The 91724-nt window shown below is 64.7% G+C and carries 76 protein-coding genes (1 of these 76 only partly in view); 34 read left to right on the top strand and 42 right to left on the bottom strand.

The window, feature by feature from the left end; translation table 11 throughout:
• Positions 1 to 104: 104 nt before the first annotated feature.
• The 3 genes from CI15_RS12850 to polA form a co-directional block, all read right to left on the bottom strand.
• Positions 105 to 977 (bottom strand): dienelactone hydrolase family protein, encoded by an 873-nt coding sequence (locus CI15_RS12850; RefSeq protein ID WP_062128304.1) that lies wholly within the window; start codon positions 975 to 977, stop codon positions 105 to 107.
• Positions 978 to 1075: 98 nt separating this feature from the next.
• Positions 1076 to 2431: an NAD(P)/FAD-dependent oxidoreductase gene (locus tag CI15_RS12845; protein ID WP_062128303.1), complete on the bottom strand. Its 1356-nt coding sequence runs from the start codon at positions 2429 to 2431 to the stop codon at positions 1076 to 1078.
• Positions 2432 to 2599: 168 nt separating this feature from the next.
• Positions 2600 to 5341 (bottom strand): DNA polymerase I, encoded by a 2742-nt coding sequence (polA, locus tag CI15_RS12840; protein WP_062128302.1) that lies wholly within the window; start codon positions 5339 to 5341, stop codon positions 2600 to 2602.
• A 1-nt stretch (position 5342) separates the two neighbouring features.
• Here polA and CI15_RS12835 point away from each other — a divergent pair, with 1 nt between their 5' ends.
• From CI15_RS12835 to CI15_RS12825, 3 genes are all read left to right on the top strand, one after another.
• Positions 5343 to 6086, top strand: a complete 744-nt coding sequence (locus tag CI15_RS12835) for an LOG family protein (RefSeq protein WP_062128301.1) — start codon at positions 5343 to 5345, stop codon at positions 6084 to 6086.
• A 201-nt stretch (positions 6087 to 6287) separates the two neighbouring features.
• Positions 6288 to 6857: a chromate transporter gene (locus CI15_RS12830; RefSeq protein ID WP_062128299.1), complete on the top strand. Its 570-nt coding sequence runs from the start codon at positions 6288 to 6290 to the stop codon at positions 6855 to 6857.
• On the top strand, positions 6854 to 7384 hold the full coding sequence (locus tag CI15_RS12825) for a chromate transporter (protein ID WP_062128297.1): 531 nt from the start codon (positions 6854 to 6856) through the stop codon (positions 7382 to 7384). The genes CI15_RS12830 and CI15_RS12825 overlap by 4 nt, the downstream gene beginning before the upstream one ends.
• Before the next feature lie 119 nt (positions 7385 to 7503).
• On the opposite strand, the gene CI15_RS12820 is transcribed toward CI15_RS12825, so the two are convergent.
• A complete protein-coding gene (locus tag CI15_RS12820; protein ID WP_062128295.1) occupies positions 7504 to 9033 on the bottom strand; it encodes an AMP nucleosidase in 1530 nt (509 codons plus the stop codon).
• 188 nt (positions 9034 to 9221) lie between these two features.
• Between CI15_RS12820 and CI15_RS12815 the strand changes: the two genes are divergently transcribed.
• The 7 genes from CI15_RS12815 (at position 9222) to CI15_RS12785 (ending at position 14980) form a co-directional block, all read left to right on the top strand.
• Positions 9222 to 9614 carry a hypothetical protein gene (locus CI15_RS12815; RefSeq protein WP_062128293.1) on the top strand — a complete coding sequence of 131 codons (393 nt, stop codon included), beginning with the start codon at positions 9222 to 9224 and terminating at the stop codon, positions 9612 to 9614.
• Between the two features lie 166 nt (positions 9615 to 9780).
• Positions 9781 to 10776, top strand: coding sequence for a homoserine kinase (locus CI15_RS12810; RefSeq protein ID WP_062128329.1), 996 nt, complete (start codon positions 9781 to 9783; stop codon positions 10774 to 10776).
• The gene (locus CI15_RS12805; protein ID WP_062128291.1) at positions 10767 to 11573 is read left to right on the top strand and encodes a BPSS1780 family membrane protein; all 807 of its coding nucleotides are present in this window, start codon (positions 10767 to 10769) and stop codon (positions 11571 to 11573) included. Before CI15_RS12810 ends, CI15_RS12805 begins: the two co-directional genes overlap by 10 nt.
• A 174-nt stretch (positions 11574 to 11747) precedes the next feature.
• Positions 11748 to 12200: a MarR family winged helix-turn-helix transcriptional regulator gene (locus CI15_RS12800; RefSeq protein ID WP_062128289.1), complete on the top strand. Its 453-nt coding sequence runs from the start codon at positions 11748 to 11750 to the stop codon at positions 12198 to 12200.
• A gap of 172 nt (positions 12201 to 12372) precedes the next feature.
• Positions 12373 to 12792 (top strand): organic hydroperoxide resistance protein, encoded by a 420-nt coding sequence (locus CI15_RS12795; protein ID WP_062128287.1) that lies wholly within the window; start codon positions 12373 to 12375, stop codon positions 12790 to 12792.
• Positions 12793 to 12977: 185 nt separating this feature from the next.
• Positions 12978 to 14477, top strand: a complete 1500-nt coding sequence (locus CI15_RS12790) for a cryptochrome/photolyase family protein (RefSeq protein ID WP_062128285.1) — start codon at positions 12978 to 12980, stop codon at positions 14475 to 14477.
• Positions 14478 to 14521: 44 nt separating this feature from the next.
• Positions 14522 to 14980: a TspO/MBR family protein gene (locus tag CI15_RS12785; protein ID WP_062128283.1), complete on the top strand. Its 459-nt coding sequence runs from the start codon at positions 14522 to 14524 to the stop codon at positions 14978 to 14980.
• 157 nt (positions 14981 to 15137) lie between these two features.
• On the opposite strand, the gene CI15_RS12780 is transcribed toward CI15_RS12785, so the two are convergent.
• Positions 15138 to 15320, bottom strand: a complete 183-nt coding sequence (locus CI15_RS12780; RefSeq protein WP_062128281.1) for a DUF3563 family protein — start codon at positions 15318 to 15320, stop codon at positions 15138 to 15140.
• A gap of 111 nt (positions 15321 to 15431) precedes the next feature.
• Complete coding sequence (locus CI15_RS12775; protein ID WP_062128279.1) at positions 15432 to 16610, bottom strand: extracellular catalytic domain type 1 short-chain-length polyhydroxyalkanoate depolymerase; 1179 nt, start codon at positions 16608 to 16610, stop codon at positions 15432 to 15434.
• Positions 16611 to 16969: 359 nt separating this feature from the next.
• Here CI15_RS12775 and CI15_RS12770 point away from each other — a divergent pair, with 359 nt between their 5' ends.
• The 4 genes from CI15_RS12770 to CI15_RS12755 all read left to right on the top strand — a co-directional run bounded on the left by CI15_RS12770 (position 16970) and on the right by CI15_RS12755 (position 20045).
• On the top strand, positions 16970 to 17671 hold the full coding sequence (locus CI15_RS12770) for a phosphatase PAP2 family protein (RefSeq protein WP_062128325.1): 702 nt from the start codon (positions 16970 to 16972) through the stop codon (positions 17669 to 17671).
• Positions 17672 to 17862: 191 nt separating this feature from the next.
• The gene (gene modA / locus CI15_RS12765) at positions 17863 to 18636 is read left to right on the top strand and encodes a molybdate ABC transporter substrate-binding protein (protein ID WP_062128277.1); all 774 of its coding nucleotides are present in this window, start codon (positions 17863 to 17865) and stop codon (positions 18634 to 18636) included.
• A gap of 22 nt (positions 18637 to 18658) precedes the next feature.
• Positions 18659 to 19333, top strand: a complete 675-nt coding sequence (modB, locus tag CI15_RS12760; protein WP_062128274.1) for a molybdate ABC transporter permease subunit — start codon at positions 18659 to 18661, stop codon at positions 19331 to 19333.
• A gap of 1 nt (position 19334) precedes the next feature.
• Positions 19335 to 20045 carry a sulfate/molybdate ABC transporter ATP-binding protein gene (locus CI15_RS12755; RefSeq protein ID WP_062128273.1) on the top strand — a complete coding sequence of 237 codons (711 nt, stop codon included), beginning with the start codon at positions 19335 to 19337 and terminating at the stop codon, positions 20043 to 20045.
• Between the two features lie 38 nt (positions 20046 to 20083).
• Here CI15_RS12755 and CI15_RS12750 read toward each other — a convergent pair whose 3' ends face one another.
• Both CI15_RS12750 and CI15_RS12745 read right to left on the bottom strand, forming a co-directional pair.
• Positions 20084 to 20929: a TOBE domain-containing protein gene (locus CI15_RS12750; protein ID WP_062128271.1), complete on the bottom strand. Its 846-nt coding sequence runs from the start codon at positions 20927 to 20929 to the stop codon at positions 20084 to 20086.
• Positions 20930 to 20988: 59 nt separating this feature from the next.
• Entirely contained in the window at positions 20989 to 21693 is a 705-nt protein-coding gene (locus CI15_RS12745; RefSeq protein WP_062128269.1) for an SDR family NAD(P)-dependent oxidoreductase, read from the bottom strand.
• Between the two features lie 140 nt (positions 21694 to 21833).
• Between CI15_RS12745 and CI15_RS12740 the strand changes: the two genes are divergently transcribed.
• The gene (locus CI15_RS12740) at positions 21834 to 22775 is read left to right on the top strand and encodes a LysR family transcriptional regulator (RefSeq protein ID WP_062128268.1); all 942 of its coding nucleotides are present in this window, start codon (positions 21834 to 21836) and stop codon (positions 22773 to 22775) included.
• 35 nt (positions 22776 to 22810) lie between these two features.
• Here CI15_RS12740 and CI15_RS12735 read toward each other — a convergent pair whose 3' ends face one another.
• Together CI15_RS12735 and CI15_RS12730 are read right to left on the bottom strand one after the other, a co-directional pair.
• On the bottom strand, positions 22811 to 23203 hold the full coding sequence (locus CI15_RS12735) for an RT0821/Lpp0805 family surface protein (RefSeq protein WP_062128266.1): 393 nt from the start codon (positions 23201 to 23203) through the stop codon (positions 22811 to 22813).
• A gap of 165 nt (positions 23204 to 23368) precedes the next feature.
• Positions 23369 to 23752, bottom strand: a complete 384-nt coding sequence (locus CI15_RS12730) for a tautomerase family protein (RefSeq protein WP_062128264.1) — start codon at positions 23750 to 23752, stop codon at positions 23369 to 23371.
• 98 nt (positions 23753 to 23850) lie between these two features.
• On the opposite strand from CI15_RS12730, the gene CI15_RS12725 reads away from it, so the two are divergent.
• Entirely contained in the window at positions 23851 to 24702 is an 852-nt protein-coding gene (locus CI15_RS12725; RefSeq protein ID WP_062128262.1) for a LysR family transcriptional regulator, read from the top strand.
• Positions 24703 to 24726: 24 nt separating this feature from the next.
• Here CI15_RS12725 and CI15_RS12720 read toward each other — a convergent pair whose 3' ends face one another.
• Positions 24727 to 25404, bottom strand: a complete 678-nt coding sequence (locus tag CI15_RS12720; RefSeq protein ID WP_062128260.1) for a hypothetical protein — start codon at positions 25402 to 25404, stop codon at positions 24727 to 24729.
• A 187-nt stretch (positions 25405 to 25591) separates the two neighbouring features.
• Between CI15_RS12720 and CI15_RS12715 the strand changes: the two genes are divergently transcribed.
• Both CI15_RS12715 and CI15_RS12710 read left to right on the top strand, forming a co-directional pair.
• Positions 25592 to 25954, top strand: a complete 363-nt coding sequence (locus CI15_RS12715) for an MbcA/ParS/Xre antitoxin family protein (protein WP_241495835.1) — start codon at positions 25592 to 25594, stop codon at positions 25952 to 25954.
• A complete protein-coding gene (locus tag CI15_RS12710; RefSeq protein ID WP_062128257.1) occupies positions 25951 to 26652 on the top strand; it encodes an RES family NAD+ phosphorylase in 702 nt (233 codons plus the stop codon). Before CI15_RS12715 ends, CI15_RS12710 begins: the two co-directional genes overlap by 4 nt.
• A 37-nt stretch (positions 26653 to 26689) precedes the next feature.
• On the opposite strand, the gene CI15_RS12705 is transcribed toward CI15_RS12710, so the two are convergent.
• The 4 genes from CI15_RS12705 to CI15_RS12690 form a co-directional block, all read right to left on the bottom strand.
• Positions 26690 to 27427: a metallophosphoesterase gene (locus tag CI15_RS12705; RefSeq protein ID WP_241495833.1), complete on the bottom strand. Its 738-nt coding sequence runs from the start codon at positions 27425 to 27427 to the stop codon at positions 26690 to 26692.
• Positions 27428 to 27615: 188 nt separating this feature from the next.
• Positions 27616 to 29043, bottom strand: a complete 1428-nt coding sequence (locus CI15_RS12700; protein ID WP_062128253.1) for a cytochrome c — start codon at positions 29041 to 29043, stop codon at positions 27616 to 27618.
• A 20-nt stretch (positions 29044 to 29063) separates the two neighbouring features.
• Entirely contained in the window at positions 29064 to 30665 is a 1602-nt protein-coding gene (locus tag CI15_RS12695; RefSeq protein WP_062128251.1) for a GMC family oxidoreductase, read from the bottom strand.
• An 87-nt stretch (positions 30666 to 30752) separates the two neighbouring features.
• A complete protein-coding gene (locus CI15_RS12690) occupies positions 30753 to 31379 on the bottom strand; it encodes a sugar dehydrogenase complex small subunit (RefSeq protein WP_062128249.1) in 627 nt (208 codons plus the stop codon).
• A 390-nt stretch (positions 31380 to 31769) separates the two neighbouring features.
• On the opposite strand from CI15_RS12690, the gene CI15_RS12685 reads away from it, so the two are divergent.
• The 8 genes from CI15_RS12685 (at position 31770) to treY (ending at position 51494) form a co-directional block, all read left to right on the top strand.
• Positions 31770 to 32432 carry a DUF1345 domain-containing protein gene (locus tag CI15_RS12685; protein ID WP_062128247.1) on the top strand — a complete coding sequence of 221 codons (663 nt, stop codon included), beginning with the start codon at positions 31770 to 31772 and terminating at the stop codon, positions 32430 to 32432.
• 533 nt (positions 32433 to 32965) lie between these two features.
• On the top strand, positions 32966 to 36418 hold the full coding sequence (locus CI15_RS12680; RefSeq protein WP_063910535.1) for an alpha-1,4-glucan--maltose-1-phosphate maltosyltransferase: 3453 nt from the start codon (positions 32966 to 32968) through the stop codon (positions 36416 to 36418).
• Positions 36415 to 39885 carry a maltose alpha-D-glucosyltransferase gene (treS, locus tag CI15_RS12675; protein ID WP_062128245.1) on the top strand — a complete coding sequence of 1157 codons (3471 nt, stop codon included), beginning with the start codon at positions 36415 to 36417 and terminating at the stop codon, positions 39883 to 39885. Before CI15_RS12680 ends, treS begins: the two co-directional genes overlap by 4 nt.
• On the top strand, positions 39878 to 42088 hold the full coding sequence (glgB, locus tag CI15_RS12670) for a 1,4-alpha-glucan branching protein GlgB (RefSeq protein ID WP_062128243.1): 2211 nt from the start codon (positions 39878 to 39880) through the stop codon (positions 42086 to 42088). The genes treS and glgB overlap by 8 nt, the downstream gene beginning before the upstream one ends.
• 114 nt (positions 42089 to 42202) lie before the next feature.
• On the top strand, positions 42203 to 44416 hold the full coding sequence (gene glgX / locus CI15_RS12665) for a glycogen debranching protein GlgX (protein ID WP_062128240.1): 2214 nt from the start codon (positions 42203 to 42205) through the stop codon (positions 44414 to 44416).
• Between the two features lie 96 nt (positions 44417 to 44512).
• Entirely contained in the window at positions 44513 to 46417 is a 1905-nt protein-coding gene (gene treZ / locus CI15_RS12660; protein ID WP_062128323.1) for a malto-oligosyltrehalose trehalohydrolase, read from the top strand.
• The gene (malQ, locus tag CI15_RS12655) at positions 46414 to 48630 is read left to right on the top strand and encodes a 4-alpha-glucanotransferase (RefSeq protein ID WP_062128238.1); all 2217 of its coding nucleotides are present in this window, start codon (positions 46414 to 46416) and stop codon (positions 48628 to 48630) included. Before treZ ends, malQ begins: the two co-directional genes overlap by 4 nt.
• Positions 48627 to 51494: a malto-oligosyltrehalose synthase gene (gene treY, locus CI15_RS12650; RefSeq protein WP_062128236.1), complete on the top strand. Its 2868-nt coding sequence runs from the start codon at positions 48627 to 48629 to the stop codon at positions 51492 to 51494. The genes malQ and treY overlap by 4 nt, the downstream gene beginning before the upstream one ends.
• 39 nt (positions 51495 to 51533) lie before the next feature.
• On the opposite strand, the gene CI15_RS12645 is transcribed toward treY, so the two are convergent.
• Together CI15_RS12645 and CI15_RS12640 are read right to left on the bottom strand one after the other, a co-directional pair.
• The gene (locus tag CI15_RS12645) at positions 51534 to 52877 is read right to left on the bottom strand and encodes a hemolysin family protein (protein WP_062128235.1); all 1344 of its coding nucleotides are present in this window, start codon (positions 52875 to 52877) and stop codon (positions 51534 to 51536) included.
• Between the two features lie 91 nt (positions 52878 to 52968).
• On the bottom strand, positions 52969 to 53790 hold the full coding sequence (locus CI15_RS12640; protein ID WP_062128233.1) for a sensor histidine kinase: 822 nt from the start codon (positions 53788 to 53790) through the stop codon (positions 52969 to 52971).
• A gap of 203 nt (positions 53791 to 53993) precedes the next feature.
• Between CI15_RS12640 and CI15_RS12635 the strand changes: the two genes are divergently transcribed.
• Positions 53994 to 54335, top strand: a complete 342-nt coding sequence (locus CI15_RS12635) for an FKBP-type peptidyl-prolyl cis-trans isomerase (protein ID WP_018424138.1) — start codon at positions 53994 to 53996, stop codon at positions 54333 to 54335.
• Positions 54336 to 54354: 19 nt separating this feature from the next.
• Positions 54355 to 55143, top strand: coding sequence for an AraC family transcriptional regulator (locus tag CI15_RS12630; RefSeq protein ID WP_062128231.1), 789 nt, complete (start codon positions 54355 to 54357; stop codon positions 55141 to 55143).
• 18 nt (positions 55144 to 55161) lie between these two features.
• On the opposite strand, the gene CI15_RS12625 is transcribed toward CI15_RS12630, so the two are convergent.
• From CI15_RS12625 to CI15_RS12510, 24 genes are all read right to left on the bottom strand, one after another.
• Complete coding sequence (locus CI15_RS12625; RefSeq protein ID WP_062128229.1) at positions 55162 to 56358, bottom strand: O-succinylhomoserine sulfhydrylase; 1197 nt, start codon at positions 56356 to 56358, stop codon at positions 55162 to 55164.
• A gap of 105 nt (positions 56359 to 56463) precedes the next feature.
• Positions 56464 to 58014 (bottom strand): amidophosphoribosyltransferase, encoded by a 1551-nt coding sequence (gene purF, locus CI15_RS12620; RefSeq protein WP_062128227.1) that lies wholly within the window; start codon positions 58012 to 58014, stop codon positions 56464 to 56466.
• Positions 58015 to 58103: 89 nt separating this feature from the next.
• Positions 58104 to 58655, bottom strand: a complete 552-nt coding sequence (locus tag CI15_RS12615) for a CvpA family protein (RefSeq protein WP_062128225.1) — start codon at positions 58653 to 58655, stop codon at positions 58104 to 58106.
• A 7-nt stretch (positions 58656 to 58662) separates the two neighbouring features.
• Positions 58663 to 59613 (bottom strand): SPOR domain-containing protein, encoded by a 951-nt coding sequence (locus CI15_RS12610; RefSeq protein WP_062128218.1) that lies wholly within the window; start codon positions 59611 to 59613, stop codon positions 58663 to 58665.
• Between the two features lie 29 nt (positions 59614 to 59642).
• The gene (gene folC / locus CI15_RS12605) at positions 59643 to 60953 is read right to left on the bottom strand and encodes a bifunctional tetrahydrofolate synthase/dihydrofolate synthase (RefSeq protein ID WP_062128321.1); all 1311 of its coding nucleotides are present in this window, start codon (positions 60951 to 60953) and stop codon (positions 59643 to 59645) included.
• Between the two features lie 272 nt (positions 60954 to 61225).
• Positions 61226 to 62098, bottom strand: coding sequence for an acetyl-CoA carboxylase, carboxyltransferase subunit beta (accD, locus tag CI15_RS12600; protein WP_062128216.1), 873 nt, complete (start codon positions 62096 to 62098; stop codon positions 61226 to 61228).
• A 78-nt stretch (positions 62099 to 62176) separates the two neighbouring features.
• Positions 62177 to 62989, bottom strand: a complete 813-nt coding sequence (trpA, locus tag CI15_RS12595; RefSeq protein ID WP_062128214.1) for a tryptophan synthase subunit alpha — start codon at positions 62987 to 62989, stop codon at positions 62177 to 62179.
• Positions 62990 to 63069: 80 nt separating this feature from the next.
• Positions 63070 to 63999, bottom strand: coding sequence for a DNA-methyltransferase (locus tag CI15_RS12590; protein WP_062128212.1), 930 nt, complete (start codon positions 63997 to 63999; stop codon positions 63070 to 63072).
• Between the two features lie 9 nt (positions 64000 to 64008).
• Positions 64009 to 65202 carry a tryptophan synthase subunit beta gene (gene trpB / locus CI15_RS12585; RefSeq protein ID WP_062128319.1) on the bottom strand — a complete coding sequence of 398 codons (1194 nt, stop codon included), beginning with the start codon at positions 65200 to 65202 and terminating at the stop codon, positions 64009 to 64011.
• Between the two features lie 59 nt (positions 65203 to 65261).
• Positions 65262 to 65972 (bottom strand): phosphoribosylanthranilate isomerase, encoded by a 711-nt coding sequence (locus CI15_RS12580; RefSeq protein ID WP_062128210.1) that lies wholly within the window; start codon positions 65970 to 65972, stop codon positions 65262 to 65264.
• Positions 65969 to 66781: a tRNA pseudouridine(38-40) synthase TruA gene (gene truA / locus CI15_RS12575; RefSeq protein ID WP_062128209.1), complete on the bottom strand. Its 813-nt coding sequence runs from the start codon at positions 66779 to 66781 to the stop codon at positions 65969 to 65971. Before truA ends, CI15_RS12580 begins: the two co-directional genes overlap by 4 nt.
• Positions 66778 to 69447, bottom strand: a complete 2670-nt coding sequence (locus tag CI15_RS12570; RefSeq protein ID WP_062128207.1) for a FimV C-terminal domain-containing protein — start codon at positions 69445 to 69447, stop codon at positions 66778 to 66780. The genes truA and CI15_RS12570 overlap by 4 nt, the downstream gene beginning before the upstream one ends.
• Before the next feature lie 138 nt (positions 69448 to 69585).
• Positions 69586 to 70707: an aspartate-semialdehyde dehydrogenase gene (gene asd, locus CI15_RS12565; protein WP_062128205.1), complete on the bottom strand. Its 1122-nt coding sequence runs from the start codon at positions 70705 to 70707 to the stop codon at positions 69586 to 69588.
• 357 nt (positions 70708 to 71064) lie between these two features.
• Positions 71065 to 72132 (bottom strand): 3-isopropylmalate dehydrogenase, encoded by a 1068-nt coding sequence (gene leuB / locus CI15_RS12560; protein ID WP_062128202.1) that lies wholly within the window; start codon positions 72130 to 72132, stop codon positions 71065 to 71067.
• 90 nt (positions 72133 to 72222) lie between these two features.
• Entirely contained in the window at positions 72223 to 72876 is a 654-nt protein-coding gene (gene leuD, locus CI15_RS12555; protein ID WP_062128199.1) for a 3-isopropylmalate dehydratase small subunit, read from the bottom strand.
• A gap of 84 nt (positions 72877 to 72960) precedes the next feature.
• Positions 72961 to 73119: an entericidin A/B family lipoprotein gene (locus CI15_RS12550; protein WP_062128197.1), complete on the bottom strand. Its 159-nt coding sequence runs from the start codon at positions 73117 to 73119 to the stop codon at positions 72961 to 72963.
• Positions 73120 to 73124: 5 nt separating this feature from the next.
• The gene (leuC, locus tag CI15_RS12545) at positions 73125 to 74534 is read right to left on the bottom strand and encodes a 3-isopropylmalate dehydratase large subunit (RefSeq protein ID WP_062128195.1); all 1410 of its coding nucleotides are present in this window, start codon (positions 74532 to 74534) and stop codon (positions 73125 to 73127) included.
• Between the two features lie 319 nt (positions 74535 to 74853).
• Positions 74854 to 76155: a citrate synthase gene (gene gltA / locus CI15_RS12540; protein WP_062128193.1), complete on the bottom strand. Its 1302-nt coding sequence runs from the start codon at positions 76153 to 76155 to the stop codon at positions 74854 to 74856.
• Positions 76156 to 76227: 72 nt separating this feature from the next.
• Positions 76228 to 76500, bottom strand: a complete 273-nt coding sequence (locus CI15_RS12535) for an FAD assembly factor SdhE (RefSeq protein WP_062128191.1) — start codon at positions 76498 to 76500, stop codon at positions 76228 to 76230.
• Positions 76501 to 76584: 84 nt separating this feature from the next.
• Positions 76585 to 77289 (bottom strand): succinate dehydrogenase iron-sulfur subunit, encoded by a 705-nt coding sequence (locus CI15_RS12530; RefSeq protein WP_062128189.1) that lies wholly within the window; start codon positions 77287 to 77289, stop codon positions 76585 to 76587.
• A 26-nt stretch (positions 77290 to 77315) separates the two neighbouring features.
• The gene (sdhA, locus tag CI15_RS12525; RefSeq protein WP_062128187.1) at positions 77316 to 79091 is read right to left on the bottom strand and encodes a succinate dehydrogenase flavoprotein subunit; all 1776 of its coding nucleotides are present in this window, start codon (positions 79089 to 79091) and stop codon (positions 77316 to 77318) included.
• Between the two features lie 4 nt (positions 79092 to 79095).
• Positions 79096 to 79464: a succinate dehydrogenase, hydrophobic membrane anchor protein gene (sdhD, locus tag CI15_RS12520; RefSeq protein WP_062128185.1), complete on the bottom strand. Its 369-nt coding sequence runs from the start codon at positions 79462 to 79464 to the stop codon at positions 79096 to 79098.
• Positions 79465 to 79467: 3 nt separating this feature from the next.
• Positions 79468 to 79884, bottom strand: coding sequence for a succinate dehydrogenase, cytochrome b556 subunit (sdhC, locus tag CI15_RS12515; RefSeq protein ID WP_062128183.1), 417 nt, complete (start codon positions 79882 to 79884; stop codon positions 79468 to 79470).
• A gap of 157 nt (positions 79885 to 80041) precedes the next feature.
• Positions 80042 to 80842, bottom strand: coding sequence for a GntR family transcriptional regulator (locus tag CI15_RS12510; RefSeq protein ID WP_062128181.1), 801 nt, complete (start codon positions 80840 to 80842; stop codon positions 80042 to 80044).
• Between the two features lie 401 nt (positions 80843 to 81243).
• Here CI15_RS12510 and CI15_RS12505 point away from each other — a divergent pair, with 401 nt between their 5' ends.
• From CI15_RS12505 to acnA, 6 genes are all read left to right on the top strand, one after another.
• Positions 81244 to 82227 carry a malate dehydrogenase gene (locus CI15_RS12505; protein ID WP_062128179.1) on the top strand — a complete coding sequence of 328 codons (984 nt, stop codon included), beginning with the start codon at positions 81244 to 81246 and terminating at the stop codon, positions 82225 to 82227.
• 192 nt (positions 82228 to 82419) lie between these two features.
• The gene (locus tag CI15_RS12500) at positions 82420 to 83427 is read left to right on the top strand and encodes an HpcH/HpaI aldolase/citrate lyase family protein (RefSeq protein ID WP_062128177.1); all 1008 of its coding nucleotides are present in this window, start codon (positions 82420 to 82422) and stop codon (positions 83425 to 83427) included.
• 75 nt (positions 83428 to 83502) lie between these two features.
• Complete coding sequence (prpC, locus tag CI15_RS12495) at positions 83503 to 84690, top strand: bifunctional 2-methylcitrate synthase/citrate synthase (RefSeq protein WP_062128175.1); 1188 nt, start codon at positions 83503 to 83505, stop codon at positions 84688 to 84690.
• 102 nt (positions 84691 to 84792) lie between these two features.
• Positions 84793 to 85296 carry a hypothetical protein gene (locus CI15_RS12490; RefSeq protein ID WP_062128173.1) on the top strand — a complete coding sequence of 168 codons (504 nt, stop codon included), beginning with the start codon at positions 84793 to 84795 and terminating at the stop codon, positions 85294 to 85296.
• A 26-nt stretch (positions 85297 to 85322) separates the two neighbouring features.
• Entirely contained in the window at positions 85323 to 86774 is a 1452-nt protein-coding gene (locus CI15_RS12485; RefSeq protein ID WP_062128171.1) for a bifunctional 2-methylcitrate dehydratase/aconitate hydratase, read from the top strand.
• Positions 86775 to 86816: 42 nt separating this feature from the next.
• Entirely contained in the window at positions 86817 to 89531 is a 2715-nt protein-coding gene (gene acnA / locus CI15_RS12480; protein WP_062128169.1) for an aconitate hydratase AcnA, read from the top strand.
• 138 nt (positions 89532 to 89669) lie between these two features.
• Here the strand turns inward: acnA and CI15_RS12475 are convergent, their stop codons facing one another.
• Positions 89670 to 91724, bottom strand: partial view of a DUF748 domain-containing protein gene (locus CI15_RS12475; protein WP_062128166.1) — the 3' portion only. It continues 1716 nt past the right edge of the window; 2055 of the gene's 3771 nt are visible here — the last part of the coding sequence; its start codon lies off the right edge, out of view — the gene reads right to left on this strand; its stop codon occupies positions 89670 to 89672.

Raw genomic sequence — 91724 nt, 5'->3', positions numbered from 1 at the left:
ACCCCTGAGCGCGAGCCGCGCCTGGTCTTGACAGACAAAAAGGCCGTTGCCGCTTCGAAGCGGCAACGGCCTTTTTTTCATCGGATTTATCGTTGGGGCGGGCTTCAAGCCACCCCATGTTGCTTGAACCACACGAGCGCGCGACGCCAACCATCCTCGGCATCGGCCTTTTTGTAGCTCGGACGATAATCGGCGAAAAACGCGTGACCGGCGTCGTCATACACGACGAACTGCGAGCCCCGTCCTGCTTGCGGCCCTTGCGCGATCGCCTGCTTCATCTGCTCGAGCGTGTCTTGCGGATTGCCTGAATCCTGGCGCCCGTACAGGCCGAGCACGGGTGCATGCAGGTCGGCGACGAGATCGATCGGATTGGCCGGTGCGACCGCGCTCTTCGCTCCGGCCACGCGACCATACCAGGCAACGCCCGCCTTCAAGCGCGGATTGTGCTCGGCATACAGCCACGCAATGCGCCCGCCCCAGCAGAAGCCGTTCACGCCGAGCCGGTTCAGGTCGCCGCCGTTTTCGCCGGCCCACGCGGCGGCCGCGTCGAGGTCGGCCATCGCCTGCTCGTCGGGTACCTTGTTCAGTATTTGCTCGCTGAGTTGCTGGATGCTCGTATAGACCATCGGATCGCCCTCGCGCTCGAACAGGTCCGGCGCGATCGCCAGATAGCCCAGCTTCGCAAAGCGTCGGCAGACGTCGGCGATATGCTCGTGCACGCCGAAGGCCTCATGCACGACGAGGATCACCGGCAGATGCGTCTTGCCCTTGGGCTGCGCGCGATAAGCCGGAATCAGCGTGCCTTGCGAGTGAAACGCCACTTCCCCTGCTTCGAGGCCGTCGCTGTCGGTATGGATGGTCTGCGCCGAGACCGGCAGCACCGCCGCCGCGAAACCGGTGCCCAGCGCGGCCTTGATGAAGGTGCGCCGATTGAAGGGAACGTGCGGGACCAGGCAGTCGACTTCAGGTTTCAGCATGCGGCGCTCCTCGAAGAATTGTCGAGGCAACAGGATACGCCTTGCACGCATCCCGTTGCAGATTCGACTGAGGAGAACGTCCGCCAGCGTCGCTGCGGTCAGTGCAGCTTGACGCGCGGCAGCGTGGTACGGCGCAGCCAGTGCGCGAAGGTATCGAGCACCATGCGCGGATAGCCGTGCAGCGCCGCGATATGCAGCCGGTACAGCGACATGTACATGAAGCGCGCGAACAGCCCTTCGATCAACATGTTGCCGCCGATCACCCCGCCCATCAGATTGCCGACCGCGCTGAAGTGCCCGAGCGAGACCAGCGAACCGAAGTCGCGATAGGTGAATTCCGGCAGCGGCCTGTTGTCGAGGCGCGCGGCCATTGCCTTCAGCAGAAAAGTGGCCTGCTGGTGCGCAGCCTGCGCGCGCGGCGGCACGTTGCGCTCGTTGCCCGGCCACTCGCAGGCGGCGCAGTCGCCGAGCGCGAAGATGTTGTCGTCGATTTCGGTTTGCAGCGTGCGGCGCACCGTCAGTTGGCCGAGCCGGTTGACCGGCAGCCCGTCGAGCTCACCCAGCACCGCCGGTGCCCTGATGCCCGCGGCCCACACGGTCAGATCGGCGCGCACCGTATGGCCGCTCGCGGTCCGGATGACGCCGGGCGCAACCTCGGCCACGGTCTCGCCGATCATCAGCTTCACGCCGAGCTTGGTCAGCAGGTCGGCGGTGGCCGTGGAGACGCGCTCCTGCAACGCGGGCAGAATGCGCGGCCCCGCCTCGATCAGCACGATGCCGACGTCATGGCGCGGATCGAGCTTGTGCAAGCCATACGCGGACAACACCTGCGCCGTGTTGCGCAACTCCGCCGACAACTCGACCCCCGTCGCGCCGCCGCCCACGATCGCCACCTGAATGCGCGGCTCGCTCGACGTCCATGTGCCGGGCCCCGGTCTGGACTCGACGGGTTCGTGAGCCTGATGCTCGGCGCGCATGCACGCTGCGATCAGGCGCTTGCGGAAACGCTCGGCCTGGCTGACGGTATCGAGTGCAATGGAGAATTCGGCCGCGCCCTTGACGCCGAAGAAGGCCGTGGTACTGCCGATCGCAATGACCAGCGTGTCGTACTCGAGCTCGCGCTCGGGCAGCAGTTCAGCGCCGTCGTCGTCGAGCACGGTCCCGAGCGTGATCCGGCGGTTCGCGCGGTCGAGCCGGCTCAGCTCGCCCTGCTGGAATTCGAAGCCATGCCAGCGCGCTTGCGCCGCGTATTCGAGTTCCTGCGTGAACGGGTCCATGCTGCCCGCTGCCACTTCGTGCAGCAGCGGCTTCCAGATATGCGTAGGATTGCGGTCGACCAGCGTGACCTGGGCCTGCGCGCGGCTGCCCTTCTTGCCGACGCCATAGCGATCGCCAAGACGTGTCGCCAGTTCCAGTCCTCCCGCACCTCCGCCAACGACGATAAATCGATGCATTGCACTTCTCCGTGTAGCCGATGAATTATCTGTCGCGACGCTGCGCATGAATGCGCCGTCCTGACCCGATTGTCCTCGACCCGCACGGGAAGTCACAAGTCGTCAAAACCCATGTGTGACATGCGCACGACGTTATCGCGCGCCGATCGTGCCCATGTCACAGGCATGTCAATGCGCTTCCTCCCAGTTCAGGCCGGCACCGACCTCGGCGACGAGCGGCACCTTCAGCGCGGCGACGCCGCACATCAGTTCGGGCAGGCGCTTGCGGACTTCGGACAACTCAGCGTCGGGCACTTCGAGAATCAGTTCGTCGTGCACCTGCATGATCATGCGCGTGCCGATCTTCGAGTCTTCGATCCAGTTCTGCACGGCGATCATCGACAGCTTGATCAGGTCCGCCGCGGTGCCCTGCATCGGCGCGTTGATCGCGGCACGCTCGGCGGCCTGGCGGCGCGGGCCGTTGCCGCCGTTGATCTCGGGCAGCCACAGACGCCGGCCGAACACGGTTTCGACATAGCCCTTCGCCTTCGCGCTCAAACGCGTCTCTTCCATGTAGCGCGCGACCCCCGGATAACGCGCGAAGTAGCGGTCGATATACATCTTCGCCGCATCGCGCGTGATACCGAGGTTCGACGCGAGGCCGAACGCGCTCATGCCGTAGATGAGCCCGAAGTTGATGACCTTCGCGACGCGCCGCTGATCGCTCGACACTTCGAGCGGCGTCACGCTGAAGATTTCCGAGGCGGTCGCGCGGTGAATGTCTTCGCCCTGCGAGAACGCGCGCATCAGCGATGCGTCGCCGGAGATGTGCGCCATGATGCGCAATTCGATCTGCGAATAGTCGGCGGACACGAGCTTGTGCCCGGGCGGCGCGATGAACGCCTCGCGAATGCGGCGGCCTTCGCCGGTACGCACCGGAATGTTCTGCAGGTTCGGATCGTTCGACGCGAGCCGCCCCGTTACCGCGACGGCCTGCGCGTAGTTGGTATGCACGCGGCCGGTTTGCGAATTGACCATGCGCGGCAGCTTGTCGGTATAGGTGGACTTCAGCTTCGACAGACCGCGATGCTCGAGCAGGATTTTCGGTAGCGGATAGTCTTCGGCGAGCTTCTGCAGCACTTCTTCGTCGGTGGACGGTGCGCCGCTCGGCGTCTTCTTGATGACCGGCAGCTCGAGCTTCTCGAAGAAGATCTGGCCGATCTGCTTCGGCGAGCCGAGGTTGAATTCGCCGCCGGCCAGTTCGTACGCCGTGCCTTCGAGCTCGATCAGCCGCGTGGCGATCTCACTGCTCTGCTGACGCAGCTTCTCGGCGTCGATCAGCACGCCGGTGCGCTCCATCTTGCGCAGCACGCGCGAGGTCGGCACCTCGATCTCGCGATACACGTGGTCGAGCGTCTTCTCCGCGGCGATCTGCGGATACAAGGCCTGATGCAAACGCAATGTGATATCGGCGTCTTCGGCCGCGTATTCGGCGGCTTTGTCGAGCGCGACTTCGTCGAAGCCGATCTGCTGCGCGCCCTTGCCCGCGACCTCTTCGTACTTGATCGTCTTCACGCCGAGATGGCGCAGCGCGAGGCTGTCCATGTCGTGCGTGCGATGCGATTCGAGCACGTACGATTCCAGCAGCGTGTCATGCTCGACGCCGCGCATTTCGATGCCGTAGTTCGCGAGCACCTGCTCGTCGTACTTCAGATGCTGGCCGACCTTCTTGTGCTCCGCGCTTTCCAGCCACGGCTTGAGCTTCGCGAGCACTTCGTCGCGCGGCAATTGCACCGGCGCGTCGGGACCGCGATGCGCGAGCGGCACATACGCGGCGCGGCCCGCTTCGACCGAGAGCGACAAGCCGACGATCTGCGCGACCATCGGATCGAGCGACGTGGTTTCGGTATCGAACGAGGTCAGCTCTGCCGCGTTGATCCGTTCGAGCCACGCATCGAGCTGCTCCCAGCTCTGCACGGTCTCGTAGTGGCGTTCGTGATCGACAGTGAGCGCGGGCGGCACGTCGGTTTCCGGGCCTTCGACCGCATCGGCGATTTCGACTTCGCGCAGCCAGGTCTTGAAGCCGTGCCGCGTGAAGACATCGCGCAACTCTTCACGCGACTCGGGAAGGCTCGGCAAACTTTCCTCGATCGACACGATGTGCCCGGTCAGATCGCACTGACGCTCGACGGTCACGAGCTTGCGCGCCATCGGCAAAAAGTCCAAAGCGCGGCGCAGATTGTCTCCTACCGCACCTTTGATTTCGTCCGCATGTGCGACGATGCCATCAAGCGAATCGTATTGCGTCAGCCATTTGACCGCCGTTTTCGGGCCGCATTTCTCGACGCCGGGCACGTTGTCGACGGTATCGCCGATCAGCGAGAGATAGTCGATGATGCGCTCCGGCGGCACGCCGAACTTGGCGACCACGCCGTCGCGGTCGAGCGTTTCGTTGGTCATTGTATTGACCAGCGTCACGCGGTCCGACACGAGCTGGGCGAGGTCCTTGTCGCCGGTCGAGACGATCACGTTCATGCCGAGCTTTTCGGCCTCGGTGCACAGCGTGCCGATCACGTCGTCCGCCTCGACGCGCTCGATCATCACCAGCGGCCAGCCGAGGGCACGGACCGCGACGTGAATCGGCTCGATCTGACGGGCAAGATCTTCCGGCATCGACGGACGGTTCGCCTTGTATTCCGGATACCAGTCGTCGCGAAACGTTTTGCCCTTGGCGTCGAACACGCACGCGCTATACTCTGCTGTGACTTCCTTGCGCATGCGCCGCAGCATGTTGATCATCCCGTAGAGCGCACCCGTCGGGCCACCCTCGGGGCCGCGCAGATCGGGCATCGCATGGTAGGCCCGGTACAGATAACTCGAACCGTCGACCAACAGCAGGGTCTTACCTTCAAGGCTTCGTTCTTCAGGCATTATGACTAAGAGAAAAGTGATTCCGAGTCTGCGATCACTCGCAGATCAAGAGCGCGCAACGGCCAAAAAAGCCCGCGCATCGTGGCAGATGTTCACGATTATGGCAGAGTTTATCGAGGCGACCGAGTACCTCTCGGAGATTCGCCCGGCGGTCAGCATCTATGGTTCGGCGCGCCTGAAACCGAACTCGCCGTACTACAAACTCGCCACTCAGATCGCGCGCAAACTGTCGGATGCGGGCTTCGCGGTCATCTCCGGCGGCGGCCCAGGCATCATGGAAGCGGCCAACAAGGGCGCGCATGCGGGCAAGGCACCTTCGGTCGGTCTGAACATCGAGTTGCCGCACGAGCAGTCGGGCAACCAGTGGCAGGACATCTCGCTGCGCTTCCGCCATTTCTTCACGCGCAAGGTCACGTTCGTGAAGAATTCGGACGCGGTGATCGTGATGCCAGGCGGCTTCGGCACGCTCGACGAACTCGCCGAAGTGCTCACGCTGATCCAGACCAAGAAGTCACGCCACGTACCGATCATTCTGGTCGGCGCCGAGTTCTGGGAAGGTCTGCTCGCGTGGTTCAAGAGCTCGCTGATCCCGATGGGCCTGATCAATCCCACCGACATCGATCTGATGCAGGTGATCGACAATCCGGACCAGGTGCTCGAAGCGGTGCTCAAGTTCTACGAAGATCGCGAGGAAGGTGAGACCCATCCAGTCAAGTCGGACGAGGACCGGATGTTCTACCTGTAATGGCATGACGCTGCGCGCCTCGCATTGCGCGTAGCAAGATGACTGGCATCGCGTCCATCGCGGGCAGCCTTCGGGCTGCCCGCTTTCGTTTTGCAGGCCAGTTTTCGGCACGCTTACGGACCGGCTCGTGCCCACAAAAATCGTTTTGCGCGCCGCGCGTTCGGCGCTAACCTGCTGGGCTTGCACCTCAAGCTTCACGATATGAACAACGAACTCATCTCGTCCGAATCGGCGCTCGCGTCCACGCCGACCTTGCGTGAAATCTTCGGCGGCTTTCTCGGCCTCGGCCTCATCTCATTCGGCGGCGCGTTGCCGCTCGCGCGCCGCGCGCTCGTCGAACAACGCCGCTGGCTCACCAGCGACGAATTCACCGATCTGCTCGGCCTCTGTCAATTCCTGCCCGGCGGCAACGTGATCAATCTGTCGGTCGCGATGGGCATGCGCTTTCGCGGCGTGCCCGGCGCGCTGGCCGGTTTGCTCGGCCTGATCGCCGGGCCTTCGCTGGTGGTGATCGGGCTCGGCGTGCTGTACGAGCACACGCAGAACGATCCGCACGTGCGTCATCTGTTCGCGGGACTCGCCGCAGCGGCCTCGGGTCTGCTGATTTCGATGGCGATCAAGATCGTACTGCCGCTACGCAACAAACCGCTCGCCGCGCTGATTGCCGCGCTCGGCTTCGTCGCGATCGCGGTGCTGCGCTGGCCGCTGCTGCCGACGATGCTCGTGCTCACGCCGCTCAGCATCTATCTTGCTGCAAGGAGTGCGCGATGAACGACACGCTCGTTTCTCTTGCGGCCATTTTCAGTCAACTGTCATTGCTCGCGTTCGGCGGCGGCAACACGATTCTTCCTGAGATGCAGCGACAGGTGGTCGACGTGCATCACTGGATGCCGGCCAGCGAGTTCAGCGCGCTATTCGCGCTCGCTCAAGCCGCGCCCGGCCCGAACCTGATGATCGTCACGCTGATCGGCTGGCATGTGGCCGGCTGGGCCGGCATGCTCGTCACGTCGATTGCGAAGTTCGGACCGTCGTCGCTCGTGACGATCCTCGCGCTGCATGCGTGGGATCGCTTCAAGGACCGGCCGTGGCGCCGCTACGCGCAGCTCGGACTCGTGCCGGTGACGGCCGGCCTCGTCGCGGCGAGCGCGGCGCTGATCGCGCGCGCGTCGAACCCGACCGCGATAGCGTGGGCGATTACCGCCTTTACCACCGTGATGGCGACGAAAACGCGGATTCATCCGCTGTGGCTGCTGGCTGCGGGAAGCCTGATTGGGTTGACCGGGTTCGGGCAGGGTTGAGGCGGACACGCCGCCTCCGCACTCGACGAGACTGATTGATAAGAAGCCCTTACCGGTTATTCCCACCTCTTTCCGGTTGAAAGAGCAAGTTGCGGTAAGCCGGGCTTTCGCCGCCAGAGTTACTGGAACGCCACTTCCGCGAAACTCCGCAGCTTGCGGCTATGCAATCGATGCAGCCCGTTCTCCCGCAGCAGTTCCATCGCCTTCACGCCGATCTGCAAATGCTGATCGACCTGCGCGCGATAAAACTGATCGGCCATGCCCGGCAGCTTCAGCTCACCATGCAGCGGCTTGTCCGACACGCATAGCAGCGTGCCGTAAGGCACGCGGAAGCGAAAGCCGTTCGCGGCGATCGTCGCGCTCTCCATGTCGAGCGCGATCGCCCGGCTTTGCGACAACCGCTGCACCGGCTCGCGATGATCGCGCAGCTCCCAGTTGCGATTGTCGACGCTCGCCACGGTGCCCGTGCGCATCACACGCTTCAACTCGACGCCATCGAGCTGCGTGACCTGCGCGACCGCGCGCTCGAGCGCGACCTGCACTTCCGCGAGCGCCGGAATCGGCACCCACAGCGGCAGATCGGCATCGAGCACATGGTCCTCGCGCACATAGCCGTGCGCGAGCACGTAGTCGCCGAGACGCTGCGTGTTGCGCAGCCCCGCGCAGTGGCCAAGCATGATCCACGCATGCGGACGCAGCACCGCGATGTGATCGGTGATCGTCTTCGCGTTCGATGGCCCGACCCCGATGTTGACCATCGTGATGCCGCTGCCGTCCGCGCGTTTCAGGTGATACGCGGGCATCTGCGGCAGACGCGGCGGCGGTGTGCCTTCCTGCGCCTGCTCGCCGAGATTCTCGTTGTAGGTGATGACGTCGCCCGGCTCGACGAACGACGTGTATTCGCTGCGATAGGCGCGCAACTCCGCGTCGTCGGTATGGGCCATCATGCCGCGGCCCAGCTTCACGAATTCGTCGATATAGAACTGGTAGTTCGTGTACAGCACGTAGTTCTGCACATGCGTGGGCGCGGTCGCCGTGTAGTGCTTCAGCCGATGCAGCGAAAAATCGACGCGCGCCGCAGTAAACAATGCGAGCGGATACGGCTCGCCCGGCAGCGGCTCGTAGGTGCCGTTGACGATGCGGTCGTCGAGCAGTGCGAGGTCCGGCGTGTCGAAGATGTCGCGCATCAGGAACAGACGCTCGCGGTCCAGATCGCCTTCGAGGTGGATGCCCTCGGCGAACGCGAAATGAATCGGAATCGGCTGATCCGACACGCCGACCTCGATCTGCACATGATGGTTCTTCGCCAGCAAGCGCAGCTGCTCGCGATAGTAGTTACCGAACAGGTCGGGCCGCGTGACAGTCGTCTCGAACACGCCAGGCCCCGCGACGAACCCATACGAGCGGCGCGAATCGACGTGCGTGTTGACCTCGGTGCGCACGCGCACGAACGGATAGCAGGCGCGCACGCGATGGTCGAACTGCTCGTTACGGCGATAACGCGCGAACGCATCGCGCAGGAACGACGTGTTCGCCTCGTAGATCGCGGAGAGGCGGGTGACGGCCTCGGCCGCGTCGTCGAAGCCTTCGGTCGGGAAGCTGTTGGCGGGACTCTGCACCGTGCGCTGATTGATCTCGTTGTTCGTCATGATCGTTCACCCTTTTTGATGAGACGACATTACCACGGAACCCGCTATTGCCAAATGTCGGCAACGACGCTTGCAACAGTGCTCGCGAGAACGCACGCATGTTGCGCGAAAGCGGCGCAAAATAAGGCTTCGCGCGCGTGCGCGAGGCCGGATTTGCTAGAATCGGGGCACCCAATCGGAGAATCACCATGAAGCCGCTCCTTCCCATCGCCGTTGCGCTGGCTCTCGCCTTCGGCAACGCCGCGATGGCTGCCCCCGTCGACGAGCCGCCGCCCGCCGACGCGCCCCAGTCCGCCAATGAACGGGCCGGTCTGCCCGACCTGGACAAGATCAATCGTCCGGGGGCACAGGTCAGCTCGAAGGTCGACATCAACGTTCCGCGCACGCCGAGCTATCACGAAGTCAGCCCGAACGGCACCGAAATCACTGAATACCGCGACAAGGGCAAGCCGGTCGAAATCAACGTGCAATCGAATTTCGGCACGCGCTATCAGATGAGCGCGTCGCCCGACACGTCGCCCACCGTCCACGACGCGGGCAAGCCCAGCACGCGCTTGCCGTCGGTGAATCTCCACTATTGATCGTTGCGAAAGCGGCGCGCCGGTAACGGCGGCCGCGGCGCAGCCGTGCCCCGATCGCGGCGGCTGGGCGATGAACGCATTCGCCGCCCGATCCGCCACATTCATTTGCCTCACCTCGCACTGGCCGCACCGCGCCAGCCCGAACAACCTGATCCGACGCTTCCGCATGGCTGTCTTCACCGCTGTCAACGAATCCCAACTCGCAGAATGGATGAGTCACTACGATCTCGGCGATGTCGTCGAGTTTCGCGGCATCTCGTCCGGCATTGAAAACAGCAACTTCTTTCTGACGACGACGCGCGGCGAATTCGTGCTGACGATTTTCGAGAAGCTGACAGCTGAACAACTGCCGTTCTATCTGGACCTGATGCGGCATCTCGCCGGGCATCGCGTGCCGGTGCCGGATCCGATGCCGCGCCTCGACGGCGCGCTGTTCGGCATGCTGCTCGGCAAACCCGCGACCATCGTGACGAAGCTCGAAGGCGCGCCCGAACTGGCGCCGGGCATCGAGCACTGCGTAGAGGTCGGCCAGATGCTCGCGCGCATGCACCTCGCGGGCCGCGACTATCCCCGCTATCAGCCGAACCTGCGCAGCCTGCCGTGGTGGCGCGACACCGTGCCGACGATCCTGCCGTATCTCGAAGGCGAGCAGCGCGATCTGCTCGCGTCCGAGCTGGCGCATCAGGAGGCGTTCTTCGCCTCGGCCGACTACGCGGCGATGCCGGCAGGCCCGTGCCACGCCGACCTGTTCCGCGACAACGCCATGTTCGCGCACGCGGCGCCCGACACGGGCCACGAAGTGCGGCTCGGCGGCTTCTTCGATTTCTATTTCGCCGGCTGCGACAAGTGGCTGTTCGACGTCGCGGTGACGGTCAACGACTGGTGCGTCGACCTCGCGACCGGCAAGCTCGACGACGCGCGCACCGAAGCGCTGTTGCGCGCGTATCAGACTGTCCGGCCGTTCACCGCCGAGGAAAACCGTCACTGGGGCGACATGCTGCGTGCCGGCGCGTACCGTTTCTGGGTCTCGCGCCTGTATGATTTTCATTTGCCTCGCGCGGCGGAGCTGCTGAAGCCGCACGACCCCGGCCATTTCGAACGCATTCTGCGCGAGCGCCTGCACGGCGTCGCGAATCCAGGCATCCATACCTCATGCAACTGATCGAAGTCCCCGCGAAAACCGGCTATGTGTGGTTCCGCCAGGGCATCTGGCTGTTCCGTAAAAATCCGCTCGCCTTCCTGACGCTGTTCTTCACCTATTTGCTGGTGATGACGCTCGTGTCGCAGATTCCGGTGGTCGGCGGGGTATTGCCGCTGCTGTTCATTCCAGGTGTCGCGGTCGGCTTCATGGCGGCGTGCCGCAATACGATCGCGGGCAAGCCGGTGTTTCCGACCATCCTCGTCGACGGCTTTCATTCGTATGGCCCGGTAGTCGCGCGCCGACTGCTGATCCTCGGCGTGCTGTATGTGATCGCGATGGCGCTCGTGCTGGCCGGCTCGGCGCTCGCTGACGGCGGCATGCTGCTGAAGGTGATGCTCGGGGGAGCATCGATGGATGAGAACGCGATCGCCAACAGCAATATCCCGCTCGCGGTGATCACCGCGCTCGCGTTCTATGTGCCGGTCGCGATGCTGTTCTGGTTCTCGCCGATTCTCGCCGCATGGCACGACGTGCCGCCCGTCAAGGCGATGTTCTTCAGCGTCGTCAGTTGCTGGCGCAATCGCGGCGCTTTCGTCGTGTTCGCGGCGCTGTGGTTCGCGGTCGCGACGGTCGTGTCGCTCGGACTGTCCGCGCTGATGCAGGCGCTCGGCGCGGCCGATTTCGCGTTCGCGATCCTGATGCCCGCCACGATGATTGTCACGACGATGCTGTACTGCTCGTTCTACGCGACCTATCGCGGCTGCTTCGGCGTGCAGACGCCGCAAACGCCGGATCTGCCGACCACCCCCGCAGCCTGATCGGTCGTTCCCGCGCGGGTGCTGTTCTGGCGCCCGCGCATCGCGTGTTCCGCGCGCATCTTCTCGACGCCTCTGTCGAAACACCTCGTCCCGACGCCCGGCATCCTCAATCGATTTGCGGCACAATAGTTTGTGTGCAATCCATTTGCACGCTCTTTTTAGCCGAGATGGATCATGACCCAGCGCTCCGCCCTCCCCTTCACGCTCGACGAACAACTCTGCTTCGCGCTTTACTCGACCTCGCTTGCGATGACGAAAGCGTACAAGCCGCTGCTCGAAAACCTCGGGCTCACGTATCCGCAGTATCTGGCGATGCTCGTGCTATGGGAGACCGACGACGTCACCGTCAAGGACATGGCGACGCGCCTGAATCTCGATCCCGCCACAGTGACGCCGCTGCTCAAGCGCCTCGAAGCGCAGGGCCTCGTCGAGCGAGTCCGTGGCACCGAAGATGAACGCCTCGTGTACATTCGTCTCACGAGTGCAGGCAAAACGCTGAAGCGTCAGGCCCGCGACGTGCCCGCCGATATTCTCTGCGCGACGCAGCAGACGCCCGACTTCCTGCTGCGTCTGCGCGACGACCTCACGCGCCTGCGCACGACGCTCAACGACTACATGGACCAGTAGCGCGTTTAATGCAACAGACTAACTCTCGCCACGAGACGATAATTCATTTGCACACAAATGATTTGTGTACTATCTTAACGACATGCCGCTTCGCTAGCGCTTCGCCAAACCGGCGAACCGGCACAAGGCGGCAAACATGCCAACCCTGACAACCCAGATAAGGAGCAGCACCATGAACATCCTCTACAAGGCAAGCGCAACGAGCACCGGTGGCCGCGACGGCCGCGCCGTATCGTCGGACAATGCATTGGACGTGAAGCTGGCCGCGCCGCGCGAACTCGGTGGCACTGGCGCAGCGGGCACGAATCCCGAGCAGCTGTTTGCGGCCGGCTACTCGGCCTGTTTCCTGAGCGCCATGAAGTTCGTCGCCGGCCAGCGCAAGCAGGCTCTTCCGGCTGACACGCAGGTTTCCGCCGAGGTCGGCATCGGTCCGAACGACAAGGGCGGCTTCGCGCTCGACATCGATCTGCGCATCTCGCTGCCGGGCCTCGCCGCGGACGCTGCGCAGGAACTGGTCGACGCAGCGCACCAGGTCTGCCCGTACTCGAACGCCACGCGCAACAACGTCGCGGTTCGTCTGCACGTCGCTTGAGGCCGGGTCGGCTGTTGCGCCGATCACGACGCCCACATTGAGCCGCGCACGGCGCCCCACCCGGCACCGTCGCGAACGGCGCCCGCACCCTGCACAATAGGGGCGGGCGTTGGTCGTTCTGGCGTGCGCGGCACGCAACCTGCGACGCCGGTCCGCAACCTCCCTCGTCCCGACTGCACTTCCCGATGACACGCGCCCGCCTCCTGCACGACACCTTCGACTCCGGCCTCGTCTGGTTCCGTCGCGATCTGCGCTGCACGGACCATGCCGCGCTGTACTACGCGCTCAAGCATTGCGAGCGCGTCTGGTGTGTGTTCGTGTTCGACACGACGATCCTCCAGCCGATTGTCGATACCTGGCGGGCACGCCACCCAGACGAGCCGGTGCAGGATCGCCGCATCGACTTCATTCTCGCGTCGCTGACCGAACTCGACGGCGCTTTGCGCGCGCATGGCGGCGGCCTTGTCGTGCTATACGGCGATCCGGCCGAGCTGGTGCCGAAGCTCGCCGCGCAAATGCGCGTCGACGCGGTGTTCGCCAATCATGACTATGAGCCGGCCGCGATCGAGCGCGACGCGGCCGTCGGCGAGCGTCTCGCGGAAGCGGGCCGTCAGTGGCTAACGTTCAAGGACCAGACGATTTTCGAGCGCGACGAGCTGCTCAACGGTCAGGGCAAACCATTCGCGGTCTTCACGCCGTACAAGAACGCGTGGCTGAAGCAACTGAGCGCGTTCGACCTGAAGCCCTATCCGGTGGAGACCTACGCGAATCATCTGGCGCCGCCGCCGGGCAAGCTCGATCGCCACCTACCCACGCTCGATCAGCTCGGCTTCGCGCCGAGCAACCTGGCGGACTTGCGGCTGCCTGCCGGCATGAGCGGGGCCCAACAGCTGCTCGACGATTTCCTGACGCGCATCGACAGCTATGCGGAGCGGCGCGATTATCCCGCCGCGAAAGGGCCGAGCTACCTGTCGGTACATCTGCGCTTCGGCACGGTGTCGATCCGCACGCTCGCACGGCTCGCATACGAGATGTCGCTGCAACCCGACGGCAACGGCGCGGCGACGTGGCTGTCGGAGCTGATCTGGCGGGATTTCTACTTCATGGTTCTCGCGCATCACCCTCGCATTGCGAAGGGCGCGCCGTACAAGCCGGAATACGAGCATCTGCGCTGGGAAAAAGGCCGCGCGGCCGACGAAGCGTTCGCCGCATGGTGCGACGGCCGCACCGGCTATCCGCTCGTCGACGCCGCGATGCTGCAACTGAACCAGACCGGCTATATGCACAACCGTCTACGCATGGTCACGGCGAGCTTCCTCGCGAAAGATCTCGGCATCGACTGGCGGCTCGGCGAGCGCTATTTCGCCGATTTGCTGAACGACTTCGATTTCTCGGCGAACAACGGCGGCTGGCAGTGGGCCGCCTCGACCGGCTGCGACGCGCAACCTTACTTCCGCATTTTCAATCCGGTCACCCAGTCCGAAAAATTCGACCCGGACGGCCGCTTTATCAAACGATATCTACCCCAACTCGCGAAGTTGCCGGCAAAATGGATTCACGCACCGTGGCTGGCGGGCGCCGAGCGGCTCGCGGAATTCGGCGTGGTGCTGGGCGAGAACTATCCCGAACCAATCGTCGATCACGCGCAGGCTCGCGAGCGCACACTGGCCCGATACGGCAAGTGAGTGCCCGCTCACATCATTGAATAACAAGGTATGGAGGGGTGAAGATGCGCCGTCTGCCGTCGCTGCTCGTGTTTCTGATCCTGACGCTAGCGGCCGGCTGGGCCGCGAGTCTGTCGCTGCCGGATGCGTGGTACGCGGGTCTGCAAAAGCCCGTGTTCAATCCGCCGAACTGGGTTTTCCCGCCGGTCTGGACCGTGCTTTACGTGCTGATGGCATTTTCCGCGTGGCGCGTGTGGAAGCGCGACGGGCTGAGCGCGGCGATCGTCCTGTGGGTCGTGCAGCTATTATTCAACGCGGCGTGGATGTGGCTGTTTTTCGGCCTGCATCGGCCCGACATAGGGCTGATCGACATCCTGATCCTGCTGGTGCTGATCGTGATGCTGACGTTTGTGTTCTGGCGACGCGATCGCCTCGCGGGCGTTGTGCTCGTGCCCTATGTGGTGTGGGTCGCGTACGCGGCGCTGTTGAACTACGCGTTGTGGCAGATGAATCCGGCTGCTTAAGCGTACTCGGCTGAGCGGGCGCAAAGGCCGTAAGACGGTGAAGAGGATTTCGCGATCCGGACGACAGCCCTGGCGGCTCGCCCCGACACCGGCGCCTCACCACGCGCCGATGTTCTGATTGCTACAGCCCGATAACGTTATCAGGCAGGCAGTCGGCTTAGCCGTAGTGCTGGCTCATCCACGACGGCTGACGCACGTTCGCTTCGCGATCGAGCTTGCGCATACGGAATTCGAGGTCGTAGAGGTCGGTCGCTTCGGCGAGATAGGCGTCAGCACGCTCTTTCGCGAGTTGGTCGGGCGACTTGGTCAGAAACAGGAACAGGCGGCTGATCAGATACATGGTTCACCTCGGCAATGAAAGCTAGGCGTTTACGCCTAAGGGATAACCCGTATTATAGGGAAAACCCTAGGGTTACGCTACTGTTCATTTTTCCGAGGTGTTGCTGCGCCGCTACCGCCCGGCTGACGACGCCGCCAGTCCTTCCGCGATGCGGCCCGCGTCCGTACGACGCTGATGCTTGAAAAACTCCCACAGCATGGCACTCGCGTCCGGTCCCTTGGACGAGTGGAACGGCAGCGCGTCGTCGCCGCCGGCCCATGCGTGGCCGAGCCCCTGCACGCGACAAACCCGCACCACGCGCCGGCCGCCGCGTACGTAGTCGCGCATCACCACGCCGTTCTTGCGGTCTTCGCGCGTCTCGCCGGATTTGCGCTCGCCATTTGCGTCGATGAGGCGGTTCAGGCGCAGGAACTGTGTGGCCAACTGGTCCGCGTTGACCGGCGTGACCACGTGATCGGCGTCGCCGTGGACGATCAGCGCCGGCATGCCCGGATACTGCGCGACGTTGGTCGTTGCGTCGACGAGCTCGACCGGCTCGCGTCGCGCGCCGCGCCGCATCACATCCATCGCGGTAACGCCGGAGCGGGCCTCGCCGAAAGCGGGGCCGGAATGCAGCGCGACTGCGGCAAAATGCTCCGGGTACTTGACCGCCAACAGCGCCGTCAGCCCCGCGCCCGCCGAAATCCCAGCCACGTAGACGCGCTCGCGGTCAAAACCGTGTTGCGCGACCAGCGCATCCACCAGCGACACGACCGCGCGCGCCTCCGCGCCGCCCGCATTGTCGCCGGCGTCGTACCAGTGCCAGCAGCGGTGCGAGTGGGCGTGCTTCGACTGCTCGGGATACACGACCGCGAAGCCGTAGCGGTCGGCGAGCAGGTTCATGCGCGTGCCTTCGGCGAATTCGTCGATCGACTGCGTGCAGCCGTGCAGCATCACGACAAGCGGCATCGCCTCGTGCGCGTGCCCGGACGGAATATAGAGCCCGTACTGCAGGTGGTTGACGAGCCGGCCCGGCGCGGCCGGCGCGGAATGGAACGAGCGCGTCCACGCGCCGCTCGCCCACGCAGCCGCGCGCGGCCGCACCCGCGACTCGCGCGGCGCTTCGCGTTTCGCGGGCTTGCGCAGCGCGACAGTCGGCTTGGGTGGATGAACCTTGCTCGACGGCTTGGTGGTGGCGGCGCGAACGGGTCGCGCCTGGACTCGCTTGGCGGTTTTTTGCGCGTGTTCGGTTTGGATCGCGAGCAGGCGCTTCAAACCGCGCAGCCAGATTTTCGACAGGCTTTTTGCCATCGGCGATAACCTCGCAAAAAGGGGGCAAATAGGACCCAAAAACAGCGGATCACATGAAGTTGTGCAATGCACAATAACATCATTCTTCATGCGTTGCTGAACAACGGCTGGGCTCGCCACCTCGATTTCCACCGCGGCGAACCTTGCTGTCGCCCTGCCGTCAAACAGGATCGATGCCCGTTCGGCAGCCCACACTCGGCGTGCAAAAAGCGCCGTGCGCCGCAAGACCGTCGCGCGACACCCGACTATACTGGCGGTGAATGTTCGTAGTGTCGATCCGGGCCGTATCGCCGTTTCGTACCGGCCGCGCGCCGATTCCCACCAACCCGATTTCACGCGACCCGCGTCGCGCTCCCGCCATGCCCGATTTACCGATCCACCTGTGGTATTCGATCACCAGCCTCGGCGGCGCAGGCATGACGCTGCCGCTTGCGCTCGCCATTGCGCTGTGGTTGGCGGTCGGCTACTCCTGGCGGCTCGCAGCCTGCTGGCTCGCCCTGCTCGGCACGGCGATCGGCGTCGTGACCGTGACCAAGCTCGCCTTCCTAGGCTGGGGTGTCGGCGTGCGTGAGCTCGATTTCACCGGCGTCAGCGGTCACTCCATGCTGTCCACGGCCGTCTATCCCGTCGTGCTGTTTCTGATGTTATTGCCCGCGCGTCGCTCGATCCGGCTGCTCGGCGTGCTGGCGGGGCTTGCCGCCGGCCTTGCAGTGGGCTTGTCGCGCGTCGTGCTGAGCGCGCATTCGCCGTCCGAAGCGGTGACCGGCTGCATCGTCGGCGCGCTCGCCGCCCTCGTGTTCGTGCGCATCGCGTGGGATGCGGAGCCGGGCCGGCTGTCCGCGCTGCCGGTCGCCGTCAGCATGATGGTGCTGGCCATCGCGATGCACGGCGTGCACGTGCCGACGCAGCGCTGGGTTACGCACATCGCGCTGAAGGTCTCCGGCCACGACCGGCCGTTCATCCGCGCCAAATGGAAGGCCGTGCGCGACATCGGTCCCGGGGCCGCGCCGCTGTCGCAAACCTTCAATACGCTGGAGCCGGCCACCGCGTCGGACATCTGAGCACACTTGCGCCTCTCCTCCCGGCGCTATTTCAAGCCTCCCTGACAGTTTCGTAGCGCTTCGGTCGTGCTTCACGCCCTGCGTGAAGCACTGCGCCGAATCGCTGGCGCACCCACCGCTATAACCGCGCATATATTACGATAACGTTTTTAAGCCACTGCTTCCCGTCCACGTCAGACACCAGGTCCTTCATGACACTCTCTCGCCATCTGAAGCAATACGCGCTGTGCGTCGCAGCCGCCGTCTCCGTTGTGGTCAGCGTGAATGCCCACGCCGATGAACTGGTGGTCTCGGCCGCCGCCAGCCTGACCAATGCGTTCAAGGCGGTCGGCGACGCGTTCGAGCAGCAGCGTCCCGGCACCAAGGTTCTGTTCAACTTCGGCGCGTCCGACGTGTTGATGCAGCAGATCGTCAAAGGCGCGCCGGCCGACGTGTTCGCGTCGGCGGATCAGAAGGCCATGGACAAGGCCGCCGCGGAGAAGGTGATCGTGCCGGCCTCGCGGCGCGACTTCGCCGCCAACTCGCTGGTGCTGATCGTGCCGGCCGACAGTCATTTCGCGCCCGCCGACCTCAACGCGCTGACGACCGCGAACGTGAAGCGCGTCGCGTTCGGCGATCCGGCATCGGTCCCGGTGGGCCGCTACACGCAGGGCGCGCTACAGGCCGCGGGCGTGTGGGACGCGGTCAGCGCGAAGGCGGTGCTCGCGTCGAACGTGCGTCAGAGCCTCGATTACGTCGCACGCGGCGAGGTCGACGCCGGCTTCGTGTTCGGCACGGACGCCGCGATCATGCCCGACAAGGTCAAGGTCGCGCTGAGCCTGCCGACGCAAACGCCGATCACCTATCCGATCGCGCAGGTCGAAGGCAGCCGTCACGCAGCCGACGCCCAGGCCTTCATCGATTTCGTGCTGTCGCCGGCCGGCCAGGCGGTGCTCGCGAAGTACGGCTTCAAGCCCGCGCATTGATTCACCGACAAGGCACACGCTCATGGAACAGGCCTGGGTTCCGCTGCTGCTCTCGCTGAAGGTTGCGGGCTGGGCCACCGCGCTCAATCTCGTGCTCGGCGTCGCGGCGGGACTCGGTCTGTCGCGCTGGCGCTCCGGCGCGCGCGACGTGATCGACTCGCTGCTGATGCTGCCGCTCGTGCTGCCGCCCACCGTGCTCGGCTACTACCTGCTCGTGCTGCTCGGCCGGCGCGGCGTGATCGGCGCATGGCTCGACCGCTTCGACATTCAGCTCGTGTTCACGTGGCAAGGCGCGGTGATTGCATCGACGGTGGTCGCGTTTCCGCTCGTGCTGAAGTCGGCGCGCGCCGCCTTTGAAGGTGTCGATCCGCAATTGGAGCGCGCGGCGCGCACGCTCGGCGTCAGCGAAGCCGCGGTGTTTTTCCGCGTGACGCTGCCGCTCGCCGCGCGCGGCATCCTCGCCGGCGGCCTGCTCGCCTTCGCGCGCGCGCTCGGCGAGTTCGGCGCGACGCTGATGATCGCGGGTAACTTGCCGGGCCGCACGCAGACGCTGTCGGTCGCAGTCTATGCAGCCGTGCAAGCCGGCGACGACAGCACCGCCAACTTCCTCGTGCTCGTGACTTCGGTCGCGTGCGTGACGATCCTGCTGCTCGCGGGACGCCTCGTGCCGCAGCACACGCTTCTGAGGTCCCGCTGAGATGCCGCTCGACGTCGCCATCCGCAAGACCTTCGAGACCGCCGAGCGGCGGTTCACGCTCGACGTCGCGTTCAGCGCGAACACGCAGCGGCTCGTGCTGTTCGGGCCGTCGGGCGCGGGCAAGAGCCTGACCTTGCAGGCGATCGCCGGGCTGCTGCGTCCGGACGAAGGGACGATCACGCTGCACGGCACCACGCTGTTCGACAGCGCGGCCGGCGTCGACCAGAAGCCGCAGGCGCGCAAGATCGCGTATCTGTTTCAGGACTACGCGCTGTTTCCGCATCTGAACGTGCGGCAGAACATCGGCTTCGGGCTGCGCCAGGGCTGGCTCAATCCACGTGCGCGCGGCGCGCATCCGAAGGTCGATTACTGGCTCGACGCGCTCGAGTTGAAGGGCGTGGCCGGCAATCATCCGGTGCAGTTGTCGGGCGGGCAGAAGCAGCGTGTCGCGCTCGCCCGGGCGCTGGTTTCGCAGCCGCGCCTGCTGCTGCTCGACGAGCCGTTTTCCGCGCTCGATAGCGCGCTGCGCGAGCGCATGCGGCGCGAGCTATCGGACCTGCAAACGCGGCTCGATATTCCGATGGTGCTGATCACGCACGACCCGGACGACGTCGCCGCATTCGGCGATCAGGTCGTGCAGGTCAGCGATGGCCGCGTGCGCGAGGATCATCCGTTCGCGGGGTATGCGCACGGTGAGACGTCGCCTCGTTGAACCGGCGGCCATGCGCCACCGTTACACCGCGGCAAGACTCAATCCTTCACGCCCAGTATCACGCTCGACGCCTTGAACGCCGCGACCGCGCTCGCGCCTTCGTGCAAACCGAGCGTGTCGACGCTGCCATTGGTGACGACTGCGGTGATCACCGCGCCGCCTTCCAGCCCGAGCGACACTTCAGCGTTCACCGCGCCGCGCTTCACGCTCTGCACGGTGCCGCGCAACTGATTGCGCGCCGACAGTTTCAACGGCGCATCGCCATTGCCGTCACCCGCAACGAGCAGCACGACCCACGATGCCTTGATCAGCGCAAACGCCGGCACGCCGACCGCGAGCCCGAGCGCTTCGGTGCTCTCGTGCGTGAGTACCGCGACGATCGTGTGGCCGCCGGGCAGCGCGAGCGACACTTCATCGTTGACGGAGCCGCGCGCGATCGCCGACACCGTGCCATAGAACTGATTGCGTGCGCTCGTCTTCACGCCGATGCGGCCGATCAGATCCCAGTCCGTCGCGAAGCCCTCGCCGATCGCCGCGCCCGCGCGCTCGAGAAAGCGCCGATGCTCGCGCTCGACCGCGCGAAACGTCTCGATCAGCTTCACCGCGCGCGGCGTGAGCGTCGTGCCGCCGCCGCCCTTGCCGCCGGTCAGACGCACGACGAGCGGTTCGCCGGCGAGGTTGTTCATCGTGTCGACGGCATCCCAGGCGCCTTTGTAGCTGATGCCGACGGCCTTCGCCGCGCTCGTGATCGAACCGGTTTCGCCGATCGCCGCCAGCAGCGCGATGCGCGCCGCGCCGCCGAGCGTCTGCGTGCCCGCCTGAAACCAGACGGAGCCGCCGAGTTCGAGGGCGTCGAGGGGAGGATCGGGGCGGTCGATGGTCATGGCGGGGAGCGGGTCGAGGGTCGATGGAAAAGCAACAAATCATTATCGCGTACCGCCGCTCACCACGGGACCACTCTGCCGAGGTAGTCGAGGTAGTGCAAACCGGCGCGGCCGTCGTAAGCGTCGATCGTGCTGACCAGGTTCGGGATGCTTTCGTCGATGCCCAAACGCGCGTCCGGGCCGCCCATATCGGTTCGCACCCAACCGGGCGCCATCAGCAGCAAGGTTCTGGCATCGCTTCGATGCCGCGCGGCAAAGCTGCGCATGAACATGTTGAGCGCGGCCTTGCTGCCGCGATAGACCTCGTAGTTGCCGTTCTCGTTGTTGGCGACGCTGCCCTGCCCCGACGACATCACGCCGATCGTGCCGGTCGGCACGACGAGATCCTGCAGCGCCTCGACGACGCGCATCGGGCTCAACGCGTTGGTCACCATCACGCGCACGAATTCGTCGGTCGAGACATCCGCGATCGTTTCGCGATCGTCGTTCTTGACCCCGGCATTCACGAACAGCACGTCGAGCGGACGTGCTTCGAGGCGGCCGCGCAATGCGGCGACCTGCTCAGGCATCGTGATGTCGACCGTTTCAACTTCGAGTGCGCCGCCGGAGGCTTTCGCAAGCTGAAGGAGCTTCGTCGTGGAGTCTTGCCGGCCGGTGGCGATGACTCGCCAGCCGCGCTTCAGGTACTCCTCGACCATCGCGAAACCGAGGCCGCGCGAGGCGCCGATCAGAAGCACGGTTTTTTGCTGGGTTGTGCGTTGCATGGGGCGATTCCTTCGAGTGAATTCGGGTTGAAGTCCGGTCCCGAAATATAGTCACGCGTCATACATGGCGGAAGACGCAACATATGCACTTATAAAATGCACCAGACGCCATGTATGAATGCTGCGTGCTACGATCGGCCATGCCCGATCCCGACCTGAATCTGCTCGTTGCGTTGGACGTTTTGCTCGCCGAGGTCAGCGTGGTCGGCGCTGCGCGTCGCTTGGGGTTGAGCGCGTCGGCAATGAGCCGAACCTTGACCCGGCTGCGGGACGCGACGGGCGACCCCTTGCTGGTTCGCGCGGGCCGCCAGATGGTGCTGACGCCGCACGCCGAAGCATTGCGTCAACGTGCCCGCGACGCGGTTCGCGAAGCGCAGACCCTGCTGCGCCCATCGGTGACGGAACCCGATTTCCCCACTCTGCAGCGGACCTTCACCATTCGCGCCAACGACGGCTTCGTCGAAGCATTTGGTGCCTCGGTGATCGCAGAAGCGACGGCGCATGCGCCGAACGTGCGGATCAGTTTCACGCCGAAAACGGAGAAGACGCCCACGCATCTGCGGGAAGGTTCGGCGGATCTCGAGATCGGCGTCTTAAGCGGGATGGGACCGGAAATACGCATTCAGGCGCTGTTCCGGGATCGCTTTATCGGTGTCGTCAGAAAGGGGCATCCGCTTGAATCGGAGGGCGAGGTCAGCGTCGAACGGTATGTGGCGTTCGGCCACGTCGTGGCTTCGCGACGTGGGCATAGCAGTGGCCCGGTCGATGCCGCGCTGGCCGCGTTGGGGTTGGAAAGAAAGGTGGTCGCCGTGGTGCCAGGTTTTCCCGCGCCGCTCGCGGTGGCACGCGCGTCCGATCTGATTGCGCTCGTGCCTGCATCGTTTCTGGCCGGTCTGCCCGAGACGCATTCGGAAATTCGGGAATCTGCGGCGTCAGCGAGCGTGTTCGCATTCGATCTTCCCGTGGCAACCGAGAAAATCACCGTGTCGCAAATGTGGCATCCGCGCGTCGACGCCGATCCGGTTCATCGTTGGCTACGGCAACTGGTGCTCGATGTGTGCCGTCGGAAGGCGCCGCCGTGAATCGACGCCAATTGCGCGGTGCCGCCGACTACGCGCTACTGCCGCTGCAAGTCCCACTGGCCGCTGCCTTCCCGACAGACGGTGGGAGTCCAGCTCTGCGATTGACCTCTAGCCACTGCGGTGAGCGTGATCTTGCGGCAGGTTCGATCGCCGTCCTTGACGGTGTCGTGCGGCGTGATGGTGCCCTCGATCCGCACCGGATTGCGCGCGGCTTGATTGTTCCAATCGAGTGATTCCCCATCTTTTTTCGTATCGAGTGCGACACGCGCGGCATCGTTCAAGACCTGCAGGTCACGTTGCCTCATCAGCGTGATCGGGGTGTTTCTCAGGAAGCCAAGGTTGGCAGCGAACGCCGTTCCAGCTTCGCCAAGAACGACGATACCGGCGATCAACAAGATAGAGGCGCGCGCGCGAACGTGCAGTGGCATAAGCGATCTCCGAGGTGCGAACGTTACGATGTGCACGCGCTCCACCCGCTCAGAACGACGCATGCAACAAGCGTTGATGAGAATAACATGCCGATGTTTCCCCAAAAAGGCAATCGCGGCGGAGCGGTCGGCGCGGTCGCAACGCTCAAACCGCGTACTGCGCGCTCAAACCGCGTACTGCGCAATCCCATTCCCAAACGACCAGTTCTCCTTCTCGACCTCGACGAGATTGATGAACACGTCCTCCGGCCGCACGCCCGGCGACTTCCCGAGTTCATCGACGATGCGCCGATACAGCGCCTTCTTCTGCTCGACCGAGCGGGTGTTGCTGACGGTCAGTTGGATCACGACGAGATCGTCGCCGCGCTCGATGTTCTGGTAATGCCGGTCGTAGATCATGTTGTCGGGCGTGTGCTCGGTGATCAGCATGAACATGTCGTCCTTCGGCACGTTGAACGTGTCCACCAGCGAGCGCTGGATACCGGCGGTCAGGGCCTGGCGGTAGTCGGCCGGCTTGCCGGCGCGCAGTGAGATTCGGGTGAGGGGCATGATGGGCTCCTTGTGGCGGTGTTGGGTTAAACACAGCTTAGGCGCGCGCTGTCATAATAAACAGATATCTTCGCCTATTTCATTCATTTTCATCTGAAATGAAAGTCCTCGATCTCGATGCGGTGCGGGCCTTCGTGCTGGTCGCCGACCTGCGCAGCTTCACGCGCGCCGCGGATGCGCTCGACACCACGCAATCGGCCGTCAGCCTGAAGTTGAAGCGACTCGAAGCACACCTCGGCAAGCAGTTGCTGGAGCGCACGCCGCGCGTCGTGCGTCTGTCCGCCGACGGCCACGCGTTTCTCGGCGCCGCGCGCGAGTTGCTGAACGCGCACGAGCGCGCGCTCGGCGCGCTGTCGGTGGAACGGCGGCGGCTCGCGCTCGGGCTCAGCGAGCACGTCGCGGGACCGGATCTGCCGCACCTGCTCAGCCGGCTCAACGCGCACGATCCGGGTCTCGTGGTCGAATTGCATATGGGTACGTCGGCGGCGCTGCTCGCGCAGTTCGACGAACGCCGGCTCGATGCGGCGATCGTCCGCTATGGCGCCGACGAGCCGCCGCGCGACGACGCGCAGACGCTGTTCAGCGAGCCGCTCGGCTGGCTCGCGACGCCGGCCTGGCTGCCGCGCGTCGGCGAGCCGCTGGCGCTCGCGCTATTGAGCCCGCCGTGCAACGTGCGCGACGTCGCGTTGCGCACGCTGACGGCGGCGGGGATCGCCTGGCAGGAGGTGTTTGTCGGCGGTGGGGTGGCGGCGGTTGGCGCGGCCGTGGCGGCGGGGCTCGCCGTGTCGCCGTTGGCGCGCCGGGTCGCGCCGCGCGGTTTGATCGATGTCGGCGCGCGGCTCGGCTTGCCGGCGCTGCCGGAATCGCGCGTGACGCTGCATTCGCGCGTGCGCGAGCCGCGCTCGGCTGAAACGCTCCGGCTGCTCGCGAACGGCCTCGCCGCGGCGTGAAAGCTCAACGGTTGCGACGCTGCCTCAGTGGATGATCGGCGGCAGCGAACCGCTGCTGGCGGTCGCCGGATTCGGCGCCGAGCCCATCGGCGCGATGTCGCTAACGTTTGCGGACCCATCCGACGAACTCTGCACGGCCGGTCTGATCGGATTCGCACGGGACACCGCCGGCTTCCCCGTGACCTTGTCCACATGCGGACGCGCGGTGCGGCCTGGCGCGAAATCAGCGTGTGTGACCTTGCCCTGAGCCGGCTTCGCGGCCGCCAGTTGCACATGCGGTTGCGCGTGCTTCGCGCCCTGCGCGGCAACGGTCGCATGCGTCCGGTTCTGGGCCGAAGCGGCGACTTTCACCCCGCCTTTCGCATGCCCGCCCGCCGCGAGATGTTGCACGCCGCCGCCATGCGCCGCGAGTTTGCCGCCATGGCCTGCAGCGCCGCTCGATGCAACATGGGGAACCCCGTGCCGAACGCTCGCCATCGGCTTCGTGTGCGCGCCGCCCTTCGCCTTGATTCCGCCCTTGCCGCCCGCCGTCACCTTCACCGCGGCTGGCTTCTTGCGCGCGGACGCCTGTCGGGTCACGTGTCCGCTCGCGACATGCCCGCTCGTCTCCGGCGGATTCCACACTTCGGTATATCCAGCAGCCGACGCCACTTCGGACACACACCACACGGCCAGCGCCGCTGCTACAACTCGAACCCGCATTTGCTGCTTCTCCTGATCGACGACTGCCCAAACGAGCCGGGATTATATTCTCTTGCAATAATCCACTTTTGGACTATTATCGGAAACAAGTACAGATAGGGACTTACCCGAAATGACTCACGCTGCCCGAATTTCCTCGCCCGAGGCATCGCCGCGACGATCGCTGTCGGAACCCACGCTGACGCAGATGTCCGCGGCGGGTCTGCGCGCGTTCTTCAACATTGCCCGCGACTGGAACCTGAGCGCCGACGAGCAGATCGTGCTGCTGGGCAAGCCGGGCCGCTCGACGTTCTTCAAGTGGAGGCACGAGCCCGAGACCGCGCGCCTGAGCCGCGACACGCTGGAGCGACTGTCGTTGCTGCTGGGTATCTACAAGGCACTGCAAATCCTGCTACCGCAGCCGAGCGCCGCCGATAGCTGGGTCAAACGCCCCAACACCGCTGCGCCGTTCGGTGGGCGCCGCGCGCTGGACCGCATGCTGGCGGGCAACATCAGCGATCTCGTGGCCGTGCGCCAGTATCTCGACGCAATGCGAGGCGGCTGGGCGTGACAAGACCGCAATGGCAGGACCGCTGGACCCGTGCCGCGCTCGACTGGTCGCCCGCGTATCGCGTGATTCCAACTCGCTTTCCGGCTATCAATCTGTTCGACCGGGTCGCCTCGCCGGAAGATTTCGACGCGCTGTACGCGCTCGAAGCGATGACCAACGACCGTCTGCGCACGGAAATCGGCGAACTGGATCTGGTGCCGCGCGAGGAGCGCCGTTTCGGTCCCGGCTACGGGCCGATCATGGCCGCGCTCACGCATCTGAATCCGCTGGGCAGCCGCTTTTCCGACGGCACGTACGGCGTGTTCTATTGCGCACGTTCACGCGCGACGGCGATCGCCGAAACGCGCTATCACACCGGCAAGTTTCTCGAAGCGACCGCCGAGCCGCCGATGCGTCAGCAGATGCGCCTTTACACGGTGATCGCGCAGGGCAGCGTGGTCGATCTGCGTCGCGACGCCGAACTCGATCCCGCCGTGCTGTCGCCCGACGACTACGTGGCCGGGCAGGCGCTCGGGCGGGCGGTGCGCGAGGCGGATGCGCCCGGCATCGTCTATCCATCGGTGCGCGACAGTGCCGGCGAATGCCTCGCCGCATTCCGCACGACGCTGCTGCGCGAGTGCCATCACGCCGCCTACCTCGAATACAACTGGAACGGCACGAGCGTGGATATGGTGTTCGAGTTGAACCAGGTCGGCTGAGGCAAGAGGGCGAAGCAGCGCGGCGAACTCGCGCGGCTCAAGGCAACGCCAATTCCCCCGCCCCTTCCGCGCGCGCGGCCTCGACCGAGATCGACCAGCGACGCAGCGCCTGCGGCTGCACGATCGTCAGCGTGCCGTCCGGCCCGAACGCACCGGTATCGATGAACACCTGCGAGCCGATCTGCGTGATGTCGCGCACCGGCGTATGGCCACAATAGGTCAGCGACAGCCCGCGCTGCCGCTGCGGATCGCCGTTGCCCAGCGCGAGCTCGCGCCCCCACAGCATGCGCTGGCGCGTGTCGGCCGAAAAATTGCCCGCGTCGAGATCGGCATCCGAGCCGAAAAATTCGGCATGCAGAATGTTGAAACGCGTCTTGCCGCTCCCGATCACGCGCACGAGCGGCAGCGTGCGCAGTTGCTCGGCGTAGTGGCGCAGACGTTCGTCGGGCACGCCGGCTGCCCACGCGCCGCCGATGCCGTACCACCACTGCCGCCGCAAACGCCCTTCGGCGACCGCGCACAGCGCGTCCTCGTGATTGCCGAGCACCGCGTAGAACCACGGCTTCGCGAGCAGCGCCAGCGCCTGCTCCGAGTGCTCGCCGCGATCGACCAGATCGCCGACCGAAAACAGCCGGTCGCACGCGGGATCGAAGGCGATCTCGCGCAGCAGGTAACGCAACGCATCGACGCAGCCATGCAGATCGCCGACCACGAAATCGCGGCCAGCCTCGTTGGCGGCGTGGTGCTGAACGAAGTTGACGGGGGTGGAGTCCATCCACTCATGATAATGCGGCCGTCGCTCACGCGTATGCGCGGTGCCTATCGTATCCGCACGCTTCATCGAGCAACAAAGATCTCAAACGACGCAAAAACGACGCCGAATCGGCAAATTCGCGGTATGCGTTGCCGGCAATGCAGGTTTGCGCGCGTCACTCCTGCCGCACGCTCGCGGCGCCTCGGTCGTTATTGCAGCGTGCGCAGTTTCGCGACCTCACCGGTCGTGATCGTCGCCTGCGGATTGCCGAACTGCTTCGTCACGTAGTTCGTGATCGCCGCGATCTGCTCGTCGTCGAGATGACCGCCGAACGCGGGCATCAGCACATCCGCATGCGCGGTCGTGCGGTTCACGCCGCGCAGAATGACCAGGGCGAGGTTGTTCGCGTCGTTCGCGCCGACCGTCGAGTTATGGATCAGCGACGGATACGCGCCCGGCGCGCTCGCGCCAACCCCCTGCCCGGTCCAGCTATGGCAGGTTGCGCAATTGGCGACGAACAGTTGCGCGCCGTTCACGCCGGTGATCGTCGTGCCGCGCAGCGCGGTGACGTCGGCGGCGGGATTGCCCCATTGATGGCGGGGACGCGTATCGCCACCGCTCACGGCGGGCACCGAGCGCAGATAGACGACGATCGAGCGCAGATCGACCGGCGTCAGATACTGCGTGCTGTTCGCGACCACTTCACCCATCGGCCCGGCCGCGTTCGCACGGCCCGGCGCCGCGCCGCTCGACAGATACGACACCAGTTCGTCGTCGCGCCAGTCGCCGACGCCGCTCAGCTTGTCCGGCGTGATATTGAACGCATGCCAGCCGGCCTGCACCGCGCCGGAGAAACGCGCGCTCGACTTCAACCCCTCCATGAAATTGCGCGGCGTATGGCATTCCTCGCAATGCGCGAGCCCTTCGACCAGATACGCGCCACGGTTCCATTCGGGGCTCTGTTTCGGGTCGGGCACGAAGCGCCCTTCGGTGAAGTTGAACAGGTTCCATAACGCCATCAGCCAGCGCTGGTTGAACGGGAACTTGAGGTCGTTCGCGGGCGGCGTGTAGTGAATCGGCGCGAGCGTGTTCAGATACGCGCGAATCGCGAGCACGTCCTGATCGGTCACGCGCGTGTAGGCCGTATACGGAAACGCCGGGTACAGCCGCTCGCCGCCTTTGCCGATGCCTTCGTGCATCGCGCGCATGAAGTCGGCGTCGCTCCATTGGCCGATGCCGGTGTCGGGATCGGGTGTGATGTTCGGCGTCACGATCGTGCCGAACGGCGTGCTGATCGGCAGGCCGCCTGCGAACGGGCGCGACGGGTCCGCCGTATGGCAGGCCGCGCAGTCGGCGGCACGGGTCAGGTATTGGCCGCGCTTGACCAGTTCGCCATTCGCGGCCGGCCCGGCGAGCGTGGCCCCGCCGTCCGCGGCTTGCGCCGCGTCGTCGGCGCGCGCCTGGGTGATCGGCATTTCGTCGCTCGAGCGTGGGTCCGGGCCGTGCGACTCGTGCCATGCAATCGACAACGCGAACAGCGAAAACGCCGCCGCGAGCGCCGCGCCGCCCAGGCGGCGACGCTGGGTGCCGTGCATCGACGCAGAATCCGGCTGCACGCGAGAGGTGTTCTTCATCATTGTGGCTCTCCGGTCAGCGCTCAGATTTCGCGCTTCAGCTTGTCGGCCAGCTTTAGCGACAAGGCGGCGATCGTCAGCGTGCAGTTCACCGACGCGGCGGTGGGCATCACGCCGCTGCTCGCGATGAACAGGTTCGCATGATCGTGCGTGCGGCAGTCCGCGTCGACGACCGAACTCGCCGCATCGCTGCCCATGATCGTCGTGCCCATGATGTGATTGTTGGGCGCGAAGTTATCGTCGAACGAGACCTCGGTGCCGCCGAACAGCGCCGCGATCTTTGCGTACTGTTCGTGCGTATCGGCGGCGCTCTTCTTCACGTAGTCGTTGATCGAGTAGTAGATCTCGGGCTGCGGAATGCCGAGCGCGTCCTTGTGATCGGCCGACGGCACGATGCGGTTCTGCGGCTCCGGCAAATGCTCGTGAAAGCTGTTGATGTTCAGCGTGCGCGCGGCGCGGTCGCGAATCTGCCGGTCGAATTCGGCGCCGGTCAGGCCTTTTTTCAGCAGGTCGGCGGTCACGCTCATCGTCGGCACACCGTTCGACAGATGCAGCTTCTTCGACGCGTAATCGGAGCGGAACGCACCGTCGCGGAAGTTGACGATCGAGGTCATCTCCATCGGGCCGCGCCCGGGCCATAGCGGTTCGTTGGCGAGGAACTGGACGCCGGTGCCGGGGTGATCCATCAGGTTGCGGCCCACCTGATCGGAGCTGTTGCCGACGCCGTGCGGGAATTTATCGGAGGTCGACATCAGCATCAGCTTCGGCGTTTCGATGCCGTTCGCCGCGAGCACGAACAGCTTGCCGCTGACGCGCGTGCTATTGCCGTTCGGGTCCTTGTAGTGGACCGCGGTGATGAGCCCTTTGTCGTCCGCTTCGACGCGATACACGACCGCTTCGGGAATCAGTTTCGCGCCGGCCTGCTCGGCCTTCTCCGCGTGGATCACGCCGTTGTACATCGCGGCGATCGGACAGATCGGCATGCAGTTGTTGTTGCCGCAGCAGGTCGGCCGCGCGTCGTACGGCCGGCTGTTGCGCGCGACCGGTTCGGGCACGACCTTGAAGCCCTGGGCGTTGAGCACCTCGCTGAAACGCTGATCCATATACGACAGCGGCAATTGCTGCATCGGATAGGGCTTCGAGCGGGGCGAACCGAGATCGATCGAGCTATCCGGACCGGACACGCCGAGCTGCACCTCGGCCGCCACGTACCACGGCTCGAGCGTTTCATACGGGTACGGCCAGTCGCGCCCGACGCCATACAGCTTGTGCAGCTGGAAGTCCGACGGCAGCAGCCGCCACGCGGCCGCGGCCCAGTGCCACGTGGTGCCGCCGACGAGCCGCACATATTGTGAGTTGTACGGATAATCGCCTTTCTGGATCAGGTAGTTGTTCGCGGGCGCGTACTCGGGATGCGGCGCGTAAGGGGTCGACGGATAAGGCGTCGCGAAGTCGGCCTTGACCGGCGAGTTGCGAAAGTTCTCGACGATCTGCCAGCGCGGAATGCGCGGACCCGCTTCGAGCAGGATCACGGACGCCCCGGCCAGCGCCAGCTGATGCGCGACCAGACTGCCGGCGACGCCCGAGCCGACCACGACGATATCGGCGGAATTTGTGTTTGCCATCGTTTCTCTCTTGGGTGCCCTTTCTGCTGCGGGCTTTGTTCGTGCGACGCCGGGTGTGCGCCGTGATGCTGGCGTGACTCACGCGGCTCAAGCGGGCATCGGCTTCTGCGTCCAGTAGAACGGCACGTCGCGGCAATAGGAGGGAATCGTAAGCACGTCTTTCACGGGGTCGAACATCAGCGCCTTTTCATACGCGACCACTTCGACGTGCGGCAGGTCGCCGACGAGCCCCAGATACCACGCGCGCATGATCGCGCCGACGGTTTTCGCGAGCGTGGGCTGGTCGGTCTGCAGTGCCTGCGTGACCGTATCGGAGGGCACGCCGCCGTGGCCTTGCAGCCACGTGTTCAACGCGGCGACGTTCTGCGTGAACTGCTTATCGGACCGCGACAGCGCGTCGTAGACGCGCTGGCCGAGCACGGTATCGAAACCGCTGCGACCGGTCAGGCGTTGCGACAGCGCGAGGAAGGCATCGACACCGCCGCCGGCTGGCGGCGTATCGGCGAAAGCGGGTGCGATCCACGGCAGCGACCGGCTCGCGCCGGCGAACGCGAGCGCCGCGGCCGCGGCGCACGAGCCGAGTACCCAGGCCCTGCGTGAAACGGAAAACGAGGTGGACAAGCCGGTGAAACGCGTGGCACTGCGATAGGACTTCGCTCCTTGCCGATGCGACGCGTGGGGACGCGCATCGGTATCCTCAGGAACATCTGTCATGGGGGCTCCAGATGGTGAGTCGTTCTCGGCGAGCGGTGCGGCGAAGGCATGATGCCGTTCGCGTGCCGCTTCGTCTGTTCTTCCCCAAACCTGGTCTAACGCCGCTTCAGCGGTCTCGTATCCGTGCGCGAGATTCACGCGCATCGCAAGTGTGCTATGGCGTGCAGGGTCGCAATGACAGCGATGGAACGACGCGCGTTGCGCCGCCGGCGCGGCGCCCTCATTGAAGTTTGCCGCCGCTTTCTGCCAATCGCCTTTCAGTTGAAAGCGGCGCGCAAGGCCGCTGCGAAAGACTATAGCTTGTGACCCATCATTCGACAATCGGTCCGCGTGGCACGCGTAGAATTCGCGACACCGGCCACCACACACCTTCGTCGTTCATCGAGTGCCATGTCAATCAACTACTATCCGCAGGTTCTTCGCAATCGGCCCCGCACGGTGATCGGCCTCGTGATCGGCATCGTCGTCGCGTTCCTCGTGCCCGTTCATACGAGTACGATGGCCCGCACGCTGATCGGCTGGGACGCGGCCATCTGGAGCTACCTGCTGATGATCTGGGTGCACATGGCCCTGGCCGACGAACATCGCGTGCGCGAATACGCGATGCGCGACGACGAAAATGCCGGCGTCGTGCTGTTCGTGATCTGTCTCGCGACGGTCGCGAGCATCGCGGCGATCGTGCTCGAGCTCGCGTCGGCGAAGGGCACGGGCGGCGCGACGACCGCATGGCACTACCTGCTCACCGGTCTGACGCTGATCGGCGCATGGTTCCTGATTCCGACGATCTTCACACTGCACTACGCGCGCCTCTACTACGACACCGACGCGCAAGAAACCGCGCTGAAGTTTCCCGATCACCATTTGCTGCCGAACTACTGGGACTTCATGTACTACTCGTTCACGATCGCGGTCGCGTCGCAAACTTCCGACGTCGTGCTGCGCTCGCGCGAGATTCGTCGCGCGACGCTCGCGCAATCGATCCTGTCGTTCTATTTCAACGTCGCGGTGCTCGGCTTGTGCGTGAACATCGCGGCGGGGCTGCTGGGTTCGTGACCCTGCCCGTGCGTGGCATTCGGATGAACTTCACGCGAACGCCACACGCGTGCCACACAGTCGCCACGTGAGCGTGACCCAAACTTCGCGCACCGGCGCGAGCGGCGCCGAGCGCCCTGTCGCTGCGGCCGTGTAAAAGCGGCCGCTCGCCGCCCCGTTTTACATGCCGCGCCAGCCGTGGCGTGCGCCACCATGCCCGCTCAAATTCGAGCGCTCCGTGCGCGGGCGCACCTTCGGCGCCCGCCGTCTCCCCGTAACCTCACCGTTTCTCCGCCCACGCGCCGGCTGGCCGCCGTTCCTATTGGCACAGGGCTTGCTGGTTTCCGCGACGTGTGATGACCAGCCTCGTTCGAGCGGCGTCTGGCGTCAAAGCACCCGCGACTGGCAAGCGGCGGGACGATCTTTGGACTACATTGACCAGTACGCGCCCCCGCTGACGCATCGGGTGGTATCCGGCTCGGGAAGCCCAATGAGCGCTGTGATCGCAAGCCAACTGCATCCACACCGCAGCAGGACAACTCTGGAAACGACCGATGGAACCTCCAAACGGGTACGCGCCGCGGATCTACTTTTTTCATTCTCTTCTCGTCGGACCGCTCGATGCCTGGTCCGCCCAGTTCGCTCACGCAGCCGGGCTCGGCTTCGATCATGCGTTGATCGGCGGGCTGTTCGAGCCTGGCCAGGCCGGACACGGCCAGGTGGTCGGCAATCATGCGCGGTTGCACCCGGTGTTCGAGGCACAGGATTCGGCGCATGACGCCGTGCGCACGCTCGCCGACGCCGCGCGCCGCAATCACCTGACGTTGCTGGTCGATCTCGTGATCGACCGCATGGCCGCCGACGGCGTGCTGTACGCCGAACATTCGGACTGGTTTCACTCGCGCGAGTCCGAACTCGCGCGGCTCGATCCGCGTCACGTGCATCGCGAAGACAACGTCGTCTACGCGAATTTCGACGACCCCGCGACGAGCGCCTCGCTGACGGTCTGGTGGACGCAACAATTGCTCGCGCTCGCCGAGGCGGGCGTCGGCGGCTTCCGTTTCGATTCGCCGCATCGCGTGCCGGCCGCCGTCTGGCGGCACCTCGGCGATGAAGTGCGCGCGAAGCATCCGCACGTGCGCTTTCTCGCGGCAACGCCAGGCTTGTCGCGCGGCGATCTGCCTGGTCTCGAAGCGGGTGGATTCGACAGCGCGTTTTCGTCGGTGCGCTGGTGGGATTTTCGTTCGAGCTGGATGGCCGAGGAGCATGCGGCGATCGCGCGCATCGGCGGCCCGATCGCGTTTCCCGAAGCGCCGTACGGCACGCGCCTCGCTGCCGAACTGACTGACGTGCATGATGCGGCGATCGTCGAGCGTGCGTATCGGCGCGCGCTATTCACGTCGGTCGCGCTGGGCAGCGGCTGGATGATGCCGATGGGCTTCGAATACGGCATCGCCGAACCGATGTCGCAAACGCGCGGCGACGCCGCGCAGTTCGCGCGCGCCGCGCAGTCGCGCCGCTTCGATCTGAGCGCCGCCGTCACGCAGGCCAACGACTTCGCGCGCAACACGCCGACGCTGCACGCGAACGGTGAATTGCGTCCCTTGAGCGGGCCCGGCGCACCGGCCGCGGTCCTGCTGCGCGCCGACGCGGCCGATCTGCGCGGCGCGTCGGAAGCCGTCCTGATCGTCGTGAATCCCGATCTCGGCGCGCCGGTGCGGGTCGATCCCGCGCGTTTCCTGGCGGGCGTGCCGGGCAGCTTTACGCGTTTCGCACCGCTCGACGCACGCGGCCAGGCCGAACCCGCGGCGCTCGCGCCGTTCGCACTGGGGCCCGGCTCGGTGCGGCTGCTGCGCGCGTTCGCCGATAAGCCGATCTACCTCGCACCGCCGATCGACAAGGCGAACAGCAAGCGCAGCGGCCGCAAGACCGTGCTCGATGCGATCGAAGCGCCGCGCGTCGCGATCGAAAGTGTGTCGCCGTCGGTCGAGAACGGCCGCTTCGCGGCGAAACGCAGCGTCGGCGAGCGCGCGGAAGTTCGCGCGGCGATCTTCGCCGAAGGTCACGACAAGATTGCGGCCGCCGTGCTGTGGCGCGCCGCCGACGAAACCGCGTGGCACGAGATGCTGATGTCGCCCGCGCCGCCGGCCGGGCTCGACTTGTGGAGCGCGCGCATTCCGCTCGAGAGGATCGGCCGCTACGAGTTCACCGTGATCGCATGGCGCGACGATTTTGCCTCGCTCGTCGAGCACATCCAGAAGAAGCTGAAGGCGAACCAGACCGTCGAGATCGAACTCGACGAAGCCGCGCATCTGTTTGCGCTCGTGCTCGCCGAAGTCGAGACGACCGAGGACGCTCAGAAGGAGCCGCTCGAACACATCGTGCGCGACTTCCAGAAGGCCGACGCGGAACAGAAGCTCGCGCTGATTCTGGCGCCCACCACGGCAGAAGCGATGACCGCTGCGCGCCATCGCCCGTTCCTGAGCCGCGCCCCGATCATCTACAAGATCGACGCGGAACGCACGGCCGCCTATTTCGCGAGCTGGTACGAGATCTTCCCCCGCTCGATGAGCGACGACGAATCGCGCCACGGCACGTTCGCGGACGTGACCGCGAAGCTGCCGCGCATTCGCGACATGGGCTTCGACGTGCTGTACTTCCCGCCGATCCATCCGATCGGCGTCGCCAACCGCAAGGGCCGCAACAACACGCTGACCGCGCAGCCGGGCGACGTCGGCAGTCCGTATGCGATCGGCGGGGCCGAGGGCGGCCACACGGCCGTGCATCCGCAGCTCGGCACGCTCGACGACTTCAAGGCGATGCTCGCCGCCGCGCATGCGCACGGCCTCGAAATCGCGCTCGACTTCGCGATCCAGTGCTCACCCGATCACCCATGGCTGAAGCAGCATCCGACATGGTTCGCGTGGCGCCCCGACGGCACGCTGCGCTACGCGGAGAATCCGCCGAAGAAGTATCAGGACATCGTCAATCCCGACTTCTATGCGCACGACGCGAAGCCCGATCTGTGGCTCGCGCTGCGCGACGTGATCCTGTTCTGGATCGACGCGGGCGTGCGCATCTTCCGCGTCGACAATCCGCACACGAAACCGCTGCCGTTCTGGGAATGGATGATCGCCGACGTGCGCGCGCGCCATCCCGACGCCATGTTCCTCGCGGAAGCGTTCACGCGGCCGCGCATGATGAACCGGCTCGGCAAGATCGGCTTCTCGCAGTCCTACACGTACTTCACGTGGCGCGAGTCGAAGCGCGATTTCACCGAGTATCTGAGCGAGCTCACGCAGACCGGCGCACGCGACTTCTACCGGCCGAACTTCTTCGTCAATACGCCGGACATCAACCCGCGCCATCTGCAATCGCAGGGACGCACGGGCTTTCTGATTCGCGCGGCGCTCGCCGCGACGCTGGCGGGCCTGTGGGGCGTCTACAGCGGCTTCGAACTATGCGAGGCCACCGCGTTGCCGAACAGCGAAGAGTATCTGGACTCCGAAAAATACCAGTTGCGTGCGTGGGATTGGCACCGGCCCGGCAATATCGTCGGCGAGATCACCGCGTTGAACCGCATTCGCCGCGCGAATCCGGCGCTGCAGACGCATCTCGGCCTCACGTTCCTCACCGCGCACAATGACCACATCCTGTTCTTCGAGAAGGCGACCGAGGCACGTGACAACGTCATCGTCGTCGCGATCAATCTCGATCCGTTCAACGAACAGGGTGCGGACATCGAGTTGTCGTGGGACACCTACCAGCGCTGGCATCTGCACGATCACGCCACGCTGGAAGTGATCGACCAGATGACCGGCGCGCGCTTCGAATGGAACGGCCGCTGGCAGCATGTGCGACTCGGCTCGGGCCAACCGTTCTCGATCTGGCGCATCGCGCCGCTAGGCGGCCTGCCCGCCGATCGACCGGTGGACACCGACCACGATCCCGATAGCGCGCCTCACGCGGACGCTGTCAACCCAACCTGGATGGAAGGTGGAACATGAAGCGCGACGATCCCGCCCAAACCTCGCACGAGGCGCACACGGCTCTCGCCGTCGGCACCGCGGCCAAGGCACGCACGCGCCGGCGCGGCAAGCCCGCGGCGCTCAGCGACGATCCGCTGTGGTACAAGGACGCGATCATCTACCAGGTCCACATCAAGTCGTTCTTCGATGCGAATAACGACGGCGTCGGCGATTTCCCGGGCCTGATGGCCAAGCTCGACTACATCGCCGAGCTCGGCATCAACGCGATCTGGCTGCTGCCGTTCTATCCGTCGCCGCGCCGCGACGACGGCTACGACATCGCCGATTACCGCAACGTGCATCCCGACTACGGCCAGCTCGCCGACGTGAAGCGCTTCATCCAGGAAGCGCACGCGCGCGGCATCCGCGTGATCACCGAGCTCGTCATCAACCACACGTCGGATCAGCATCCGTGGTTCCAGCGCGCGCGGCGCGCGAAGCCCGGCTCGAACTATCGCAACTACTACGTGTGGTCCGATACCGATCAGAAGTATCAGGAGACGCGCATCATCTTCATCGACTCGGAACCGTCGAACTGGACCCACGATCCGGTCGCGGGTGCGTACTACTGGCACCGCTTCTACTCGCACCAGCCCGATCTGAACTTCGACAATCCGGCGGTGATGAAAGAGGTGCTGCAGGTCATGCGCTTCTGGCTCGACATGGGCATCGACGGGCTGCGGCTCGACGCGGTGCCGTACCTCGTCGAACGTGAAGGCACCAACAACGAGAATCTGCCGGAGACGCACGAAGTCCTGAAGCGGATTCGCGCGACCATCGACGCCGAGTACCCGAACCGGATGCTGCTCGCCGAGGCGAACCAGTGGCCAGAGGACGTGAAGGAGTACTTCGGCAACGAAGACGAATGCCATATGGCGTTCCACTTCCCGCTGATGCCGCGCATCTACATGTCGATCGCGAGCGAGGACCGCTTTCCGATCACCGACATCATGAAGCAGACGCCGGATCTCGCCGAATCGAACCAGTGGGCGATTTTCCTGCGCAACCACGACGAGCTGACGCTCGAAATGGTCACCGACTCCGAGCGCGACTATCTGTGGAACACCTATGCGAGCGATCGCCGCGCCCGTCTGAATCTCGGCATTCGCCGCCGTCTCGCGCCGCTGATGGAGCGCGACCGCCGCCGCATCGAGCTGATCAACTCGCTGCTGCTGTCGATGCCCGGCACGCCGGTCATCTACTACGGCGACGAACTCGGCATGGGCGACAACATCCACCTCGGCGATCGCGACGGTGTGCGCACGCCGATGCAGTGGTCATCCGATCGCAACGGCGGTTTCTCGCGCGCCGACCCCGAGCAACTGGTGCTGCCGCCCGTGATGGGTTCGCTGTACGGCTTCGACGCGGTCAACGTCGAAGCGCAGAGCCGCGACCCGCATTCGCTGCTGAACTGGACGCGTCGCATGCTCGCGACGCGGCGCTCGAAGCAGACCTTCGGACGCGGCACGATCCGCTTTCTGAAGCCGGAGAACCGCAAGATCCTCGCGTATCTGCGCGAGATGCCCGGCGAGTCGCCGATCCTGTGCGTCGCGAATCTGTCGCGCGCACCGCAGGCGGTCGAACTCGACCTGTCGGAATTCAACGGCTTCACGCCGATCGAGATGACCGCCGACTCGGTGTTCCCCGCGATCGGCCAGCTGACCTACCTGCTGACGTTCCCGCCGTATGGCTTCCTGTGGTTCATGCTGTGCGAAGGCGGCGGGCGTCCGACGTGGGCGCAGGCGCATTCGGTGCCGCTGCCGGAGTTCGTCACGATCGTGATCCGCGAAGGGCAGGCCGGGCCGACGCCGGAGAACGTGCGGCTGCTCGAATCCGAGGTGCTGCCGTCGTGGCTGAGCCGGCGCCGCTGGTTCGCGTCGAAGGATCAGAAGATGCACGCGGTGCGGCTCGCTGCGCTGACCACGATTCCGAACGGCGGCTTCGCGTTCACTGAAATCGAAGCGGACGTCGGCGACCACACCGAGCGCTACGTAGTGCCGATCGCGATCACGTGGGGCGGCGAAACCACCACGCCGCTGTTCATGCAGCTCGCGCTCGCGCGCGTGCGGCGTGGCCGCAACGTCGGCCATCTGACCGATGCCTTCGCGCTGCCGATCTTCGCGCACAACGTGCTGCGCAAGATGCGCGAGCATGCGGTCGTGCCGACCGTGCAGAAGAGCGAGATCAAGTTCCTGCCGACCGAGCGCTTCTCGGAACTCGACGGGCTCGGCGACCGGCCCGAGATCCGCTGGCTCGCGGCCGAGCAGAGCAACAGCTCGCTGATCGTCGCCGACGCCGCGGTGCTGAAGCTCGTGCGGCGGCTCGTCAGCGGCATCCATCCGGAAGCGGAAATCAGCCGCTATCTGACCCAGCTCGGCTATGCGAACACCGCGCCGTTGTATGGCGAAGTGGTGCGCGTCGATCCCGAGGGCGTGCCGCATACGCTCGCGATCCTGCAAGGCTTTATCGACAATCAGGGCGACGCGTGGAACTGGTCGCTCGATTATCTGCGCCGCTCGGTCGACGAACTCGCGATCGCGGTCGACACCGAAACGCAAACGGTCCCCGACCGCACGAACGAATCGATACTGCTGGACGGCTACGGTGAACTCGCGGGCATCATCGGCAAGCGGCTCGGCGAGCTGCACGTCGCGCTCGCCACGCCGAGCGACGACCCCGCGTTCGCGCCGGAACCGGCCACCGCCGGGCAGGTGAAGGCGTGGGTCGACTCGACGCAGAAGATGCTCGCCAGCGCGCTCGACCTGCTCGCGCCGCGCATCGCGGACATGAGCGACCCGGATACGAAGGGGCTCGCGCAAAGTCTGATCGATCGCCGCGCCGCGCTCGTCGAGGCAGTCGCCAGGCTAGTGCCTGAGAACGCAGACGCGTTGCGCATCCGGATCCACGGCGACTTCCATCTCGGCCAGGTGCTGGTCGCGCAGGGCGACGCGTATCTGATCGACTTCGAAGGCGAGCCTGCCCGCTCGCTCGAAGAGCGCCGGCAGAAATCGAGCCCATTGCGCGACGTCGCGGGTCTGATGCGTTCGCTGTCGTATGCAAGCGCGGCCGCGGTGTCGACCACCGAAAGCGCGCCGCAACAGACCGCCGATCGCAAGCGCGCGCTGTTCGAGCGCTTCCGCGCGCAGGCGACCAGCGCGTTCCTCGCCGAATATCGCGCGGCCGCCGCGCAGTCGCCGACGCCGCTCGTCGCGCCCGAATCCGAAGAAGCGCTGCTCGATCTGTTCCTGATCGAGAAGGCCGCTTACGAGATTCGCTATGAAGCGGCCAACCGGCCGACCTGGCTCGGCTTGCCGGTGCGCGGCCTCGCGGCGCTCACGAGCCGTCTGCTCGGTGACACCGGCACCCCGCCGCCGCACGGCGATTCGACAACCCAGGCGCCTGGCGCCGCCACGCCGCCTAACCCGGCCGAGGGCGACTATGAGTGAGCATGATCCGGCCGCAGGCCTTCAACCCGTCGATATCGACGCACTCGCCGAAGCGCGTCACCCCGACCCGTTTTCGCAGCTCGGACTACACCAGACCGATGCCGGGCCGATCGTGCGTGCGCTGTTGCCGAATGCTTCGCACGTCACCGTGATTTCGCGCGCCGACGGCGCGACGCTCGGCGAGCTCGAACAGTTGCGCCCCGGCCTGTTCGCGGGTCGTATCACGTCGGCGATGCCGTACCGCTTGCGCATCGACTGGCACGGCGTCGTGCAGGAAGTGGAGGATACCTATTCATTTGGTCCCGTGCTCGGCGACGAACCGCTCGAACGTCTCGCGCGCGGCGATCCGTACGCGGTACTCGAATGTCTCGGCGCGCGGCCGGTCGAGATCGACGGTGTGCCGGGCGTGCGCTTTGCCGTGTGGGCGCCGAATGCGCGGCGCGTCTCGGTGGTGGGCGACTTCAACGCGTGGGACGGCCGCCGTCATCCGATGCGGCTGCGTCACCAGGCGGGCGTGTGGGAGCTGTTCGTGCCGCGCGTCGGCGCGGGCACGCGCTACAAGTACGAGCTGCTGTCGCGCGACGGCCATCCACTGCCACTGAAGGCCGACCCGTGCGCGATGCAGACGGAAAAGCCGCCTGGCACCGCATCGATCGTCGCGCATGTCGACGAGATCGAGCAGTTTCCGTGGACCGATCACGCGTGGCTCGAGTCGCGCGCCGGCAAGCAGACCGCGCGCACCCCGATCACGATCTACGAAGTGCACGCGGAGTCGTGGCTCCGCGTCGCCGAACAAGGTCAACGTGGTCTCGTCTGGGAAGAACTCGCCGAGCGGCTGATTCCCTACGCGAAGAGCATGGGCTTCACGCACATCGAGTTTCTGCCGATCGCCGAGCATCCGTTCGGCGGCTCGTGGGGCTATCAGCCGCTCGGCCAGTTCGCGCCGTCCGCGCGCTTCGGCAAGCCCGAGCAGTTCGCGCGTTTCGTCGATCGCGCGCACGAGGCCGGGCTCGGCGTGATTCTCGACTGGGTACCCGCGCATTTCCCGAACGACGCGCACGGCCTGATCGATTTCGATGGCACGCCGCTCTACGAGCATGCCGATCCGCGCGAAGGCTATCACCAGGACTGGAACACGATGATCTACAACCTCGGCCGCCACGAGGTCAGCGCGTTCCTGATCGCGTCGGGGCTCGCCTGGTTGAAGCGCTATCACGTCGACGGCTTGCGCGTGGACGCGGTCGCGTCGATGCTGTATCGCGACTACTCGCGCGCGGCGGGCGAGTGGGTGCCGAACATCTACGGCGGCCGCGAGAATCTCGAATCGATCGCGTTCCTGAAGCGCCTGAATCACGAAGTCCGCTACGTGCCGGGCGCGCCCGGTGCGATCACGGTCGCCGAGGAATCGACCGCCTGGCCGGGCGTGACCGCACCCCTCGCGGACGGTGGCCTCGGTTTCGACTTCAAGTGGAACATGGGCTGGATGCACGACACGCTGCACTACATGCACGAAGACCCGGTGTACCGCCAATACCATCACCACAACATGACGTTCGGCATGGTGTACGCGTATTCCGAGCGCTTCGTGCTGCCGCTGTCGCACGACGAGGTGGTGCACGGCAAGGGCTCCCTGCTCGGCAAGATGCCGGGCGACCGCTGGCAGCGCTTCGCCAATCTGCGCGCGTACTTCGGTTTCATGTGGACCCACCCGGGCAAGAAGCTGCTGTTCATGGGCGGCGAATTCGGCCAGATGGCGGAGTTCGACCACGACGGTTCGCCGCACTGGCATCTGCTCGACGATCCGAACCATCACGGCGTGCAGTTGCTGGTGCGCGATCTGAATCATCTGTACCGCAACGAGCCCGGGCTGCATCTGCTCGACAGCGAACCGGGCGGCTTCGAATGGTTGATCGGCGACGACAGCGGCAACAGCGTGTTCGCCTTTCGGCGCACCGACGGTGCGGGCCAGGAGTTCGTCGTGGTCAGCAACCTGACGCCGGTGCCGCGCCTCGGCTACCGGCTCGGGCTGCCGCGCGGCGGACGCTGGGCAGAAGTGCTGAATACCGATGCGGGCGTATATGGCGGCTCGAACATGGGTAATGGCGGGCTGATTCATACCGACCATGTATCCAGTCACGGCAGGCCGCATTCCGCCGCGCTGACCTTGCCCCCGCTCGGGACGATCGTATTGCGCGCGGAATGAAGAAAGGAGCCGTAGCACGGGCGCGCGGCGCAAGGCAGGCGCCGCGCGCCCGTTACATGAAGACCCAGGCAGACTCAGGCTCTACCTCGACAATCAGAACAGGAACGGGAAATCATGTCGCATGCGTTGCCCGACCGCCTGCTGCCCGGCTCGCCGTATCCGCTTGGGGCGAGCTGGGATGGGCTGGGCGTCAACTTCGCGGTGTTCTCGGCGAACGCGCAGAAGATCGAGCTCTGCCTGTTCGATTCCACCGGTCGCAAGGAAATCCGCCGCTACGCCATGCCCGAATGCACCGACGAAGTCTGGCACGGCTATCTGCCCAACGCGCATCCGGGCACCGCTTACGGCTTTCGCGCGCATGGGCCCTATCAGCCGCATTTCGGGCATCGCTTCAATCCGCACAAGCTGCTGCTCGATCCGTATGCGCGCAAGCTCGTCGGGCAGTTTCGCTGGTCCGATGCGCTGTTCGGCTATCGCGTGCATTCGAATCGCGCGGACCTTTCGATCGACCGGCGCGATTCCGCGCCCGCGATGCCCAAGTGCGTCGTGATCGACGAGGCGTTCGACCCGTCGCACGACAAGCGCCCCGACGTGCCGTGGGGCGAAACCGTGATCTACGAAACGCACGTGCGCGGTGCGTCGATGCTGCGCGCGGATTTGCGCCAGCACGAACGCGGCACCTTCGCGGCGCTCGCGTCGCCGGAGTTCATCGAGCATCTGCTGAAGCTCGGCGTGACCGCGGTCGAGTTGCTGCCGGTGCACGCCTATCTGAACGACCGCTTCCTCGTGGAGCGCGGCCTGCGCAACTACTGGGGCTACAACACCGCCGCGTTCTTCGCGCCGGAGCCGACCTATTTGAGCACGCACCGGCTCGACGAATTGCGCATCGCCGTGCGGCAACTGCACGCGGCCGGCATCGAAGTGATTCTCGACGTGGTCTACAACCACACCTGCGAGAGCAACGAGATGGGCCCGACCATTTCGTGGCGCGGCCTCGACAACGCCAGCTACTACCGGCTGATTCCCGGCGACGAGCGCCACCACATCAACGACACCGGTTGCGGCAACACGGTCAATCTGCCCCATCCGCGCGTGATGCAGATGGTGATGGATTCGCTGCGCTACTGGTCGACCGCGTTCAACATCGACGGCTTCCGTTTCGACCTCGGCGTGACGCTCGGGCGCGAGAGCCACGGTTTCGATCCGGGCTCGGGTCTGTTCGACGCGTTGCGCCAGGACCCGGTGCTGTCGCAGCGCAAGCTGATTTCCGAGCCGTGGGATATCGGCCCCGGCGGCTATCAGCTCGGCAATCATCCGCCGGGCTTCAGCGAATGGAACGATCGTTTCCGCGACACGGTGCGGCGCTTCTGGCGCGGCGACGCGGGGCTGCGGCCCGACCTCGCCGCGCGCCTGACCGGCTCGGCCGATCTGTTCAACCGGCGGCATCGCAAGCCGTGGGCGTCGCTGAACTTCGTCACGTCACACGACGGCTTCACATTGGCCGATGTCACCGCGTACGAGCAGAAGCACAATGAAGCCAACCAGGAAGACAACAACGACGGCCACAACGAGAATTGCAGCCGCAACTGGGGCGTCGAAGGCGTCTCCGACGATCCCGCGATTCTCGCCACGCGCCGCCGCGTGTCGCGCTCGCTGATCGCGACACTGATGATCGCGCTCGGCACGCCGATGCTGCTCGCCGGTGACGAAGCGCTACGCACGCAGCGCGGCAACAACAATGCCTATTGTCAGGATAACGACATATCGTGGATCGATTGGGATCTCGCGGATTCGCCCGAAGGCCAGCGCATGACCGAGTTCGTCGCGCGCGTGATCGCGTTGCGCAAGCAACATCCGCTGCTGCGCGAAACGCGTTTTCTGTTCGGCGACCGCGAAGTGCTGCCCGGACTGTTCGACGTCGGCTGGTTCGACGAGCACGGCGATCCGCTGACGATCGAAGCGTGGCAGGACCCGGAGGGCCGCGCGTTCACGTTGCGTCGCGCGGGGCCGGGCCTGAATGACGAAACCGAAGTATTGTTAATGATGCTCAACGCGCACGAGGAACCATTGCAGTTCGTACCGCCCGCGCCGCACCTGGAATGGCATGTGCTGTTGGACACGGCCGATCCGGAGCAGGCGCCGCAACGGCTCGCGACGCCCGAACTCGACGTCGCCGCGCATGGCCTCGTGATACTCGCCGCCCAGCCGACCGGCGAAGCGGATTGGCAAGCCGGCTGGAAGGCCGGCGCGCAGCATGGCCCGCGGCTGTTGACCGCGCTGCCGCCCGATCCGGGCACGCAGACGCCAGGCGGTGACGATTCGCAATGAACGATGCGCCGGGGTGGCAAGAATGTTGCGACTCAATGCTTGCTGCGTCACGTCGCAGTGCTATCGGGCTCGATAGCGGATTCGAATGGTGAAGACATGTCTGAAAGTCCGATTGATCCTCACGCGCATCATCACGCGCATTGCCTGCCGTTCAGCGCGCAGCTGATCGGCGCGAGCGGCACGCGACCGCGCACGCGGTTCCGTTTTTGGGCACCGTCGTGCAAAAGCGTGCAGGTGGCCATCGACAACGGCCCCGCGCAGGGCGTGCATGACATGACGCCGGCCGGCAACGGCTGGTTCGAGACCACCGTGGATAGCGGCGCGGGCACGCTGTATCGGTTCCGGCTCGACGACGGGCAGACGGTGCCCGATCCGGCCTCGCGTTTCCAGCCGCAGGACGTGCACGGCCCGAGCGAGGTCATCGATCCGCGCGCCTACCATTGGGAACACACCGACTGGCATGGTCGGCCCTGGGAAGAGACCGTGCTGTACGAATTGCACGTTGGTGCAATGGGCGGCTACGCGGGGGTGCGCAAGCGCCTGCCCGGGCTCGCCGCGCTCGGCGTCACCGCCATCGAACTGATGCCGGTGAATGACTTTCCCGGTCGCCGCAACTGGGGCTACGACGGCGTGCTGCCCTTCGCGCCCGACTCCGCGTACGGCCGCCCCGAAGAGCTGAAAGCGCTGATAGACGCCGCGCATGGTCTCGGCCTGATGGTATTCCTCGATGTTGTCTACAACCACTTCGGACCGGACGGCAACTATCTGCACACCTACGCCAAGCCGTTTTTCCGCGAAGGTGTCAACACGCCGTGGGGTCCGGCGATCGACTTCGAGCGCAGTGAAGTCAACGACTTCTTCACCGATAACGCGGTCTACTGGATCAACGAATACCGTTTCGACGGCCTGCGCTTCGATGCGGTGCATGCGATCGACCACCCCGAGTGGCTGCGCGAGCTGTCGGACCATATCCGTACGCGCGTGCAGCATGGCCGCTATGTGCATCTGGTGCTCGAAAACGAGCACAACAGCGCGAGCCTGCTCGACGCGCATTTCGACGCGCAATGGAACGACGACGCGCACAACACGCTGCACGTGCTGCTGACCGGCGAAACCGAAGGCTATTACCACGCGTATGCAAACGAACCGATTCGCCGGCTCGCGCGCGTGTTGTCCGAAGGTTTCGCGTATCAGGGCGAGCCATCGCCGCTGCATGATGGTGCGCCGCGCGGCGAAGCGAGTACGCATCTGGCGCCTACCTCGTTCGTGATGTTTTTGCAGAATCACGATCAGATCGGCAATCGCGCGTTCGGCGAACGTCTGCGCAAGCTGACGACCGACGACGCGCTGCGCGCCGCGACCGCGTTGCTGTTGTTGTCGCCGCAGATTCCGCTGCTGTTCATGGACGAGGAGCACGGCTCGACGCAACCGTTCCTGTTCTTCACCGATTACACCGGCGATCTCGCCAATGCCGTGCGCGAAGGACGTCGCCGCGAGTTCGCACGCTTCGCCGCGTTCAGCGACGAACAGCGTCGCGCGCAGATTCCCGATCCCAACGACGCGAAGACCTTCGCCGCCTCGTCGCCCCCGGCACCCGATGCCACGCCGATACCGGAGCGGCTCGAGTGGATGCATTACTACAAGTCGGCGCTCGCGGTGCGCGCGAAGCTGATCACGCCGCGCCTGAAGCATACGAAGTCGCGCGGTGCGACCGTGCTGCGCGACACCGGCGGCGGTGACGCGAACGCGCTGATCGCGCGCTGGAGACTCGGCGATGGCGAGACGTTGTCGATCGCGCTGAACCTGTCGCAGCAGAACGTCGCTTTCGACACCCTCCCCGACGGCAAGATCATCTTCGAAACGCCGCCACGCGCGCGTGAGCAGGTTGATGCGCGGGTGCTGCCCGCGTCGGCGTGCATCGCGTGGCTCACCGGCGACATCAACGAGTTCGCGAGCCGCCACGACGCGCGCATCGCATCGCACGAGGAGCAGCGCGCGTGACGACCCGACGCCCCAACGACCGGCTCGCCGCGCTCGCCACCCGTGCAGGCTTCGAGGTGCAGTGGCAGGACGCGCACGACGACACGCAACACGTGCCCGAGAACACGCTCGCGACGCTGCTCGAACGCATGGGTCTGCCGTGCGCCAACGCCACCGATATCCGCCACAGCGCGGCTGCATTGGAGGCCGAACTATCGGGCCGCCGACTGCCGCCGCTGATGACCGCGGTGATCGGGGGTGGCATCGCGCTGCCCGCGGCCGCGGTCAAGTCGGGTAGCCATTACCGGATCGAGCTTGAGAGCGGCGCGATCATCGACGGCCGCTTCACTGCCCCGAAAGGCGAGGAAGCGCTGCTCGCGCCGATCGACGAAGCGGGCTATCACACGCTCGTCATCAACGATCAACGCATGACGCTCGCGATCGCGCCGCCGCGCTGCTATACCGTCGCCGACGCGTGGCGCACGCTACACGGCGGCGAAACCGATCGCGCCGCCTCGCGGCCCATGCCGCCGCTGTGGGGCATCGCCGCGCAGCTGTATGGCTTGCGCCGCATCGGCGATGGCGGCATCGGCGATTACACGGCGCTCGCACAGCTTGCGCGGCACGGCGCGCAGCGCGGCGCGCATGCGCTCGCGGTCAGTCCGACGCACGCGATGTTCAGCGCGCAGCCCCAGCGCTTCAGCCCCTACGCGCCGTCGTCGCGGTTGTGGCTCAACGTCACGCATATCGATCCGGCCGCGCTGTTCGGCGCGGAAGCGTTTGCGTCCGCGGCGGCGCAGGCCGGCACCGCATGGTCGAAATACGAGGACCTGTCGCTGATCGATTGGCCCAACGCGACACCGCTGAAGCTCAGGGTGTTGCGCACACTGTACGAACAGTTCGACGCGAACGAGCGTCCCCAGCACTCGCCACGCGCGCTCGAATTTCACGGCTTCTGCGAACGCGCGGGGCGCGCGCTCGAAGATCACGCGCGCTTCGAAGCACTGCAGGCCGCGCAACTCGCGCAGGGCGGCGACGGTCATTGGCGTAACTGGCCCGACGCGTTGCGCGACCCGCGCAGCCCCGAAGTCGAGGCATTCGCCGCCGCGCATCGCCATGAAGTGGACTTTCATCTGTTCCTGCAGTGGCTCGCCTCGCGCGGCCTGTTGCACGCGCAGCACACCGCGCGCGAAGCCGGCATGGCGATCGGCCTGATCGCCGATCTCGCGGTGGGTTGCGACAGCGCCGGCAGTCATGCATGGTCCTATCCCGACGACATGCTGCAGGGCGTGTCGGTCGGCGCGCCGCCCGACCTGTTCAACCAGGCCGGCCAGTCGTGGGGACTCACCACGTTCTCGCCGCGCGCGATGCGCACGCAAGGCTTCGTCGCCTTCATCGACATGCTGCGCGCGGCATTCGCGCACGCCGGCGGCATCCGCATCGATCACATCCTCGGCTTGCGACGTCTGTGGCTCGTGCCCGAGGGCGAAAGCGCACGCAACGGCGCGTATCTGCGCTATCCACTCGAAGACCTGCTGCGGTTGATCGCGCTCGAATCCTGGCGGCATCGCGCGATCGTGATCGGCGAGGATCTCGGCACCGTGCCGCCTGGCTTTCGCGAACGGCTCGACGAGCACGGCATCGAAGGGATTCGCGTGTTGTGGTTCGAAGGCGCGCCCGACGGCCGCGGCTTCAAGGCCCCGGCCGCCTGGGACCGCTACGCGGTCGGCACGACCACCACCCACGATCTGCCGACCGTGGCCGGCTGGTGGCGCGGCAGCGACATCATCTGGCGCAACCGCATCGGCCAGACGATGGCGCGCGCCGACGGGCGCGATCCCGAGGAAGCGGCGCTCGAAGCGCGCGCGGGCGAACGTGCCGACCTGTGGCGCGCGTTCCAGCAAGCGGGCGTGGCCGCGCGCGACGTCGCGCAGCCAGACGCCGACAACGCGCCGGTCGACGAAGCGCTCGCGTTCGTCGCCTCCACACCCGGTGCGCTCGTCACGTTCCCGCTCGAAGACCTGCTCGCGCTCGCCGAACAACCGAACCTGCCGGGCTCGATCGACGAACACCCGAACTGGCGCCGCCGCATGTCGTTGGCCATCGACGCGATGTTCGACGACCCCACGTTCACCGACCGCCTGCTGGCCGTCGACAGCGCGCGCCGCGCCGCGGCCGCGCACGGTGCGGCCGCGCCTTCATCCAACACGTCTGCGGAGCCCGACACGCCATGACCGTCCCTCGCTCCACGTTGCGTCTCCAGTTTCATGGAGGCTTCACGTTCGACGACGCCGCGCGGCACGTCGACTACTTCGCCGCGCTCGGCATCAGCCACGTCTACACCTCGCCGATCACGACGGCCGCACCCGGCTCGCTGCACGGCTACGACACCGTCGACTACACCCAGGTCAGCGCCGAATGCGGTGGCGAGGCGGGCCTGAAGCGCCTCGTCGAGAAGCTGCGCGCGCACGACATGGGTCTCGTTGTCGACATCGTGCCGAATCACATGGGAGTCGGCGGATCGAGCAACGCATGGTGGCTCGACATCCTCGAATGGGGCCGCCACAGCGCCTATGCGCGTCACTTCGACGTCGACTGGCATTCGCCCGATCCCGCGCTGCGCGGCAAGGTGCTGCTGCCGACGCTCGGCGCGTCGTACGGTGAAGAATTGGCGGCGGCCCGCATCGGGCTGCATTTCGATGCCGACAGCGCACGCTTTTATATCGGCTACGGCCCGCACGTGTTCCCGGTCTGCCCGGTCGATTACGCGGTGATCCTGCAAGGCGCCGACCGCGCCGATCTGAGCGCGCTCGCCAGTCGCTTTCAGGGCCTCACGACGCAACCCGCCGATCAGCCGCGTGCCGCCGAAGCGCGCGACGCGCTGCGCGAGTTCGTCGCGCGCGAAGGCGGCTCGGCGATCGAGTTCGTGCTGGAGACTTACGCGCCCGCGGATCCGGTCACACGCGACCGCTTGCATCGGCTGATCGAGCGCCAGCATTTCCGCCTCGCGTGGTGGCGCACCGCCTCCGACGAAGTGAACTGGCGGCGCTTCTTCGACATCGCGGGCCTCGCCGGCGTGCGCGTCGAGCGGCCCGAGGTGTTCGAGGCCGTGCATGCGCTGATCTTTCGTCTCTATCGCGAAGGGCTCATCGACGGTTTGCGGATCGATCACATCGACGGGCTCGCCGAGCCGCGCGAATACTGCCAGCGTCTGCGCCAACGGCTCAGCGAGTTGCGCGACACCGCGCCGTACGTGGTGGTCGAAAAGATTCTCGGCCGCGGCGAGCCGTTGCGCGACGACTGGCCCGTCGACGGCACCACCGGCTACGACTTCATGAGCGACGTCGGCGCGCTGCTGCACGATCCGGCCGGTGCCGAGCCGCTCGCGCGCACGTGGGCCGAACTCACGGGCCGCAGCGCGCGCTTTGCCGACGAAGCGCTCGCAGCGCGTCGCAAGGTTCTCGCGGAAAACCTTTCCGCGGAACTGGACCGTGCGGCGCGCGCGCTGCATCGGATCGCACGCGATTCGCTGAGCACGCGCGACTTCACCTACACGACGCTGCGCCGCGTGCTGACCGAACTGGTCGTGCATTTTCCCGTGTACCGCATGTATCCGCAGAACGCCCTGCGCAGCGCCGCCGACAACGTCTATTTCGAGCCGGCGCTCGAGGGCGCGCGCGCTTCGCTGCCGCGCTCGGACCATGTCGCGCTCGAGCGTGTGAGTGCGTGGCTCGGCGGCAGCGCCGAAGACGCGCCGCCCGTGCGGCCCGGCGCGCAGGCGCAGCAGCAGGCGCAAAGCGGTGGACCGCCCCCGCATGTGGGTTCGGCTAGGCGTAGCGCGCAAACGCTGTTTTCGCAGTTGACCGCGCCGCTCGCCGCCAAGGCGATCGAAGATACCGCGTGCTATCGCTACGGCCGTCTGCTGTCGCGCAACGAAGTCGGCTCGGACCCGGGCGAGTTCGCACTGTCGGCCGAGCAGTTTCACGCGGGCAACCTGGAGCGCGCGCAACGCTTTCCGCATGCCATGCTCGCCACCGCCACGCACGATCACAAGCGCGGTGAAGACGTGCGCGCGCGGCTCGCGGTGCTCAGCGAGATCGCCGACGAGTGGGGCGCGACGTTGCGTGCATGGTCGACGCTGAACGCGCCGCAGCGGCGCGCGCTCGACGGCGCGCCGATCAGCAGCGTGAGCGAGGACAAGAGCGACGCATGGGCGCCCGGCCCCGCCGCCGAGGCGATGCTGTATCAGACGCTGGTGGGTTGCTGGCCGCCGGCGCTGCGTGCCGACGATGAAGCCGGCGTCAAGGAGTTGGCCGAGCGTGTCGCGCAATGGCAGTTGAAGGCGCTGCGCGAAGCGAAGCTGCAAACCAGCTGGCTCGCGCCCGACGAAGCCTACGAAGCCGGCTGCCGCGAATTCGTGTTCGGCATCCTCGCGCCGCAGCGGCGCGACGCCTTTCTGAAGGAGCTATCGGCGTTCGTCGAGCGGATCGGCCGCGCGGGCGCGCTCAATAGTCTGCAGCAGACGGTGCTGCGTCTCGCCTCGCCTGGGATCCCTGATCTTTATCAAGGCACCGAGCTGTGGGACTTCAGCCTCGTCGATCCGGACAATCGGCGGCCCGTCGATTTCGCGAAACGCGAGGCGTGGCTGCCGCAAACGCAAACGCCGCCGTCGGAATTTCTCGCGGACTGGCGCGACGGGCGCGTGAAGCTCGCGGTGATTCAGCGTGTGCTGGCGTTGCGCGCGCATCTGCCGGAACTGCTGAGTCAGGGCACGTATCTGCCGCTCGAGGTGCGCGGCGCGCATGCGTCGAACGTGATCGCGTTTGCGCGACGGCATGGCAATGCGTGGGCCGTGGTGATTGCGAGCCGGTTGGCCACGGGCTTGCTCGGCGCCGCCACGGATCTGCCGCTCGTCGAGCCGGCGCAATGGGCGGATACGGCCATCGAAATGCCGGCCGATCTGTCGGCGCGTGCGCTGTTCGACTGGCTGAGCCCCGCCGCGCCGAAAGTCGACGATCACGGGTTGCTGTATCTGCGCGACGCGCTCGCCGCGATGCCGGTCGCGGTACTGGTCGAGGATGGGGTGCCGCGAAGCTGACGCGGTGAGACCGGCTGAGGCGTGAGGTTGGCTCGCGCCTCAACCGCCCTCGTCGTCGAACACCTTCGGATACACGCGCACGAGCACGATGCGCGGTCCCTTCATCTTCTTGACGACGACGTCGAAGTCTTCGAACTCGACGCGCTGCCCTTCGCCCGGCAGATCGTTGAGCGCCTGGATCACGAGGCCGCCGACCGATTCGGCCTTGCCTTCATCGATGTCGATACCCAGCGCGCGTTCGAGCGATACCACCGGCAAGCTGCCCTTGCCCATCAGCGTGCCGTCGTCCATGCGCGTCCAGTCGGCGTCGCCCTGGCGGAATTCGTCGTGGATCTGCCCGACCAGCGCGCCGAGCAGGTTGTCGAGCGTGAGGAAGCCGATCGGCTTCGCGTTCTTGTGGCCGACCAGCGCGAAGTGCGGCGCGCCCTTGCGAAAGCGCCGGAACAGCTCCAGCGCCGGCATCTCTGGCTTCACGTACTGCACGGGCCGCACGTAGCGCGACAGGTCGTCGAGCGTGCTGCCCGCCTGGCGCGCAAGCAGCAGGTCCTTCAGATGGATCATGCCGGCCACGCGCTCGCCCGATGCATCCTCGAACAGCGGATAGCGGCTGAAACGATGCCGCGCGACCACCTGCATGTTCTCGCGCAGCGGCAAATCGCGTCGCAGGCCGACCATTTCATGCGACGGCCGCATCAGGTCCGATACGGTCATGCGCGAGAAATCGAGCGAATGCGCGATCGTGTTCCATTCGTCCTGGCTATACGCGCCGGCCGACGAACCGAATTCGCTCGCGACGTTCGCGCGGCGGCCGCGCAGGATCAGCTTCAGTTCTTCGGTGGAGTAATGCGAGTCGTGGCCGTGCTCGCTATCGAGCCCCGCAGCTTTCAGCACGGTGTTCGCGCTTTTGTTGAGCACCCAGATAGCCGGGTACATCACCCAATAGAAGGCGTACAGCGGCATGGCCGCCCACAGCGAAATCTTCTCCGCCTCGCGAATCGCCAGCGATTTCGGCGCGAGTTCGCCGACCACGATATGCAGGAACGAAATGCACGAGAACGCGAAGAACAGCGAGATGCCGTGGATCAACTGCTCCGACTCGACGCCGATGATCGCGAACAGCGGCATCAGCAGTTGCGCGAACGCGGGTTCGCCGATCCAGCCGAGCCCGAGCGACGCGAGCGTGATGCCGAGCTGGCACGCCGAGAGATAAGCGTCGAGCTGTCCGTGCACCTTCGCGAGCAGACGTCCGCGCATGCCATGCCGGGTGGCGAGGCTTTGCACGCGGGTCTGCCGCAGTTTGACCAGACCGAATTCGGCGGCAACGAAAAAGCCGTTGAGGGCAACCAGAAACGCTGCACCGATGAGGGCGACAACCTGGATCAAAGCGAGGGGCTCCGGCAACAAAAGTCGTCAGTATAGAGACTGAAAGCTCGATGAAATATTTATCGTGCGCCAACGCATTCGCGCGCGGCACTCATTTCGGTGCCGTCGCGCTCATCGGTACGCGCAGCACGAGCGTGGCGGCGGTCGCCGCGACGCTGCCCGCTTCGGTCGGATCGACTTGCTCGAAGTTGCCGCCGTGCGCCTCCGCGACGCGCTTGCACAACGCGAACACCCATGCGATGCGCTTCGCCTCGCGCGGCTCACCTGCCTGCTTGCGCGCGAACGCTTCGAGCACATGTGGCAGCGCGGCGTCGTTCAATGCCGCATCGTTCGTCTGGTACGTGACGCTCGCGTGCCATGTGCCGTTGTCGACGCGCGCGGCCAGTGCAACCTCGGCGTCGCGCGCGCTCGCTTCGGTGGCGAACGTCAGCATGAGCCATAGCGCCGCGGCGAGGCGGGCGCGGTCACCGTTCAGTTGCTCGGTGGCGAGCTGCGAGTCGAGCCGCACTTCCACGCCGCGCGAGCGGGCGAGGCCAGTGCGGACTTCCTCGACGGTCTCGTCGAGCAGCGGATGCAGCGGAAAGGGTTCGTAGTGCAGCGCAAGCGATTTCGTTTCGGCGCGCGTCGCATCGACGATCGTCTCGAGCAGCTTCACCTGCTGATCGACGCCGCTGCGAATGCCGGTGATCGCGCGCTGCGAATTGGGATCGTTCGCGTCGAGCTTGCGCTCGAGAACATACGCCCAGCTATGAATCGCATTCAATGGACCGCGCAAGTCGTGCGATACCAGCGACAACACATGATCGCGCATGAACAACGCGGTTTCCGCGCGCAGGAGCGCGCTGCGTTCGGAGATGACGAAGCCGGCGGACGCCGGCTGGGCGCCAGCAGTCCCGGTGGGTGACGTAGTCACGATCGAGTCCTCTCAGGCAATGCTGGTTGATGGCAGGAAGCCTCATTATAGGCATCCCGTCCGGGCCGACCAGTCCGGTAGGCGGCGAGGCAGGACGCAATCCGTGTGCCATCTGCTCGATCCGACACAACCCGGCAGGATTCGGCGATTGGCCTCAACGCGCCTACAATGTCGCTTTTACGTTTTGAATTGAGGAGCAACGCATGTCGACTGTGACGACCGAATCCGGCCTGAAATACGAAGACCTCGTGGAAGGCACCGGCGCCGAAGCCGTGGCCGGCAAGACCGTGACCGTGCACTACACGGGCTGGCTGACTGACGGCCAGAAGTTCGATTCGAGCAAAGACCGCAATGACCCGTTCGCATTCGTGCTGGGCGGCGGCATGGTCATCAAGGGCTGGGACGAAGGCGTGCAAGGCATGAAGGTCGGCGGCAAGCGCAAGCTGACCATTCCGCCGCAACTCGGCTACGGCGTGCGCGGCGCAGGCGGCGTGATTCCGCCGAACGCGACGCTCGTGTTCGAAGTCGAGCTGCTCGAAGTCTGAGTTTCACCGAAGTGTTGTCATGAGCCACGCCGCCGTCACCGCCCCTACCGTTTCGCTGCGCTGCTATGGCGCGATCGAAGCGTCGGACGTGCACGACTTTCATCAGGTCGTGCTCGGGCTGGACGGCGCGATGGTGATGGCGGTAGACGGCGTCGCGCAGCAGATCGACGCCGGTTCCGCATGGCTGATCCCGGCGGGCGCTCGGCACGATTACGCGGGCGTCGGCACGAACCGGCAGCTCGTGCTCGATTTGCCGGCCGCGTCGCTGGCGGTGCCCGAGCGGCTGTTCGAACGCGCGCGCGCCGTCACGCTCGATGCGTCGCTCGCGCAGCTCGTGCATCGGATTGCCGCGCATGCGGCGCACGGCGTGGACGAAGCGCAAGCTGATGCCTTCGATCAGCGCCGTTTCCATTGGGACGCCGCGGCGCGTCTGGGCGCCGCGCTCGTCGCCGATCCCGCCGCGCTCGCCGGTGCGCAGGCGAACCGCATGGGTCTCGATTTCGCGCGCATCGACCGCTGGCTGCGCGCGCATCTGTCCGAACCGCTGCGGATCGCGGACCTCGCCGCGCATTGCGGCTTCGGCATGCGGCGTTTTCATCAATTGTTTATCGATGCGTTCGGCGAGACGCCGCATCGTTATTTGCAACGATTGCGGCTCGACACGTCGATCACGTTGCTAGCGGACCCGCGTCTTTCGTTGACCGATATCGCGCTCGAGATCGGCTTCGGCGATCAAAGCGCTTATACGCACGCGTTTACGCGGCGTTTTGGGCTGGCGCCCGGGCAGTGGCGCGCGTTGCGGCACTGAGCGCGTCGAGCGCGCTGATCAGCCTTCTAGTCCGCGCTGCAAATCCGCACGAATATCGCCGGCGTTTTCGAGCCCCACCGCCAGCCGGATCAACCCTTCGCTGATACCCGCCGCCGCGCGCGCTTCGGGCGTGATGCGGCCGTGCGTGGTGGTCGCCGGATGCGTGATCGTCGTACGCGTGTCGCCGAGGTTGCCGGTGATCGAGCAGACCTTCGTGCCGTCGATCACGCGCCATGCGTTCGCGCGCATCTGCTCGGGCGTCTCGCCCTTCAATTCGAACGACACGATCGCACCGCCCGACTTCTGCTGACGCATCGCGAGCGCGTGCTGCGGATGCGATTCGAGCCCCGGGTAGAACACGCGATTCACGGCCGGATGCGAGTCGAGCCAGCGCGCGATTTCGAGCGCATTCGCCGACTGTTTTTCGACGCGCAACGACAGCGTTTCCAGGCCCTTCAACAGTACCCACGCGTTGAACGCGGACAGCGTCGGGCCGGCGCTGCGCACGAACGGGAACACCTGTTCCATGATGAATTTCTTCGAACCGACCAGCGCGCCGCCGAGCACACGGCCCTGGCCGTCGAGGAACTTGGTCGCCGAATGCATGACGACGTCCGCGCCGAGTTTCAGCGGCTGCTGCAACGCCGGACTGCAGAAACAGTTATCGACGACGAACACCGCATTCGCGGCCTTCGCGATCTTGCCGATCGCTTCAATATCCGAAACTTCAGTCAACGGGTTGGACGGCGTTTCGAGGAAGAACATCTTCGTCTCGGGACGCACCGCGTCTTTCCACGCGTGCAAGTCAGTCGGATCGACGAACGTGGTCGTGATGCCGAACCTGCTGAAGATCTGCGAGAACATGCCGAGCGTCGAGCCGAACAGCGCCCGTGAACTCACGAGGTGATCACCCGCCTGCAACGTCGACATCACGACCGACATGATCGCGGCCATGCCCGAAGCCGTCGCGATACAGGCCTCGCCGCCTTCGAGCGCGGCCAGGCGGTCCTGGAACATCGAGACGGTCGGGTTCGAAAAGCGCGAGTAGGTGAAATAGTCTTCAGAGTTCTTGAAGCGCTCGGCGGCGTCGGCGGCGCTCGCGAACACGAAGCTCGAGGTCAGGAAGATCGCTTCCGAGTGCTCGTTGAAGTCGCTGCGCGCGGTGCCCGAACGGACGGCCAGCGTGTCGAAGTCGAAGTTCTGGGAGTCGTCCATGTCGGGTCTCGTTTCCAAGGTTCCGTGGCAACAAAAAAGCCCGCTTTTGCGTCGGCATAAGCGGGCTTCATGTGAGGGGAGAACAGGCTCACCTCGCGGTGTGCGTCAGCCCACCGATAGTTGCAGATGCAGCTGCGAACGCGCCGGGCCGCCACCGTCCATCGCATCGCTCGCGGCATCGCGATCCGATTGCGACGACGGCGCGAGACGCGCGCTTTCGATGCGGTCGAGGTACTCGGTCGTGATGTCGCCGGTCACGTAGTTGCCGTCGAAGCACGAAGCCTCGAACTCCTTCAGCGCCGGGTTGATATCGCGCACCGCCTGCTTCAGCGCATCGACGTCCTGATACACGAGGTGATCCGCGCCGATCATGCGCGCGACTTCCTCGTCAGAGCGGCCATGCGCGACCAGTTCGCCGCGCGTCGGCATGTCGATGCCGTAGACGTTCGGGAATTTCACCGGCGGCGCCGCCGACGCGAAAATCACCTTGTTCGCGCCTGCATCGCGCGCCATCTGCACGATTTCGTGCGACGTCGTGCCGCGCACGATCGAATCGTCGACGATCAGCACGTTCTTGCCCTTGAACTCGATGTTCATCGCGTTCAGCTTCTGGCGCACTGACTTCTTGCGCACCGCCTGGCCCGGCATGATGAAGGTGCGGCCCACGTAGCGGTTCTTGAAGAAGCCCTCGCGATACTCGACGCCGAGCGCCTTCGCGACCTGCATCGCGGCCGGGCGCGACGAATCGGGAATCGGCATCACCACGTCGATCCCGACGTCAGGCAGCTCGCGCTTGATCTTCTCGGCGAGGTAGTCGCCCATGCGCAGACGCACGTTGTAGACCGGCACGCCGTCGAGCACCGAATCAGGACGCGCCAGATAGACGAGTTCGAAGATGCAGGGGTTCAGGCTCGGGGTCGTCGCGCACTGCTGCGAATGCAACTGGCCTTCGGCGTCGATGAAAATCGCCTCGCCCGGCCGCACGTCGCGCACGAATTCGAAACCGATACCTTCGATCGCCACCGATTCCGACGCCACCATCCACTCGACGCCGTGAGCCGTTTCCTGCTTGCCGAGACACAGCGGACGGATGCCGAACGGGTCACGCACCGCGAGCATGCCGTAGCCGGCAATCAGCGCGACGATCGCGTACGAGCCGCGCACCCGCCGATGCACGCCCGACACCGCCTTGAACAGCGCGGCCGGATCGAGCTGCAGACCCGAGCTCGACAGTTGCAGCTCGTGCGCGAGCACGTTGAGCAGCACTTCGGTATCGGAATTGGTGTTCACGTGGCGGCGATCGATGCGGAACATCTCATCTTTCAGCTGCTGCCAGTTGGTCAGGTTGCCGTTGTGCGCGAGGATGATGCCGAACGGCGCGTTCACGTAGAACGGCTGCGCCTCTTCTTCGCTCGACGCCGAACCAGCGGTCGGGTAACGGACCTGGCCGATGCCGCTCGTGCCCGGCAGGCTACGCATGTTGCGCGTGCGGAACACGTCGCGCACCATGCCGTTGGCCTTGTGCATGTGGAAGTTGCTGCCGTTCGCCGTCGCGATGCCGGCGGCGTCCTGACCGCGGTGCTGCAGCAGCAGCAGGCTGTCATAGATCAGCTGATTGACCGGAGAGTGGGAAACTACGCCTACGATGCCGCACATGGCATGTCCTTCAAAGGTACGAAATTCAACATGGCGCCCGATGCTTGCGACCGCGTCCGCGCTGTGAGGCGACGGGACGCACTACGACGTCAAGGCAGCCGGTGTACGCCGGAGTCCTGTTGCGCATTGCTCGGGGCGTCCGGACCGTCCACATGGACGTAAGCGGCGAGCGCCTCGGGGAGCAGCGGTTTCATTGCGCGTACGCCCTCGACCGCATAGGGACGGAGCAACGCGTTGCGCCAGAATTCCTCTTTGGGCAGTTCGGTCAAGCCTGCGAGGGCGACCAGAATCAGCACCAGAACGACCCCACGTACGAGGCCGAACATCAAACCGAGCGAGCGGTCCGCACCGCCCAGACCCGTGACTTGCACGAGGCGGCTGAGCAGCGCGCTCACCACGCTCGCGACCAGCACGACGGCGATCACCACGAGCGAGAAAGCCAGTAGCCACTGGGTCAACTTACCGCCCGGCCAGCTGGACGGGATATACGGCACCACGTAGCCCACGAACTCGCACGCCAGGAAGAACGCCGCGATCCAACCGATCAAGCCAAACACTTCCGACAGCAAACCTCGCCAGGCGCCTCGCAGCGCCGACAAGCCAATCACCGCCATTACAGCGTAGTCGAAGGCAGTGAACATCGCTCGCTTACTGTGTACTGCTGCCGTTCGAGCCCGACACGAGGCCCGCCTCGCGAACCTTCGCGATCGCTGCGGTCGCCGCGGCGCGGTCGGCGAACGGGCCGGCGCGCAAAAGTGTCAGCGTCGAGCCGTCGGCCTGCTTCCTGTGTTCGGTATATGCGGGCACGCCCGCCGCTTTCAACTTTGCGGCCCAACTGCGTGCGCTCGCTTCGTTTGCGAAGGCGCCGAGCTGAAGCGCGAAACGGTTGCCCGGCGGCGAGGCCGGCGTGCCGGAGTTCGCATCGGCGCTGGCCGCGGCCGTGCTCGTATCGTCTTCGGTCGACGGTGACGGTGCGGCGGCGGGAGCCTTCGATTGCTTGGCTGCGGTAGACGGTGCGGTGTTGGCTGCGAGCGACTGGGTTTGCGGCTTCGCGGCGGGTTTGGGCGCCGCGGCGGTCACGGAGCCGGTCGCGGTCGTGCCCTGTTTCGCTGCGCTCGATTGAGCCGATTGGGCCGGCTTCGCTGCGGAGGCCGGGGCCGTGGTTGCTGCGGCCGTCGCCGCGGTCGTTGCCGGCGCGAGGCTGGACGCCGCGACGCCGGTGTCGGCGGCCGGCGGATTGTCCGGCGCGACGCCAGCTTGCACGTCTTCGTTGGCAGTGGATCTGGCGAGCTTCGGCGCGGGGCGGCTCGGAATGTCGATCGAGATGTCGTCGGTGACGGGCTTGGGATGCGAATCCAGCACCATCGGCAGGATGATCACCGCCGCGACGACCAGTGCGATTGCACCGACGAGCCGGCGACGCGCGCGCTGCTTTTCCGGCAGCGTGGGGTCGAGCAGCATGGCATCTGCATCGACGGGGCGCTCCGTACGGCGGGTGCGCCGCTCGACGCGCTCACCCCGGGCGGCCCGATTGGAACTGGTGTTTGCGCCGCGCCGGCTGGGCGCGTCGTCTTTCTTGCCGAACGAGAAAATTCCCATGAATCGCTTGGTTCGAGCCTGGCGCCCGCTCAGTGTTGCTGCGATTTCCGGTAGGCCATCACACCCGCTACCGTATAGAAACTGCCGAAGACCACGATTCTATCATTCTCTGACGCACGTTTTAGCGCGTCCTGGAAAGCCTGTGCCGGCGTCGCGTAGCGCGTGATGGTGCTGTCGGCGCTCTCTTCCACACCCAGCTCGCGCAGCGCGGTTTCCAGCTCTTGCGCGGACGCGGCGCGCGGAGTCGGCAGATCGGTCACGCACCAGTGGTCGATCTCGCCCTTCAGATGATTGAGCACGCCGGCGATGTCCTTGTCGCGCATCGCGCCGAACACCGCGTACGTGTACGGGAAAAAGCCCATGTTGCCGAGATTCTGCCCGAGCACGGCGGCCGCATGCGGATTGTGGCCGACGTCGAGCACGATGGACGGCTTGCCCGGCAGCACCTGGAAACGACCCGGCAGATCCACGTTGGCGATGCCGAGCCGGATGTCCTGCGCCGACACCGGCAGACGGTCGCGCAACGCTTCGAGCCCGGCCAGCGCCGCCGACGTGTTGATCAGCTGATTTGCGCCGCGCAGCGACGGATACGCGAGCGCCGAGCGCCGCAGCGTCGGGCCGACGTAGCTCCACTGCTGGCGCTCGCTGCCCGCCTGGCCTTCGTAACGGAAATCGCGGCCGAACAACCACAATTGCGCGCCGATCTTTTCCGCGTGATCGATCAGCGATTGCGGGGGTATTGGGTCAGCGCAGATCGCCGGCTTGCCGGGGCGGAAGATGCCGGCTTTTTCGAACGCGATCTTGTCGCGTGTGTCGCCGAGGTAGTCGGTGTGATCGAGATCGATGCTCGTGATGATCGCGCAATCGGTATCGAGGATATTGACCGCGTCGAGACGACCGCCGAGGCCGACTTCGAAAATCACCGCGTCGAGGCCGCGCGACGCGAACAGGCTCATGATCGCGAGCGTCGTAAATTCGAAGTAGGTCAGCGTCACCGGCTTGGCGAGGCTCAGGCGCGCGGCTTCGACGATTTCGAAGTGCGGCAGCAGATCGGCATCGCTTGCCATCTCGCCGTTGATGCGCGCCCGTTCGTTGAACGACAGCAGATGCGGAGAAGTGTGGCAGCCGACCGTATAGCCCGCGCGCAGCAGGATCGCTTCGAGGATCGCGCAGGTCGAGCCTTTGCCGTTCGTGCCGCCGACCGTGATGATCGGGCAGGCGAACGACAGCTGCATCGCATCACGTACCTGGGAGATGCGGCCCAAACCCATGTCGATGCCGACCGGATGCGCGGATTCAAGGTGCGTGAGCCACGCGTCGAGGGTGGGGTATGTCGTCATCGGGTGAATCTTGAGTGAGTCGCGGTGGTCCGGTTCTGCGATGCTGCGAAGGGTACTGATCAAGCGATTGCGGTCGGAGGGTCGCGTATCGCTGTCGATCGGGGGCGGGAGCCATGGCGAGGTTTATGCGCACAAACCCGCGCCTTCAGCCACGCCAGCTTCGGTTTGAACCGCCGCCGCTTCGCAGGCGATCGTAATTATCGCGGAAATGACAGCGCGCCGCTTGATTGCTCACGCGGCGCGCTATTTTTGATTGCTTGTCTGCCCGGCTTTTACGCGACCGCGTCCGCCGGTTGATGGCTCAGCAGCGCCAGCAATTGGGCGATTTCTTCGCGCAGCTTGCGACGGTCGACGATCATGTCAATCGCGCCCTTCTGCAGCAGGAATTCGGCGCGCTGGAAGCCTTCCGGCAGCTTCTCGCGCACGGTCTGTTCGATCACGCGTGGGCCGGCAAAGCCGATCAGCGCCTTCGGCTCGGCGATCACGACGTCGCCGAGGAACGCGAAACTCGCGGACACGCCGCCCATTGTCGGGTCGGTGAGCACCGAGATGAACGGCAGCTTGGCTTCGGCCAGTTTCGTGAGCATCGCGGTGGTCTTTGCCATCTGCATCAGCGACAGCAGGCTCTCCTGCATCCGCGCGCCGCCCGAAGAGGTAAAGCAGATGAACGGCACTTTCTGTTCGAGTGCGTTCTGAGCGCCGCGCGCGAAACGCTCGCCGACCACCGAACCCATCGAGCCGCCCATGAACGAGAACTCGAAGTTCGCCACGACGACCGGCAGCGTGTGAATCGCGCCGCCCATCACGACCATTGCATCGGTCTCGTCGGTTTCGTCCATCGCCTCTTTCAAGCGCTCCGGGTACTTGCGGCTATCTTTGAACTTCAGCGCGTCGACCGGAACGATCTCCTGGCCGATTTCGTAGCGGCCTTCCGGATCGAGCAGGCTATCGAGCCGCTCACGCGCGCCGATGCGCATGTGATGGTCGCACTTCGGGCAAACATGCAGATTGGCCTCGACGTCGTTGCGGTACAGCACGGCTTCGCACGACGGGCACTTGATCCACAGGCCTTCCGGAATCCCCTTGCGGTTCTTCGGGTCGGTTTGTTTGATTTTCGGCGGCAGCAGCTTATCGAGCCAGCTCATAGGGAATCCTTCTGGGTCAGCAGTTGCGCGAACGGCGGGACGAGCCCGCCGCTCACGTTACCGCGACAAAAATAACTGTTATCGGGCAGACGCGACACTATCGATCGCCTCGCGCACTTCGGCGACGAAACGCGTAAGCGTCTCCGCAGCGGCGTCGGGCGCTGCCTGTTCGAGCAACTGAACGATACGGCTGCCGATCACGACGGCATCGGCCACCTCGGCCACTGCGCGCGCCGTTTGCGCGTCGCGAATGCCGAAACCGACGCCCACCGGCAGGGGGACGCGCGACTTGATGGCCGGGATTTTACTCGCGATGCTGGAAACGTCCAGATTTGCCGCGCCGGTGACCCCTTTCAGCGACACATAGTAGACATAGCCGCTGGCGATCCGGCCGACTTCGGCGATGCGCTCATCGGTCGAAGTGGGTGCGAGCAGAAAAATCGGATCGATGCCAGCAGATTGCATCTGTTGGGCGAAGTTAGCGCACTCTTCCGGCGGATAATCGACCACCAGCACACCATCCACACCGGCTTCCTTCGCGGCGTTCGCGAACCCATCGGCGCCCATCCGCTCGATCGGATTCGCATAGCCCATCAGCACGACCGGGGTTTTGTCGTCGGTTTCGCGGAAGCGTTTGACGTCGGCCAGCACGCGGCGCAGCGACACGCCCCGTGCGAGCGCGCGCTCAGACGACTGCTGGATCACCGGGCCATCGGCCATCGGGTCGGAAAACGGCACGCCGAGTTCGATCACATCCGCGCCACCGGCGGCGAGCGCGTGCATGAATTCGACCGTGCGAGCCGGGTCCGGATCACCAGCGGTCATGAACGGGATCAAGCCTTTCTTACCCTGGGCGGACAGCGCGGCAAACGTGTTCTTGATACGGGACATGGAAATATTCTCGAATTGGGGCTACCGCGCGCTGATCGCAGTGCGCATTTCCGCGCATTTAGAAGCGCATTTCACGCTGTTCACTGCACCTCGGTCGACTGCTGCACTTTCGGCTTAGTTCGGGTTCGACGCGGCGCAGCAGGCGTAGCGGCGACGCTGACGCGCTCGCGCGCTATCGCGCAGTAGCTCTCGTTGATCTCATAGCCGACGAATTCGCGTTGATGACGGACGCAAGCGACTGCGGTGGTGCCGCTGCCCATGAACGGGTCGAGCACACGGCCGCCCTTCGGGCAGCTGGACAGCACCATTCGCTCGACGATTTCCAGAGGTTTCTGGGTCGGGTGCGCGACGCGCTCGGCATGCTGCCGATGCAGACGCGAGATCGACCAGACATCCTTCGGATTATAGCCAAGCTCCAACCACTTGCTTCCTTCGAACAACTTACGCGAACGCGCCTTCTTCGTGACTGCATCGTACGGAATGCGGACGGGATCGAGATCGAAGAAATAGTCCTTCGACACCGCGAAGAAACCGATGTTGTCGTGCACCGACGTGAAGCGGCGCGTCGTGCCGCCCATGCTCGGCACGCGCCGGTCCCAGATGATCTCATTGACCATCATGAGCTTGGTCTTCAGGAAACTGAAGATTTCCGGCGCGTACTGCCAGGTGCAGAAAATGTAGAACGAACCTGTGGGCTTGAGCTTCGGCACAGCAAGCTCGAGCCAGCCACGCGTCCAGTCGAGAAATTCCTCGCCCGTGCGCATGTCCGAGTCGTTGCCGTAGTCCTTCCCCAGCCCATAGGGCGGATCACAGACGATCAGGTCGATCGACCCGTCGGGAATGTTCGCTACATCGGTCAGAAAATCGCGGTTCAACAGCTGAATGCCGGCCGGCACCTGCGCCACCAGCGGTGCAGGTGCCGCGGCGGCCGATGCCGCGGGCGCCGATCCCTCGGCGCCCGGATTCGCAGTTTCAATCGCCGGCTGCGGCTCGTCGAACTCGTCACGCATCGTCGCGGCTCAGAACTGGATACCCGATCGCTCGGCGACCGTGTGCATGTCCTTGTCGCCGCGGCCCGACAGGTTGACCAGCAGAATCTTGTCTTTCGACAAAGTCGGCGCGAGCTTCGTAGCGTAGGCGAGCGCGTGGCTCGACTCGAGTGCAGGAATGATGCCCTCGATGCGGCAGCAATCGTGGAATGCTTTCAGCGCTTCTTCGTCGGTGATGCCGACATATTGCGCGCGATTGCTCTCTTTTAGCCACGCATGCTCGGGACCCACGCCCGGATAGTCGAGGCCCGCCGACACCGAATGCGTCTCGATGATCTGACCGTCTTCGTCCTGCAGCAGGTAGGTCCGGTTGCCGTGCAGCACTCCCGGGCTCCCGCCGATCAGCGAGGCCGCGTGACGACCCGTTTCGATGCCGTCGCCGGCCGCTTCGACGCCGATCAACTGCACCGAACTGTCCTCGATATACGGATAAAAAATACCCATCGCATTCGAACCACCGCCCACGCACGCGATCACGGCATCGGGCTGGCGTCCAGCCTGTTCGGGCATCTGCACACGGCATTCATCGCCGATCACCCGCTGGAAGTCGCGCACCATCATCGGATACGGATGCGGACCCGCGACCGTGCCGATGATATAGAACGTGTTTTCGACGTTGGTGACCCAGTCGCGCATCGCTTCGTTCAGCGCGTCTTTCAGCGTGCGCGAACCCGATTCGACCGGCACGACGGTCGCGCCGAGCAACTTCATGCGGTACACGTTGGCGGCCTGGCGGCGTACATCCTCCGAGCCCATATAGACCACGCATTCCATACCGAAGCGGGCGCAGATCGTCGCCGTGGCGACACCGTGCTGACCAGCGCCGGTTTCCGCGATCACGCGCGGCTTGCCCATGCGCTTGGCGAGCAAGGCCTGGCCGATCACGTTGTTGATCTTGTGCGCGCCGGTGTGATTCAGGTCTTCACGCTTCAGATAAACCTGCGCGCCGCCGAGCAATTCGCTCCAGCGCTGTGCGTGATAAATGGGGGATGGACGACCCACGAAGTACTTCAGTTCGCGCTCGTATTCGGCGACGAACTCCGGGTCTTTCTGATATTTCTCGTACGCTTCACGCAGCTCGTCGAGTGCGGAAAACAGCGTTTCGGCGACGAACACGCCGCCAAACTGGCCGAAGTGGCCTCTTTCGTCAGGCAAGTTGTACATGGTGATCACTCTTCTCAGATGGCTCGCGGCTTTCATCGGAAAGCACCCGCGAGCCTGAATCATTCAGCGTCCGCCGCGCGCACCGCGCGTACGAACGCCGCCATCCGGGCGTGATCCTTCACGCCCCGGGCGCCCGGTACTTCGATGCCGCTCGAGACATCGACCGCGTACGGGCGCACGCAATGGATCGCATCACTGACGTTTTGCGCGTTCAACCCACCACTCAAAACGGCCCGATGCGCGAGCTCTGCTGGAATAAGTGACCAATCGAAGACCTTTCCGCCGCCGCCGTAGCCTTCGACATGGGTGTCGAACAGAAGACCACTGGCAGCTGAATAGTTAAGCGCCGATTTTACCAAATCGGCCGCTCGAGTATCCGCCGCAACTCGCAACGCGCGCAACCAAGGCAAACCCGCAACGCCGGCGAGCGTCTCGCACTGCGCCGGCGTCTCGTCGCCGTGAAACTGCAACAGCGTCAGATTGACGTTGCTCGCGACTTCCTGGATCCATTCCGGCGTCGCATTGACGAACAGACCGACGACCGATACGAACGGCGGCACATCGTGGACAAGTTCGACCGCTTGCGCAACGCTCACCGAGCGCGGGCTCGGCGGATAGAACACGAGGCCGATCGCGTCGGCCCCGAGGTCGATCGCGTGGGCGATGTCGGCGGGTTTCGAAAGTCCGCACAACTTGATGCGCGTGCGGTGCGGGACGTTTTGCAGGGCGGCGGTGTCGGCCTGGCTGGAGGGGTTCTCTGCTGCTTTCATGTTTCCGGTTGCTCGGTCCATACACTGCTCCACGGCACGCTGCCCGTCGTCGCAGCGGGCACGGCGAATTGCTCAGGATAGCCCACTTGCGCAAGGTACAGGCCGTCGGGCATGAAAGTCGGCGCCGCGCAGTCGCGGCTGCGGCTCGCGAGCACGTCGGCCATCCACGCCGCCGGACGGCGGCCGCTGCCGATTTCGATTAGGCAGCCCATCACGTTGCGCACCATGTGATGCAGGAACGCGTTCGCGCGGAAGCGGAAATGCACGAAGTTGCCTTGTCGTTTGACGTCGATCTGGTACAGATGCTTGAACGGCGTTTTCGACTGGCATTGCGACGAACGAAACGCCGAAAAGTCGTGCTCGCCGATCAGGTGTTCGGCCGCCGAGCGCATCTCGTCGACGTCGAGGGGCGTGTGCACCCAGCCGGCGCGCGTCGTGAGCATCGGCGAGCGCACCGGACTCACGTACAACACGTAGTAATAGGTGCGCTCGAACGCCGAGAAACGCGCATGAAAATCGTCGGGCATCGGCTTGGCCCACTGCACGCCGATCGTCTTCGGCAGGAACGCGTTCGGGCCGCGTACCCAGGAGATGTCGACGCGATCGAGTTCGGTGTCGAAATGCACGACCTGGCCCAGGCCGTGCACACCGCGGTCGGTGCGGCCGGCCACGATGGTCTGCACGGGCGTGCGCGTGAATTCGCGCAGCGCCCGTTCGAGCTCGTCCTGCACCGTATTGCCATGCGGTTGCGACTGCCAGCCGGCGAACGCCGCGCCGTCATACTGCACGCCTAATGCGATGCGCTTCACGACAGCGGGGCGAGAGTCGAAAGCAACGCGCGGGCTTCGGTGCGCGTGGCTGGATCGTTCGCTTCGATCACTTCGTTGATGAGCGTACGGGCGCCCGCGAGATCGCCGAGCTCGATGTACTCGGAGGCCAGCTCCAGCTTGTTACGCGCGATGCGGCCGAGATCGGCCGGCGTGAAGGCCGGCAACGGCTGGGCCGGACTTGGCGGCAGTTCGAGGTCGAAGTCGAGCTTAAGCGCGCCGAAGCCGGCCGCGCCGAGACCCGCGACGGCGCCTGCGCCGGCGGTGCCGGCGGCGATCTGCTCAGCGATGTGCGGGGCGTCGTCGTCCGAGTCGTGGCCGAAGGCCTGCTGCGCGGTCGTTTCAGGCGATGCGACCGGTTGCGTCGACAGCGACGTCGGAAGCTCCAGATCGCCGGTTGGGGGCACTTCGATGCGCGGCGGCAGCGGCATGTTCAGGCTGCTGAACGCGTCGACGGCCTCGCGCGGGAATTCGGTCGGTGCGGTCGGTGCGGACGGCGCAGGTTGCGCCGGCACCGGCATCTCGCCGAACGGCTGACCGAACGACGTGGTGGCGCGCGGTTCGACGGGGTGTTGCGTGTAATCGATCACTGGGGGTGGAACGTTCAACGGGGTCTGCGGTTCGGCCGTCGCGGCGTGCGGCGCGCTCGCGGGCGTTTCTGTTGGGGTTGGGCTCGTGGTTGTGGTGGCGCCTGGCGTTTTTTCTGCCGTCGGGCTTTCTGTGGATTCGTCGTCCCATTGCAGACCATCTGCGCGCTCGTCGTGCGTCCCGCCTATGACCGGCTCGAGCGGTTCGAGGGGGCCCAGCGGCAACGCCTCGGCGCCAAGTTCTGCCGCGGCGGCCAGATTGGCGGCTGTGGCCGCGGCGCTCAGGGTTTCATTGTGAGTCGGTGTGAGCGCCAGCGGTTCGGAGGACGCTTCGCTTTCGCTGGACAGCGCGATGTCGGCGGACGGGGCCGTCGGTGCGGTGGGTTCGGGCGTGCCCGGTTGGGTCAGGTGGGTTTCTTGTATCGCTGCCTGTTCCGTTGCCGCGCGCTCGGCTGCTATGCGCTCCGCTTCTGCGCGTTGTGCTGCCGCGCGTTCCGCTTCGGCATGCTCCTCGGCTGCCGCTTGTTCTGCCGCGGCTCGCTCCGCTGCCGCCTGTTCGGCTGCCATGCGTTCCGCTTCGGCTTGCTCGGCTGCTGCACGGTCCGCTGCCGCGCTTTCTGCCGCTGCCTGCTCCGCTGCCGCACGTTCTGCCGCTGCACGGTCCGCTGCCGCGCTTTCCGCCGCTGCCTGCTCGGTTGCCGCGCGTTCTGCCGCTGCACGCTCCGCCGCCGCGCTTTCTGCCTCTGCACGCTCCGTTGCCGCGCTTTCTGCCGCAGCCTGCTCGGCTGCCGCGTGTTCCGCAGCCGCGTGTTCTGCCGCTGCCACTGCCGCCGCCTGCTGTGCACGCTCCTTATCTTGCGCCTCCGACTCTTCCGGCACCGCCGCCTGCCCGGCCACCACGCTAGCTTCGCGCGAATCCGCTGCGGGCGTCGATCTCGTCATGTCGCCATCAGCCGCCTCGGCAGCCCGCGCTGCAGCCTCCTTTTCGCGCTTGCGGCGCCCCATGCGCAGAGCCGTGAGCAGAACAACGAGTGCCGCGCCAACCGCCGCCGCGATGCTCAGATCGCGCTGAGACATGCCACTCTCATCCGACGGCGCCGTCGCCACACTCGCCTGCTGCGGCGCCGCGGCCACCGCCGCCGCAGAACCCACCGCGGCCGGCTGCGCGGCGCTCGTCGGAGCGGGACCCGACGCGACCTGCGCACCGCCGATACCGTGCTTCTGCAACTCCATCAGCACGCGGTTTTTCAGCGCCAGCAGTTGCTGCAGACTCGATACCTGCGGATGCGGCTGCGAAGCCGCGGTCGTCGTCGACGGCGCCTGTCCGGCAGTCGCGCTCGACGACGGTTGAATCGATCCTGCCCATCCCTGCGTACCGCTTGCCGCCACCCCCGTCGATACCGCAGCACTCCCTTCGATCGGCGCGCTGGCCGTGCCGGAGACCGCGGGTGCGGCTGAAGTCGTCGCGTTCGCCGCAGCGCTTGCCGCACTCGCGGCAGCGGCGTTGACCTGCTCGACCGCACTCGCGGTGCTGGCAGCCGCAGCGGCCGCCGCTGCCGGCTCCGCCGTCGGCGCGGACTCGGGCGCAGCCGCCGTGGACTCCGACGCCCCCGCCGCAGCCCCAGCCGACGAAGCCGCCAACGCCCCCGACGCATCGAGCGCCGGCACGATCAACACCGCGCCCACCCGCACCCGGCTCGGATCGTGATTCATGAACGCGGCGGGATTCGTGTCGAACAATGCGCGCGTCGTGCGCGCGAGTACCGCCCGGTCATGCGATTGCGTAATGGCGATCGCGACGTCGTTCAGCGACTGCCCAGCGTGTACCGTGTACTGGGTACCCGCGGCGATCGCAACGACAACGGTAGTCGAACCGACAGCGGAAGCGGCATCCGTTGCGCTCGTGGCGCTAGCCGGCGCCGCAAGCGTATTGCCCGCGCCACCGCCGAGCAGCGCGAGGGCGAAAGCGGCACCTGCGGCCATCGCCGCGGGACGGCTCCTGAATCGCACCTTATCGTGACGAATGGACATAGCCCGAAGAGCGGAGCGTCGAAAGTTCATCGGGACTCCTGGCGCGTCAGCGCGCAGCCTTTTTTACGAGTGGAAAGAGACAAGATGATCGGAGCACAAAATGAAAAAAGCGCCGCGCAAGCGCGACGCTTCTTGAGTTGTCTACGCGTCGTGAGCGCGTAGTTTACTTTACTTGTCGAGCACAATGCGAAGCATGCGACGCAGCGGTTCAGCCGCACCCCACAGCAGCTGATCGCCGACCGTGAAGGCCGACAGATATTCGCCGCCCATCGCCAGCTTGCGCACGCGGCCGACCGGTACCGTCAGCGTGCCCGTGACGACCGCCGGGGACAGATCACGCATCGACGCTTCGCGCTCGTTCGGCACGAACTTGACCCAGTCGTTGCCCGACGCGAGGATGCTATTCACTTCGTCGAGCGGCACGTCCTTGTTCAGCTTGATCGTGAGTGCCTGCGAGTGGCAGCGCATCGCGCCGATCCGCACGCACAGGCCGTCGACCGGAATCGAACCCGGCGTGCCCATGGCCGGCTTGCCGAGGATCTTGTTGGTTTCCGCGCCGCCCTTCCACTCTTCCTTCGACATGCCGTTGCCGAGATCCTTGTCGATCCACGGAATCAGCGAGCCCGCGAGCGGCACGCCGAAGTGGTCGGTCGGCATGCTGTCGCTGTTCATCGCTTCGAGCACGCGGCGGTCGATGTCGAGAATCGCCGAAGCCGGGTCGGCCAGTTCGTTCTTCACCGCGCCGTGCAGCGTGCCCATCTGCGACAGCAGTTCGCGCATGTTTTGCGCGCCCGCGCCCGATGCGGCCTGATACGTCATGGCCGTCATCCAGTCGACGAGGTTTTCGCGGAACAGGCCGCCCAACGCCATCAGCATCAGGCTGACCGTGCAGTTGCCGCCGATGAAGTTCTTCTGGCCTTTGACGAGCGCGTTCTTGATCACGTCGAGATTGACCGGATCGAGAATGATGACGGCGTCGTCCTTCATGCGCAGCGACGATGCCGCGTCGATCCAGTAGCCGTTCCAGCCAGCCGCGCGCAGCTTCGGGAACACTTCGTTCGTGTAGTCACCACCCTGGCAGGAGATGATTGCGTCGCACTTCTTCAGGTCTTCGATGCTTGTCGCATCTTTGAGCTTGGTCTCGTTTTTGGCGAACGACGGCGCGTTGCCGCCCGCGTTGCTGGTGCTGAAAAACACCGGTTCGATCAAGTCGAAATCGCCTTCCTGCTGCATGCGTTGCATCAGGACGCTGCCGACCATGCCGCGCCAACCTACGAGACCTACGTTCATGACTTCATACCCTTCGAATGGAAACTTCCCCGCATCTTTGCCCGCAGTGACCGCGCGGGGAAGATGGGCGGGCACGACGGACGATCAGCGCTTCGTGATCGTTTTCGGGGTAATGGTTTTGATGGTAATGGCGAACTCGATCGCACGGGCAGTTGTGCCGTGCGATTTGGAAATCGAGGAGATTTGGGAGATCTGAGCCATCGCAACAATATACACGAAAACGGAAAACTGGCGGCGCTGTTCGCCGCATTACGCGCGAATCGACCTGTTTTAAGGTCGATTCGCGTTTTAAAGGCCAATATCGACGACCTTATCAATGCTTGCACCCGCTCCGCGAGTGCATGTGCCGCATGCGTTTTACAGCGCGGCCACGACGGCGTCGCCCATCGCAGCGGTGCCGACCTGCTTGCATCCCGGCGTGAGAATGTCGCCGGTGCGATAGCCCTGCTCGAGCACCTTCTTCACCGCGGTTTCGATGCGATCAGCCTGCTCCGCCTTGTTCAGCGAATAGCGCAGCATCATCGCAGCGGAGAGGATCGTGGCGAGAGGATTCGCCACGCCCTTGCCGGCGATGTCCGGTGCGGAACCGTGCGACGGCTCGTACAAGCCCTTGTTGTTCTTGTCGAGCGATGCCGACGGCAGCATGCCGATCGAGCCGGTCAGCATGGCAGCCTCGTCGGACAGGATGTCGCCGAACATGTTGCCGGTCACGATCACGTCGAACGACTTCGGCGCCTTCACGAGTTGCATCGCGGCGTTGTCGACGTACATGTGCGACAACTCGACGTCCGCGTATTCCTTCGACACGTCGATCATCACGTCCTTCCAGAACTGCGACGTTTCGAGCACGTTGGCTTTATCGACCGAGGTCAGCTTCTTGCCGCGCTTTTGCGCCGCCTGGAACGCGACGTGCGCGATGCGGCGCACTTCGGGTTCCGAATAGCGCATCGTGTCGAAGCCTTCCTTCGCGCCGGCGAACAGGCCGTCCGGCGACGTACGCACGCCGCGCGGCGCGCCGAAGTAAATGTCGCCGTTCAGTTCGCGCACGATCAGGATGTCGAGACCCGAAACGATCTCTTCCTTCAGCGACGACGCACCCGTGAGTTGCGGATAGCAGATCGCCGGACGGAAGTTCGCGAACAGTTCCAGGTGCTTGCGCAGACCGAGAATTGCCTGCTCGGGGCGCAGCGCGCGTTCGAGCTTGTCGTATTTCCAGTCGCCGACCGCGCCGAACAGGATCGCGTCGGCTTCCTTCGCGAGCGCGAGCGTCGAGTCGGGCAGCGGGTGGCCCTTCGCTTCGAAGCCTGCGCCACCGACCGGCGCTTCTTCGAGTTCGAACTTCTCGCCGAGCACGTTCAGGACCTTCACGGCCTCCTTGACGATTTCGGGACCGATGCCGTCGCCCGGCAACACTGCGATCTTCATGCGAATTCCTTGATGATTTTTTCGAGTCTTTTCTGGCGCAAACCGGCGCGGGCGCGTGGACCTCGAGTCCTTACGCCCCCGCGGGTTCGTTTAACGGACGAGGCGATTGTTCAGCCACGGTTGCTTCGCGAGACGCTCCGCTTCGAACTGGCGGATCTTGTCCGCGTGACGCAGCGTGAGGCCGATGTCGTCGAAACCGTTCAGCAGGCAGTACTTGCGGAACCCTGCGACTTCGAACGGATATTCGGCGCTGCCGTCGGCCGTGCGCACGACTTGTGCTTCAAGGTCGATCGTCAGTTTGAAGCCGTTGAACGCATAGGTTTCGTTGAACAGATGATCGACCTGCTGTTCGGTCAGCACGATCGGCAGCACGCCGTTCTTGAAGCAGTTGTTGTAGAAGATGTCGGCGAAGCTCGGCGCGATCAGCGCGCGAAAGCCGTACTGCTGCAACGCCCACGGCGCGTGTTCGCGCGAGCTGCCGCAGCCGAAATTCTTGCGTGCGAGCAGCACCGAAGCGCCCTGATAGCGCGGCTGGTTCAGCACGAAGTCCGGGTTCAGCGGACGAGTCGAGTTGTCCTGACCCGGCTCGCCGTGGTCGAGATAGCGCCATTCGTCGAACGCGTTCGGACCGAAGCCCGTGCGCTTGATCGACTTCAGGAACTGCTTCGGAATGATCGCGTCCGTGTCGACGTTCTCGCGATCGAGCGGCGCCACGACGCCGGTGTGTACGATGAATTTATCCATGACGCTTGCGCCTGTTCAGAACCGGGCGATGCGCTGGGCGGCTGGAAACGCCGCGCCGCATCGCCGGCAAAAATCAAAAACCGCTTATTTCTCAGCGTGATTGCTGATCGAATTGCCGAGGTGCGACATGTCCTCGCCGAATCCGTGCACCGTGTTGCAGCCGGCCAGTCCGAGCAGAAGCCCGGCGAAGGCAGCGAGTGCGAAGCGGCGCAATAGAGTGATGCGATTCATGTTCTTCATCATGCGATTTATCCAAGCTTGCGAATATCGACGAAATGTCCTTCGATGGCCGCAGCCGCGGCCATTGCGGGGCTCACCAGGTGCGTGCGACCGCCGGCGCCCTGACGACCTTCGAAATTGCGGTTCGACGTGGATGCGCAACGCTCACCCGGCTCGAGCCGGTCGGCGTTCATGGCGAGGCACATCGAGCAGCCCGGCTCGCGCCATTCGAAACCGGCGTCGGTAAAGACCTTGTCGAGGCCTTCACGCTCCGCCTGCGCCTTCACGAGACCCGAACCCGGCACGACCATCGCCAGACGGATGTTCGGCGCGACGCGGCGGCCGAGTTTCTTCACGACGTAAGCCGCCGCGCGAATGTCTTCGATGCGCGCGTTGGTGCACGACCCGATGAAGATTTTATCCGGCTTGATCGACTCGATCGGCGCGTTCGGCTCGAGCGCCATGTACTTGAGCGCGCGCTCCATCGCGTCGCGCTTGACCGGGTCCTTCTCGCGTTCCGGATCCGGCACGCGGCCGTCGATCGGCGTCACCATTTCCGGCGAGGTGCCCCACGTGACCTGCGGCACGATTTCGGCGGCATTCAGCTCGACCACGCGATCGAATTGGGCGCCGTCGTCCGATTTGAACTGCTTCCAGTATTCGACCGCGTGATCCCACTCGACGCCTTGCGGCGAGAACGGACGGCCCTTCAGGTAGTCGACCGTGGTGTCGTCTACAGCGACCATGCCGGCGCGCGCGCCCGCTTCGATCGCCATGTTGCAGACCGTCATGCGGCCTTCCATCGACAGCGAACGGATGGTCGAGCCGCCGAATTCGATCGCGTAGCCGGTGCCGCCCGCGGTGCCAATCTTGCCGATGATCGCGAGCACGATGTCCTTCGCGGTGCAGCCGCGCGGCAGTTGGCCCTCGACCTTCACGTGCATGTTCTTGCTCTTCTTTTGCAGCAGCGTTTGGGTGGCCAGCACGTGCTCGACTTCCGACGTGCCGATGCCGTGCGCGAGCGCGCCGAACGCGCCGTGCGTGGACGTGTGCGAGTCGCCGCAGACGATCGTCATACCCGGCAGCGTGGCGCCCTGTTCCGGCCCGATGATGTGGACGATGCCCTGACGCACGTCGTTCATCTTGAACTGCGTGATGCCATAGGCGTCGCAGTTCGAGTCGAGCGTGTCGACCTGCAGCTTCGAAACCGGATCGGCGATGCCGTGGCTGCGGTCCGTGGTCGGCACGTTGTGGTCGGACACGGCCAGGTTCGCGCTGATGCGCCACACCGGACGTTCGGCCATCTTCAGGCCTTCGAACGCCTGCGGGCTGGTCACTTCATGCAGCAGATGACGGTCGATGTAGAGAATCGCGGTGCCGTCGTCTTCCGTGTGGATCACGTGCGTGTTCCACAATTTGTCGTAGAGAGTCTGTGCCATGGTATGCGGGGTAGTAATGACTGCGGGCTGACTGTGTCGATTGATTATGCCACGCTGCGCACCGCGATGGGCCGCTCAGTCGACGAAAAAACCGATAAAAAACATGGAGTTGGCTGGTAGTGCCGATACCTGTATCGGCGTTACCCGGCAAGCGCGGCAGCCCCGCGACGCCAATACGGCGCATGCGCAACCCGCGGCGCCCGCCGAAACGGAAACGCCCCAACGGTAGACCCGTTGAGGCGTTTGCTTGACTCCGATTTCGCGCTCCCGCGCGGCACGAATGCCGCTACGAAGCGCGCATGTCGAGATCGATCAGCGATTAGCGCTGCCCGATCGGCTTCGCTTCACGCAGCGTCTCGCCGATGAACAGCTGACGCGGACGGCCAATCTTTTGTTCGGGATCGGCGATCATTTCGTTCCACTGCGCGATCCAGCCGACCGTACGTGCCATCGCGAAGATACACGTGAACATCGAGGTCGGGATGCCCAGCGCGCGCTGCACGATACCCGAGTAGAAGTCGACGTTCGGGTACAGCTTGCGCGACACGAAGTATTCGTCTTCGAGCGCGATCTTTTCGAGTGCCATGGCGAGCTTGAACAGCGGGTCGTCGTGCAGGCCCAGCTCTTCGAGCACTTCGTGGCAGGTTTCGCGCATCAGCTTCGCGCGCGGGTCGTAGTTCTTGTAGACGCGGTGACCGAAGCCCATCAGCTTCACGCCCGAGTTCTTGTCCTTCACCTGCTTGATGAACTCAGGAATGTTGTCGACCGAGCCGATTTCTTCCAGCATGTTCAGTGCGGCTTCGTTCGCACCGCCGTGCGCCGGGCCCCACAGACACGCGATACCCGCCGCGATACACGCGAACGGATTCGCACCCGACGAACCGGCGAGACGCACGGTCGACGTCGACGCGTTCTGCTCGTGGTCCGCGTGCAGGATCAGGATGCGGTCGAGCGCGCGCACCAGCACGTCGTTGACCTTGTATTCTTCGCACGGGTTCGAGAACATCATGCGCATGAAGTTCGCACTGTACGACAGATCGTTCTTCGGATACACGAACGGCTGGCCGATGCTGTACTTGTACGCCATCGCGACCAGCGTGGGCAGCTTCGCGATCATGCGGATCGCCGACACTTCGCGGTGACGCGGGTTATTGATGTCGAGCGAGTCGTGATAGAACGCGGACAGCGCGCCGACCGCGGCGACCAGAATCGCCATCGGGTGCGCGTCGCGGCGGAAACCGCGGAAGAAGAACTGCATCTGCTCGTGCACCATCGTGTGCTTCGTGACGGTCTCGACGAATTCATCCTTCTGCTTCGCGTTCGGCAGCTCGCCGTTCAGCAGCAGGAAGCAGGTTTCGAGGAAGTCAGCGTTTTGCGCGAGGTTGTCGATCGCGTAACCGCGGTAGAGCAGTTCGCCCTTATCGCCGTCGATGTAGGTGATCGCCGAATTGCACGCCGCCGTCGACATGAAGCCCGGATCGTACGTGAATTTGCCGGTCTGGCCGTACAGTTTGCGAATGTCGATCACGTCCGGGCCAATCGTGCCCTTGTAAATCGGCATCTCGACGCTCGGCGAATTGTCGCTGAACGATAGCGTGGCTTTAACGTCTGACGGGGTCATAGCACATCCTCAATCGAAGTATAGAAACAGGGTTTCGATAATTGCACGCCTGGAACAACGGACCGGCGGCGCTCAAGCTTTGCGCAGCAATTCCAGAATCCGGACCACGTCCGGATCGGCTAGATCGCCTTCTGGTTCCTTGCGCGCGAGCAGCAAGTCCATCAGGTCGTTATCGCTCAGCTCGAGCAGGCGCGTGAGTGCGCCCACGTCGGCATCGCTGAGGTCATGCTCATATCGGCTGAAAAAACGCTCGAAGATCAGATCGTTTTCCAGCAGGCCCCGCCGAGCGCGCCAGCGAAGACGCGCGCGGCGGAGAGGGTCGGACTGATGCGATGTTTCGGTCATGTCGGTACACCTCGCGCCGCACCCCGGCGCAGCGACCGCCTCCGCGGGGGCAGCGTGCGCCAGAGAGCGCGAGGCTCATTGATACTAGACAGTGCGGCGAACCATCAATTCCTTGATCTTGCCGATTGCCTTGGTTGGGTTCAGGCCCTTCGGGCAAACGTCGACACAGTTCATGATGGTGTGGCAACGGAACAGACGGTACGGGTCTTCCAGGTTGTCGAGACGCTCGCCGGTTGCTTCGTCGCGGCTGTCCGCGATGAAGCGATAGGCTTGCAGCAGACCAGCCGGGCCGACGAACTTGTCCGGATTCCACCAGAAGCTCGGGCACGACGTCGAGCAGCTCGCGCACAGGATACATTCGTACAGGCCGTCGAGCTCGTCGCGCTCTTCCGGCGACTGCAGACGTTCCTTTTCCGGCGGCGGCGTATCGTTGATCAGGTACGGCTTGATCGAGTGATACTGGTTGAAGAACTGCGTGAAGTCGCAAATCAGGTCACGCACGACGGGCAGGCCCGGCAGCGGACGCAGCACGATCTTCTGCGGCAGGTCGTTCAGGTTCGTCAGGCACGCGAGGCCGTTCTTGCCGTTGATGTTCATTGCGTCCGAACCGCACACGCCTTCGCGGCACGAGCGACGGAACGACAGGGTTTCGTCCAGTGCCTTCAGCTTGACGAGCGCGTCGAGCAGCATGCGTTCGTGCGAGTCGATGTCGATCTCGTACGTTTGCATGCGCGGTGCGGCGTCCTTGTCCGGATCGTAGCGGTAAATTTCAAATGTACGCTTGGCCATTTCTCTGAATTCCTTTGACTTGTGCCTTAGAAGGTACGCGCTTTCGGCGGAACCGATTCGACGGTCAGCGGCTTCATATGAACCGGCTTGTAGTCGAGGCGATCGCCTTCGCTGAACCACAACGTATGGCGCAGCCAGTTTTCGTCGTCGCGATGTTCGAAGTCGTTCTGCGCGTGCGCGCCACGGCTTTCCTTGCGCGCTTCAGCGGAGACCATCGTGGCGCGTGCCACTTCGATCAGGTTCGCCACTTCGAGCGCTTCGATACGGGCCGTGTTGAACACCTTCGACTTGTCCTTCAGATGGATGTTGTCGACGCGTGCCGCCACTTCGCGGATCGCTTCGACGCCTTCCGACAGCAGGGCCGAGGTACGGAACACACCAGCGTGCTTCTGCATCGTGCCGCGGATGTCGTTCGCGACCGATTGTGCGTACTCGCCCGAGGACGAGTTATCGAGCTTCGCGAGACGCGACAGCGCGAAGTCGGCTGCATCTGCCGGCAGCGGCTTGTGTTCCTTCAGTTCCTTCACGTGCTTGACGATGTGGTTGCCGGCAGCACGGCCGAACACCACGAGGTCGAGCAGCGAGTTCGTGCCGAGACGGTTCGCGCCGTGCACCGACACGCACGAGCATTCGCCCACTGCGTAGAAGCCGTTGACGACTTCTTCGTGGCCGCGCGGCGTACCGACTACCTGGCCGTTGATGTTCGTCGGAATACCGCCCATCTGGTAGTGGATGGTCGGCACGACCGGGATCGGCTCCTTGATGCAGTCGACGTTCGCGAACTTCAGCGCGATTTCGCGGATCGACGGCAGACGCTTCATGATCGTCTCGGCGCCGATGTGCGACAGGTCGAGCAACACGTGATCCTTGTTCGGACCCACGCCGCGGCCTTCCTTGATTTCCTGGTCCATCGAACGCGAAACGAAGTCGCGCGGCGCCAGGTCCTTCAGCGTCGGCGCGTAGCGTTCCATGAAACGCTCGCCGTTCGAGTTACGCAGAATACCGCCTTCGCCGCGCACGCCTTCGGTGATCAGCACGCCCGCGCCGGCCACGCCGGTCGGGTGGAATTGCCAGAATTCCATGTCCTGCAGCGCGATGCCCGAACGGGCCGCCATGCCGAGGCCGTCACCGGTGTTGATGAACGCGTTGGTCGATGCCGCGAAGATCCGGCCCGCGCCGCCCGTGGCGAACAACGTGGTCTTGCCTTCGAGGATGTAGACGTCGCCCGTTTCCATTTCCAGCGCGGTCACGCCGAGCACGTCGCCGTCGGCGTCGCGGATCAGGTCCAGCGCCATCCATTCGACGAAGAATTGCGTCTTGGCAGCGACGTTCTGCTGGTACAGCGTGTGCAGCAGCGCGTGACCGGTACGGTCAGCCGCCGCGCAAGCGCGTTGCACCGGCTTTTCGCCGTAGTTCGCGGTGTGGCCGCCGAACGGGCGTTGATAGATCGTGCCGTCCGCGTTACGGTCGAACGGCATGCCCATGTGTTCGAGTTCGTAGACCGCGTTCGGTGCTTCACGGCACATGAACTCGATCGCGTCCTGGTCGCCGAGCCAGTCGGAGCCCTTGATCGTGTCGTAGAAGTGGTAGTGCCAGTTGTCTTCGCTCATGTTGCCGAGCGAAGCGCCGATGCCGCCCTGGGCAGCAACCGTGTGCGAGCGCGTCGGGAACACCTTCGACAGCACGCAAACCGACAGACCGGCGCGCGCGAGTTGCAGCGAAGCGCGCATCCCCGAGCCGCCTGCGCCGACGATAACCACGTCAAACTTGCGACGCGGCAGAGAATTCTTGATTGCAGCCATTCTTTTACACTCTCCAGAGAATCTGCGCAGCGTAGCCCGCACATGCGAGCAGCCAGAGGATCGTCAGCGCCTGCAGGAAGAGGCGCGTGCCAACGGGCTTCACGTAGTCCATCCAGATGTCGCGGATACCCACCCACGCGTGATAGAACAGCGAAAGAAGCGTGACGAACGTGGCGAGTTTCATCCACTGCGTCGCGAAGATCGACGCCCAGCCGTCGTACGAAAAGTCGCGCGCGAGGAAGAACCACGCGAGCAGAATCACGGTGTAGACCGCCATCACGCAGGCGGTGACGCGTTGTGCGAGCCAGTCGCGCAGACCGTAGTGCGCGCCGACGACGAGACGCTTCGAACCGATTCGGTTATTGGCTGACATTTTTTAGAATGCTCCGAACAGTTTTGCCGCGAACGCGATGGTGAGCAGCGACGACACGACCAACACGACGACGGAGGTCGACTTGCCCTTCTCTTTCGACACCGCATCGTGATTGGTATCCATCACGAGGTGACGGATGCCGGCGCAGAAATGGAACAGGAAGGCCCACGCGAGAACCAGCGTGATCAGCTTGACGATGATGTTGGAGAGGAAGCCCTTGAAGACTTCGAAGCTCAGCTCGGAAGTCAGGCTCTGATCGAAGAGGAACAGCAGGAACGGAAGGAAGAGAAACAACAGGGCACCGCTCACGCGATGCAGGATCGACACACGCCCCGCCAGCGGGAGACGGTATGCCGTCAATATTTGCCCAATACCGATGTTCCGGAATTCCGGCCTCGGTTTTTTTACGGCTTCTGCCATGCTAGACCCCTACTATGTAGTCACACTAATCCGCAATTTTAGCGCCTTTTTATATCGCGCTGCAGCGAAAACCACCGTAGGTCCTGTGCTGCGCGCGCCATGAAAGCGCCTTCCGATCGGCACGCGTGTGGGACGCCGCGCCTCGTTCCAGCCCGATTCAGCTCAGATCGTTCTGATAGTAATACCCGGTTGTGACATACCAACCTCGCCGGACTTCGACCGGCCGGTCCCCATAGGTATAGGACACGCGTTCGACCGAGAGCAACGGAAAACCTGCCGGTACATGCAGCAGGTCCGCCACGGAAGGCTCCGCCGCGACCGCGCGGATTTTTTCCGTCGCGCGAATCATGCGGGTGCCGAATTCCGTCTCGAACATCGCGTACAGAGGACCCTTGTACTCCGACAAGCGCTCGAGCGTGAGTCCGCGGAACACGGCGCCGGGCAGCCAGATCTCGTCGAGCACGGTGACTTCGCCGTCGAACTGCAGCAAACGCTTGATCAGCACGACCGGGTCGGCCGGCTTCAGATCGAGCTGCCGGGCGATCTCCGCCGAGGCGCGCAGGCGCCGGCATTCGAGCAGGCGGCTCACGTGCGGATGCTCGGCGCCGTCGTCGGCGAGCAGCCTCAGGAAGCGGAACTGCGCGCGTTCTTCGTTGTGCGTCGCAACGAACGTGCCCTTGCCCTGGCGGCGTACCAGCAGGTTGTCGGCGGCCAGTTCGTCGATCGCTTTGCGCACGGTGCCTTGACTCACCTTGAAACGCGCGGCCAGTTCGACTTCACTGGGAATGATCTCGCCCGGCTTCCATTCACCGCTTTCGAGGCTCTGCGTAATCAAGCCTTTGATCTGCTGATACAAGGGGCTGAAAGTAGGCGACGCAGCGGGAGCGACAGCGGATACAGCTTCGCCCGCGGCCCCCTGGCCATTCGGGTTCACAGGATTCGCCGGGTTCGAATTCATGCGCGCATTTCATCATAAAGGGCTGGGGGACGTCTAGGGTTTTCCCGTCGATAGATGTGTCTTATATAAGACATAAGATACGGTTGACTTTGTCGGTTTCGACTCCTACACTCCTTGTCGAGCAAGGGTTTGCGGGTTTTTGCGGCGCCTGTTTGATGCAGCGCCGCGACGCTCCGGCAACCACTCTGCACCATGCCCGGCGCGAGCCTTGGGCCATCCCGTCCCGCTCGGCAGTACAGATTTCCGGCATGGCGGACTTGTCACAGCGCGCCGCCCGGCCTCGGCACATTCCGAGCCGCACGCGAACAGTGAAATCCGCCGTGTTTCATAACGCTTCGCTGAACGCGCATATAGAATGGCGTTTTCCCTAGCGTCTAACGCATCGTCCTGGAGATTTCTCAATGGCTAAGCCCGCAAAGCGCGTTGCCGTCACCGGCGCCGCAGGTCAAATCGCTTACTCCCTGCTGTTCCGCATCGCCAATGGCGACCTGCTCGGCAAGGACCAGCCGGTGATCCTGCAGCTGCTCGATCTGCCGCAAGCGCAAGCCGCCGTCAAAGGCGTCGTGATGGAACTGGATGATTGCGCATTCCCGCTGCTGTCGGGCGTCGTGATCACGGACGACCCGAAGGTCGCGTTCAAGGACGCCGACATCGCACTGCTCGTCGGCGCGCGTCCGCGTTCGAAGGGCATGGAGCGTAAGGATCTGCTGTCGGCCAACGCCGAAATCTTCACGGTTCAAGGCAAGGCGCTGAACGACGTCGCCAGCCGCGACGTGAAGGTGCTGGTGGTCGGCAACCCGGCCAACACGAACGCGTATATCGCGATGAAGTCGGCGCCGGATCTGCCGAAGAAGAACTTCACCGCCATGCTGCGTCTGGACCACAACCGCGCGCTGTCGCAACTGGCCGCCAAGTCGGGCAAGCCGGTCGCGTCGATCGAAAAGCTCGCCGTGTGGGGCAACCACTCGCCGACCATGTACCCGGACTTTCGCGTCGCAACGGCTGAAGGTCAGGACCTGACCAAGCTGATCAACGACGAAGAATGGAACCGCAACACGTTCATCCCGACCGTCGGCAAGCGCGGCGCGGCGATCATCGAAGCGCGCGGCCTGTCGTCGGCGGCATCGGCGGCTAACGCTGCGATCGACCACGTGCGCGACTGGGTGCTCGGCACGAACGGCAAGTGGGTCACGATGGGTATCCCGTCGGACGGCTCGTACGGCATCCCTGAAGACATCATCTACGGCGTGCCGGTGACCTGCGAAAACGGCGAGTACAAGCGCGTCGAAGGTCTGGCAATCGACGCGTTCTCGCGCGAAAAGATGGACGGCACGCTGCAGGAACTGCTGGAAGAGCGCGAAGGCGTTCAGCACCTGCTCGGCTAAGCACCGAATGCGGATGAACCGGAACTCCGAAGCGTCAGCGCGGCGGGTTCCGGTTTTTTTCGTGCGAATGGCCTTGCGAACATCGCCATTCGCCTCTGATTCGAACGTGCTTTGCCGGTGCCCGTCGGCACTCGCGCAGAGCACGCCCGAATCCGATTCCCCCTAATTCTCACCACGCCCCACACGCCGAAGATGCGCGTTCTCACACCCGCCGAAGTGCTCTTTGACGGCGAAGCGCCGCCTGCTGTGTTGCCTGCCGCCGATCACTACGCGGGCAGCGAAAAGCTGATGCTGAAATCGCTCGCGTTGCAGCAGCAACTCGGCCCGGTGTTCGATATCACGCTCGATTGCGAAGACGGCGCGCAGGTCGGCCGCGAGGCCGAGCACGCGGAACTGGTCGCATCGCTGCTGGGCGGCGAGCATGACCGCTTCGGCCGGGTGGGCGTGCGCATCCACGACTTTGCTCACGCACACTGGCGCGACGACGTGCGCCTGATTCTGCGCGCCGCGAAGCGAGCACCCGCTTACATCACACTGCCAAAAATCCGCAACGTCCACGATGCCGCCGAAATGATCGCGTTCATCGAGGCGACGCGGCGCGAGCTCGGCCTCGCGCAGCCGGTGCCCGTGCAACTGCTGGTCGAAACCCACGGGGCGCTCACGCGCGTCTTCGAGCTGGCCGCGCTGCCGGGTGTCGAGGCGCTGAGCTTCGGTCTGATGGACTTCGTCTCCGCGCACGACGGCGCGATCCCCGATACCGCGATGCGCTCGCCGGGCCAGTTCGATCATCCGCTCGTGCGGCGCGCGAAACTCGAGATTTCGGCGGCCTGTCATGCGTACGGCAAAGTGCCGTCGCACAACGTCAGTACCGAAGTGCGCGACATGAGCGTGGTCGCCAACGACGCGCAGCGCGCCCGCAACGAGTTCGGCTATACGCGCATGTGGAGCATCCACCCGGCGCAGATCGAAGCGATCGTCGCCGCGTTCGCGCCGCGCGACGAAGAAATCGCGACTGCCACCGAAATCCTGCTGGCCGCGCAATCCGCGCATTGGGGCCCGACGCGTCACGGCGATACGCTGCACGACCGCGCGAGCTACCGCTATTACTGGTCGGTGCTGCGCCGCGCGCAAACCACCGGCCGGGCTGTTCCGCACGAAGCGGCGCCGCTGTTTGAGAAAGTAGGCGCTAACGGACGGTAGGCGGCACGGGCGACGCGCTTTAAGCGACGCGAATTAAACTGCAGTGATGAGCCGGCACACAGGAGAAGGCGGGAGATGAGCGAGACGACGCAAGCGGCTGGCGCAACAGGCGGCAACGAAACGCAAAGCGGCTTCAAACCTAAGAAATCCGTCGCGCTGTCCGGCGTGACCGCGGGCAACACCGCGCTGTGCACGGTCGGCAAGACCGGCAACGATCTGCACTATCGCGGCTACGACATTCTGGACATCGCCAGCGCGTGCGAATTCGAAGAGATCGCCCATCTGCTGGTCCACGGCAAGCTGCCGACCCAGGCCGAACTGACCGCGTACAAAACGAAGCTGAAATCGATGCGTGGCCTGCCCGCGAACGTGAAGGCCGCGCTCGAATGGATTCCGGCCGCCGCGCATCCGATGGACGTGATGCGCACCGGCGTATCGGTGCTCGGCACCGTGCTGCCCGAAAAGGACGACCACAACCTGCCCGGCGCGCGCGACATCGCCGACAAGCTGATGGCCTCGCTCGGCTCGATGCTGCTGTACTGGTACCACTACTCGCACAACGGCAAGCGCATCGAGGTCGAAACCGACGACGATTCGATCGGCGGCCATTTCCTGCATCTGCTGCACGGCGTCGAGCCGTCGAAGGCGTGGGTCGACGCGATGCACGTGTCACTGAACCTGTACGCGGAGCACGAGTTCAACGCCTCGACGTTCACCGGCCGCGTGATCGCGGGCACGGGCTCGGACATCTATTCGGCGATCACCGGTGCGATCGGCGCGCTGCGCGGCCCGAAGCACGGCGGCGCCAATGAAGTCGCGTTCGAGATCCAGTCGCGCTACCAGACGCCGGACGAAGCGGAAGCCGACATCCGCCGCCGCGTCGAGAACAAGGAAGTCGTGATCGGCTTCGGCCATCCGGTGTACACGATCTCGGACCCGCGCAACAAGGTCATCAAGGAAGTCGCGAAGAATCTCTCGAACAAGGCGGGCAACACCAAGCTGTTCTCGATCGCCGAGCGGCTCGAATCGGTCATGTGGGATGCGAAGAAGATGTTCCCGAACCTCGACTGGTTCAGCGCGGTGTCGTATCACATGATGGGCGTGCCGACCGCGATGTTCACGCCGCTGTTCGTGATCTCGCGTACGGCCGGCTGGAGCGCGCACATCATCGAGCAGCGCGTCGACAACAAGATCATTCGTCCGAGCGCGAACTACACCGGACCCGAGAATTTAAAGTACGTGCCGATAAATAGGAGAAAATAGCGGTCGCTGTGCGCTCCACAGCGCGTGCAGTTCAGCCCGCGCGGCCGCCGGACCGGTCGTCCGCGCACTGTTTAACTGATTCTAGATAGAAAGGTTTTCTCCATGAAAAAGCTGATGATCGCCGCCATGATTGGCGCCCTGTCCACGACGATGCTGTCCGTCGCGACTGACGCCACTGCTGCGGACACGGCCACCACAACCACGAAGAAGGCCGTCGCAAAGCGCCCGGAGCCGCGCCGCCTGATCAAGCGCAAGGCGAATCCGACGAAGGAAGCGAAGGTCGATCCGATCCCGGAAGGCGCTGAAAAGTGGTCGTGCAAAGACGGCCTTGCTTTCGAAATGAAAGGCGACATGAAGCGTGACCAGGTCGTCACGGTTCACTGGGCGAACAAGAACTACACGCTGCCGCGCGAAACGACCACGACGGGCGCCGACCGCTTCCACGACGCAGCGACCGGCATGGACCTCGTCGTGATCCCGACCAAGGCGATGCTGTTCCAGGACAAGGACAGCTCGCGTCTCGCCGACGAATGCAAGACCGTCGCCATGGAACAGGGCGCGCCGGCTGCAACGCAATCGAACGCAGTCAACAAGACCGGCAACTGATACCTGCCGCCAGGGAAGGCCCTCCGATGTCCGCCCCGATCTCCAACGTGCGACCCGACCCGGACAATGTCCTGGTCGATATCGTCGACTACGTGCTGGACTACAGGATCGACAGCGCGCTCGCGCTGGAAACCGCGCGTCATTGCCTGATCGACACGCTCGGTTGCGGACTCGAGGCGCTGACCTACCCGGCCTGCACCAAGCTGATGGGACCAATCGTGCCAGGCACGATCGTCCCCAACGGCGCGAAGGTGCCGGGCACGTCGTTCCAGCTGGACCCGGTTCAAGCCGCCTTCAATATCGGCGCGATGATCCGCTGGCTCGACTTCAACGACACCTGGCTGGCCGCCGAATGGGGTCATCCGTCGGATAACCTCGGCGGCATTCTCGCGACGGCCGACTGGCTCTCGCGCACTGCCATCGCAGCGGGCAAAGCGCCGCTGACGATGAAAGACGTCCTGATCGCGATGATCAAGGCGCACGAAATTCAAGGCTGCATCGCGCTCGAAAACTCGTTCAACAAGGTCGGGCTCGATCATGTGCTGCTCGTCAAGCTCGCGTCGACCGCGGTGGTCGGCCAGCTGATCGGCCTCACGCGCGACGAGCTGATCAACGCGGTCTCGCAGGCGCTCGTCGATGGGCAGGCGCTGCGCACTTACCGCCACGCGCCGAACACCGGTTCGCGCAAGTCATGGGCCGCCGGCGACGCGACCTCGCGCGCCGTGCGCCTCGCGCTGATTTCGAAGACCGGCGAGATGGGCTATCCGTCGGTGCTCAGCGCGAAAACGTGGGGCTTCTACGACGTGCTGTTCAACGGCAACGCATTCCAGTTCCAGCGTCCGTATGGCTCGTACGTGATGGAAAACGTGCTGTTCAAGATTTCGTTTCCGGCCGAGTTCCACGCGCAAACCGCCGTGGAAGCCGCGCTCGCGCTGCATGCGCAGCTCGACAGGCAGGGGCGGCGCGTCGAAGACATTCGCCGCATCACGATTCGTACGCATGAAGCGGCGATTCGTATCATCGATAAAAAAGGCCCGCTGAACAATCCGGCCGACCGCGATCACTGCATTCAGTACATGATTGCGGTGCCGCTGATTTTCGGCCGTCTCACCGCCGCCGATTACGAAGATTCAGTGGCGCGGGACGCGCGCATCGATGGGTTGCGCGCGAAGATGGAATGCGTCGAAGACCCGCAGTTCACGAAGGATTACCACGACCCGGAGAAGCGTTCGATCGCCAATGCACTGACGATTGAATTCGACGACGGGTCGAAGTTGGACGAAGTCGTAGTCGAATACCCGATCGGTCATAAGCGCCGTCGCGAAGACGGTATCCCGTTGCTGGTCGAGAAGTTCAAGACCAATCTCGCGCGGCGCTTTCCGCTCAAGCAGCAACAGGCGATTCTCGGCGTATCGCTCGATCAGGCCAAGCTCGAAGCGACGCCGGTCAATGAATACGTCGATCTGTACGTCATCTAGGCTAAGTACTGTAGTTCCGCGATCCAAACCAAGGAAAACACCATGGCCCACAACCTCCACAAAACGCTCAAGGAATTCGACAGCGGTTCCGGCAAAGGCAAGTTCTACTCCCTGCCGCAACTCGGCAAGGCTCTGAACCTCAAGATCGACCGCCTGCCGGTCTCGATCCGTATCGTGCTGGAATCGGTGCTGCGCAACTACGACGGCAAGAAGATCGCCGAAGAACACATCACGCAACTCGCGAACTGGAAGCCGACCGCGGCTCGGGTCGACGAAATCCCGTTCGTCGTGTCGCGCGTCGTGCTGCAGGACTTCACCGGCGTGCCGTTGCTCGCCGACATCGCCGCGATGCGCGGCGTCGCGAAGGCCGTCGGCAAGAATCCGAAGTCGATCGAGCCGCTGGTGCCGGTGGACCTCGTCGTCGACCACTCGGTGCAGATCGACCACTTCCGCGAGAAGAACGCGCTCGACCTGAACATGAAACTGGAATTCCAGCGCAACAACGAGCGCTACCAGTTCATGAAGTGGGGCATGCAGGCATTCGACACGTTCAAGGTCGTGCCGCCGGGCGTCGGCATCGTTCACCAGGTGAACCTCGAATACCTCGCACGCGGCGTGCACAAGAAGGCCGACGGCGCGGACACCGTGTACTACCCGGATTCGCTGGTCGGCACGGACAGCCACACGACGATGATCAACGGCATCGGCGTGGTCGGCTGGGGCGTGGGCGGTATCGAAGCCGAAGCGGGCATGCTCGGCCAGCCGGTGTACTTCCTCACGCCGGACGTCGTCGGTGTGCACCTGAAGGGCAAGCTGATCGAAGGCGTGACCGCAACCGACCTCGTGCTGACGATCACCGAACTGCTGCGCAAGGAGAAGGTCGTCGGCAAGTTCGTCGAATTCTTCGGCGAAGGCACGCGCTCGCTGTCGGTGCCCGATCGCGCGACGATCGGCAACATGGCGCCGGAATACGGCGCGACGATGGGCTTCTTCCCGGTCGACGAAAAGACCATCGACTTCTTCCACGGCACGGGCCGCACGGACGCGGAAATCTCGGCGTTCGAGAACTACTTCAAGGCGCAGGAGCTGTTCGGCATTCCGGCCGATGGCGACATCGACTACACGAAGGTCGTCACGCTGGATCTCGCCACGGTCGCGCCGTCGCTGGCAGGCCCGAAGCGTCCGCAGGACCGCATCGAAATCGGCCACGTGAAGTCGACCTTCACCGACCTGTTCTCGAAGCCGGTCGCTGAAAACGGCTTCGCGAAGAAGGCTGCGGATCTCGACGCGCAATACACGACGAGCAACGGCGTCGACGTGAAAAACGGCGACGTGCTGATCGCCGCGATCACGTCGTGCACGAACACGTCGAACCCGAGCGTGCTGCTGGCCGCCGGTCTGCTCGCGAAGAAGGCCGTCGAGGCCGGCCTGACGGTCGCCCCGCACATCAAGACCTCGCTTGCGCCGGGATCGCGCATCGTCACCGAATACCTGACGAAGACCGACCTGCTGAAGTACCTCGACAAGCTCGGCTTCACGCTGGCCGCTTACGGCTGCACGACCTGTATCGGTAACGCGGGCGACCTGACGCCGGAGCTGAACGAAGCGATCACGAAGAACGACATCGTCGCGGCGGCCGTGCTGTCGGGCAACCGCAACTTCGAGGCGCGTATCCACCCGAACATTCGCGCGAACTTCCTCGCGTCGCCGCCGCTCGTCGTTGCATACGCGATCGCCGGCAACATCACGCGTGACCTGATGACCGAGCCGGTCGGCAAGGGCAAGGGCGGCAAGGACATCTACCTCGGCGACATCTGGCCGAGCAGCGACGAAGTCAACGCGCTGCTCAAGTACGCCATGGATGCCGACGCGTTCCGCAAGAACTACTCGCAGCTCACGAAGAAGGGCGACCTGTGGAGCAAGATCGAGGGCGAAGAAGGCCAGGTCTACGACTGGCCGAAGTCGACCTACATCGCCGAGCCGCCGTTCTTCGGCAAGGACTTCTCGATGACGCCGGCCTCCAGCATCCCGCCGGTCACGGGCGCGCGCGCACTGGGCATCTTCGGTGACTCGGTCACGACCGACCACATCAGCCCGGCAGGCTCGATCAAGGAAGACTCGCCGGCAGGTCGTTGGCTGAAGGAAAACGGCGTGCAGAAGGCCGACTTCAACAGCTACGGCTCGCGCCGCGGCAACCACGACGTGATGATGCGCGGCACGTTCGCGAACGTCCGGATCAAGAACCTGATGATCCCGGCGAAGGCGGATGGCGCGCGCGTCGAAGGCGGGCTGACGATTCACCAGCCGAGCGGCGAACAGCTGTCGATCTACGACGCGGCGATGAAGTACATCGACGCCGGCACGCCGACCGTCGTGTTCGCGGGCGAAGAGTACGGCACAGGGTCGTCGCGCGACTGGGCGGCCAAGGGTACGCAACTGCTGGGCGTGAAGGCCGTGGTCGCACGCAGCTTCGAGCGTATCCACCGTTCGAACCTCGTCGGCATGGGCGTGCTGCCGCTGCAGTTCAAGGGCTCGGATAGCGTGCAGTCGCTCGGCATCACCGGCGAAGAAACGTACGACATCGAAGGCCTCGGCGACGACTTCAAGCCGCAACAGGAAGTCACGCTCGTGATCCACGGCAAGGACGGCGACAAGCGCGTTCCGGTGCTGCTACGTATCGACACGCCGATCGAAGTCGACTACTACAAGCACGGCGGGATTTTGCCGTTCGTGCTGCGCTCGCTGCTGGCTGCTTAAGCCTGGCGGCAACGCAAACAGCCTCGCTGTTTTGCAGGGGCTGCGTCCTGTGGAGGGCGCAGCCGACTTTGAAGCCCGACCTCAGGTCGGGCTTTTTTTTATGCGCTCATGTCGCGGCTCGTGGGCCGCCAGCACCGATCACTTCAAGCCGAAATCGACCCGTGTGGTCGCGCCCTTGTCCTTGATGTCGTCGGCAGTCATCTTCGGCGCGACGATAAACACGCGGCTGCTGTCGATCTTGCCTTCCAGGTACTGTTGCACGCTCTGCGCGCGCTGCTGCGCCAGTTGCCGCAGGCTCGCGTCGTCGATCAGCGCGTTGGCCGCGATCGCGGCCTTCATGTCGTCGTCGGGCAGCGTCTTCGTCATACCAATGAAGTTGCGCGGTTTCTTGAAGTCTGTGGACTTGTAGGCCTTGGCCAGATATTTGTCATAGTCCTTCTGATCGACCGTGACCGTCGACAGATCGACGCTCTCGCCGTTGCCCACCACGTCCTTGATCTTCTGCCGCTTGACCATCTGATCGACGTACTGCGTGCGCAGCGCCGGTTCGTCGACCTTCGGATCGACGCGGCCGATCAGGTCCATGCGGATCGACGGCTTGTCGGAGAGTGCCTTCACGATCGTGTCGAGCTTCTGCTTGTCGGCGTCGCTGAGCGTCGCCGAGCCCGCCGTAAATTCGACGTAACCGAGGTCCTCCCCATTGCCGCCGAACGCATGCGCGATCAGCGTGAACGGCGCGGTCACCGCTTTTTCGAGCAGGTTGAGCACCGCATGCCAGATCAGCCCGCCGATGCTGAACTCGGGGTTCGACAGCGTGCCCGACACCGGCAGGTTCACGTCGATCTCGCCACGCGAGTTCTTCAGCAGCGAGATCGCGAAACGCACCGGCAGCTTGGTCGCGGTGTCGTTGTCGATGTGATCGCCGAACGTGAGCTGATCGATGAACAGGTGGTTGTTCGCGTTCAGCTGATCGTTCGCAAGCTGGTAATGCAGATCGACGTTGAGCTTGCCCTTCGTGATCGGATAGCCGGCGTATTTCGCCGAGTACGGCGTCAGGTTGGTCAGCTCGATGTCGTGTGCGCTCGCGGTCAGATCGAGCGCGGGTTTCGCAATCAGCGGATTGACGGTGCCGCGGATCGTCAGCGGACCGTTGGCCGCGAGCTTCGCGGCGACGTCGACCGGTGCGGACGTAGTCGATTCCGTGCCGAACGCGCCGATCGTGCCCTGAATGTCGACGAGGTTAGCGGTGTAGTTCGGCTTGATGAAGTTGTCGGTGTAGGTGACGCGGCCCTGCTGCAACACCAGTTGCCCGAAGTGCATCTTGACCAGGCTTTGCGGCGGCGTCGCGGCCTTGGCGGTGGCCACCGGTGCGGAGGCGGCCTTGGCCGGCGTTGCGGCGGATGCCACGATCGGCGCCGAGGCCGCGACGGCTTCCGACACCGCCTCGGGCGTCAGCGGAATCGGATGCGAGCCGCTCTTGTCGCGGGTCAGCGACTGCGTCGTAGCGCCCTCGTGCGCGACCACGTCCTTCAGGTTCAGCTTGCCTTGCGCGTCGAGCAGCACGCGCCCATAGAATTTCGAGAACGTGACGCGGCCCGCGTCGACCACGGTGCCGTGCTCGTCGTAGTCGGCCTTCAGGTTCGTCAGCGCGAGCGAACCCCAGCCGGCGAACGGGTCCGACGTCGCCTTGTCGAGCATGCGCACGTCGACGAGCGCGACGTCGCCGTGATAGTTCGCTTTCAGCGACTTCGCTTGGGATGCCGAGAGATCGCCGCTCGCGTTCAGCAGCGCGCTCGCGAGCGTCGCGTTCAGCTTGTTGCCGAAGTACGGCTCGAACGCGGCCGCATCGAGCCGGTTCGCGTTGATCTTGACGGCCAGCTTCAGCGGCGTCGCGGTCACGTCGCCCTTCACGGCGAGCGTGCCTTTCTTGTTCAACGTCGCTTGCAGGTCGACGGGCAGCGGACGGCCCAGGTCGTCGCTGATCTGCTGCACCTTCAGCTGCAGCGGCGCAAAGCTCAGTTTGACCGGCTGCGGCGTCGTGTTGTCGGTGAAATCGGCGGTGGCGTCCTTGAGCGTCAATGCGCCGATCGTGTAATGCCACGCGGGGCCCTGCGCCTGTGCCTCTTTCGCCGCGTGAATCGCGGTGCGCTCCGTCGCCTGCTGATGGGGACTCGCGAGCGCGCTCAGATTGAT

It is taken from the genome of Paraburkholderia monticola, assembly GCF_001580545.1.
Classification (GTDB): domain Bacteria; phylum Pseudomonadota; class Gammaproteobacteria; order Burkholderiales; family Burkholderiaceae; genus Paraburkholderia; species Paraburkholderia monticola.
The sequence above is the reverse complement of the archived record's forward strand: the minus strand, read 5'-3'. Positions and strand labels throughout refer to the sequence as shown.

Excerpts from the sequence above, each read along its gene's own strand:
- CI15_RS12850 (WP_062128304.1), bottom strand. The coding sequence starts at position 977 with ATGCTGAAACCTGAAGTCGACTGCCTGGTCCCGCACGTTCCCTTCAAT.
- CI15_RS12845 (WP_062128303.1), bottom strand. The coding sequence starts at position 2,431 with ATGCATCGATTTATCGTCGTTGGCGGAGGTGCGGGAGGACTGGAACTG.
- polA (WP_062128302.1), bottom strand. The coding sequence starts at position 5,341 with ATGCCTGAAGAACGAAGCCTTGAAGGTAAGACCCTGCTGTTGGTCGAC.
- CI15_RS12835 (WP_062128301.1), top strand. The coding sequence starts at position 5,343 with ATGACTAAGAGAAAAGTGATTCCGAGTCTGCGATCACTCGCAGATCAA.
- CI15_RS12830 (WP_062128299.1), top strand. The coding sequence starts at position 6,288 with ATGAACAACGAACTCATCTCGTCCGAATCGGCGCTCGCGTCCACGCCG.
- CI15_RS12825 (WP_062128297.1), top strand. The coding sequence starts at position 6,854 with ATGAACGACACGCTCGTTTCTCTTGCGGCCATTTTCAGTCAACTGTCA.
- CI15_RS12820 (WP_062128295.1), bottom strand. The coding sequence starts at position 9,033 with ATGACGAACAACGAGATCAATCAGCGCACGGTGCAGAGTCCCGCCAAC.
- CI15_RS12815 (WP_062128293.1), top strand. The coding sequence starts at position 9,222 with ATGAAGCCGCTCCTTCCCATCGCCGTTGCGCTGGCTCTCGCCTTCGGC.
- CI15_RS12810 (WP_062128329.1), top strand. The coding sequence starts at position 9,781 with ATGGCTGTCTTCACCGCTGTCAACGAATCCCAACTCGCAGAATGGATG.
- CI15_RS12805 (WP_062128291.1), top strand. The coding sequence starts at position 10,767 with ATGCAACTGATCGAAGTCCCCGCGAAAACCGGCTATGTGTGGTTCCGC.
- CI15_RS12800 (WP_062128289.1), top strand. The coding sequence starts at position 11,748 with ATGACCCAGCGCTCCGCCCTCCCCTTCACGCTCGACGAACAACTCTGC.
- CI15_RS12795 (WP_062128287.1), top strand. The coding sequence starts at position 12,373 with ATGAACATCCTCTACAAGGCAAGCGCAACGAGCACCGGTGGCCGCGAC.
- CI15_RS12790 (WP_062128285.1), top strand. The coding sequence starts at position 12,978 with ATGACACGCGCCCGCCTCCTGCACGACACCTTCGACTCCGGCCTCGTC.
- CI15_RS12785 (WP_062128283.1), top strand. The coding sequence starts at position 14,522 with ATGCGCCGTCTGCCGTCGCTGCTCGTGTTTCTGATCCTGACGCTAGCG.
- CI15_RS12780 (WP_062128281.1), bottom strand. The coding sequence starts at position 15,320 with ATGTATCTGATCAGCCGCCTGTTCCTGTTTCTGACCAAGTCGCCCGAC.
- CI15_RS12775 (WP_062128279.1), bottom strand. The coding sequence starts at position 16,610 with ATGGCAAAAAGCCTGTCGAAAATCTGGCTGCGCGGTTTGAAGCGCCTG.
- CI15_RS12770 (WP_062128325.1), top strand. The coding sequence starts at position 16,970 with ATGCCCGATTTACCGATCCACCTGTGGTATTCGATCACCAGCCTCGGC.
- modA (WP_062128277.1), top strand. The coding sequence starts at position 17,863 with ATGACACTCTCTCGCCATCTGAAGCAATACGCGCTGTGCGTCGCAGCC.
- modB (WP_062128274.1), top strand. The coding sequence starts at position 18,659 with ATGGAACAGGCCTGGGTTCCGCTGCTGCTCTCGCTGAAGGTTGCGGGC.
- CI15_RS12755 (WP_062128273.1), top strand. The coding sequence starts at position 19,335 with ATGCCGCTCGACGTCGCCATCCGCAAGACCTTCGAGACCGCCGAGCGG.
- CI15_RS12750 (WP_062128271.1), bottom strand. The coding sequence starts at position 20,929 with ATGACCATCGACCGCCCCGATCCTCCCCTCGACGCCCTCGAACTCGGC.
- CI15_RS12745 (WP_062128269.1), bottom strand. The coding sequence starts at position 21,693 with ATGCAACGCACAACCCAGCAAAAAACCGTGCTTCTGATCGGCGCCTCG.
- CI15_RS12740 (WP_062128268.1), top strand. The coding sequence starts at position 21,834 with ATGCCCGATCCCGACCTGAATCTGCTCGTTGCGTTGGACGTTTTGCTC.
- CI15_RS12735 (WP_062128266.1), bottom strand. The coding sequence starts at position 23,203 with ATGCCACTGCACGTTCGCGCGCGCGCCTCTATCTTGTTGATCGCCGGT.
- CI15_RS12730 (WP_062128264.1), bottom strand. The coding sequence starts at position 23,752 with ATGCCCCTCACCCGAATCTCACTGCGCGCCGGCAAGCCGGCCGACTAC.
- CI15_RS12725 (WP_062128262.1), top strand. The coding sequence starts at position 23,851 with ATGAAAGTCCTCGATCTCGATGCGGTGCGGGCCTTCGTGCTGGTCGCC.
- CI15_RS12720 (WP_062128260.1), bottom strand. The coding sequence starts at position 25,404 with ATGCGGGTTCGAGTTGTAGCAGCGGCGCTGGCCGTGTGGTGTGTGTCC.
- CI15_RS12715 (WP_241495835.1), top strand. The coding sequence starts at position 25,592 with ATGTCCGCGGCGGGTCTGCGCGCGTTCTTCAACATTGCCCGCGACTGG.
- CI15_RS12705 (WP_241495833.1), bottom strand. The coding sequence starts at position 27,427 with ATGGACTCCACCCCCGTCAACTTCGTTCAGCACCACGCCGCCAACGAG.
- CI15_RS12700 (WP_062128253.1), bottom strand. The coding sequence starts at position 29,043 with ATGATGAAGAACACCTCTCGCGTGCAGCCGGATTCTGCGTCGATGCAC.
- CI15_RS12695 (WP_062128251.1), bottom strand. The coding sequence starts at position 30,665 with ATGGCAAACACAAATTCCGCCGATATCGTCGTGGTCGGCTCGGGCGTC.
- CI15_RS12690 (WP_062128249.1), bottom strand. The coding sequence starts at position 31,379 with ATGACAGATGTTCCTGAGGATACCGATGCGCGTCCCCACGCGTCGCAT.
- CI15_RS12685 (WP_062128247.1), top strand. The coding sequence starts at position 31,770 with ATGTCAATCAACTACTATCCGCAGGTTCTTCGCAATCGGCCCCGCACG.
- CI15_RS12680 (WP_063910535.1), top strand. The coding sequence starts at position 32,966 with ATGGAACCTCCAAACGGGTACGCGCCGCGGATCTACTTTTTTCATTCT.
- treS (WP_062128245.1), top strand. The coding sequence starts at position 36,415 with ATGAAGCGCGACGATCCCGCCCAAACCTCGCACGAGGCGCACACGGCT.
- glgB (WP_062128243.1), top strand. The coding sequence starts at position 39,878 with ATGAGTGAGCATGATCCGGCCGCAGGCCTTCAACCCGTCGATATCGAC.
- glgX (WP_062128240.1), top strand. The coding sequence starts at position 42,203 with ATGTCGCATGCGTTGCCCGACCGCCTGCTGCCCGGCTCGCCGTATCCG.
- treZ (WP_062128323.1), top strand. The coding sequence starts at position 44,513 with ATGTCTGAAAGTCCGATTGATCCTCACGCGCATCATCACGCGCATTGC.
- treY (WP_062128236.1), top strand. The coding sequence starts at position 48,627 with ATGACCGTCCCTCGCTCCACGTTGCGTCTCCAGTTTCATGGAGGCTTC.
- CI15_RS12635 (WP_018424138.1), top strand. The coding sequence starts at position 53,994 with ATGTCGACTGTGACGACCGAATCCGGCCTGAAATACGAAGACCTCGTG.
- CI15_RS12630 (WP_062128231.1), top strand. The coding sequence starts at position 54,355 with ATGAGCCACGCCGCCGTCACCGCCCCTACCGTTTCGCTGCGCTGCTAT.
- CI15_RS12625 (WP_062128229.1), bottom strand. The coding sequence starts at position 56,358 with ATGGACGACTCCCAGAACTTCGACTTCGACACGCTGGCCGTCCGTTCG.
- purF (WP_062128227.1), bottom strand. The coding sequence starts at position 58,014 with ATGTGCGGCATCGTAGGCGTAGTTTCCCACTCTCCGGTCAATCAGCTG.
- CI15_RS12615 (WP_062128225.1), bottom strand. The coding sequence starts at position 58,655 with ATGTTCACTGCCTTCGACTACGCTGTAATGGCGGTGATTGGCTTGTCG.
- CI15_RS12610 (WP_062128218.1), bottom strand. The coding sequence starts at position 59,613 with ATGGGAATTTTCTCGTTCGGCAAGAAAGACGACGCGCCCAGCCGGCGC.
- folC (WP_062128321.1), bottom strand. The coding sequence starts at position 60,953 with ATGACGACATACCCCACCCTCGACGCGTGGCTCACGCACCTTGAATCC.
- accD (WP_062128216.1), bottom strand. The coding sequence starts at position 62,098 with ATGAGCTGGCTCGATAAGCTGCTGCCGCCGAAAATCAAACAAACCGAC.
- trpA (WP_062128214.1), bottom strand. The coding sequence starts at position 62,989 with ATGTCCCGTATCAAGAACACGTTTGCCGCGCTGTCCGCCCAGGGTAAG.
- CI15_RS12590 (WP_062128212.1), bottom strand. The coding sequence starts at position 63,999 with ATGCGTGACGAGTTCGACGAGCCGCAGCCGGCGATTGAAACTGCGAAT.
- trpB (WP_062128319.1), bottom strand. The coding sequence starts at position 65,202 with ATGTACAACTTGCCTGACGAAAGAGGCCACTTCGGCCAGTTTGGCGGC.
- CI15_RS12580 (WP_062128210.1), bottom strand. The coding sequence starts at position 65,972 with ATGAAAGCAGCAGAGAACCCCTCCAGCCAGGCCGACACCGCCGCCCTG.
- CI15_RS12570 (WP_062128207.1), bottom strand. The coding sequence starts at position 69,447 with ATGAACTTTCGACGCTCCGCTCTTCGGGCTATGTCCATTCGTCACGAT.
- asd (WP_062128205.1), bottom strand. The coding sequence starts at position 70,707 with ATGAACGTAGGTCTCGTAGGTTGGCGCGGCATGGTCGGCAGCGTCCTG.
- leuB (WP_062128202.1), bottom strand. The coding sequence starts at position 72,132 with ATGAAGATCGCAGTGTTGCCGGGCGACGGCATCGGTCCCGAAATCGTC.
- leuD (WP_062128199.1), bottom strand. The coding sequence starts at position 72,876 with ATGGATAAATTCATCGTACACACCGGCGTCGTGGCGCCGCTCGATCGC.
- CI15_RS12550 (WP_062128197.1), bottom strand. The coding sequence starts at position 73,119 with ATGATGAAGAACATGAATCGCATCACTCTATTGCGCCGCTTCGCACTC.
- leuC (WP_062128195.1), bottom strand. The coding sequence starts at position 74,534 with ATGGCACAGACTCTCTACGACAAATTGTGGAACACGCACGTGATCCAC.
- gltA (WP_062128193.1), bottom strand. The coding sequence starts at position 76,155 with ATGACCCCGTCAGACGTTAAAGCCACGCTATCGTTCAGCGACAATTCG.
- CI15_RS12535 (WP_062128191.1), bottom strand. The coding sequence starts at position 76,500 with ATGACCGAAACATCGCATCAGTCCGACCCTCTCCGCCGCGCGCGTCTT.
- CI15_RS12530 (WP_062128189.1), bottom strand. The coding sequence starts at position 77,289 with ATGGCCAAGCGTACATTTGAAATTTACCGCTACGATCCGGACAAGGAC.
- sdhA (WP_062128187.1), bottom strand. The coding sequence starts at position 79,091 with ATGGCTGCAATCAAGAATTCTCTGCCGCGTCGCAAGTTTGACGTGGTT.
- sdhD (WP_062128185.1), bottom strand. The coding sequence starts at position 79,464 with ATGTCAGCCAATAACCGAATCGGTTCGAAGCGTCTCGTCGTCGGCGCG.
- sdhC (WP_062128183.1), bottom strand. The coding sequence starts at position 79,884 with ATGGCAGAAGCCGTAAAAAAACCGAGGCCGGAATTCCGGAACATCGGT.
- CI15_RS12510 (WP_062128181.1), bottom strand. The coding sequence starts at position 80,842 with ATGAATTCGAACCCGGCGAATCCTGTGAACCCGAATGGCCAGGGGGCC.
- CI15_RS12505 (WP_062128179.1), top strand. The coding sequence starts at position 81,244 with ATGGCTAAGCCCGCAAAGCGCGTTGCCGTCACCGGCGCCGCAGGTCAA.
- CI15_RS12500 (WP_062128177.1), top strand. The coding sequence starts at position 82,420 with ATGCGCGTTCTCACACCCGCCGAAGTGCTCTTTGACGGCGAAGCGCCG.
- prpC (WP_062128175.1), top strand. The coding sequence starts at position 83,503 with ATGAGCGAGACGACGCAAGCGGCTGGCGCAACAGGCGGCAACGAAACG.
- CI15_RS12490 (WP_062128173.1), top strand. The coding sequence starts at position 84,793 with ATGAAAAAGCTGATGATCGCCGCCATGATTGGCGCCCTGTCCACGACG.
- CI15_RS12485 (WP_062128171.1), top strand. The coding sequence starts at position 85,323 with ATGTCCGCCCCGATCTCCAACGTGCGACCCGACCCGGACAATGTCCTG.
- acnA (WP_062128169.1), top strand. The coding sequence starts at position 86,817 with ATGGCCCACAACCTCCACAAAACGCTCAAGGAATTCGACAGCGGTTCC.